This is a genomic window from Pseudoramibacter faecis, from assembly GCF_036289405.1.
Taxonomy (GTDB): Bacteria; Bacillota; Clostridia; order Eubacteriales; family Eubacteriaceae; genus Pseudoramibacter; species Pseudoramibacter faecis.
On record NZ_JAYFFI010000005.1, the window covers coordinates 1 to 113,267 of the forward strand.

At 52.6% G+C, this 113,267-nt stretch carries 127 protein-coding genes, 1 tRNA gene, 2 pseudogenes and 1 riboswitch (1 of these 131 running past the window's edge); of the genes and pseudogenes, 15 read left to right on the top strand and 115 right to left on the bottom strand.

Going from position 1 to position 113,267, the window contains the following annotated elements; genetic code table 11:
- Positions 1–104: 104 nt before the first annotated feature.
- From V3C63_RS05245 to V3C63_RS05355, 23 genes are all read right to left on the bottom strand, one after another.
- A complete protein-coding gene (locus tag V3C63_RS05245; protein WP_329886760.1) occupies positions 105–305 on the bottom strand; it encodes a hypothetical protein in 201 nt (66 codons plus the stop codon).
- Between the two features lie 57 nt (positions 306–362).
- The gene (locus V3C63_RS05250) at positions 363–647 is read right to left on the bottom strand and encodes a 4Fe-4S dicluster domain-containing protein (RefSeq protein ID WP_329886761.1); all 285 of its coding nucleotides are present in this window, start codon (positions 645–647) and stop codon (positions 363–365) included.
- Positions 648–1,943 carry an FAD-dependent oxidoreductase gene (locus V3C63_RS05255; RefSeq protein ID WP_329886762.1) on the bottom strand — a complete coding sequence of 432 codons (1,296 nt, stop codon included), beginning with the start codon at positions 1,941–1,943 and terminating at the stop codon, positions 648–650.
- Positions 1,944–1,986: 43 nt separating this feature from the next.
- A complete protein-coding gene (locus tag V3C63_RS05260; protein ID WP_329886763.1) occupies positions 1,987–2,706 on the bottom strand; it encodes a ubiquinone/menaquinone biosynthesis methyltransferase in 720 nt (239 codons plus the stop codon).
- Complete coding sequence (locus V3C63_RS05265; RefSeq protein ID WP_329886764.1) at positions 2,697–3,632, bottom strand: prenyltransferase; 936 nt, start codon at positions 3,630–3,632, stop codon at positions 2,697–2,699. Before V3C63_RS05265 ends, V3C63_RS05260 begins: the two co-directional genes overlap by 10 nt.
- A gap of 1 nt (position 3,633) precedes the next feature.
- Positions 3,634–4,641: a polyprenyl synthetase family protein gene (locus tag V3C63_RS05270; RefSeq protein WP_329886765.1), complete on the bottom strand. Its 1,008-nt coding sequence runs from the start codon at positions 4,639–4,641 to the stop codon at positions 3,634–3,636.
- A gap of 28 nt (positions 4,642–4,669) precedes the next feature.
- Positions 4,670–6,844, bottom strand: a complete 2,175-nt coding sequence (gene ldhH / locus V3C63_RS05275) for an L-lactate dehydrogenase (quinone) large subunit LdhH (protein WP_329886766.1) — start codon at positions 6,842–6,844, stop codon at positions 4,670–4,672.
- Between the two features lie 29 nt (positions 6,845–6,873).
- Entirely contained in the window at positions 6,874–7,419 is a 546-nt protein-coding gene (locus V3C63_RS05280; protein ID WP_329886767.1) for a LutC/YkgG family protein, read from the bottom strand.
- Positions 7,420–7,521: 102 nt separating this feature from the next.
- Complete coding sequence (locus V3C63_RS05285; RefSeq protein ID WP_329886768.1) at positions 7,522–8,379, bottom strand: DUF445 domain-containing protein; 858 nt, start codon at positions 8,377–8,379, stop codon at positions 7,522–7,524.
- Positions 8,380–8,862: 483 nt separating this feature from the next.
- Entirely contained in the window at positions 8,863–9,600 is a 738-nt protein-coding gene (locus tag V3C63_RS05290; RefSeq protein WP_329886769.1) for an ATP-binding protein, read from the bottom strand.
- A 239-nt stretch (positions 9,601–9,839) separates the two neighbouring features.
- Positions 9,840–10,859 carry a zf-HC2 domain-containing protein gene (locus tag V3C63_RS05295; RefSeq protein ID WP_329886770.1) on the bottom strand — a complete coding sequence of 340 codons (1,020 nt, stop codon included), beginning with the start codon at positions 10,857–10,859 and terminating at the stop codon, positions 9,840–9,842.
- On the bottom strand, positions 10,852–11,298 hold the full coding sequence (locus V3C63_RS05300) for an RNA polymerase sigma factor (RefSeq protein WP_425355354.1): 447 nt from the start codon (positions 11,296–11,298) through the stop codon (positions 10,852–10,854). Before V3C63_RS05300 ends, V3C63_RS05295 begins: the two co-directional genes overlap by 8 nt.
- A gap of 289 nt (positions 11,299–11,587) precedes the next feature.
- Positions 11,588–12,187 carry an L-2-amino-thiazoline-4-carboxylic acid hydrolase gene (locus V3C63_RS05305; RefSeq protein ID WP_329886771.1) on the bottom strand — a complete coding sequence of 200 codons (600 nt, stop codon included), beginning with the start codon at positions 12,185–12,187 and terminating at the stop codon, positions 11,588–11,590.
- A 100-nt stretch (positions 12,188–12,287) separates the two neighbouring features.
- The gene (locus V3C63_RS05310) at positions 12,288–13,148 is read right to left on the bottom strand and encodes an alpha/beta fold hydrolase (protein ID WP_329886772.1); all 861 of its coding nucleotides are present in this window, start codon (positions 13,146–13,148) and stop codon (positions 12,288–12,290) included.
- A gap of 340 nt (positions 13,149–13,488) precedes the next feature.
- Positions 13,489–14,130 carry a hypothetical protein gene (locus V3C63_RS05315; RefSeq protein WP_329886773.1) on the bottom strand — a complete coding sequence of 214 codons (642 nt, stop codon included), beginning with the start codon at positions 14,128–14,130 and terminating at the stop codon, positions 13,489–13,491.
- 23 nt (positions 14,131–14,153) lie between these two features.
- Entirely contained in the window at positions 14,154–15,014 is an 861-nt protein-coding gene (locus V3C63_RS05320) for a GIY-YIG nuclease family protein (RefSeq protein ID WP_329886774.1), read from the bottom strand.
- Positions 15,015–15,041: 27 nt separating this feature from the next.
- A complete protein-coding gene (locus V3C63_RS05325) occupies positions 15,042–17,765 on the bottom strand; it encodes a DEAD/DEAH box helicase (protein WP_329886775.1) in 2,724 nt (907 codons plus the stop codon).
- Positions 17,762–18,691, bottom strand: coding sequence for a HamA C-terminal domain-containing protein (locus V3C63_RS05330; RefSeq protein WP_329886776.1), 930 nt, complete (start codon positions 18,689–18,691; stop codon positions 17,762–17,764). The genes V3C63_RS05325 and V3C63_RS05330 overlap by 4 nt, the downstream gene beginning before the upstream one ends.
- A gap of 22 nt (positions 18,692–18,713) precedes the next feature.
- Complete coding sequence (locus tag V3C63_RS05335; RefSeq protein WP_329886777.1) at positions 18,714–21,806, bottom strand: type I restriction endonuclease subunit R; 3,093 nt, start codon at positions 21,804–21,806, stop codon at positions 18,714–18,716.
- On the bottom strand, positions 21,806–23,194 hold the full coding sequence (locus tag V3C63_RS05340) for a restriction endonuclease subunit S (RefSeq protein ID WP_329886778.1): 1,389 nt from the start codon (positions 23,192–23,194) through the stop codon (positions 21,806–21,808). The genes V3C63_RS05335 and V3C63_RS05340 overlap by 1 nt, the downstream gene beginning before the upstream one ends.
- Complete coding sequence (locus tag V3C63_RS05345; RefSeq protein WP_329886779.1) at positions 23,194–25,230, bottom strand: type I restriction-modification system subunit M; 2,037 nt, start codon at positions 25,228–25,230, stop codon at positions 23,194–23,196. The genes V3C63_RS05340 and V3C63_RS05345 overlap by 1 nt, the downstream gene beginning before the upstream one ends.
- 85 nt (positions 25,231–25,315) lie before the next feature.
- Positions 25,316–25,525 (bottom strand): helix-turn-helix domain-containing protein, encoded by a 210-nt coding sequence (locus V3C63_RS05350; RefSeq protein ID WP_329886780.1) that lies wholly within the window; start codon positions 25,523–25,525, stop codon positions 25,316–25,318.
- Positions 25,518–26,375, bottom strand: coding sequence for an NBR1-Ig-like domain-containing protein (locus tag V3C63_RS05355; protein ID WP_329886781.1), 858 nt, complete (start codon positions 26,373–26,375; stop codon positions 25,518–25,520). The genes V3C63_RS05350 and V3C63_RS05355 overlap by 8 nt, the downstream gene beginning before the upstream one ends.
- A 665-nt stretch (positions 26,376–27,040) precedes the next feature.
- Here V3C63_RS05355 and V3C63_RS05360 point away from each other — a divergent pair.
- On the top strand, positions 27,041–27,559 hold the full coding sequence (locus tag V3C63_RS05360; protein WP_329886782.1) for an RNA polymerase sigma factor: 519 nt from the start codon (positions 27,041–27,043) through the stop codon (positions 27,557–27,559).
- 570 nt (positions 27,560–28,129) lie between these two features.
- Here the strand turns inward: V3C63_RS05360 and V3C63_RS05365 are convergent.
- Positions 28,130–28,993 (bottom strand): patatin-like phospholipase family protein, encoded by an 864-nt coding sequence (locus V3C63_RS05365; RefSeq protein WP_329886783.1) that lies wholly within the window; start codon positions 28,991–28,993, stop codon positions 28,130–28,132.
- A 262-nt stretch (positions 28,994–29,255) separates the two neighbouring features.
- Here V3C63_RS05365 and V3C63_RS05370 point away from each other — a divergent pair, with 262 nt between their 5' ends.
- The 9 genes from V3C63_RS05370 to V3C63_RS05410 are packed head-to-tail and all read left to right on the top strand — an operon-like array spanning position 29,256 to position 35,058.
- Positions 29,256–30,467 carry a GspE/PulE family protein gene (locus tag V3C63_RS05370; RefSeq protein ID WP_329886784.1) on the top strand — a complete coding sequence of 404 codons (1,212 nt, stop codon included), beginning with the start codon at positions 29,256–29,258 and terminating at the stop codon, positions 30,465–30,467.
- Positions 30,439–31,527 (top strand): type II secretion system F family protein, encoded by a 1,089-nt coding sequence (locus V3C63_RS05375; RefSeq protein ID WP_329886785.1) that lies wholly within the window; start codon positions 30,439–30,441, stop codon positions 31,525–31,527. The genes V3C63_RS05370 and V3C63_RS05375 overlap by 29 nt, the downstream gene beginning before the upstream one ends.
- Positions 31,528–31,554: 27 nt before the next feature.
- A complete protein-coding gene (locus tag V3C63_RS05380; RefSeq protein ID WP_329886786.1) occupies positions 31,555–31,950 on the top strand; it encodes a type II secretion system protein in 396 nt (131 codons plus the stop codon).
- Positions 31,947–32,435, top strand: a complete 489-nt coding sequence (locus V3C63_RS05385) for a pilus assembly FimT family protein (RefSeq protein WP_329886787.1) — start codon at positions 31,947–31,949, stop codon at positions 32,433–32,435. Before V3C63_RS05380 ends, V3C63_RS05385 begins: the two co-directional genes overlap by 4 nt.
- Positions 32,432–32,821 carry a prepilin-type N-terminal cleavage/methylation domain-containing protein gene (locus tag V3C63_RS05390; RefSeq protein WP_329886788.1) on the top strand — a complete coding sequence of 130 codons (390 nt, stop codon included), beginning with the start codon at positions 32,432–32,434 and terminating at the stop codon, positions 32,819–32,821. Before V3C63_RS05385 ends, V3C63_RS05390 begins: the two co-directional genes overlap by 4 nt.
- Entirely contained in the window at positions 32,778–33,311 is a 534-nt protein-coding gene (locus V3C63_RS05395; protein ID WP_329886789.1) for a type II secretion system protein, read from the top strand. The genes V3C63_RS05390 and V3C63_RS05395 overlap by 44 nt, the downstream gene beginning before the upstream one ends.
- Before the next feature lie 19 nt (positions 33,312–33,330).
- A complete protein-coding gene (locus V3C63_RS05400; protein ID WP_329886790.1) occupies positions 33,331–33,699 on the top strand; it encodes a hypothetical protein in 369 nt (122 codons plus the stop codon).
- Between the two features lie 24 nt (positions 33,700–33,723).
- Positions 33,724–34,455, top strand: a complete 732-nt coding sequence (aroD, locus tag V3C63_RS05405; protein ID WP_329886791.1) for a type I 3-dehydroquinate dehydratase — start codon at positions 33,724–33,726, stop codon at positions 34,453–34,455.
- A gap of 33 nt (positions 34,456–34,488) precedes the next feature.
- Entirely contained in the window at positions 34,489–35,058 is a 570-nt protein-coding gene (locus V3C63_RS05410) for a shikimate kinase (RefSeq protein WP_329886792.1), read from the top strand.
- 112 nt (positions 35,059–35,170) lie between these two features.
- On the opposite strand, the gene V3C63_RS05415 is transcribed toward V3C63_RS05410, so the two are convergent.
- From V3C63_RS05415 to V3C63_RS05470, 12 genes are all read right to left on the bottom strand, one after another.
- Positions 35,171–35,257, bottom strand: a tRNA-Leu gene (locus V3C63_RS05415).
- A 92-nt stretch (positions 35,258–35,349) separates the two neighbouring features.
- On the bottom strand, positions 35,350–35,841 hold the full coding sequence (locus V3C63_RS05420) for a GNAT family N-acetyltransferase (RefSeq protein WP_329886793.1): 492 nt from the start codon (positions 35,839–35,841) through the stop codon (positions 35,350–35,352).
- 152 nt (positions 35,842–35,993) lie between these two features.
- On the bottom strand, positions 35,994–37,367 hold the full coding sequence (locus V3C63_RS05425; RefSeq protein WP_329886794.1) for a cation:proton antiporter: 1,374 nt from the start codon (positions 37,365–37,367) through the stop codon (positions 35,994–35,996).
- A 94-nt stretch (positions 37,368–37,461) separates the two neighbouring features.
- Positions 37,462–38,313, bottom strand: a complete 852-nt coding sequence (locus tag V3C63_RS05430) for an ADP-ribosylglycohydrolase family protein (protein WP_329886795.1) — start codon at positions 38,311–38,313, stop codon at positions 37,462–37,464.
- A gap of 259 nt (positions 38,314–38,572) precedes the next feature.
- Positions 38,573–40,261 (bottom strand): class I adenylate-forming enzyme family protein, encoded by a 1,689-nt coding sequence (locus V3C63_RS05435; protein ID WP_329886796.1) that lies wholly within the window; start codon positions 40,259–40,261, stop codon positions 38,573–38,575.
- Positions 40,262–40,318: 57 nt separating this feature from the next.
- Positions 40,319–41,617, bottom strand: coding sequence for an acetyl-CoA hydrolase/transferase family protein (locus V3C63_RS05440; RefSeq protein ID WP_329886797.1), 1,299 nt, complete (start codon positions 41,615–41,617; stop codon positions 40,319–40,321).
- Between the two features lie 2 nt (positions 41,618–41,619).
- Positions 41,620–42,087, bottom strand: a complete 468-nt coding sequence (locus V3C63_RS05445; RefSeq protein ID WP_329886798.1) for a MaoC/PaaZ C-terminal domain-containing protein — start codon at positions 42,085–42,087, stop codon at positions 41,620–41,622.
- 17 nt (positions 42,088–42,104) lie between these two features.
- The gene (locus V3C63_RS05450) at positions 42,105–43,268 is read right to left on the bottom strand and encodes an acyl-CoA dehydrogenase family protein (RefSeq protein WP_329886799.1); all 1,164 of its coding nucleotides are present in this window, start codon (positions 43,266–43,268) and stop codon (positions 42,105–42,107) included.
- A gap of 211 nt (positions 43,269–43,479) precedes the next feature.
- A complete protein-coding gene (locus tag V3C63_RS05455; RefSeq protein WP_329886800.1) occupies positions 43,480–44,730 on the bottom strand; it encodes a PucR family transcriptional regulator in 1,251 nt (416 codons plus the stop codon).
- A 134-nt stretch (positions 44,731–44,864) separates the two neighbouring features.
- On the bottom strand, positions 44,865–46,337 hold the full coding sequence (locus V3C63_RS05460; RefSeq protein ID WP_329886801.1) for an aldehyde dehydrogenase family protein: 1,473 nt from the start codon (positions 46,335–46,337) through the stop codon (positions 44,865–44,867).
- A gap of 11 nt (positions 46,338–46,348) precedes the next feature.
- The gene (locus V3C63_RS05465; RefSeq protein WP_329886802.1) at positions 46,349–47,506 is read right to left on the bottom strand and encodes an iron-containing alcohol dehydrogenase; all 1,158 of its coding nucleotides are present in this window, start codon (positions 47,504–47,506) and stop codon (positions 46,349–46,351) included.
- 29 nt (positions 47,507–47,535) lie between these two features.
- Positions 47,536–48,288 (bottom strand): SDR family NAD(P)-dependent oxidoreductase, encoded by a 753-nt coding sequence (locus V3C63_RS05470; RefSeq protein ID WP_329886803.1) that lies wholly within the window; start codon positions 48,286–48,288, stop codon positions 47,536–47,538.
- 332 nt (positions 48,289–48,620) lie between these two features.
- On the opposite strand from V3C63_RS05470, the gene V3C63_RS05475 reads away from it, so the two are divergent.
- Positions 48,621–49,871 (top strand): MFS transporter, encoded by a 1,251-nt coding sequence (locus V3C63_RS05475; protein ID WP_329886804.1) that lies wholly within the window; start codon positions 48,621–48,623, stop codon positions 49,869–49,871.
- Between the two features lie 94 nt (positions 49,872–49,965).
- Here the strand turns inward: V3C63_RS05475 and V3C63_RS05480 are convergent, their stop codons facing one another.
- The 3 genes from V3C63_RS05480 to V3C63_RS05490 all read right to left on the bottom strand — a co-directional run bounded on the left by V3C63_RS05480 (position 49,966) and on the right by V3C63_RS05490 (position 52,881).
- Positions 49,966–51,549: a ClC family H(+)/Cl(-) exchange transporter gene (locus tag V3C63_RS05480; protein ID WP_329886805.1), complete on the bottom strand. Its 1,584-nt coding sequence runs from the start codon at positions 51,547–51,549 to the stop codon at positions 49,966–49,968.
- A gap of 48 nt (positions 51,550–51,597) precedes the next feature.
- A complete protein-coding gene (locus V3C63_RS05485) occupies positions 51,598–52,041 on the bottom strand; it encodes a PaaI family thioesterase (protein ID WP_329886806.1) in 444 nt (147 codons plus the stop codon).
- A 168-nt stretch (positions 52,042–52,209) separates the two neighbouring features.
- Positions 52,210–52,881, bottom strand: coding sequence for a GDSL-type esterase/lipase family protein (locus V3C63_RS05490; protein ID WP_329886807.1), 672 nt, complete (start codon positions 52,879–52,881; stop codon positions 52,210–52,212).
- A 79-nt stretch (positions 52,882–52,960) separates the two neighbouring features.
- Between V3C63_RS05490 and V3C63_RS05495 the strand changes: the two genes are divergently transcribed.
- Positions 52,961–53,482, top strand: a complete 522-nt coding sequence (locus V3C63_RS05495) for a flavodoxin family protein (protein ID WP_329886808.1) — start codon at positions 52,961–52,963, stop codon at positions 53,480–53,482.
- Here V3C63_RS05495 and V3C63_RS05500 read toward each other — a convergent pair.
- The 14 genes and pseudogenes from V3C63_RS05500 to V3C63_RS11785 all read right to left on the bottom strand — a co-directional run.
- Positions 53,479–54,021, bottom strand: coding sequence for an O-acetyl-ADP-ribose deacetylase (locus V3C63_RS05500; RefSeq protein ID WP_329886809.1), 543 nt, complete (start codon positions 54,019–54,021; stop codon positions 53,479–53,481). The genes V3C63_RS05495 and V3C63_RS05500 overlap by 4 nt on opposite strands.
- Positions 54,022–54,653: 632 nt before the next feature.
- Positions 54,654–55,310 carry a 4'-phosphopantetheinyl transferase family protein gene (locus V3C63_RS05505; RefSeq protein WP_329886810.1) on the bottom strand — a complete coding sequence of 219 codons (657 nt, stop codon included), beginning with the start codon at positions 55,308–55,310 and terminating at the stop codon, positions 54,654–54,656.
- Entirely contained in the window at positions 55,307–55,477 is a 171-nt protein-coding gene (locus tag V3C63_RS05510; RefSeq protein ID WP_329886811.1) for a hypothetical protein, read from the bottom strand. The genes V3C63_RS05505 and V3C63_RS05510 overlap by 4 nt, the downstream gene beginning before the upstream one ends.
- Complete coding sequence (locus V3C63_RS05515) at positions 55,477–56,031, bottom strand: thioesterase II family protein (protein WP_425355356.1); 555 nt, start codon at positions 56,029–56,031, stop codon at positions 55,477–55,479. The genes V3C63_RS05510 and V3C63_RS05515 overlap by 1 nt, the downstream gene beginning before the upstream one ends.
- Positions 56,032–56,298: an acyl carrier protein gene (locus V3C63_RS05520; protein ID WP_329886813.1), complete on the bottom strand. Its 267-nt coding sequence runs from the start codon at positions 56,296–56,298 to the stop codon at positions 56,032–56,034.
- 14 nt (positions 56,299–56,312) lie between these two features.
- Positions 56,313–56,519 carry a hypothetical protein gene (locus V3C63_RS05525; protein ID WP_329886814.1) on the bottom strand — a complete coding sequence of 69 codons (207 nt, stop codon included), beginning with the start codon at positions 56,517–56,519 and terminating at the stop codon, positions 56,313–56,315.
- A 24-nt stretch (positions 56,520–56,543) separates the two neighbouring features.
- Positions 56,544–57,164, bottom strand: coding sequence for a condensation domain-containing protein (locus tag V3C63_RS05530; RefSeq protein ID WP_329886878.1), 621 nt, complete (start codon positions 57,162–57,164; stop codon positions 56,544–56,546).
- Positions 57,095–57,454, bottom strand: a complete 360-nt coding sequence (locus V3C63_RS05535) for a hypothetical protein (RefSeq protein WP_329886815.1) — start codon at positions 57,452–57,454, stop codon at positions 57,095–57,097. The genes V3C63_RS05530 and V3C63_RS05535 overlap by 70 nt, the downstream gene beginning before the upstream one ends.
- A 133-nt stretch (positions 57,455–57,587) precedes the next feature.
- Entirely contained in the window at positions 57,588–58,388 is an 801-nt protein-coding gene (locus tag V3C63_RS05540; RefSeq protein ID WP_329886816.1) for a thioesterase II family protein, read from the bottom strand.
- Positions 58,385–58,705 (bottom strand): condensation domain-containing protein, encoded by a 321-nt coding sequence (locus V3C63_RS05545; protein ID WP_329886817.1) that lies wholly within the window; start codon positions 58,703–58,705, stop codon positions 58,385–58,387. The genes V3C63_RS05540 and V3C63_RS05545 overlap by 4 nt, the downstream gene beginning before the upstream one ends.
- A gap of 27 nt (positions 58,706–58,732) precedes the next feature.
- Complete coding sequence (locus tag V3C63_RS05550) at positions 58,733–58,975, bottom strand: hypothetical protein (RefSeq protein WP_329886818.1); 243 nt, start codon at positions 58,973–58,975, stop codon at positions 58,733–58,735.
- Positions 58,976–58,984: 9 nt separating this feature from the next.
- Positions 58,985–59,461, bottom strand: coding sequence for a condensation domain-containing protein (locus V3C63_RS05555; RefSeq protein WP_329886819.1), 477 nt, complete (start codon positions 59,459–59,461; stop codon positions 58,985–58,987).
- 5 nt (positions 59,462–59,466) lie between these two features.
- A complete protein-coding gene (locus V3C63_RS05560; RefSeq protein WP_329886820.1) occupies positions 59,467–59,649 on the bottom strand; it encodes a hypothetical protein in 183 nt (60 codons plus the stop codon).
- Positions 59,650–59,673: 24 nt separating this feature from the next.
- Positions 59,674–59,742: pseudogene (locus V3C63_RS11785) on the bottom strand (TubC N-terminal docking domain-related protein); the annotation flags it as partial.
- A gap of 587 nt (positions 59,743–60,329) precedes the next feature.
- Here V3C63_RS11785 and V3C63_RS05565 point away from each other — a divergent pair.
- On the top strand, positions 60,330–60,686 hold the full coding sequence (locus tag V3C63_RS05565; RefSeq protein ID WP_425355355.1) for an IS110 family transposase: 357 nt from the start codon (positions 60,330–60,332) through the stop codon (positions 60,684–60,686).
- Between the two features lie 821 nt (positions 60,687–61,507).
- Here V3C63_RS05565 and V3C63_RS05570 read toward each other — a convergent pair.
- The 4 genes from V3C63_RS05570 to V3C63_RS05585 form a co-directional block, all read right to left on the bottom strand.
- Positions 61,508–62,068: an ABC transporter ATP-binding protein gene (locus V3C63_RS05570; RefSeq protein WP_329886821.1), complete on the bottom strand. Its 561-nt coding sequence runs from the start codon at positions 62,066–62,068 to the stop codon at positions 61,508–61,510.
- A gap of 331 nt (positions 62,069–62,399) precedes the next feature.
- Positions 62,400–63,713: a phosphomethylpyrimidine synthase ThiC gene (gene thiC / locus V3C63_RS05575; RefSeq protein ID WP_329886822.1), complete on the bottom strand. Its 1,314-nt coding sequence runs from the start codon at positions 63,711–63,713 to the stop codon at positions 62,400–62,402.
- Positions 63,714–63,921: 208 nt separating this feature from the next.
- Positions 63,922–64,024: riboswitch (TPP riboswitch) on the bottom strand.
- A 43-nt stretch (positions 64,025–64,067) separates the two neighbouring features.
- Positions 64,068–66,356 carry an ABC transporter permease gene (locus V3C63_RS05580; protein WP_329886823.1) on the bottom strand — a complete coding sequence of 763 codons (2,289 nt, stop codon included), beginning with the start codon at positions 66,354–66,356 and terminating at the stop codon, positions 64,068–64,070.
- Positions 66,357–66,360: 4 nt separating this feature from the next.
- Complete coding sequence (locus tag V3C63_RS05585) at positions 66,361–67,068, bottom strand: ABC transporter ATP-binding protein (protein WP_329886824.1); 708 nt, start codon at positions 67,066–67,068, stop codon at positions 66,361–66,363.
- Positions 67,069–67,234: 166 nt separating this feature from the next.
- On the opposite strand from V3C63_RS05585, the pseudogene V3C63_RS11790 reads away from it, so the two are divergent.
- Positions 67,235–67,495, top strand: a pseudogene (locus V3C63_RS11790) (hypothetical protein); the annotation flags it as partial.
- A 65-nt stretch (positions 67,496–67,560) separates the two neighbouring features.
- On the opposite strand, the gene V3C63_RS05590 reads toward V3C63_RS11790, so the two are convergent.
- The 5 genes from V3C63_RS05590 to V3C63_RS05610 form a co-directional block, all read right to left on the bottom strand.
- Positions 67,561–68,586 carry an NUDIX domain-containing protein gene (locus tag V3C63_RS05590; RefSeq protein WP_329886825.1) on the bottom strand — a complete coding sequence of 342 codons (1,026 nt, stop codon included), beginning with the start codon at positions 68,584–68,586 and terminating at the stop codon, positions 67,561–67,563.
- A 10-nt stretch (positions 68,587–68,596) separates the two neighbouring features.
- Positions 68,597–69,700, bottom strand: a complete 1,104-nt coding sequence (gene mnmA / locus V3C63_RS05595) for a tRNA 2-thiouridine(34) synthase MnmA (protein ID WP_329886826.1) — start codon at positions 69,698–69,700, stop codon at positions 68,597–68,599.
- Between the two features lie 57 nt (positions 69,701–69,757).
- Entirely contained in the window at positions 69,758–70,360 is a 603-nt protein-coding gene (locus V3C63_RS05600; protein WP_329886827.1) for a DUF308 domain-containing protein, read from the bottom strand.
- Between the two features lie 89 nt (positions 70,361–70,449).
- On the bottom strand, positions 70,450–73,095 hold the full coding sequence (locus V3C63_RS05605) for a YfhO family protein (protein ID WP_329886828.1): 2,646 nt from the start codon (positions 73,093–73,095) through the stop codon (positions 70,450–70,452).
- The gene (locus V3C63_RS05610) at positions 73,085–74,020 is read right to left on the bottom strand and encodes a glycosyltransferase family 2 protein (RefSeq protein WP_329886829.1); all 936 of its coding nucleotides are present in this window, start codon (positions 74,018–74,020) and stop codon (positions 73,085–73,087) included. The genes V3C63_RS05605 and V3C63_RS05610 overlap by 11 nt, the downstream gene beginning before the upstream one ends.
- A 189-nt stretch (positions 74,021–74,209) precedes the next feature.
- Between V3C63_RS05610 and pepD the strand changes: the two genes are divergently transcribed.
- Positions 74,210–75,670 carry a beta-Ala-His dipeptidase gene (gene pepD / locus V3C63_RS05615; protein WP_329886830.1) on the top strand — a complete coding sequence of 487 codons (1,461 nt, stop codon included), beginning with the start codon at positions 74,210–74,212 and terminating at the stop codon, positions 75,668–75,670.
- A 66-nt stretch (positions 75,671–75,736) separates the two neighbouring features.
- Here pepD and V3C63_RS05620 read toward each other — a convergent pair whose 3' ends face one another.
- The 53 genes from V3C63_RS05620 to rplB all read right to left on the bottom strand — a co-directional run.
- Positions 75,737–76,573 (bottom strand): hypothetical protein, encoded by an 837-nt coding sequence (locus tag V3C63_RS05620; protein WP_329886831.1) that lies wholly within the window; start codon positions 76,571–76,573, stop codon positions 75,737–75,739.
- A gap of 71 nt (positions 76,574–76,644) precedes the next feature.
- Entirely contained in the window at positions 76,645–77,412 is a 768-nt protein-coding gene (gene recO, locus V3C63_RS05625; RefSeq protein ID WP_329886832.1) for a DNA repair protein RecO, read from the bottom strand.
- Positions 77,413–78,336: a GTPase Era gene (era, locus tag V3C63_RS05630; protein ID WP_329886833.1), complete on the bottom strand. Its 924-nt coding sequence runs from the start codon at positions 78,334–78,336 to the stop codon at positions 77,413–77,415.
- Between the two features lie 9 nt (positions 78,337–78,345).
- Positions 78,346–78,729 (bottom strand): diacylglycerol kinase family protein, encoded by a 384-nt coding sequence (locus V3C63_RS05635; RefSeq protein ID WP_329886834.1) that lies wholly within the window; start codon positions 78,727–78,729, stop codon positions 78,346–78,348.
- A 10-nt stretch (positions 78,730–78,739) separates the two neighbouring features.
- The gene (gene ybeY / locus V3C63_RS05640; RefSeq protein WP_329886835.1) at positions 78,740–79,210 is read right to left on the bottom strand and encodes an rRNA maturation RNase YbeY; all 471 of its coding nucleotides are present in this window, start codon (positions 79,208–79,210) and stop codon (positions 78,740–78,742) included.
- Positions 79,191–80,213 (bottom strand): PhoH family protein, encoded by a 1,023-nt coding sequence (locus tag V3C63_RS05645; RefSeq protein WP_329886836.1) that lies wholly within the window; start codon positions 80,211–80,213, stop codon positions 79,191–79,193. Before V3C63_RS05645 ends, ybeY begins: the two co-directional genes overlap by 20 nt.
- A gap of 17 nt (positions 80,214–80,230) precedes the next feature.
- Complete coding sequence (locus V3C63_RS05650; RefSeq protein ID WP_329886837.1) at positions 80,231–80,830, bottom strand: histidine phosphatase family protein; 600 nt, start codon at positions 80,828–80,830, stop codon at positions 80,231–80,233.
- 98 nt (positions 80,831–80,928) lie between these two features.
- A complete protein-coding gene (gene typA, locus V3C63_RS05655; RefSeq protein ID WP_329886838.1) occupies positions 80,929–82,755 on the bottom strand; it encodes a translational GTPase TypA in 1,827 nt (608 codons plus the stop codon).
- A 145-nt stretch (positions 82,756–82,900) separates the two neighbouring features.
- A complete protein-coding gene (locus V3C63_RS05660; RefSeq protein WP_329886839.1) occupies positions 82,901–83,986 on the bottom strand; it encodes an ethanolamine utilization protein EutH in 1,086 nt (361 codons plus the stop codon).
- 226 nt (positions 83,987–84,212) lie between these two features.
- On the bottom strand, positions 84,213–85,172 hold the full coding sequence (locus V3C63_RS05665) for an SPFH domain-containing protein (RefSeq protein WP_329886840.1): 960 nt from the start codon (positions 85,170–85,172) through the stop codon (positions 84,213–84,215).
- Positions 85,173–85,323: 151 nt separating this feature from the next.
- On the bottom strand, positions 85,324–86,139 hold the full coding sequence (locus tag V3C63_RS05670; protein WP_329886841.1) for a hypothetical protein: 816 nt from the start codon (positions 86,137–86,139) through the stop codon (positions 85,324–85,326).
- 6 nt (positions 86,140–86,145) lie between these two features.
- Entirely contained in the window at positions 86,146–86,361 is a 216-nt protein-coding gene (locus tag V3C63_RS05675) for a P-loop NTPase family protein (protein ID WP_329886842.1), read from the bottom strand.
- A 72-nt stretch (positions 86,362–86,433) separates the two neighbouring features.
- Entirely contained in the window at positions 86,434–86,883 is a 450-nt protein-coding gene (locus V3C63_RS05680) for a MarR family transcriptional regulator (protein WP_329886843.1), read from the bottom strand.
- A 291-nt stretch (positions 86,884–87,174) separates the two neighbouring features.
- A complete protein-coding gene (gene rpsI / locus V3C63_RS05685) occupies positions 87,175–87,567 on the bottom strand; it encodes a 30S ribosomal protein S9 (protein WP_329886844.1) in 393 nt (130 codons plus the stop codon).
- A 21-nt stretch (positions 87,568–87,588) separates the two neighbouring features.
- Positions 87,589–88,026, bottom strand: coding sequence for a 50S ribosomal protein L13 (gene rplM, locus V3C63_RS05690; protein WP_329886845.1), 438 nt, complete (start codon positions 88,024–88,026; stop codon positions 87,589–87,591).
- A gap of 256 nt (positions 88,027–88,282) precedes the next feature.
- Positions 88,283–88,495 (bottom strand): DUF1667 domain-containing protein, encoded by a 213-nt coding sequence (locus V3C63_RS11795; protein WP_425355358.1) that lies wholly within the window; start codon positions 88,493–88,495, stop codon positions 88,283–88,285.
- 150 nt (positions 88,496–88,645) lie between these two features.
- Entirely contained in the window at positions 88,646–89,908 is a 1,263-nt protein-coding gene (locus tag V3C63_RS05700; protein ID WP_329886847.1) for an NAD(P)/FAD-dependent oxidoreductase, read from the bottom strand.
- A 12-nt stretch (positions 89,909–89,920) separates the two neighbouring features.
- Positions 89,921–91,360 (bottom strand): NAD(P)/FAD-dependent oxidoreductase, encoded by a 1,440-nt coding sequence (locus V3C63_RS05705; RefSeq protein WP_329886848.1) that lies wholly within the window; start codon positions 91,358–91,360, stop codon positions 89,921–89,923.
- An 86-nt stretch (positions 91,361–91,446) separates the two neighbouring features.
- Entirely contained in the window at positions 91,447–92,940 is a 1,494-nt protein-coding gene (locus V3C63_RS05710) for a M81 family metallopeptidase (protein ID WP_329886849.1), read from the bottom strand.
- Between the two features lie 18 nt (positions 92,941–92,958).
- The gene (locus tag V3C63_RS05715; RefSeq protein ID WP_329886850.1) at positions 92,959–94,449 is read right to left on the bottom strand and encodes a xylulokinase; all 1,491 of its coding nucleotides are present in this window, start codon (positions 94,447–94,449) and stop codon (positions 92,959–92,961) included.
- Positions 94,446–95,690 (bottom strand): MFS transporter, encoded by a 1,245-nt coding sequence (locus tag V3C63_RS05720; protein ID WP_329886851.1) that lies wholly within the window; start codon positions 95,688–95,690, stop codon positions 94,446–94,448. The genes V3C63_RS05715 and V3C63_RS05720 overlap by 4 nt, the downstream gene beginning before the upstream one ends.
- A gap of 259 nt (positions 95,691–95,949) precedes the next feature.
- Positions 95,950–96,711 carry a DeoR/GlpR family DNA-binding transcription regulator gene (locus tag V3C63_RS05725; protein ID WP_329886852.1) on the bottom strand — a complete coding sequence of 254 codons (762 nt, stop codon included), beginning with the start codon at positions 96,709–96,711 and terminating at the stop codon, positions 95,950–95,952.
- Between the two features lie 102 nt (positions 96,712–96,813).
- Positions 96,814–97,584 (bottom strand): tRNA pseudouridine(38-40) synthase TruA, encoded by a 771-nt coding sequence (gene truA, locus V3C63_RS05730; RefSeq protein ID WP_329886853.1) that lies wholly within the window; start codon positions 97,582–97,584, stop codon positions 96,814–96,816.
- A 4-nt stretch (positions 97,585–97,588) separates the two neighbouring features.
- On the bottom strand, positions 97,589–98,413 hold the full coding sequence (locus V3C63_RS05735; RefSeq protein WP_329886854.1) for an energy-coupling factor transporter transmembrane component T family protein: 825 nt from the start codon (positions 98,411–98,413) through the stop codon (positions 97,589–97,591).
- Entirely contained in the window at positions 98,406–99,272 is an 867-nt protein-coding gene (locus V3C63_RS05740) for an energy-coupling factor transporter ATPase (RefSeq protein WP_329886855.1), read from the bottom strand. Before V3C63_RS05740 ends, V3C63_RS05735 begins: the two co-directional genes overlap by 8 nt.
- Positions 99,263–100,114: an energy-coupling factor transporter ATPase gene (locus V3C63_RS05745; RefSeq protein WP_329886856.1), complete on the bottom strand. Its 852-nt coding sequence runs from the start codon at positions 100,112–100,114 to the stop codon at positions 99,263–99,265. Before V3C63_RS05745 ends, V3C63_RS05740 begins: the two co-directional genes overlap by 10 nt.
- Before the next feature lie 118 nt (positions 100,115–100,232).
- Positions 100,233–100,574 carry a 50S ribosomal protein L17 gene (gene rplQ, locus V3C63_RS05750; RefSeq protein WP_329886857.1) on the bottom strand — a complete coding sequence of 114 codons (342 nt, stop codon included), beginning with the start codon at positions 100,572–100,574 and terminating at the stop codon, positions 100,233–100,235.
- A gap of 5 nt (positions 100,575–100,579) precedes the next feature.
- Entirely contained in the window at positions 100,580–101,536 is a 957-nt protein-coding gene (locus V3C63_RS05755; RefSeq protein WP_329886858.1) for a DNA-directed RNA polymerase subunit alpha, read from the bottom strand.
- A gap of 73 nt (positions 101,537–101,609) precedes the next feature.
- A complete protein-coding gene (gene rpsD / locus V3C63_RS05760; RefSeq protein ID WP_329886859.1) occupies positions 101,610–102,239 on the bottom strand; it encodes a 30S ribosomal protein S4 in 630 nt (209 codons plus the stop codon).
- 17 nt (positions 102,240–102,256) lie between these two features.
- On the bottom strand, positions 102,257–102,649 hold the full coding sequence (gene rpsK, locus V3C63_RS05765; RefSeq protein ID WP_006598906.1) for a 30S ribosomal protein S11: 393 nt from the start codon (positions 102,647–102,649) through the stop codon (positions 102,257–102,259).
- A 12-nt stretch (positions 102,650–102,661) separates the two neighbouring features.
- Positions 102,662–103,030 (bottom strand): 30S ribosomal protein S13, encoded by a 369-nt coding sequence (rpsM, locus tag V3C63_RS05770; protein WP_006598907.1) that lies wholly within the window; start codon positions 103,028–103,030, stop codon positions 102,662–102,664.
- A gap of 199 nt (positions 103,031–103,229) precedes the next feature.
- Positions 103,230–103,343: a 50S ribosomal protein L36 gene (rpmJ, locus tag V3C63_RS05775; protein WP_006598908.1), complete on the bottom strand. Its 114-nt coding sequence runs from the start codon at positions 103,341–103,343 to the stop codon at positions 103,230–103,232.
- 14 nt (positions 103,344–103,357) lie between these two features.
- Entirely contained in the window at positions 103,358–103,585 is a 228-nt protein-coding gene (infA, locus tag V3C63_RS05780; RefSeq protein ID WP_006598909.1) for a translation initiation factor IF-1, read from the bottom strand.
- 308 nt (positions 103,586–103,893) lie between these two features.
- Positions 103,894–104,646, bottom strand: coding sequence for a type I methionyl aminopeptidase (gene map, locus V3C63_RS05785; protein WP_329886860.1), 753 nt, complete (start codon positions 104,644–104,646; stop codon positions 103,894–103,896).
- A 51-nt stretch (positions 104,647–104,697) separates the two neighbouring features.
- Positions 104,698–105,348, bottom strand: a complete 651-nt coding sequence (locus tag V3C63_RS05790; RefSeq protein WP_329886861.1) for an adenylate kinase — start codon at positions 105,346–105,348, stop codon at positions 104,698–104,700.
- Positions 105,349–105,396: 48 nt separating this feature from the next.
- Complete coding sequence (gene secY / locus V3C63_RS05795; protein ID WP_329886862.1) at positions 105,397–106,656, bottom strand: preprotein translocase subunit SecY; 1,260 nt, start codon at positions 106,654–106,656, stop codon at positions 105,397–105,399.
- The gene (gene rplO / locus V3C63_RS05800; RefSeq protein ID WP_006598914.1) at positions 106,656–107,099 is read right to left on the bottom strand and encodes a 50S ribosomal protein L15; all 444 of its coding nucleotides are present in this window, start codon (positions 107,097–107,099) and stop codon (positions 106,656–106,658) included. The genes secY and rplO overlap by 1 nt, the downstream gene beginning before the upstream one ends.
- A 10-nt stretch (positions 107,100–107,109) precedes the next feature.
- Positions 107,110–107,292 (bottom strand): 50S ribosomal protein L30, encoded by a 183-nt coding sequence (gene rpmD / locus V3C63_RS05805; protein WP_329886863.1) that lies wholly within the window; start codon positions 107,290–107,292, stop codon positions 107,110–107,112.
- Positions 107,293–107,301: 9 nt separating this feature from the next.
- On the bottom strand, positions 107,302–107,808 hold the full coding sequence (gene rpsE / locus V3C63_RS05810) for a 30S ribosomal protein S5 (RefSeq protein WP_329886864.1): 507 nt from the start codon (positions 107,806–107,808) through the stop codon (positions 107,302–107,304).
- Positions 107,809–107,823: 15 nt separating this feature from the next.
- Complete coding sequence (rplR, locus tag V3C63_RS05815) at positions 107,824–108,192, bottom strand: 50S ribosomal protein L18 (RefSeq protein WP_329886865.1); 369 nt, start codon at positions 108,190–108,192, stop codon at positions 107,824–107,826.
- Positions 108,193–108,243: 51 nt separating this feature from the next.
- On the bottom strand, positions 108,244–108,777 hold the full coding sequence (rplF, locus tag V3C63_RS05820; protein ID WP_329886866.1) for a 50S ribosomal protein L6: 534 nt from the start codon (positions 108,775–108,777) through the stop codon (positions 108,244–108,246).
- Between the two features lie 14 nt (positions 108,778–108,791).
- Positions 108,792–109,190 carry a 30S ribosomal protein S8 gene (gene rpsH, locus V3C63_RS05825; protein WP_006598919.1) on the bottom strand — a complete coding sequence of 133 codons (399 nt, stop codon included), beginning with the start codon at positions 109,188–109,190 and terminating at the stop codon, positions 108,792–108,794.
- 34 nt (positions 109,191–109,224) lie between these two features.
- Positions 109,225–109,410, bottom strand: coding sequence for a type Z 30S ribosomal protein S14 (locus V3C63_RS05830; RefSeq protein WP_329886867.1), 186 nt, complete (start codon positions 109,408–109,410; stop codon positions 109,225–109,227).
- 11 nt (positions 109,411–109,421) lie between these two features.
- Entirely contained in the window at positions 109,422–109,961 is a 540-nt protein-coding gene (gene rplE / locus V3C63_RS05835) for a 50S ribosomal protein L5 (RefSeq protein WP_329886868.1), read from the bottom strand.
- 14 nt (positions 109,962–109,975) lie between these two features.
- Positions 109,976–110,299, bottom strand: a complete 324-nt coding sequence (gene rplX / locus V3C63_RS05840) for a 50S ribosomal protein L24 (RefSeq protein ID WP_329886869.1) — start codon at positions 110,297–110,299, stop codon at positions 109,976–109,978.
- Positions 110,300–110,312: 13 nt separating this feature from the next.
- The gene (gene rplN / locus V3C63_RS05845) at positions 110,313–110,681 is read right to left on the bottom strand and encodes a 50S ribosomal protein L14 (RefSeq protein WP_006598923.1); all 369 of its coding nucleotides are present in this window, start codon (positions 110,679–110,681) and stop codon (positions 110,313–110,315) included.
- Between the two features lie 22 nt (positions 110,682–110,703).
- A complete protein-coding gene (rpsQ, locus tag V3C63_RS05850; RefSeq protein ID WP_040639973.1) occupies positions 110,704–110,961 on the bottom strand; it encodes a 30S ribosomal protein S17 in 258 nt (85 codons plus the stop codon).
- Between the two features lie 13 nt (positions 110,962–110,974).
- The gene (rpmC, locus tag V3C63_RS05855) at positions 110,975–111,184 is read right to left on the bottom strand and encodes a 50S ribosomal protein L29 (RefSeq protein ID WP_006598925.1); all 210 of its coding nucleotides are present in this window, start codon (positions 111,182–111,184) and stop codon (positions 110,975–110,977) included.
- Entirely contained in the window at positions 111,181–111,609 is a 429-nt protein-coding gene (rplP, locus tag V3C63_RS05860; protein ID WP_329886870.1) for a 50S ribosomal protein L16, read from the bottom strand. The genes rpmC and rplP overlap by 4 nt, the downstream gene beginning before the upstream one ends.
- A gap of 16 nt (positions 111,610–111,625) precedes the next feature.
- Positions 111,626–112,348 (bottom strand): 30S ribosomal protein S3, encoded by a 723-nt coding sequence (gene rpsC, locus V3C63_RS05865; RefSeq protein WP_329886871.1) that lies wholly within the window; start codon positions 112,346–112,348, stop codon positions 111,626–111,628.
- A 19-nt stretch (positions 112,349–112,367) separates the two neighbouring features.
- The gene (gene rplV, locus V3C63_RS05870; RefSeq protein ID WP_006598928.1) at positions 112,368–112,712 is read right to left on the bottom strand and encodes a 50S ribosomal protein L22; all 345 of its coding nucleotides are present in this window, start codon (positions 112,710–112,712) and stop codon (positions 112,368–112,370) included.
- Between the two features lie 18 nt (positions 112,713–112,730).
- Positions 112,731–113,009: a 30S ribosomal protein S19 gene (gene rpsS / locus V3C63_RS05875; RefSeq protein WP_329886872.1), complete on the bottom strand. Its 279-nt coding sequence runs from the start codon at positions 113,007–113,009 to the stop codon at positions 112,731–112,733.
- Between the two features lie 15 nt (positions 113,010–113,024).
- On the bottom strand, positions 113,025–113,267 hold the 3' portion of the coding sequence (rplB, locus tag V3C63_RS05880) for a 50S ribosomal protein L2 (RefSeq protein WP_329886873.1). It continues 591 nt past the right edge of the window; 243 of the gene's 834 nt are visible here — the last part of the coding sequence; its start codon lies off the right edge, out of view — the gene reads right to left on this strand; its stop codon occupies positions 113,025–113,027.

Genomic DNA, 113,267 nt, shown 5'->3' on the forward strand with positions numbered 1-113,267 from the left:
TGCTTTTCCAGGTTTTATGGTACTATTCTCTTTTCTATGACCTCGCCGCCTGAAGCGACAGCTTCTACATCTTACCAGGACGTAATGATTCTGTCAAGCTTTTTTTAAAGTTTTTTCAGCTCATCGCCCGGCCGCCGCCCGAAGCGGCAACGACAGCTATTATACGCCCCTTCCTTCATCCCTGTCAATCCCTTTCCTTTATCTTTTTCGGTCTTTTTCGCGGCGCAGGGTTTTCCTGCTGTTCGCTCCGGGTGCGTGATGTCTATTATATCACGTTCCGGCGAAACGACCAAACCTTTTTTCATTTTTTAATAGCTTCTTTGCGAAAAAGGGCCGGCCATTGGCCGGCCCTTAAGAGACCGTCAACCTTCGCGATAGCTCACGCCGAAGCTGCCTTCGGGGTAATGCCAGTCTTCTATCAGTTTGCCCATGGAGAGCACCCGACAGGTGCCGCATTCTAAACAGCCCAGGTGACTGAACTGCACTTCGCCGTCGATGTATTTGTAGCAGCCGGCGGGGCAGGCCAGCACAACCTTGCGGATCTCCGCCTCATCCTTGTACGCCTTGTTAATCTGGATATGAGCATTTTCTTCGTCGGTATGGAAGAGATCCAGCGCCAATTTGTCGTCTATCGTCATTTTTTTCATTTAAAACGCCTCCAATACGGTCGATGCAAAATCCGTCAGTTCCGCCACGCTGGTGTGCGATGCCACCGCGTTGATCATGTACATGATCAGGCCCATTTCCTCCTTGCCGTTAACGGTGAAGGCTTTAGTCGCAATGTCGTCCACCATATCGGGCACGTCTTGGAAGATTTCCCGGCGGGAAAGCAGAGTCGGGAAACCCTTGTAAGTCTTCATATCCCGCATGATAAAGCTTTGGTTCACCGCTTCCGGATAACTCGAAAGGACCTCGGCGCTGAAGTCGCTCTGGGCGTGAGCCTTGATCACAGCCTCCGCGGCAAGTCTGCCGGATTCGATGGCAAAGTCCATCCCCCGGACGGTGTAGCCCAGGTTGATGACCATCCCCGCCGCGTCCCCGGTGAGCAGCACACCGTTGCGGACGAGCTCGGGCACCATGGCCAGACCTTCTTCCGGCACGAGATGACCGGAGTATTCCACAGTCTTGCCTCCTTCAATATAGGGCGCAATAGCCGGGTGTGCCTTGAAGCGGTCGAGCATGTCGGGCACAGCCACATCGGAGTGACCGATGTCGCTCAAAGTCGCGACGATCCCAATGGAGACACTGTCCTTATTGGTATAGAGCAGGCCGCCGCCGAAGCCGCCGAGGGTAGGATCGCCCACAGTCAGCCAGGACATGCCCTCCTGCCCGCGCAGGCCGAAGCGCTCGTTGATCACGTCCTCGCCAAGCTTGATGACCTCCTTGGCGCCAACCGCCACCTGATGGGGCTCCAGCTCCTTGGTCATACCCAGGTCTTTGGCCAGCAGGGCATTGACCCCGTCGGCCAGAATGACCACATCGGCTTCCATGATTTCGCCGCCGGCATCGATGCCGATAACCTTGCCGTCTTCCACCACGCATCGATCGACGCAGATGGAAGAGACCACCGCGGCGCCAGCTTCTTCGGCTTTTTCAGACATCCACTGGTCAAATTTAGAGCGCAGCACGGTATAGGACGCGTCCTCCGGTGTAGCGCTGAGCTTTTCCGAGCTAAAACCGATATCCAGGCAGCTCTTTTCGCTCATGATCGAAATTTTTTCGTGATTGACAATTCTTTCAATGGGGGCTTCCTCGGCAAAATTGGGAATGATCTTCTCCAGACTGTGGCCGTAAAGCCGCCCGCCCGTCATGTTCTTATCGCCGCAATGATCGCCGCGCTCGATGAGAAGCACCTCCAGACCTTCCCGCGCCAGCACGATCGCTGCTGAACAACCGGCCATGCCGCCGCCAACGATAATCGCGTCAAATTTATCCTCGCTCATGTTCTCTCCTTCTTTTATTCTGATGATCTCCACGAAGCCGCCGCTACTTGCACCCGCAAAACATCATGCAGGCACCAAACAGAAACGACCGCTCCCCAATGGCCCGCAACCCGATCGTTTGAAACAGGTCGACCATGTCACGCTTTTTTAAAAATTGTTCCGTCGATTCCCACAGCCAGCGATATGCCTGGCGATGACGGCTGCCGCCGCCGAGAATCGGCATGATATGCTTGAAATACAGTCGGTAAAAAGGACGCACCGGCCCCGTCTCCGGCACCAGGGAATCAAGGCAGTAAAGCCGTCCCCCGGGCACGAGCACCCGGCGCATCTCCCCCAGCACCTGAGCGTAATCCTCGGTGTTGCGCAGGCCGAAGGCGATGCACGCCGCCGAGAAGCTCCCGTCCGGAAAGTCGAGATGCATGGCATCCCCTGCCGTCCAATACAGCCTGGCCCGAAGCGCTTCCGGGGTTTTCCGCCGGGCCACCGCAAGCATGTTCTCCGAAAAATCCACCCCGGTGACGGTCAGATCCGGCCGGCGTTCGGCTAGGCCGATGGCGATATCTCCGGTGCCGCAGCACAGATCCAGCACCCCCTGCCGGGGCAGCGTGGTCCTGGCCAGTTCCGCGATGAGAGCGGCTTTCCATCGTCGCTGCAGTCCCAGGCTGATGCGCCGGTTACCGCCGTCATAATGCTCCGAGATGCTCTCGAACACGTCGTGCACCCGCTCCCGCTTGGCGGGCGGCGCGTCCGGTTTTACATCCATCCGGTCACCTCCGCGAGCGAAGCTGCCGCCGCCGCGAAAATGCAGGCGCCCCCCGCCAGCGCGTTGGCCTTGGCAATGCCCTGCATCTGGCGAATCCGCCCCTCAGGCTGAAGCCTGGTGTGAAACAGCTGCCAAAAGGGCCGCCTGGCCAAAACGAACACCCACGCCGGCGCCAAAAGCCCCCAGGGCCCGAAGGCCACCCAGGGCAGCGCCGCCAGGGCGACAATCCACAGGGCCACACCGAAGTGATAGCCCGCCACCGTCCGTCGCCTGCCGAGCAGCGCCGGCAGGGTCCGCCGGCCGGCTGCCCGGTCCTTTTCAATGTCGCAGCCGTTGTTGGTCATCATAATGAGCCCGATGCCGATGACAAAGGGCAAACTGATGAGCAAAATCTCCGGGTGAAGGCGGTTGTCCGCCGCCGCGGTGATGCCCAGAGGGATGAATCCCCCCATCACCCCGCCGGAAACGACCTCCCCGAAGGGCAGCCGAGACACGGGCGCAGGACCGGCAGAATAAAGCACCACCACGGCCCCGCCGACAAGACCCACCGCCAGGGGCGCACCGAGATTCGGCGCAGAACCAATGACGCCAGCTAAGGCACCAGTCGCGAGAAAAGCCGCCCCCAGATACCTGGCGTGAACGGGATTGATGTTTTCATACACCAAGGTCGCGTCGTTTTTCGCCACGTTATCGGTCACCTGATCAGTGCCGCTGATAAAATCAGCGTAATCGTTGAGGGTATTGACCGCTGCCTGCATGAACACGCAGGCCAGCACCAGCAGGACACCCCGCCAAAAAGCCAGAGGCCGGCCCGCCTGGGCACTGGCCACCACTGCGAACACCGCAGGACCGACGGAAGCCACCCAGGTGTGAGGGGCCGCCAACTGCAGTGCCATCCGGGGCGTCAGGCGATTATAAGACTTCATCTCACACCTCCAGTCGGGCCAAAAATCGTTTGATGCGTTTCAAGCTGTGGCTGGATGGAAAGTCGTCGAGAATGGCCGTGGCCTGATCCCGATACGTCCGAATGGCCTGCCGGGTCTGCTCCAGACCGCCGCAACTGTCGATAGCGCCGCGTACAGCCACAATGCCTTCAAAATCCAGCGGCGCTTCCCGGTTGGCGGCAAGCAGAGGCCGCAGAGCCGCCCCGGCCTTGTCGTCCGCCAGCGCGATGAGCAGCGGCAGGGTGTAAATCCCCTCCCGGACGTCCTGGCAGACATCCTTGCCATCCTCCAGAGGCGCCGCGGTGAAATCCAGCAGATCGTCCCGCAGCTGAAACAATATGCCCAGCAGTTCGCCGAATCGGGCCAGCCGCTCGATCGCTTCCGGCGCGCAGCCCCCCGTCATGGCTCCGATGCGACAGGCCGCCGCAAACAGGGCCCCGGTTTTGCCCTTGATGTTCTCAAAATACATCGCCTGGGTGGCGTCCGGCCGGTGGCGCAGGCACGCCTGGCCGATCTCCCCGGCGCACATCTTCTCGATGGCTTCGGCCAAAACGGCCCCGGGCGCGTTGAGCCCATCCTTCAGCTGATAATAATTAACCCGGGCCATGATGAAGTCCCCGGCGTAGACCGCCGCGTCCTTGCCATACCGGCTTTGAATGGCAGGCTTGCCCCGGCGAAAGCGGGCGTCGTCAACAATGTCGTCGTGAATCAGCGACGCCAGGTGAATGAGCTCCACCATAGCGGCCAGCTCCACCGCCTCCCGCCGATGGGCGTGCCAGGCGGGGCCGAGGCTCGCACAGAGCAGCAGCAGCCGGGGCCGCAGCATCTTGCCGAAATCGCTTAGGGTGTCGTCAAGAACGAAGCCCACCGGCGTTCCGGCGAAATCGTGGGCCGTCATCCGGGCAATGGCCGTCTTCACTTCCTTCTGCCAGCGGTCGCCCGTCACATCGAAAACGACGAGTTTGGCCGCGGCGTTTGTCTGTCCTGTCATGGTTGTCTCCCCCGGTGCCCGGCCGGTTTTAGACCAGGCCGCGTTTTTCCGCGATGATTTCGGCCGTGTGCTTCACGTCCACCGGCACGTCGCGGGCGTCAAGGCCGCCTTTGATCTGCATCATGCAGCCGGGGCAGTCCACCGCCACGCAGTCGGCGCCGCTGTCTTTAATATGGCCGACCTTGCGCTCGACCAGCGGCGCGGCCACTTCGGGGAACTGAACGCTGTAGGAGCCGCCGAAGCCGCAGCAATAATCGCATTCTTCCATTTCCTTAAAGTTCACACCCCTGGTATGCTTGAGCAGCTCGCGCTGTTCTTCAAAAACGTGGAGGCTGCGCTTGAGGTGACAGGAGTCGTGATAGGTCACGGTGACGGGTTTGCCGTCGCCTTCGTCTGCCAAGCCGCCGAGCATATAGAAAAGCTTGCTGAAGTCGTAAGACTTGTCGCTGAGTTCCTGGGCTCGTTTTTGCATCTCGGTGCCTTCCTCGAAGAAGGTTTTGTAAAGGCGCAGCTGATGGGTGCAGGATGGGCAGGCGGTGACAATATAATCGTAATCTTCCGCGTGCATAGCCTCGATGTTCATCTCTGCCGTCTTCAGCGCGTTAACCGTATCCCCCATATTGGTGGCCGGGCAGCCGCAGCAGGACTGATCCATGGGCATTTCCACCAGATAGCCCACCTCGTTGAGGTTGGCAATGACAGCCTTGGCCACATCCACATAGACAAAGTCGAGGAGGCAGCCGGCAAAGAGGGCAATTTTCCCCTTGGGCTCAGGCACGTTCTGTTTGATGGTTGGGAAGATATCCCGCAGGGGCATCTTCGCAATTTCCGGAAAGCTTCTGCCCTCCGTCAGGCCCGAAAGGAACATGGGCAGGTGACGGATCATCGGCTGTCCCTTGGTAAAGGGCGCCTGAGCCACCGAAGCAATGCGCAGCATCGAATGGAAGAGCTTGCGGTCGCTGACGGCGTCAAGCGCAAATTTGTGAATCGGATCCTGATGCTTTGCGACGCTCTTTTCCCGCAGCTTCAGGATCATTTCCGCGATGTGCAGGCCGCCGCCGCAGACTTCGTTGCAGCGTTTGCACTGCAGACAGATGTTCTGAATCTGATCAGCCCGATCCTCGGAAACCAGGAAGTGGGTGAGCAGGGTTCCGATGCCGCCGGTGTAGACGTTGGAGCCGTAAACATGGCCGCCAAGCAGGGCGAAGGCCGGACAGACGTCCAGGCAAGCCCCGCAGCGGATGCAGTTGTAAATTTCTCTGAAATCTTTGTCCGCCAGAATTTCCCGGCGTCCCGGATCGTCCAGGATAACGACGTGGAAATCCTTCGGAGCCTTGGTGTCGGCTTCCTTATCGGTGCACACTTCCGTCGCCCCGGTATACATCGAAATGTAGGATGTAATGCGCTGGGCGGTGCCGTTGCGCGGCAGGGCTTTGAAGATATAGCGCGCGTCCGATAGACTCTTAACGAATTTTTCAATCCCGAAAACATAGAGATGGATTTTGGGCAGGGTCCCGACCATGCGGCCGTTGCCTTCGTTGGTCATGGTAAAGACGGTGCCCGTTTCCGCCACGGCCACGTTGGCCCCGGAAACCCCCATATCCGCATGAGTGAATTTATCCCGCATAACCCGGCGGGCGGTTTTCACTTCCTCGGAGATGATGGGTTCATTTTTTTCCTTGGTGTAGTCCGTAAACAGATCTGCCACCTGTTCTTTATTCAAATAGAGCGCGGGCATGACCATGTGGACCGGGGTTTGGCCGTCCAGAGCGATAATGAATTCGCCCAGATCGGTTTCGTCGACGGTGATGCCGTCGTCCCCGAGGACCTGGTTCATGTGAATTTCCTCCGACGCCATGGATTTGGACTTCACAATGGTCTGGACGCCCTTTTCTTTCACGAGGTTGCGCACAAATTCCGTGGCTTCCTCGGTGCTCTTGGCGTGAAAAACGTGGCCGCCCCTGGCGGTGCAGTTCTTGGTGAACTCCTCGATCATTTCGTCCACGTGATCCGCCGCGTAGCTCTTGACTTCTTTAATCTTCTGCTGGGTCTCTTCGAAATCGACACCTTTGTAGGAATTCAGGCGCCTTTCCGGATAAGTCGCACAAAAGTTTCCCAGGGTTCTCCCGAGGGTCTTATTATGTAAAGCTTCTTGGATCTCCTGCTTTAAAGCTTGGTTTTCCTGGGTCGCTTCGTTAGCCATGATTGATTACCTCCTTCTCTGTCCCGACGTCACGCGTCGTCCACGATGACGGCCGTCAGTTTGATGGGTCCGTGCACACCGACCGTCCCGACACATTCGATGTCGGCCGTCCGGCTCGGCCCGGTGATAAAGCCGACATAGGCGGGCAGTTCCGGCATTTCGCTCAAAATATCGAACATATCGTCGTACAAAGGAACGATGGTCGATCCCTTGACCACACCGATATAGTGCTCCGACATAGTGGCGATGATCCGGCCGTCGACATCGTCACTCATCTGCATCATGGAGCCGAGCTCCGCGATGCCGTAGCCGTTTTCGGTCACGCCGCCCTTGTCCGTTTCCGCATTCTTGCGGACATGGTCGGTGTGGACCGTCATCCCCGCCGATTCGAGGGCGGCCTTTACACCGGCCGCTTCAAACAGCGGCGACTGCCCCAAACACAATGACGAAATGCCGTCCTTTTGATAAATATCGGCGATCGTCTTCCCCAACTCATCCCTTGAAGTGCGGACACATTCACCGTTGACCCCTTCAAGGTTTTCTTTAAACCGCTCGTACAATTCCTCCGAAAACATGAGTGCACCCCTTTCTTGATTTGTGCGCGCTGTTAATGATCCGTAAAAATCGATTATCCCGTCGCTTTGAAGCCATCACCTCCCTCAATGTGCTGCTGCGGATTACAAGAAAATATTGACGGTGCCAATAACCGCTCCGAGCAGCGCACCAAACCACACCACCATCCGCAGTTCCCGGGCGACAATATCGAGGACCAGGGATTCCACCTCCCCGGCGCTCATCAGGTTCATCTTCCCGGTGATCTGGGTCACGATGTCGATGCTCTCGACGATAGGCCGGACATTTTTGCGCATGAAGCGCAGATAAACCGCCTTGATTCCGTCGATGAGCACCCGCTCATTTTCAAACAATGCCTCCGTGAGCCGCTCTACCGGCTCTTCCGCCAGGGATGCCCCCTCCTCGGCAAGCATTTCAGCGATGAGGGTTTGTCCCTCCGACGCAAGCTGGGCTTCCAGCTGGTCGGCGATGGGGCCGGCATAGGCCGTCGCCAGATTGCCCATGAGCCGACTGGTTTCGCTTTCGCTCATGGCCTGAGCGCTGCTGATGACCATTTTGCGGGCAGTGCCGGAAGCCACCAGTCGATCCCGAATCCGGGTCGCCAGGGCCGCCCGCATGCGGGCGGCCGCAGCCTCGGGCACGGCCGGTCCCAGTTCCCCCATCGTCCGGGTGCTGTGCAGCTCTGCCGCCACCTGGCGGGCAATCTCCTCGGCAAAGGGCTCCGAAAGAAAGACGATCTCCAAATCGTCCCAATTGAAAAATTTCGCGAAAACCGCTTTGCCCAAGGCATCCGCCAGTTGAGCCTTGCGCCGGGGAATGATGCCCGGCGTGAAAGGCACCCGCCGGCCGAAAATCATCTTGGGCGTGAGCGGGCGAAAAAGCATCTTGATAGCGATATAGTTTGTGATGTAGCCAATAACGGCCCCGATCAAAGGGGGCACAATCCAATGGATAAGCAACATGTGGTTCCTCTTGAAAACAGCTAATAAATGCAAAAATAGTGCTGAAAAAATCGGGGGCCAGTGCCTCAGCCCGCCGCAAAATTCACAGAAGGTGGTCGGAACGGATTGAAAGTAAGGACGGTCAGCCGTCAGTTGTGGTTAATTGGTCCGACCACTTGGTTATCATTATATCCTCTTTTGAAAACATATGCAAGAAAAAATATTATTTGAAAAATCGTATACACATTCCTAATTTTTTTTTAACATTTCTATTCGGACATATTTACCCCGCCAAATTACCTTTGGAAAAACCAGTTTTTTCACAGAATCCGATCCGATCCGTCCGATCTCCTCCAACACATCCCGCAGCATCGGGGCAACTCGGATCCAATGGTTTCAAATCGGCAGTCTTCATCCCAGCTATCCCTTTTCCTGGTCTGAAAAATACCGATTTTTCGCATAAAAAAAGAGCTTGCGCCGAAGCGCGCTGCTCTGAGTAAATGGCTATTGCGGTTGCAGGCTGTTCACCAGGCTGCCGTCCAGCCCCACGACCGACACGCTCCAGAGGATCGGCTTGCCGCTGGCCGCCAGCGCGTTTTTCGTCGCCTGCTCGAGACCGCGGCAGCAGGGCACCTGCATGCGCACGATGCTCACACTTTGAATTCCGCTCTGCCGGAGGATAGCCGTGAGTTTATCGGTGTAGTCTCCGTCGAATTTGGGACAGCCGATAACCACCGTGCGCCCCTTTACAAAATCCCGATGGAAGCTGCCGTAGGCATAGGCGCTGCAGTCCGCCGCAATGAGCAGCTTCGCCCCGTCGAAATAAGGCGCTTCGGGATTTACCAGCTTGATCTGCACCGGCCACTGACGCAGCTCGCTTTCAGCCGGGGCTGCGTCGGCCTGCGGCTTGTGCTCGAACATCTGCGCCGCCGCTCCCGGGCATCCCGACGAATTCGGATGCGCCTGGGCTCTCAGGCTGCCGGCCCTTTGCCTAATGCGGTCCAGCCGCGCGGCGTTGGCCGCCACAGCGGCCTCATCATAGGCCGCGGCCTCCCGGGTTTCAAAGGTAATCGCTCCGGTGGGGCATTCGGGCAGGCAATCACCCATCCCGTCGCAATAATCGTCGCGGATCAGCCGGGCTTTGCCGTCTGCCATCTCGATGGCGTTTTCGTGGCAGGCCTCGGCGCACAGGCCGCAGCCGTTGCATTTGGCTTCGTCGATGTGAATGATTTGTCGCTGCATGATTTCCTCTTCTCTAATAGATTTATTTGTACTGATTTCTGTTGATAAACGGTGTCCCCCAATAAACAGGGAGACGCGGCGCCCCCTGTCGAACTCGGATATGAACCGGGAGGCAAATCGCTGCAAGGCTATCATAACCGCTCCGGCGCCGAGACGCTGTTGGCATGCCAACATTTTTGACGGCGGATCCAAAAATCCCGATGCCTGCCGCGAAAGGCGGCCATGAAAAAAACGGACCGTCAATCGACAGTCCGCTCGTGCGCTCTGCACCGGTCCCTGCGCCGCCCGGCGGCCAACAAGATCCCGCCGACGGCCAGGCCGATCATCAGCACCAATAGCGCCAGGTTAGCGTTAAAGGCCTGGTTTTGTGCCCAGCGGCCGAAATCCACCCGAGTCAGGAAGAAACCCCGCCGCCCTTCAAAGAGCAAACGTCCCAGATCCCCCAGCAGCGCCAGCCAAAGACTGAGGATCCAGGTGATGAGGCCGGCCTTTGTCAGGCGGCCTGCCCGGGGCAGCTTTGCCGCGAAAAGCACCAGCCACACCGGCACCACGAAGAGCGTCGCCGCGAGTGCCCCTTCCCGGCAGCCGGCCGTATCACCGCTCACCAGCGTCACCGCCAGAATTGTCAGATACAGCCAGAGGGTGTCCCAAGCGACGACGATCAGCGCCTTTTGATGCGCTAAAACCGGCGGCAGCGCCGCCCCCCGCACCACAAAGGGAAAAAACACCAACGAGATGCCGAAAATCGTCCCGGTGACCACGTCGATGATCGAGCCGCCGTCAAAAAAGGCAATCACCAGCACTTCGGTGAGCACAATGGCCATCGTTGCCGCGACGATCGCCTTCGCCAGGCGATTCCGCCTCGCCATCATCGGCACCACGGTCAGCGATGCCACCAGGGCCATGGCCGCCGCCAGCACCATCGGCACGCCAGCTTCCGCTCCGCCTGCCAGAGCCACCACCCCCGCGATAATCACCGGGATCATCAGCAGGTCCGCGATGATCGCCCCGGCTCGCCAGGCCGTTCGCTGCTGTGCCTGCCGGTGCCGGGTCAAAACCCCCCTCTTCTCCGCACCGACCGCCGCTTCGATCTCCTCCTTTTTCAAATCCGTCGCCAGCCGGCTGCACGCCGGGCAATCGGCCAAGTGCGCCTCGACCAGCGCGGCACTCGCCTCGCTGCACACCCCGTCGACATAAAGGGGCAGCAGATCCCGCACCACCGCGCAGGTATCCGCCGATTGATCTTGCCGTTCATTCATTTTCTACCATCCTTTCCTGAATCTTCCGCTTCGCCCGGTGATAGGTTACCCGCGCCCAGTTCTCCGACTTGCCGAAGATGCGGCCGATATCCGCGAAGGAGAGTTCCCCGAACACCCGCAGCGAAAAAACTTCTTTATAAGGCTCGTTCAGATGGTGAAGCACCCGGTGGATGCGCAGCGCTGTGTCGTGATCCGCCACCCGGGCCAAATGATCCGCCGTATCCGGCGGCGCTTTCTCCGGAAAGGGCGCCCGCCGCTTTTCCTCTCGAAAGCCATCCATCGCAAAATTTTTGGCGATCGCAAAGAGATAAGTGCGCTCGGAGGCGTCGCCGCGATAGGCGCTCCCCGCCGTCATAGCCTTTACGAAGGTCTGCTGGGCGATCTCTTCCGCCTGAGCCGCGTTTTTGGTGAGGCTCATCGCGTAGGAATATACCTGCATGTAATACGTTTGATAAAGCTTCTCGAAATCCGTGGCACTCCCCTCCTTTCTGATTTCCCGGCGCCGCCGGGCGCGTCTGCATCGGCCTTATAGGCATTAGACGGCGACGGGCGCGTTTCGTTACAAATTTTTTTGTTTTTTTTAGCCACCCACACTCCCAGGCATCAAAAAAGGCCGCCCGGTTTCCGGGCAGTCTTCATGCGGAGCGTTGTCATGCGCCGTCAGCGTGTCAGCCGGACATCGGTGCCGCCGCCCGGACACGACCGCTTATCCATTCGTTAATGCCTGATTATCCCTGCGCTTCTCCAATGAGCGCCTGATACCGCCGCATCAAAGCCGCGACGGTTTTGCTTTCGCTGTACCAATGGTATTTGCGGCCCTCTTTGGCATAAAAGCCATATTCCTTCATCAGCGTACAGATGCCGCAGGCGTAAAATCTATCCTCATAGCCGCTCCCATCCGCATAGGGCAGATAGTCCATATTCCATGAATACGGATTTCGGTCTGCCGCTTTTAAGGTCGCTGTTTCCTTCGTCTCCCGAATATCTTTATCCGTGAACTTCTGCTTTCCCATGATCCGGCAGAACCACCGGGTCGGCGGGTTCATCATGGCGTTCGCATAAAATTCCGTGAGGCTTACAACATCAGGTCTGGTGCTCATGGCCTGCAGAAAAGCTATCAGAAGCGCGCAGTTCACAATATTCACATCAAACTGGTCGGCTTTTTCAAACTCTGGCAGTTTCGCGATAACCTTTTTGTAGTTTGACCTCGCGGCTGCAGTTACTCTTTTTGCTTCGGAGGATGTCAATCCGAGGTCGGAAACCAGATGGTTCCGAAATGATCTGCGATACAACACCCACATTCCCCACGGAAGGCCGTCATACTTCATTTACTTACCCCCAGTCTGAAAGCCGCGAATTCACAACTGAACCCATTAACCAGCCTGTCTATCAGCGGACCTACTGTCGATGGTCAGGCTTGTTTTGCTTTCAAAGTTTCAGTGTTTTTCTGCAGAACTCACGGATCTTCTGTATATATTCATCTGCCTGCAGGATTGTAGCCATATGCCCGCCACTGATATACATGATATCGGGATCATGCATCAGTCCGACAAGATCCTTCTGCATTTCTCCGCCGAAGAAATCTTTGTCGGGGAGGATCAGGAGGATCCTGCCCTTTAGTCGGGCGAAAGTTTCTGGCGTTACGGGCATCTGGTGCATGACATCGGCCAGAAGAGAGGAAATATGCACATCCTTTTCCTGCTTGTAATCACGAAAAATTGTCTCGAACATATCCTGAATATACGCCACATCCTTTGGGTCGCTGCCTTTGGGCATATTGTGCATTCCGGCTCTGATAAGCCTGGGCTTCAGCTTCTCATAGTTACAGCGTTTCATCACCCACAGCATAATCGGAGCGAAAAAGTATTTCCTGCGGAGACTTTTAAGTGTCTGCTCATCCATACCCCCGGTTGAGATCAAGACAAGACCGCCTACGTCCACGGAATATCTCTGTGTGTAGATCTGAGCGATCATACCACCGTCACTGGCGCCGATCAGAACAGGATTTTTAAGTCCGAGATCTTCAAAAAACTTGTGCATTCCCACCACAAGTTCCTGATTGCTCTTGAATTCCATCGGATAGTCAAAAAGCAGTATCCGGTAATCTTCCGAAAGATTCTCTACATACCTCATCCACATCTCGGATACATTCATCCCGCCGTTCAGAAATACAAGCGGTGGCCTCCTCTCACCGCCGACCAGAATATAGCGAAAAGTTCCTCCACCGCTGACGAGGGTCTGGTAAGGATATTTCTTTATAAATATATTCAGTTCTTCCTGATAAGTCACTTAAGCACATCTCCTTCTGCATTTATAAGGTGTCTTTGTAGCCAGACCGACACCCCTGAATCTCAAGCGACACCCCTGCGAGGGCAATCGTTGAATTGTATCAAATTTTGAGTCTTGTTTTCTAACAAGACGTTATCTTGGATACCATGCCCGTATGTGCTTATAACCCGGAAACCGTGCTGTTTTCGGGCTTTTCTGCGTTTCAAAGCAGAGCGCGGGATGGCGTTTCCGGTTCTGAACTGATATGCGGTTGCGGCTGCCATTGCCAAAAGCGACACCCCCATTCTACTATCGTTGAAAAGTATGGGTAACGTTGAAAGGTATAGGAATCGTTAAAAAGTTATTTCTTGTAAGTGAGAAATTTGAAATCGTCCACGCCGCCATAAGCAAATACGGTCCCCAGTGGATATCCCTTTCGAATGTCGAGGTCAAAACTCTTCAAAAGAAAGAGAATATCATGCAGGCCGCCATTATTGTAAATGGTTGATTCATTCAGTATATGGGCATGCTGCGTAATTGCCTGATCCAGCTCTGTAATTTTTTCCCGCAAATCATGATAGAGAGCCCAGTAGAGCATGTCATGGAAGTACAACGGCAGCTCATTTATTACGCTTTCGTGCAGATGAATCATTTCATGAAGCAGAGTTGCATCATCTTCAGCAACCTCCGGAGAGAGGCAGATGATTTGATTCTGGTGGTCGTAATATCCCTCGCGCCCATCGAGCGACTCGATTTTGGTCTTGAAAAATGTATAGCTAAAATATTCTAATGACTCAGGTCTTGGAGCCTCATCATCACGCCATTCATCTGAATCTGCAGATTTACTCTGACACTTTATTAGTTCATAAGATGCTGTTCCCGGCTCAAAAAGCATATCTTCGAACAGGTCGGAAAACTCATCCATTTTGTCAAAAAGTTTTCTTTCAGCTTCAGAAGCCTGCGTATAATACCAGTCCATGAAAAAACTTTCATCCATATTCATTTGTGTCACCTTGGCATAATGCACTATTCATTATTCTTTTTTTCAATTTCCTTAAGAGACCGGCCGTTCTTATCTTTCCACGTCTTCGGCCCGCTTACGCTGTATCCGAGTACAAAGTCAGCAGCAGCGGATGAGCTTGAAAAGAGCAAGTCCTCGGTAGTCGTCAGATCCTTCACCTTTTCTTCTGAGATCCATTTATCGCGCAGTTTAACTATCCTCGCATTTAATGACTTGGCGTTCATCTTTTCGTTAATCATGGCACCCTGTAAAACCACAAAGCCCTCTGTGGTTGTCTTCCCAGTTGCCTTTGCCGCCCCAGTACTGATGTAAAGAAGGTCGTCATCATCTGAGGGATTGGACGGGCTATGCTGCAGTAGCGGTTCAAGAACCTTGTAACCTAAGGCGTTAATAATTACCTTGATGTCGTCAACAAATTCCTCCATAACGGCATGATCGGATTCCTTCATAACAGTGTTCTGATAGGTGTTCTTCGTCAGCACCTTGTACCGCTTACAGGACTTAGCAATTTCAACGAGTCGGTTTTCGAGATATCTTATCAGAGTCTTGTTGAGATCACGCCCTATGAAGATGACAGCTGTTGTCCAGTAGTATTTTTCCTTATCTGCTTGATAATCTCGCAGGTGCTGGATGAGCCGATCCTTGACATTTTCCGATTCTCCGATATACACGGAATCCGTGTCATCGTCTTCTTTGCAGAAGAGGAAATATACCCCTGCCTGCGTGATATCATCACGCGTACAAGACTGCACCTCGATGCGTGGTATCTTGATGGCTTTCCCATTCCAGTTTGAAAGTTCTGCTGTTACCAGACTGTCAGCCGTTCCGTTGACAAGGAACAGTTCTATTGTCTTTCCGTAGGGCATTATTCAATCCTCCTTGCCGTATGTTTTTCAATCATTTTCACTATTGACTTCAAAGATCTCCGGCGAGTTCTGCCGTATATAGATAACCTCGTTACGGACATCCGTGTTGCCGCAATCGGCAAGAGCCGGACTCAGCTTCAATTCTCCTGTGCTCCCATCTTTGATAACGTACTCACGATGGTCTTTTATGTAGCGAGCTGATTCTCTGGAGAACCCGCTCCTCTGTAACAGAACCGTGAGTGGATTTGTTGTCCCATACTCCACGAATTCATACCAGTTGTTTCTGTCCAGTGCCGCATCGCCTTTAATCTTTCGATATTCGTTCGAGAAGCGGAGGAAATAATTTGCAATGCTGTAGAGGATGATATTTTCTATTACTTCAAGTGTGTCTCCAAATACAGCATTATGATCCACATCGGACTTAGGATTGTATGTAGTTGGAGGGCCATACTTGTTAATCCAAAATGGATATGGATTTTGAGCATGATACTCCAGCGCTCTGTTCATAATGAATTTCAGGCCGCCGCCTTCCATCCATTGGCAAAGGATTACAGCATACCAGCGCCTGAGTGAATCCTTGCCAAGGGTGCTGGACTCATACATATCCCATCTGAATACATTAGCAAGTTCATTAAGGAAGCCAAGTACATCTTGATATCTGAACTTTCCATTGACCAGCTCAGGATAGTGAAGGGAATTGACCTTTCTCTTGATAGCAGCAATGAGACGAGACGTCTGATCAACAGATGTGTTGATATCGTCATCAGGCTGCACAACGGCATCCTTGAAAACCTCGCGTATATGCTCTTCATCGGCCGGTGTAAGGAAATCCTTAAATTCTCGTCGAACGAGAGTGTCTCTGTCGTTGACGATATCGCCTTGGAGAATAAGCGCAAACTTGCGCATCATCTGATAAGACTCTTCAGATTGCGTTGTCGAGTCGGTTTCACGTTTCGGAATTTCTGATTTCCCACTTTTTAATATCTCAGCAACGTACTTCTTTTCGATGGGCCTCAGCACCTTCGGATCGGTGGCAATGGACAAAGATTGCGCGGGTATTTCCTGCTCAAGCATGCGGACGTAATCATCAGCTTTTATCTTGCTGTCCTTCTCGGAAACGAAGAACACATTCCCGTAGAGGTTAAAACTGATTCTTCCGACACGGCCAATCAGATTGCGGAAGTCTATGGCGTTCATCTCACTTCGTGCTATCTTGTTCTCCATAATGAACAGGTTGCCCGCTGGAAGGTTAACGCCCTCGAGCAGCGTACTTGTGCAGAACATGACCGTGATATTTCCGGATTGGAAAAGCTCCTCGATTCTCGCTCTTATTGAAGCTGGCAGATAACCGATATGGTAGGCAATGCCATAGCGAACCATGTCGGCGAGATAGTACCATTCATGGACTTCTTCCTTGATATCCTTTGACAGGGATTCCAGGAGCGGATCGTTTCTGGAACCATATCGTTTTATCATCTCATAGAAGGCATGAGCGGCATCAACCGCTTTGTCCCGGCCGTTGTAATAAACGATGCTCTGCTTGCGCATGTTGCTGGGCATTCTGCTGTTTTGCGCTTCAATGGAAAGCAGAAAATCATTCAACCCAATGCCTGCCATACTGACATTAGCTACTTTGATTCTGCTCTGACCATCTATGGCGTGTTCGTTGTACACCTCAATCTTTCCGTTTTGAAGATCTACAAGGAATTTTATCTGTACAACGGGAGAATAGGTGATAGCCAGGGCATTTTCGTCGCCCTCGCCAGCATTCAGCATCAGCCTCAGATAGACGCCGGGATTCGGTATGTTGGGTGATGCGAAAATGAAGTGAGGCTTCTGCTTCCGATGAAGGAGCATGTCGACGACCTTGTAATAGAAAGGTGCACGGCTGTTCTTACCGGATAGTTTATGTGCTTCATCGATAAACAGATAGTCTAAGTCAAAGCCGGGTTTAGCTATCAAAAGATACAGGAGCCTTTCCGGAGTCATGACAAGGATGAAGTTTTTGTTCTCCTCCTCCAAAGCTATATCGCTGGCGGCGGTCACTACGCTGTAGTTGTTTCCCGACAGGTAGTTGACTTTTTCTGTGTTCTTTTCTCCTCCGAGATCATCAATGACTTTCGCGCGCACTTCATTTATCAGAGCCTTTGTCGGGACAATGAGCGCGTAGTTCTTGTGCGCACCATTCATGATCTCGTCCTTGATGAACATGCGCATAATAAACGATTTGCCCATCGAAGTCGGCGCTGAATAGCTGAAGCAGTCGTCTGTCAGGTGGTCATAAGCGATTTTCTGTGCGCCGAAAAAATGCTCGCCCGGTTCAGCCGGGATAGAGAGGTATTCGTCGCGAAACTGGCTGAAGATTTCCTCAAGCGCGCTGGGCTCGGAATAATCCTTGTTCACCAGTTGGATTCCCTTATGGTTCCCAACGCTTGAAAACACATCTCCGGCGTAAAGCTTAACAAGCGAATCGCCCGGATAAAGCTCGTTCATCAATATGACTATTTCCTGCGCCCATATTTTATGCGAGTCTGCTTTCTCAGAATCATTAGACTTGGCGAGGATGTCCGCAAATCTCAGGACATCGGCTTTTTCCTTATCGTTAAACAGTCTGGCATAACGTTCCGGGTCGATGTCAAATACACTCATTCCATATGCTTTAAGAAGCTTGCTATACAATTTCCCGAGATACGCATTGCTGTCAATATTGGAGAAGATGGCAGACCCGAGTGTTCTTTTCTCTTTATTCATAGGTCGACATCTCCCTCCATGACATGCTGCATGATGGCACTCCGCTCTTTTTCAGCCCGATTCAGGGGAAGCGTAAAGAAGTAAAATGAGTGATTCTGTAAATTATTGCTTCTAATCTTCTCAGCGATGTACTCCTCATGGGCACTGATATCGCGGATCATTTTCCGATGCATGCGTTCACGGAACTGCGCGTCACTATAGCCATCCGGATTTAATCCGAGCGAATATCCGAGAAACACACCGAAAGAAATCTCATAATCAGCATTTCGATGTTCTTCTGGAATAATGCAGCTTGTCAGAACCTCGAGGTCATCCTCTTCAAAGAAACGATCCAGAGCAATTTTCTCAACAATGAGCAGTTCATCGTCCTCATGAGAAGCGATATGTTCTATTTTTTGAAATGCTATGTCTATTGCGTCCTTGATGTTGCCTGTAACGCTGGATGCGCCGAAAACCATCTGGTTCGAGAGAATCTTGTCGCCGTCCTTGCACAGAAAATGGATGCCATCCGTTTCGCTGGCATATTGCGCCGCATCCGTACTGAGTTCAATTTTGCTGAGAAGCTTATACGCCTTGAGTTTCTCCTCCAGAAAAGCGTAGACCATGATTTCACCGAGCGTTTCTCCTGCATCGATATTTCTGGCCTTCGCGCTTTTTCTCATTGCTCTCAGTGCCTGTTGTGTTACGACATCGGCGTTTCCTGCTTTCTTATAATTTTCCTGCTTCGCGCGGGAGAATACATACTGCCCGATATTGAGCATGGTGAATTTCTCAAGATCGGATGTCTTGATATTTCCACTCCGCACATTAAGGCAAAAAAAGCGCAAAGAACCTGGGTGGAGCATTCCATTGATGGTTTCGGAATGCTTCACCTCTGTAAAGTAATCGTCAAAAGTCTTGTCCTTTACAGTCTTCGATAACTCCACGCCTTATGCCTCCTGGCTGAAATTACTTATTTGCCGAGCTTCCGTCCTTTTTCCCTCCATAAGGTACTTGATCCTCAGCTACCATTCTGTAAGAAGAAGTCAGATCATCCGTATAGCTGTATCCCTTGGACTTTCCCTTCACGAGTTTCGGCGACTCCTCCGGCATTTCATACGGCTTGCCCTCCTTGTTATAAGTTAGATTGAAAACCATATTCGTCAGCCACTTCTTGAAAGACGGATTGTCCTGGAACTGCTTAAACAGCTCCATGTTGTCCGCCATGATGGAAAAGATGACCTTCTGCAGGGCGCGTTCGCTTTCTGTGCGGGCTTCCTGTTCGTCGGAATTTTTCATGGCGTTCTGATACTTCTCATCGCGGGAAACCATGGCCGGAATCTGAAGGATCTGCCGCTGCACGTTGTCGGCGTCATTCCACTGGATATTGCCGAACATATCATTGAAGTCAGAAATAATCTTTGACAGCGGATCCATTTCCGGTTCTACGATATGGCCGACCTTTCCGGCGGGTACGGGAGCGATTTCTGCGTCCTCGTCCTCAAGCTTGATGGAGATAGCCTCCTGTGCCTCGTTTCTGTAACTGTCCAGGTCAACTGCCTGAAGGATGCCCTCGGATAGATCATCCTCGCGCGGTGACGGCAGCTTCGGTATCAGTAAAGTCAGGAATACAGACAACTTCTCCCAGTCTACATTCCCGTAGGGCAGGATAGAGCCGAGAAAACCATATGTGCGCACGAATGACTTCGCCGCGCTCTTGAACTTAATCTGGTCGTCTGTTTCCAGCTCATTGTAAATAGCAACGCATGGATCAAGCACCGGGTCAAGCCGGTCACGCTCCGCACCGCCGAGGAACAGGTCGACCACGTGCTGCACGTCATTCTCATCGTACACCTGATAGCTTTCCATCAGACTGATGAGGTCATATAGCTTGTTCGGGTCGGTCTCACCGGAAAGAATGGTTGTCCGGTAGAACTTCGAGAAGGCGTCCTCGATGGTTTTCGTCTTGTTGGCAAAGTCAAGGACATACACTTCATCCTTGCCGGGGCACGCCCGGTTCAGGCGGGAAAGCGTCTGTACCGCCGCAATATCATAAAGCGGCTTGTCTACATACATGGTCTGGAGCAGCGGCTCGTCAAATCCCGTCTGGAACATATCCGCGACAATCAGAATCCGGTACGGGTCTTTCTTAAACTCCTTCGGAATCTTCGCATCTGGAAAACCGTTCATAGCAGCGGAAGTCAGTGCCGGTTCATTGCCGTTGTATTTGTGCTCGCCAGAAAAAGCGATAATCGTCTTATACGGACTGTGCCGCTCCGACAGGCATTTGTTGATTGCATAGTAGTACTCGATACATCTTGGAATGCTTGCCGTCACGACCATGGCGCGGGATTTCCCGTTCAGCTTTTTCTTGGCGATGATCTGCTCATGAAAATGCTCCACGATCATGGCAGCCTTTTTCGCGATAACGTCCGAGTTGCCCTCGACAAAGGCACGGAGCTTTTTCTGCGCCCGCTTCTTGTCGAACATCGGATCATCCTCGACTTTTTTGGCGATCTTGTACCAGCTGTCAATGGTTGTGTAATTCTTCAGCACATCCAGAATAAAGCCCTCCTGAATGGCCTGTTTCATTGTATAAACGTGGAACGGGCGGTGTTTTACCACGCCGTCTTCCTCATAAGGCGTGCCGAACACTTCCTCGGTCTTGTTCTTCGGTGTGGCGGTGAAGGCGAAATAACTCGCTGTCTTGACAAGCTTCCTGCCCTCCATGATGGCGTTGATCTTGTCCTCATTGTCCATCTCATTATCGGAAGCCAACCCGGAAAGCGCGAGATTCATATTCGCCGAGTTGCGCCCGCTCTGGCCGGAATGCGCTTCATCAATAATGATGGCGAAATGATTCCCAATATGTTCCTGACCGATTTCCTGCGAAATATACGGGAACTTCTCTACGGTCGTGATGATAATCCGCTTGCCATCCTCGATGGCCTTCTTCAGGTCGCCGGAATGCTGCGCCCACACGACCGTGTTCTTCACCTGCATGAACTGCTTGATCGTGTCACGGATCTGCTTATCCAGAATCCGACGGTCGGTCACGACAATAACGGAGTCAATCATAGGCTTTCCGTCTTTTGTGAGCCCGATCAGCTGATGGGCAAGCCAGGCGATGGAGTTGGACTTGCCGCTGCCCGCGCTGTGCTGAATCAGATATCGCTTGCCGACACCATTCTCTTTTACGTCCGCGAGGAGCTTCTCCACACAGTCCAACTGATGATAACGCGGCCAGATCTGCTTGACGCTCTTCTTATGCGTATCCGGGTCTTCCTCGGTCACGACCTGCGCGTAGTTCTCGATAATGCGGGAGAGCTTCTCCTTTGTCAGGATGTCCTTCCACAGGTAATCCGTCATGATACCGTCCGGGTTCGGCGGATTCCCCGCGCCATCGTTGTATCCTTTATTGAACGGCAGGAACCAGCTGTCCTTTCCGGCAAGCTTCGTGCAGAACTGAATCGTCTGATCATCCACAGCAAAATGCACGGCGCAGCGTTTGAAGGAAAACAGCAGGTCTCGCGGGTCACGGTCTTCCTTATATTGCTCCACGGCGTCAAACGTGTTCTGCCCGGTGAAGTGGTTCTTCAGCTCGATTGTGATGACCGGCAAGCCGTTAATGAAAATGCACAGGTCAAGAGCGAGCTTCGCCGCGTCTGACGAATAGCGCAGCTGCCGCGTCACACTGAAAATATTCTTCTCGAAATCCTTCTTCGACTGCTCGTTGCCCTCGCGCGGCAGGAAGTAGAACATGATAAGATCCGCCGGATAGACCTTGACGCCGTTGCGCAGCACGTCAATGATGCCGCGCCGTGTGATCTCTCCGGACAGGCGGTTCAGGAACTGCCGCCTTTTCTGGTCGCTCTCGTTTACCTTGAGCTTTGCCATCTCGCGAGGCTGAGTGTCATTCAGGAAACGGAAGAGGCGGGTCTCGTCAAGGGCGTATTCCTTGTTGTAGTCGTCATTCGTTCCCTGCTCATAGCCGTTCTGCTCCACGAGCCAGTTCACAATAAGCGTCTCAAAGCCCTTCTCGGTCTTGTCTGTAAACGCCATTACGCATCCTCCTCCCCGTCAAAGTCCTCGGTATCGCTTTCTTCGTCTTCCTCGCAGTCGGCATCGTCCGCTGTTTCGTTCACGTGATCGTATTCGGGAATGGGGATGTTGCGAACATCGACCTTCCCCGTGACGACGTCGGAGATCGTCACAGATTTCAATTCCTTCAATGTTTCAATTTTTTCTTCGCTAAGTTGTATCGCGTTATCAATCCCAGCGCAGAATGAATCAAGATATGCGGCGATTTCCCGTTGTTCAGCCAATGGAGGAAGTGCCACTAAAATATCACCGATTTCTCCCGGCTTAATATGAACGACTTTCAGCTTGAACTTTCCAAAACTTTTTTGATTCTGTGCATAGGTACTATTCAGAGCATAATTCAAGAACTTGGCGTCTTGTGAATGGCTGGCTACTATGATATCTCCTCCTGCCAGACATTTATCCTTGCCAAGATAGACTATGTTCTTGCCGATTTCATCAACAAGCTCTCCCGTACCCGCAAAAAGAATATCACCATATGAGATGAATTTCGGTGACTTCACTCTTTCAAGGTTAGTCCTTGTGGATGTCTCTTCAAAGCCATAGTCATATTTCGAGTATATTTCTCCATACCGGATACACTGTATATTCCCATCTGCTATTACATCATCTTTTGTAATGCCGCTGCCCTTAGAAATTGAATCAGCTATGGTTTTGAATTTCAGCACTTCCCAACTGTTCAGAATTTTGCCTATCCATTTAATACCAGAATCTTTTAGCGTAGTTTCCGAGTGTACGCCCGTAGTCACAGCCCTATTAATTGTACTTTTCTTCAGCTCCTCCAGTTCCCGTATCTCCCTGCGGCGGATTCCGATCAGCTTGTTTATCTCCGACACCTTCCAGTCGAGAAAGCGCACGATCTGATCCTGCTCGGCGCGCGGCGGGACGGGGAGCTGGATCGTTCTCATTTCGCTATAACGAGTAGTCCAAAGATCAGCAACAATTCCTCTGCCGTTCCGATAATATTCTTCAGAAAAGCGGTAGTTTCTCAAAAGGTAATGTATGAATTCAGAGTTCAGTTCACTTCTCGGTGTCAGCACAAGGTTAATCAGAGATACCGAACCATCCAGGCTTGACACACCGCATGAGCCTTTTCTGTCAGAGCGGCTGTTGATAACAAAATCCCCAGCTTTTACGAGCTTGCGATTGTCCCCATCATTTGACTTTGCGGCATGCTCTAATTGCGGAAGGATGCCTTTTTTCGTTACCGAGAGCGGCGCATAGTCCGTATCGGAGACTTTTGTCTTGCGCTCCGTAAAAAGTGCGTCTATTTTTCTTAGTTTCCAATGCTCCGGCAACTTGGGTATCCATGAAACGCCAGTTTCTACCATATCTGTATATCCCGCCATCACTCCAGCCCTCCGACAATTTCATCCATCACGCCGTCAGACTCTTTTTCCAGTTCCCGCAGGGAGGCGAGGATGTCTTTCATGTCCCGCAGCTCGACTGGCTTGCAGAAGTACTTCGTGAAGCTCACCTCATAGCCGGTTTTCGTCTTGCTCTCGTCCACATAAGCGTCCGGCGCGTAGGGCTTGACCTCGGCATCGATAAAAGCGTCGATGCCGCCGTCATAGGAGAACGGGATGTTCTCAGTGTCCCGCAGGTCGGGGTCTGCTTCGTCACAGACTTCATTTGCATCCAGGTCGGTCACGGTGATGTACGGGCGGATTTTCTTCAGCTGGCCTTTTTTCAGTCCGGTCGCGTCCGCAAATTCGTCCCAGTCGTCAAGCGGCGCGGTTTTCGCGGCTTTTGCCACGGCAGCGCGCACTTCGGCAAGCTCGGAATCTTTCTTAAAGAGCTTCTTACCCTTGTCGTCCTTTTCCGGGATTTCGTTATCCGGCAGGACCCTCAGGCGCAGCGGGCGGTCGACCGTCACGTTCCAGTAGCCGAACTCGCTGTTGTCAAAGATCATGGAAACGTCGCTTTCCTCCATATCAAGGAAAATGCGGACAATCTCCTTGCGGATCTCCGGCGTGAACTCGCAGTTCTTGTTGCCCATGTTCTTGCGCAGCGGAGACTTCATGCCGGACGCGTCAATCAGCTGGATTTTGCCCTTGCGGCGTTCTTCTTTCTTGTTGGAAAGCACCCAGATGTATGTGCCGATGCCGGTGTTGTAGAACATATTGTCCGGCAGGGCAATGATTGCCTCCACCATGTCGCCCTCGATCATGTATCGGCGGGCGTTGCTCTCGCCGCTGCCCGCGTCGCCCGTGAACAGGGACGAGCCGTTATGCACCTCGATAATGCGGCTGCCGATCTCGGTGTCGGTCTTCATCTTGCTGACATTGTTGAGCAGGAACAGGAGCTGCCCGTCGCTTGTGCGCGGGATCATCTTCAGCTCCTCGCCATCCTCGGTATAAGTATTGAAGCGAGTGTCGAGAATATCTTTCTTGCCGTCCCCGCTCGACATCTTGTCCGCATCCGTCTTCCAGCTTTTCCCGTAAGGCGGATTGGAAAGCATGAAGTCGAACTGGCGGGTGGGATTACCGTCAAGGGAGAGCGTGGAGCCATAGGTAATGTGCTCGGCCTCCTCACCGTCACCCTTGAGCAGCATATCCGCCTTGCAGATGGCATAGGTCTCCGGGTTGACCTCCTGACCGTACAGATGGAGCGACACATTCTTTCCTCGCCTTTTCGCAAGCGTATCAAGCCGCGCCTGCGCAACCGTAAGCATTCCGCCCGTGCCGCAGGCTCCGTCATAGCAGGAATACGTAGCGTCCTTGATCTTGTCTGCAACTGGGATCATAGCAAGATCTGCCATCAGTTCCACAACGTCGCGCGGTGTCCAGTGTTCGCCGGCTTCTTCGTTGTTCTCTTCATTGAATTTGCGGATAAGCTCTTCAAAGATTGTACCCATGCCATGATTATCAAGGCCTAGTAGTTTCACGATGGTCTTTTCTGCGTCCTTATAAACAGGTTCCGGACTCAGGTTAATGTCTGAAGAGGTGAACTTTTCAATGACTGCACCGAGGATATCCGCATCGACCATTTTCTTGATCTGCGTACTGTTGAATCCGAACTTATCGAGAATTTCCTGCACGTTCGGCGAAAACCCGTCCAGGTAAGCTTCAAAGTCCTTCTGCAAGGTCTGTTTCTTGCCCTTTGCTGTCAAGTCCTTCAGGAGAAAAGGAGAAGCGTTGCAGAATGCTTGTCCCGCCGCATTGCACAGCGCGGGCCACTGGTTGGCAATCTCCGCGGCATCCAGCTGTTTCTTCATCGCAAGCACATCCTGTTTTGTTCCCTCAAGCATGGTGTCAAGCCGCCTGATGACCGTCATAGGGAGAATGATGTCACGGTATTCACCACGCCTGTACACGTCGCGCAGGCAGTCGTCCGCGATCCCCCAGATAAAACTGACTATCGAATTGTATTCCTGATTATCCATCTAAGTGTTCCCTCCGTACCGGCAATCCCTTCTGCCGGTTTTTTTATTTTATCTGATCCGCTGTCCAATAGTCAGGACTGCACGCTTAGTTTTGCTCCTTGTCGGTGCTTTCCTCGGCGGCACCTCCGGAGCGAATCCACTCGTCAACTTCGCTGAGCTTGAACTTCCAGAGCCGACCGACCTTGTAAGCGGGCATGTTGCGTTTGTTAATCCACTGCATAATGCTTTCCCGCCCTACGCCGAGATATTCCTGTACCTCTTTGAGCGTTGACCATTTTTCTATGTTCTTATCCACGTTCGTCTCCTTCTTCTGTGTCCTGGAATGCTACCTGAATCCTAACGTTAAAATCCCATCGCTTGTTCGGAAAGCAGTTATTGCCGTTAGCGTCCTGCATTTCCCACTTGCAGTCATAATTACCTTCAAAGCCGCGGGCATCAATGTCTGTGGCTATTTTTGCAAATCCGCCCGGCGCCGTATCTGGTATGGAGATGACCGTGAGGATGGGTCTTGGATGTATCTCACCCTGATTCATAAGCACAAGTTGCCGATTCTGCCATGCCACTTTTCCGCAGTTCTGCATTTTCCATTCATGATGGATGAGCTCATAGCAGTCTGCGTCATGGGTTCTTCCTTCAAATTCGACAAGAACATCATCACCCTGATATAGCGGCCCTTTAATATCTGATGCTTTAACCTGCTCACCATTGAGCAGGGACTGGTATGTACCCCAGACATCAATGTCTACATCTTCCTGATCTTCAGTAATAAAGCGGCTGAACTGTATTGCCAGGGCTCTGGCGAACTTTTCCCTGTCTGCTATCACACCTATAGGGATACCGAACCTTGCCATGCAAGCTTCGAAGGTATCCATGTTCAGATTCGCTTCTATATATTTCGCCAGCCCTTCAAGGTCTATTGGATTAGGGAACTTCTGCTTTATATCTGGAGTGATCGCCTGATTGAGAGCGTACCGTCGTTCCTTTTCAAGATAACGGTTCGTCTGGTGATGCACATTCTCAGACAGAAAAAAATACCGGTTTCCGGCGGCATTGAACATCTTGACGATATAGACACCTTGATTCTTCTGATTATCCAGAAAGTCATACAGGCCACCCAAAAACTCATAGCTCTTAATGCCAACCACCTCCCGGCGCCTGAAAAATACCTGATCCGCTACCTACGCTACCTGATTTCTATCCTTCTGCCTGTTTTCCACTACCTAACGCCTACCCGACAATAAGGGCAGTTGTTCGAAGGGACCCTGAAGACAACAAAAGACAGACTCTAAAAACAATTATACGAGCTTCTTATGAATAAATCAAGCTGATAAGAGTTACAAGGCTGTTAACAGGAATAAATCGACAAAAACAAGCAAAGACGGAGGTGAAAAAGTGACTCACAAAGATAAGGAAATGTGGCGTATCAACATCGAGAACGACGCTGACATAGTTTGCTCCATGTATGGATGTGAGACAGCTACTTCAGTATTCCACAGATACGACGCTACCTGTTTCGATAATCTCAGCCCTTCCTACTACGAGGAAGTTTTCGGGGATCTCGAACTGATGATCAATGACAATTAAGCATTCTTCGCCCTGAGCAAGGCATAAAACTACTCGCCGCCATAGCGGTTCACCCCGGCATGCAGAGGTGGTCCGAGCTGCTCTGGCGGTCACAAGTGAATATGCAACACTAGCTTACGGACATAGCTGGCCATTCGAAACAGGTTCATTCCCGTTTCGGACAGGTCAGCTATGCCTTTTTGCATTTTTGCCCTTCCGGCTCGGGAACGACCGGAAAGGACAAACAATGCAAAACAAAGACAATCATCTTAATCCCAACCGTATCTACATCAAGTCCGAGCACAGGTGGATTGACGTCAGCGAGGACTACTACCGCGACCACACTCGATTCCGTGACGCGTTCCGCAAACGCCACCAAGAGCATGGGCAGTGCGTCTGCCCGAGAAGAAAATTCTGGCTGTGCGACACGGACTGCGCGAACTGCGAATTCAGGCGCGCCGGAGACATGCTTTCTCTTAATTACGAAGTTGAAAACAGTGACGGTGAAACCTGCACACTCGGTGACATAATCCCAGACAACGCTCCTCTTATCGCGGATGTCCTCGCCGACAAGGACGAACTGGATCAGCTCATCAAGCGTCTGCAGGAACTGATGCCGGAGGCTATAAAGATCGGTAATCTTCGTCTGGAGGGTCTTTCCGATGAGGCCATCGCCGACATCATCGGGATCAAACGGACAACCTTCCGTTCACGCCTGGATAAGGTAAAAGAAACGCTTTCCAAAGAATTCCCCGACTGGTTCTAATCGTCTGCTCCGGCTGCCTGCCCAGGTGGCCGGAGCTTTTTTCAAAATTTCTTCTCTTTCCTTCGTCAAAACGGCCGCCTCGCCTCCAGTGGGAAGTGTAAGGAGCACGAACTCAGGATGCTCCGGATTGGAGGTAGCGATGAACAAGACACGCAACAGAAGCCCGGCAGACATGGAGGTGATCGCAGTTCTATTCGCGATCAGTCACGTGTCAGTCAGGCTGGCAAGGAATCTGACCATCCTTGCCGCAGACAGTCAATCCGAGGAAGGAGGAAAAGAGAATGTCAAAAATGGCCGATCTGGATCAAACCATCAAAGACCTGCGCGATGCCGCCGCTATTATTAATGACGCGGCAGACTAGCTCGCCCGGCAGTTCTCCGGGTTTAATATAGATTTGAACACTACACCAAAAATGAACGAGTCGACGAAAGATCGCGCCTTGCCCTTTGCTTCTATTTCATCTGTTGTTGCCATCCCATTCTCGCTTTCTTAAATGCTCGTTGTTGATTGAATGATCCCATCGCCGCGAAGCAAACCAAAAGAACCATCGGATTCCCCGATGGTTTTAATCATTGCCACTTTTCGATAAAGGCGGGAATCGCCGCCGCATCGCGCAGCCCTTTTTGATACAGCGCTTCGGAGGCTTCCGGCGTTTTGCCGAAGGTCTTCATCCCGGCAATGTCATCCGGTGCCACAATGAGCGCGCGGCCATCCTTCTCCAGCGCCAGGGCACGGCGCAGTTCGCGGTTGTAAGTTGCCGCGCGTCTGGCAAAGGCCCGCGACGCGCTGCGAAACTGCCGGCGCATCAGTCTGGCCTGGCGACGGTCGTGCACATCCGTCCTGAAATAATGCTTCGGCCGGGTCAGAATCACCACCACCGCATCACAGCCATCGGCAAAGGCTCTTGCGATCGGCATCGGATCCGAAATGGCGCCGTCATAATAAAATCGACCGTTCAGCGGGAAAGGCCTGCAAAACACCGGCACCGAACAGCTCGCCATAATAATCCGGTAATCATCCTGAGCCATAGCTTCCTTGCCGAAATAAACCGCCTGCCCCGTTTCGGCGTCCGTCGCCACGATCGTACAAGGTGCGGGGTTAGCCATCAGTCCGGGGAAATCAAGCGGATACTCGCCATCCGAATTGGATAAAGTCCCATAAACATAGCGCAGATCAATCACCGATCCGGTGCGCGCGAACACGCCCAGACTCGAGTATTCCTTTCTCAGGCAATAATTCGTGTAGTATTCGTGGTTGCGGCCGCGCTGACCGGCCAAAAAACTCGTGACGTTGGCACTGCCTGCCGAAATGCCATAGGCCGCATCAAACTGCACGCCCAAATCCAAGCACCGGTCGAGAACGCCGGCGCCGTACACGGCGCGCTGTCCGCCGCCAACGTCGATCACGCCGATTTTTTTTACTCTTGCTTTCAAGATATACTTCTTTCTAGATATCGCTTTGCCCGCACGACAAAGTTTTTAATCCATTGACTTTAACTATATTATTTTATCACGCCCGCTCTTTTATCGATAGCCGAAATTTTTGTCGAATTTATCACTATTTTTTATTCTATTTTTGTATTGATTACATTTTTAAATCTTTCTATAATAAAATCAATAAATCATCATGATTTTCGATTTTTAGCGTTCTCTAATACAGAACCCTTTTGCTTTCTCAGATTCGTCAGGTAGTCCCATGGGTAAATTTTCCGATAGGCTCGGGCTGCGTCCCGTTCCGGCGGCACCGGCCTCCGATCCGCCGCAATCGCCTGAACATATTATTGAGCTCTCTCACACCCTGCTTGAACAGGCGGTCGACGCCCGCGCGTCAGACCTTTATCTCGAAGCTTTTGACAAGAGCAGCTGCCGCATCCGCCTGCGCATCGACGGCGTGCTCCACCTTTGGACCGCCTTGTCCCAGCCGGATTTTAACGGCTTGCTCACCCGTTTCAAGGTGCTGGCTCAGATGGACATCGCCGACAAGCTTCGTCCCCAGGATGGCAGTTTCCGTTACACCCTTGGCGGGGACATCATCAATATCCGCGTGAGCACCCTGCCTTTGCTTGACGGCGAGCATTTGGTGCTGCGCCTTTTCGATACGAGGCGCTATCTGCAAAGTTTTTCGGCGTTGGGGTTTTTCCCGGACGACGCCCGCAAGGTCAGCCATCTGCTCACCTGCCGACATGGCCTCATCGTCGTTGCCGGGGCCACGGGCTCCGGCAAGACGGCCACGGTCTTTTCCATGCTTAATGAACTGAATCAAAGCGCGCGCCACATCCTCACCCTGGAAGATCCGGTGGAAATCCGCCTGCCCGGGCTTTCCCAGATGGCCATCAACCGCAGGCAGGGACTCGACTTCGAAACCGGCCTGCGGGCTATTCTGCGCCAGGACCCGGACGTGATCGTCATCGGCGAAATCCGGGACGAAGCCTCGGCTCTCGCCGCCGTGCGCGCAGCAATGACCGGGCATTTGGTGATCACCACGCTTCACACCCGCAATATCGCCGCGACCCTGGACCGCCTGGTTAATCTCGGCGTACCGCCCTATCTGATTGCCGATACGCTCATTGGCATCATCTCGCAGAAACTGGTGCGCAGGCTCTGTCCTCATTGCAAAACAAAGGTTGCCGACGTCGAGCCCCTGCGCCGCCTTTGGCATCTGCCGCAGACCGCCGATCCCCACCGCGCCGGCCAGTGCGCGCACTGCCGAAAAACCGGACATTGGGAGCGGACGGGCATTTTTGAAGTGATCGATTTATCCCGCGGGCGAAAACTGCTCGATGCGGCTTTGCTGCACGGCGACCGCCGGGCCTGGCGGGGCCATTATCGCCCGTTCGCGGCATCCCTTGCCGCGTGGATCGCAAGGGGGGAGGTGGACGATGAAGAAGCGCGTCAGGTTCTCCTTTAGGTCCGGCCGTTTTCAAACCCTGAGTGCGCAAAAGCTGGCCGTTTTCTGCGGTCAACTGGGCACCATGCTCGGTGCCGGCGTCGGCATTCTGCCCGCCCTGCGCACCATCGCCGAGCGCGAACGGGCCCCGCATCTGCAGGATCAGCTGCATCAGGTGGCTCAGGCCATCGCCCGGGGACACCCTTTAGCCGACGCCCTCGAAGATCCGGCCATCGGCGCTTCGCCTTTTCTCGTCAACATCGTCCGAACCGGCGAAGCCACCGGAGAGCTCGACAGGGTGCTTTTTAATCTTGAAACCTTTTACAGCCGGCAAAGCGACATCCGAAATAACCTCTTTCAAATTTTTATTTACCCGATCTTTGTGCTCTGCCTAACGGTGGCTGTCACCCATTATCTGGTGCGCACGGTGATGCCGGTGCTTCTCGACTCGCTGGCGTCCATGGACCGCAGCGTGCCGCCGGGCAGCCAGCTGCTCATCGCTCTAAGCCGCGGCCTCTCCTGGGGACTGCCCGCGGCGATGCTCCTGCTTCTATTCGGCGTGCTTTTCGCCCGAGCCCTGCCGCAAGGCAACGCCCTTCGGCAAAGGCTCCACCGGCTGGCGCTGCGCCTGCCGCTTATCGGCCGCCTGTTTTACCTGCGCAGCATGGAAATCTTCGCCGATTCCCTGGCCATGATGGTGCGCAGCGGCGTTGCGCTTATTCCGGCTCTTCAGATCGTGTGCCGAAATCTTCAAAATGATTTTCTGCGCACCCGCTTGAGCCGCACGGCCGCCTTGATCGAAAGCGGCATGAGCCTCACCGAGAGTCTTGAGCGCATCGACGTTCTCGATGCTGAATTCTTCCAGCTGATCCAGGTCGGCGAAAGCGCCGGCTCCCTGGCTCAGGTGCTAGCCAAGGCCGCCGCCTATTATCACAAGGCCTATCAAAAGCGGTTTAAACGATTGTCGGCTGTTTTGGAGCCCGCCGTCCTCGTGATCGTCGGTGTGCTCGTCGCCGTCGTCGTCCTGTCTTTTATGTCGATTCTATACGCGATTTACACCGGCTATGCCAGCCTTCTTTAAAATCGCCCATTCCCAAAGGAGACGCCCATGCAATTTTTGATCTCACCATCCAATCACGCCGATGGCGACGAAGGTTTTACCCTTACCGAAATGATTATCGTCCTGGTGATCATCGGACTTTTAGCAGCCGTCGCCGTGCCGATCTTCAGCAATATTCTCGAAGACGCCCGAAAGAAAACCGATGAGGCCAATATGACCGCCATCGAAACTGCGGTGGAAACCTACGAAGCAAAAACCGGTCATCTGCCGGCCGTCTCCGCCGCCTCCGGAACCAACGCGGCCTATGTCAAGCTGATTGCCCTGCTCAAAAAAGAAAACTACATCCGAAGCAAAGCCACACAGGATCTTGCTGCAAAGGAAAAAGGCAAAATCTTTGTTTACAACAGCGCGAGCGGCGAAGTCGCTTTGAACAGGGCCCCATGACACGGCAAACGCATGCCGCCGGCTACACCCTCACCGAGATGATCGTGGTGCTCGTCATTCTGGGACTTGTCACCGGCGGCGTGGCTGTCCTCGGCACCGCGGCATACGGCGCGATGCACAGGACCCGCTTCGAAGCAGAGTGTGCCGAAATCCAGTCGGCCTTTGTCGATCTGCGCAATCAGGCGCTGATGTCCGGCTCGCCCTACGGCGCCTACGCCCAAATTCTCGAAGACAAAATTGTCCTAACCCATTACCGCGGCGACAACGGCACGAAAGTCGCCCGAACTCTGCCGCTCCAATCGATTCGCATCCAAAATCGGCGGCATCGGCCGATCAGCGTCGTCAATCTGTCCTTTACCGCAGCGGGCACCATCAGCCGCGGCACCACCCTCTCCCTGAACGGGCCGGGACGGCTCCAATGCTATCTGATTTTCCAGCCGGTGACCGGCCGTATTTATTTAAGCAATACCCCGCCAAACCCATGAAAACTCAACACCCCAACATTCCTTCGGCCGACGGCTTCACCTTGGTGGAAATGCTCGTCGCGCTGCTCGTTCTCGCCCTGGCCACCGCCGCGCTGCCCTTGCTTTTCGGGGCGGCCTTCGACGCTTTCACCGTCGCCCGGGAGCGGGGTGCCCAGGCCCGGGCACTTTCCGCCATCGTGGTTCAGGTCCAGGCGGCCGCCGAGTCCCAGCCCAAGGCTGATATCGGCGCCACTGCCCGACAAATTGCCGCGCGCCACAAGGGTTTCAGCGCTGCCGTTTCCCCGCTGGAAGATCATCTTTGCGCCCTGACTTTAACCTACCGCGATTCCCGAGGACACACCCATGTCTATCACGCAAAAATTTACACACCGCCGCCCGCGCCATGACGCCGGCTTTACCCTCGTCGAGCTGCTCGTCACGCTGATGATGCTCACAGCGGTCTGCGGCATCTGCGGGCTTGCCCTGTCCGTCTTCGTCAAAAGCCTGCCGGCCGTGAGACCCACGGCTGAAGATCAGGCGTTTCAGTCGATCCATCTGTATCTCAAAAATCAACTCGGCGCCAGCTCCGCCGTCATCATCAAAAACGGCACGGTTTACCTGAAAGATCCCGAAACGCCCGGTTATTATAATTATTACACCCGCAGCGCCGGCGATTTACTGATGCGGCACAAAGTCGATGCCCATCTGCAAGGCATCGGCGGCGGCGAGACCAGCCAGTTCGCCGCCCGCGTCCGCGATTTTGCCCTGACGCCGTCGTTTGCTGGCGGCCGCCCCACCGGCCGTTTTCACCTGCGCGTTCAATTCACCGATCGAAACGAAGCTTATGAAACTGATTTGCACTTCCCGGGGGATCCCGCCCAAATCCAATGCCCATAACGACGGCTATGTGCTCCCGATGGCTTTAATCCTCTTGATTTTTATTCTGGGGATCGGCTCCGTGCTGCTGATGCGTGCGGGCAACGCCGTCCGCCTCAGCCGTCATTATCTGGATCACAGCGATTGCGACACCCTCGTCGAGAGTGCCCGCGCCGAATGTCGAGCCCGCCTTGAGAAAAATCCGAGCTACGCCGGTACGGACGGCTGGGTGGCCCTGCCCGATCACGGGCAGTACCGCATCGCTGTCACGGCGGGAACTTCCGACACCGAACGGCGCCTTGTGATCACCGCGCGCTGCGGCGAGTGCCAGATCAAACAAAAGGGAACGGCCGCCCTCGACCCGCAGACTGGACGTGTGCGTGTATTTTCTCTTGTACTTGCAAAATGATGCCGAATATTGTAAGGTTAGGCCATGAATAAGAAGCCTACCATTCGGGCGCATGCCTTTGCACTTTGCGTGCCCATCGCGCCAACCGATTCCCAATCATTTCGCACCCAGATCGCCCGGGCCCGCAACGCTCACCCCGACTTCATCGAATGGCGGCGGGATGCCTGGCCGGCCATCACCCCGGGCGAACAGGCCGATTGCCTGGCCGCATTCCAAGCGGACGGCCTCATTTTTACCCACCGCGCCGAAGCAGAGGGCGGAGCGCATCCGGCACCCCTCGGCGCCAGATTAAAAGCGATCGACGCCGCCGTTCAAAGCGACGCCTGCGCCTATATCGATCTCGAAGCCGCTACGCCGCCGGACGTTCTGGCTGATGTCCGGACGGCGCTCGGTCACCGCCACACCGGTCTCATTCTCTCCCATCACGATTTTCACGCGACGCCGGATTCGAAATGCCTTCGTCAAAAACTAGCGCAGATGGCCGAACAGGGGCCAGATGTCATCAAAATAGCTGTCACGGCTCGCTCCCCGAAGGATGTGACCCGGGCTGCCGGCATCGTGGCCGCTTTTTCCGAGACAGCGGCCCAGCCTGTGATCTTTGTGATGATGGGCGCCGTCGGCACCATCGTGCGCGTCGCGCCGGAATGCTTCGGCGGGTCCTTGACCTTTGCGGCCTTGAGCACGGCCGAGGCCACCGCGCCGGGCCAGCTGTCCCCCGCCGCTCTCATAGCGCTGCGCCGTCAGCTTCAGCTCTAATTTCATTCTTTATCCGTTTTTTCAGGAGCATTTATGGCACTACCTCACATCATCGCACTCATCGGCTATATGGCCACCGGCAAATCCACCGTCGGGCAGGCCATGGCCAAGGCCTGCGGCTACGATTTTATCGATACGGACGAGGCGATCGTCCAGGCCGCCGGCAAATCCATCCCGGCGATTTTTGAAGAAGACGGCGAAAGGGTTTTCCGCGCCGCCGAAACCGAAACCCTCCGGCAGATTCTCACCGCCCAGCCCCAGAATCAGGGGTTGATTTTGGCCTGCGGCGGCGGCCTGCCGCTGGAGGCGGAAAACCGCGCCCTTTTGGCCGGCCATTGCTTTACCGTTCAGCTCATCGCCGACAGCGAAACCATCGCCCGTCGCGTCGAGGCCCAGGGCAAGCGCCCGCTGCTGGCTGCCGCAAGGGATCACGCCGATCTGGTGGCCCGCATCGACCGGATGAAGGCCCGCCGCAAACGCGATTACGAAGCCGCGACCGATATGAACACCGAAACGGACATTCTCCCGATCGAAGACGTGGTGGATGCCATTCTCTTCTTTGCCGAAATGGCGCAGAACCGCCGGGAACGGCTCGCCAACTGACCGCGCAATAAAAAAGCGAAGCGATTGCTTCGCTTTTTTATTGCGCCGTTTCATTTAGACATTAAAAAATAAATAACAAAAAACCGGACCTGTGTCCGGTTATGTTTGCAAATGGTGCCGAAAGTGGGATTCGAACCCACACGGTATTGCTACCAACGGATTTTGAGTCCGCCAAGTCTGCCAATTCCATCATTTCGGCTTCTAATTACTAATGCATTTTATCAAATTGCCCCGACAATTGCAAGCCATTTTTCGCATCGTCTCCATTTTTCGTTAACAGCTGCATCCCTATTATAATTTACAGACGCATTCCAGCCATTCGCCGCTGCCCAGCGCAGAAGCAGACGGCCCCAGGGATTCAAATCCCATGCCCCGATAAAAGGCGAGCTTCTCCGCATGGCAGGTCAAAAACAGCGCCCGGCGCCCTTCTGCCCGGCGCAGAGCCCGATACGCTGCCATGAGCCGATGCGCCAGCCCGCGGCCGCGATAGGCCGGCAATACCTCAAGCCCCGTCAGCATGATGTTTTGCCCCAGGGGATCGTGCCCTGCGACACCATCGAAAAAAAGATCGTCAAATTGCCCCGCGTCACTGGCAACGCCGTCGAGAAACCCCGCCAGCTGCCCGGTCTCAAGATCCCGAGCCACCAGCCATAAGCCGGCCGCCCGGTTGAGCTTGGGCGCAAGTTGCTCACGCGTCAGCACCTCGCCCGGCGGAAAACAAAGCCGCTCCATTTCACAAAGCGCGTCCAAATCCTTCTGGGTTGGATTCATCAATTCAAACATAAGGCCTCCTGTCCGCCGCAACGCCGTGAAGGCGCCGCCAATTCACGCCGGCAATTATCTTGATTGTATCACGGGGCGGCTCTTTTCTCAAATACGGCAAAACCCATCCGATAAAAAAAGAGCCCTGCCATCGCAAGGCTCTTCTGACAATCTCATGTTGATTTTTTTTTTGAATGCGGCGATCCGTGATGTTCGTCCCTGAACATGCCGTTATCCTCCAGCTCTCCCACTTTTTCGTAGGTTTTCGCAAAGACATTTTCCCTGTCGACCGCGTCGGGATCCATTACGCTGGGATCCACCGTCGCTCCTGCGGCCACTGCTCGGGCGCGCACCATCTGCGGCGTGTATTTCATCGTGCGCATAAATACGGTCTTAAGCATAATCGGTGTCACGATGGTCGTAATGATCACGACGAGCACCACCGGTCCGATAAAATGCGAACTGATGAGCCCGAGCGCTTGGCCCTTGCTGGCCACAATCAGGGCCACCTCGCCGCGGGAAATCATCCCGACGCCGATGCGCAGACTCTGATATTTGCGATAGCCGCAAACCAAAGCGCCCATCCCACAGCCAACAATCTTTGTTACGATGGCGACAAGCACCAATATCACCGAAAACCAGATAATCCGGCTGTCCATCCCGGGAAGCACTACCGAAAGGCCGATGCTGGCAAAGAAAATCGGCGACAAATACAAATTCGACAGGGTATCAAAACGCGACGCAAGGTAGGCCCGTTTTTCGGTCATCGAGAGCACAAGTCCCGCGATAAACGCGCCGGTAATATCCGCCACGCCGAAAAACTGCTCCGCACAAAAAGAGAGCAACAGACAAAAGACGAAAGCGATGATGCTGTATCGGCGCAATCCCTTTTCTGAATGGCCTGTCCACCAGCGATAAAATTTCAGGAACAAAAAACCCACCACGCCGGCAAAGACAAAGAATCCGACAATTTTGAGCATGACGATGCCCAACGAAACCGAGGCATCGGCCATGCTGGTGACAACGGTCAGAGCGATAATCCCCAAAATATCGTCGATGATGGCCGCTCCCAAAATCGCATTGCCCGAATGGGTTTTGAGTTTGCCGATTTCCTTCAGGGTTTCAACGGTGATGCTCACTGAGGTTGCCGTTAAAATCACGCCTATGAAGATATTCTGCAGGAAAAGACTCGTGTGCAGCCCGGATGCCATTCCACGATTGAAATAAGCCGCCACCAGATAACCGCCGATCAAAGGCACGATCACCCCGATTAAAGCGATCACGAACGACGCCTTTCCGCTTTTTTTAAGCTCGCTGACATCCGTCTCCATACCCGCGGTAAACATCAGCACAATCACGCCGATCTCTGCCGAATCCTTGATAAAATTCGTTTGAGAGATCACATTGAGCATTGCCGGCCCCAGAATGAGCCCCGCCAAAAGCGCGCCCACTACCTGTGGCATTTGAATGCGCCGGGTGAGCAATCCCAATAATTTTGTCGATAATAATATCAGTGCTAAATCCAATAGAAATTTATAGCTTTCCATATTAAGCCTTCCTACTTTCTGTCTGTTTCAAACAGTTTCACTATATATCATTATACGACTGCGGTTATTTTTTTCAAGCGCCGTTAAAAATTTATCACATGTTTCCGCCCTTCTGTCCACCAACGGGCAGGTGATCAGCCACGAAAACATCACACGCCCGGAGAATCTCTTTCAGATTGCCGTCCAGTGCGGAGAGCGCCTGCCGCTTAATGGCATCCGGCACCGGGTAATAGGCTTCGGCGATGCTGCCGGCAATGGCCGCCAGTGTATCCGTGTCCCCGCCCAGCGAAACCGCCAGCCGAATGGTCGACTCAAAATCATCCGCCATCAAAAAACAATCGATGGCCTCGGGCACGGTCACCTGACAGGAGACATGCCCGCGATTGCTCTGGCGGATGGTCGCGTCGTTTCTCCCCAGCGCATAACCGTAGTGAGCTTCGATATATTGTCGTATTTTGCCCTTCGTCTCCTGCTGGCGCGCCAGAAAAATCGCTGTCGCCGTGGCCTGTGCTCCTTTGATTCCCTCGGGATGGTCATGACTGACCTTCGCCGAAATGGCCGCGTATTTTTCCACCAGCGCCAACGAATCGTAAAGCCAGGCCGCGCCGGATACCCGCATGGCTGATCCGTTCCCATAACTTCCGTAGGGTTTGGGGTCATCGGCAAAAATCCAGCGGATAAAGCGCCCGCCATAACCCACATTCGAATAACGGCGTCCCAGATGCTGCATCGCCAGAATAATTTCCCGCTCGCTGGCATCCGGATTGCCGTAGCCGCGCATCAACCCCTGAGCCACGGCTAAAGTCATTACCGAATCGTCCGTAAAACGAGATCCCGTTCCAAAGATCGGAAAATCCACAGCGCTGTCGTTTTGCACCTGGCGGATAAAATCGCGATCAAATTCATACACAGAGCCAGCAATATCACCAATAATTGCGCCTAACATTTTTCCCCCTGTTCAGCGTTTTGCTTTTGTTTCGTTTCACACAAACAACCACAAGATCTTGCTTAATGCCCCTTCTCATAATTATTAATATAGCATTTTTTTGTCCTTTTGTTAATCTTTTTTGTCATTTTTTGGTGGCTCTTAATCTAAAATCAAAAAATACTGGAGCCGAAGCCCCAGTAAGTTCATTCTATCTGATGGTCAGAACCAAGGTGTTTGGCACGATCATCCATTGAGATCGTCCTGCAAAAACGAGCGCCTATTTCGTTTGAATCTCACGCGTCTTTTTTTCCTTCATTTTTTCTTCTGCAAGCGCGCGAAGACGCTTTTTCGTGATTTTCCCATTGGGAGTTTTAGGCCACTCATTTCCTTTCATAAAAAAATAGAATTTTGGGAGCTGGTAATCGGCCAGATGTTTCTTGCAATAGGCCATGATCTCGCGCTTGGTTTCCGGAGCTGAATGGAGCGGTTCAATAAAGGCAACGCCAATCCACCCCAGCTTCTCATCCGGCATGCCGAGCGTTTCTGCCCGGACGACCGCTTTGCAATTTAAAATAATCTGATCGACAAAGGCCGGTGACACATTTTCCCCATTTATTTTGTAGCTCTCGTTTAATCGGCCCTCAAAAATCATATAACCATCGGCATCAATCCTTGCCAAATCGCCGGAGCGAAACCATCCGCCTTCTGTAAAGGCGCTTTTCGTAGCCATTTCATCGCCAAAATAACCAGCACTGACTATGGCGCCCTTGCAAATCAGCTCGCCGACTTCCCCCGCGGGCAAATCCGCCAGGACGTCCGGATCCACCACCCGATACTCAATCAGGGGTTCACACGCTTCAAGATGATCTGTCAGGATCTTCCCAACCGAATGGTATAGCTTTGCGGTTGGCGCTTCCGGCGGTGTTTGCACCGAAGCCGCACTCACTTCGCTCATCCCGTAGCCGGTGATCACTTCCGAAACACCCAAATCGTTTTTTATCGCATCCCACACCCATTTTGGACAGACCGAGGCCGAACAATACACCGCATGAAGTGTGCTCAAATTGTAATCGCAAAGCGAAGGCGCCGACAATAGTTTTTGCATAGTCAAAAGCACACAGATCAGATCGTTCACTTTTAAAGTCTGGATCGTCCTCAGCGCTTGATCCGCGTCAAATTTTCCCGGGAGACACACCAGCGTTCCGCCCACAAACAATACCGAAAGCAGTCCTTCGATATAACCGTAAACATGGAAGAGCGGCACGGTAATCATTACCTTCCGCCCATCTTCAAAGCCTCGGTTAAGACAATTGGCATAGGCACTGCGCAGCAGCATGTTGTGGGTCAGCATGGCGCCTTTTGGATCCCCCGTACTGCCCGACGTAAAGATGATATCCGACAAATCCGAAGCTTGGACATCCCTTTGCCTATTGACTTGGAACCCCGCGTTCTTTGGGTTTTTCTCGCTCGTGATCCTCGCCATAAAATTCCGCCAGCTCATCGCGGGCCCCTCGCTTTTAGAAGACGGACTCAGCAAAATGATCTTTTGAAGCGTTTCGCACTGCGCCACACAATCCACATCACCATCTTTGTCCGACACCAAAACGACGGCGCCCGTCTTTTTAAGCATGTAGCATTTCTGATCCGCGGGGATCCTGCGATTGATCGGCACCTTCACCGCGCCGAGTTTTGCAAGCGCAAAGGTCACACAAAGATACTCAAAACAATTGCCAAGGCTAACCGCGACGCGTTCGCCCTTTCTCACCCCAATATGCCCAAACGCCGCCGCTGCCTGATGGACCTGAGCTGTCGTCTGCGCATAGGTTTTTGACACTTGACCGTCCTGAAAAAAAATCCGATCGGAATATCGCGCGGCCGCCTGAGAAAATTTTTGAAAAATCGTCTGTGCTGACCAACGCGGATATCCTGCCCGCAGCGCCCTGCGCCTGTCTTCTAAAGATGCCATGCGATCATCCCTCTTTTAATCTGCTTTAATATTCTGAATATCCGCTGTCGAATCAGGTTACAACACACCGATTTTCTTCCCCTGAAATCTGAGCGAATCCCTGAATTTCGGATGCGCGATGGCAATTAACGCCTCAGCGCGCTGTCGCTCATTTTTGTATTTAAGATCTGCAACGCCGTATTCCGTCACCACGTATTCAATATCGTATCGGGAGACCGTCGTCACGTTCCCCGCTTCAAAAAAGGGAACGATTTTAGAAACCGAATCGTTTTTTGCCGTTGCATTTAGCGTCAAAATCGATTTGCCGCCTTCGGAGAGTCTGGCGCCCCGGACATGATCCAACTGACCACCGATCCCACTGTATTGAATCCCGCCGATCGATTCCGAATTCGCCTGCCCCTTTAAGTCGACTTCGATGCACCCGTTAACGGATGTCTGTTTGTAGTTTTTCCCAATCTCATAAGGATCGTTGACATAATCGACGGGCATCGTCGCAAACATGGGGTGGTGATCGAGGTAGCGATAAAATTTTTCCGAGCCGGCAGCCTGAGCTCCAATGCACACCCCTTTATTGACCGTCTTCAAGCTATTATCGATCACGCCGGCCTCCACCAACTCCATCATAGCCTCCGTCAATGTTTCGGAATGAACGCCCAAGTGGTGCTTGCTCATCAAATTCCGGGCGATCGCGTCCGGCAGTGTTCCGATTCCCAGCTGAATCGTCGCGCCATCTTCAACAAGATCCGCAACATAATCGGCAATAGCCTGCGTTTTCTCGTCGATGTCGAGCCGTCCGATAGCATAAAGCGGCGTCTCGGCCGGCACCAGATAATCCACCGCGTCCAGATGAATCTTTTTCCCGCCCATATAAGGCATGTTGGGATTGATTTGAGCGATCACCTGCGCCGCTGTCCTGGCGGCGGGCTCCGTAAAACAGCAGGAAATGCCAAAGCTGCAATTCCCGGCTTCATCGGGCGGCGACAATTGAATGAAGGCCCAATGGGGATTGATCTCCGGATTTTGAGCAAATATTTTGGGCCATTCGTGAAAATTGCTGCCTCCTAAGAAGGTGACGCGTCCTTCCCGATAAGCCGGCCGGGTCTTCGCCCCGAGAAAAAGCGACGTGTGATGAAAATGCGCCTCGCAGGCCTTGTCGATATAGGCATTCGGGCCCGGGCTCATCCCGTGAATGATTTCCACATTTTCAAGCGTGTCGGCCCTTGCCATTAGCGCCTCCACCAGCGCCGGCGGCTCACCGACCCAATCGCCAAAAATAATTTTATCCCCCAATTGAACATGGGACACGGCCTCCTCGGCGGTATAGATCTTGTCTCGATACTTCTCCTGCCAATCCATAGCTATGCCTCTTCCTCAAGCGCACACCAGTAAAGCATGGTCGCCATGCTGCCGGTCTGGCAGAGTTTATCATCCTGATTGACAATGCGATAGCCGATGTTTAAAATGCCGCGGTCCGGTTTCGATTTGGAGCGTTTAGCCTCCAGCACTTCAATTTCGCAGTGAATGGTGTCGCCGATTTTAATCGCGCCGACGAATTGCCATTCAGTGCTAAGCGCTGCGATGGCCGATCCGTCCACAAGCCCCATTCTCCCCCAAAGTCCGGTGGCAATGCCGGCGCCGAGAAGGCCGTGCGCGATCCGACTTCCAAAAGGAAGGGCCTCGGCATAGGTCCGGTCCGTGTGGATGGGATTGTTGTCCCCGGTGATGCCGGCAAATAAAACCACATCGGTTTCTGTCACCGTCCGCGATAGCGTTGTAAAGCGATCTCCCACCTTAAATTCATTCAGGTAATAAAATGAACGTCTCATCGCATCCTCCCGCAAACTCATTGAATGGCATATTCTTTTAAAAGGTGGCGGCCGACGACCATGCGGCAAATTTCTGAGGTCCCTTCGCCAATGGTCAGCAGTTTGGCGTCCCGATAGAAGCGCTCGACCTGATATTCGTCACACAGGCCATAGCCGCCCATAATCTGAAGCCCCATATCGCAGATGCGCACACACATCTCCGAGGCGAACATCTTCGTCATCGTGGCCTGCTTGGCAAAGGGAAGCCCGGCGTCGCACAGCCGTGCCGTGTTGTACATCAGCGTGCGGGCCGCTTCAATCTCTGTCCCCATCTCGGCCAGCTTGAAGGAAATCGCCTGATTCTTGCAAATCGGTTTGCCAAAAGTCACCCGCTCCTGGGAATATTGAATCGCCCGTTCAAAAACACCCTGGGCCATGCCCACGGCCACTGCGGAAATGGCAATTCTGCCTTCATCCACACAGGTCATAAAAAGCGGAAAGCCGCGGTTCAGTTCGCCCAGAAGATTCTCTTTGGGGACGCGGACGTCGTCGAATGTCAAAGGACAAGAATAAGAGCTGTGATTGCTCATTTTTTCTTCCGGCTTGCCGATGGTTAAACCCGGCGTGTCCCGCTCCACGACGATGATCGAAATGCCCCGGCTGCCCACCGCCTCCGGATCGGTTTTGCACGCCACCAGAAAGGTATCCGCATAGGTGCTGTTGGTGATAAACGCTTTCGAGCCGTTAATCACCCACGTATCGCCATCCAAAACCGCTTTGGTTTTGATCTGCCCCGCATCGGATCCGGATTGCGGTTCCGTCAATGCGAAGGCGTTGAGCTTTTCGCCGGATGCCGCCGGCACCAAATATTTTTGCTTTTGCGCCTCTGTCCCGGCAAGGAGAATCGGCGTGCTGCCAAGCGACGCGTGCGCATCAATGATCGAGGCGAGGGAGGACGAATGCCTGGCCAGCTGCTCCATCACCAACACATCGCAAAGATGATCCAGCCCTGCGCCGCCGTATTCTTCTGGGACGCAAACGCCCAAAAACCCAAGCTCCCCGCACTGCTTCACTTCTTTCATTGGAAATTCATGGGCCAGGTCCAGCTCCGTCACAGTTTCCGCCACGGTTTTATCGGCAAATTCTTTGGCCAACGCCTGAACGTCCAGTTGATCTTCTGTCAAAAAATATTGATTTTCCATCATTGCCTCCATTTTATTTGCTCAATGGTTTTATTTAATATGATTGTAGCAACATCCTGCTTTGCTGTCTTTGTCTACTTCTGTTAATTCCGCTCCCGAATTTTTTCAGGATTTGAGAATGCCGTGAATCCGAGCCGATTTTTCACAAAAAAATAAAAGCCAAAGGCTCAGAATCCATCATGGATTCGTCGCTCAGCTTTCATTTCTCGTCTCATATCTTTTTGTGTGCCTGCTCGAAATCGTAAACGCGCAGTGAATATTGAAGTCGCATCAACAGAGCATCGTTATCTTTGAGTTCTCGTCCGCTGATCTCTTCTATCATCGAAATGCGATATTTGATTGTGTTGTAGTGCACGCCCAGGTCAAGGGCGGTCACTTTCATATTGCAAAAATGGTTGAGATAGCAGCGCAATGTGTCGATATATTTCGTACCAAAGGTCTGATCGTAGCGCATGAGCTTTGTCACCACAGGATGCATATAAAACGAGACCCCGTGAACCCGCAGCGTCGCATTCATTATATCGTCGAGCAGGTAATCCTCATAATAGGCCAAGCGCGGGCGTGTTTCTTCCCGCGACTGGCCATAAAGCGCGGCCTTTAAAGCTTGTTTATAGGCCAACGGCACAAAAGTATCTTCATCGAATTCAAAGCTCAGGCCCGCATTTAAATCATACTTTTCACAGCATTCGTGCAGGGCCTTTAAAATGCTTTTTCTGGTGCCTTCTGTCGCTTTCTCAAGTGAAAACAACAGCAGCAGCCGGTTGTTGTAAACCGCGCTCACATGATAAAAGATCCCGTATCGCAAAAAATCCTTTAACCGGCCGAAGGCGACATTTTCGGCGCTCATCCCATCGATTCTCCGCGCCAGGCACACCAAAATTTTCTGCTCCCCAAAAGACAGGCTGCTGTTGCGCCGCATGATGATCTGAGCCATCTCGGGTGACCCGCTTTTAATCAGTTCCAATAAAAGATCATCTCGGGAATCGTTGAGCCGGCCCAGGACATTGGGATCCGCATTATACAAAACCGTCAACCCCTTCGCGACGACCTCTAACGCTTTAGCGTCTGTGTCGCGAAAGGGCCGGACATAACTATAGACCCCGATAAACCCACAGCATTCATCCCGATAAAAAAGCGGCACCCGAATGCCCCGAAAGCCATCGGGAAGGTCGAGTTCAAAAGCGCCGGCATCCTTTTGAAACCGCGCGAGCACATCCTCTTTTTCCATGACGCTGATGATCTCTTCCGACACATAGTGCTCGGCCATGGTCGTGTCCCACAGCGGGTTGTGCAGCCCGAGTTCCTCCGACGCATAAAGCACGCGAAAACGCGTGTCCACCATCGCGACCGGATTGCCCAAAATCGCCGTGACGCGATCGATAAACGTTTGAATGCTCGGATTTTCGGCCAGCAATTCCAATAATATCTGCGCCAGATCGTCTGCCGATTTTACCTTGCTCATGATTTCCCTCCCAGATACCTTCGCCGCAAAGACATTTCGAAATAGTGGCCCTCTTCCTCAACCCAAAACAGGGAAGAGCATCACTGCCCTTCCCTTTATACCATTTTTAACACGCCGTTGACAATCGGCTATTCTTACCACATGCCCGGTGCGGAGGAATCCATCATCACGTTGATCTGCTTGGTTTCCTGGAATTCATCGAGCCCTTCTTCGCCGAGCTCCCGCCCGGAACCGGACATTTTATAGCCGCCCCAGGGACATTGTGCATACGCCCAGTTGTAATGATTGATCCACAAAATGCCTGCACGGATTTCTTCCGCTGCGCGAATGGCGCGGCTGTAATTTTCTGTGAACACGCCGCCGGCAAGACCATAGCAAGTGTCGTTGGCTTCCTTAAACGCCTCTTCTTCCGTCTTAAACGTTTGAATGGTCACCACCGGCCCGAAGATTTCTTCCTTCACAATCGCCATGTCCGGCGTGCATGCATCAAAAACCGTCGGTCGGACAAAGTTGCCCTTCGCATAAATACCATCGGTCAATGGATAGCCGCCGGCCAGGCATTTCGCGCCTTCCTGCTTACCCAGTTCAATATAGTGCATGATGGTCTGCAGCTGCTCCTTGGAAACAATCGCGCCGATGTTCGGGTTGTCCAAGCCGATGCCCACCGTCACTTTATTCGTTTTTTCGATCAGGATTTTAACAAATTCATCGTGAATTTTTTCGGCGACGAATACGCGGGAGCCGGCGCAGCAATTCGCACCCTGATTCGAGAAATCCGTTTCCATGACCCATTCGACCGCATTTTCAATATTGGCATCGTCATAAACGATGATCGGCGATTTGCCGCCCAACTCCAAGCCGACACGCTTGACATTGCCGGCCGAGGCGCGGATAATGTCCTGCCCCACGGCCGTGGATCCGGTCATCGTCACCATATCCACATCCATATTCGCGGCCAATTCGCCGCCTACACTGCCGCCCGGGCCTGTGATCAAATTCACAACCCCTTTCGGAAACCCGACCTGATCGAGCACCTCAAACACGCGAATAGCCGTGAGCGGTGTCAGCGATGCCGGTTTAAATACAATGCTGTTGCCGGCCGCCAATGCCGGCGCTGCCTTCCAGGAAAACATCAGGCAGGGCACATTCCAAGGCGCAATCATCCCAACCACGCCAATGGGCTCTTTCACCGTCACCGATTGAATGCCAGGATACGCATCCAGCGGATTGATTCGACCCTCGGATTGATTAATCAAACCTGCGTAATAGCGGAAAACGCCGACCACCATGCCAATGTTTCCCACGGCATTGTTGTAGGTCATCCCCGTATTCATGGACTCCAGTTTGCACAGCTCGTCGGAAATTTTTTCGATTTCATCCGCCACCGCCAAAAGTTTCTGACTTCTAAACGATGCCGATGCCCGGCGCCATTCTCCCGGCCCGTAAAACGATTCTTTTGCCGCAGCGATGGCACTTTGCACATCCGCAACATCGCTGTTGGCCACCTCGGCCAGCTTTTCGCTCGTCGCCGGATTGATGATATCCCGGGTCTTTCCGGATTGCGCCGCAACCCATTTCCCGTTAATATAATTCATTTTTGCCGTCATATCACAACCTCCTATTGGTACGCGTCATAAGTATAGGTGATATACGCTTTGATTTGATCCATATTGTGTTCGCCGGGCGCATTGGCAATGGCCGCGTCCTTGGCCATCACATCTGCAATGCTCAAAGCATCTTCGAGGGAATAGCCGCTCGCTTTAAGTGTCGGGATCCCGATCTCTTGCATCAGTGCGATGGCTTTATCGCCCATGCGTTTGGCAAGCGTTTCTGCAGGCGTTTGTGCGTCAAAAGAAACGCCCATGGCCTCAGCCACGACTTCTGCCGATTCGCGATCCCCGTATTGTGCCGCATAAACCATCGATCCCGGGAATCCCCAGGCACAGCCCAATCCGTGCGGCACATGGTACTTCCCGCCGAACGACTGCGAGAACGCGTGCCCCATCTGGCAGCCCGATTCCAAAATCACGAGCCCGCCGAGGTTTGCGGCAAAAGCCATTTTTTCTCGTGCCAGAGCATTGTCCGGTTCCTTAACGGAGATGGGCAGGTATTTCATAGCGATGCGAATGCCTGCAGCGCCAATGGTATACACATAGGGATTCCAATTTTTGGATGTAATGGCTTCGGCGCAATGGGCCAGCGCGTCCATCCCCGTCGATGCCGTTTGGCTTTTAGGGAGGGTGTAGGTCATCACGGGATCCACAATGGCCAAATCCGGCGAATACTCGGGCACCTGCTTAACCCCTGTCTTTGAATCGCCGATAACGGCGTATTGCGAATTTTCAGAGCCTGTCCCCGCCGTGGTTGCAATGCAAATCAGTTTGATTTTGTGATCCTTGCAGGAGGTTTGATAATAATCGCAAATGGTTGTCCCGCCCATGCTCACGACGATCCCAATGGCTTTGGCTGTGTCCAGACTGGAGCCGCCGCCGACCGCCACGATGCCATCCACCGCGTTTTGAACGGCCACTTTTGCCCCTTCATCACAAATATCCGAAGGCGCATCCGCCTTGCAGCAATCAAAAACAACAGGGTCGTAACCGGCCGCTTTCAGGCAATCGATCACCTTCGTCGCGACTTGGAATTTGATCAAATCCGCTTCCGTTACGACCATGATCTTCGACATCCCGAGCTCTTTGGCTTTTTCCCCTGCCAATTCCGCGACGCCTTCACCGAAAAGCGTCGGACAAAATCTGTTCCAATACGACATCTTCATCTGTTCTTTACCTCCATCTCACCTTATTTTTATATCTTGAATGAGGCGTAGCCATCGTCTGCCATAATCGTGGAGCCGTTAACTGCCGACGCTTCATCCTGAGACAACAAATAAACCGTTCCGGCAATCTGTTCGGGGGTTAAAATTCTGTTAGACATGTGAAGGGATTTGCCATGCTTTTCCGCCACGGGATCGGCTTTCATAACGGAAAGGGCCATTTGGGTTGCGACCCACCCCGGCGCCACCGACAAAACCCGGATCCCGTATTGCGCGAGTTCATAGGCTGCGCGCTGGGTCACCATGCGAATGGCGCCCTTGGATGCGTGGTAGGCAATGGATTCCGTATTGACTAAAATGCCACAGATCGAACCGATATTAACAATGACGCCCTTCTTTTGTTCCTTCATGACCGCCGCGCAATGCTTCATCATCTGAATGGTGCCCATCACATTGATATCCATCGTCTTGCGGATATCTTTGACATCGAGTTCAAAAAAATCTTCGCGCTTTCCCACCACGCCGGCATCGTTGACCAGCACGTCAATGCGGCCGTATTTTTTCTTGGCTGCAAGCGCCACCGCTCTGCAGTCTTCATCGGAGGAAACGTCGCATTGCATCCACATGGCATCTGTCCGTTTTTGAAGCTCAGCTTCCGTTTCTCTGCCGACTTTTTCTCTGCGGCTTGCGATCACAACGGCGTAACCCGCCTCGGCAAATCGTTTGGCAATGGCCTGTCCGATTCCTTCGGAACCGCCAGTGACAACTGCTATTTTTTTATCCATTTTTACTTGCTCCTCCTATAAATATAAAAGTGTAGTGGTCTTACACCCAACAGACAGTTGGGCCTTCATTGTGATTTTCAATATGTATCCCTTTTCCGTATTTCATTATATAAGTTACTAATCTATTCGCATATGTCAAAAATAGACAATATCATGATAACGTTTTTTCACTTCAATCAACATTGGACAAAAACGACAAATTGTTGCAATGCCATTTATCCAAACCAAATAAAGACAAGCGGTGATTCCAATGCTATCCTAATGAATATAAAGGGCGGCCAATGTACAAAAACACAAATGCAGCATATTTTAAATGATTGGAGGATAATTCTATGAATGACCAAATGGTTTTAAAAAAGGCCCCTTCATTCCGGTGGGTAATGCTTTTGCTAAACATTCTTGCCTACGGACAGTTCTTTTTGACAGTCCAAATCCCGACTGTCTTCGGCGCTTATATTGCAAAAGACTTTGGTGTTTCTGCAATGCTCATTTCCTTATGCGGAACCATCATCTTGGGCATGTTCGCAATCACGGGAAGTCTCGGAGCTAAAATATCTGGGAAGCTTGGACTAAAGAAGGGCATTTGCTTCGCCATTATTGTAAACATCATCGGTGCTTTACTGATCATTGTGCTCGGCAAATCCTATGTGGGATATGCCGTTTGCTGTGCTATCGAAGGGCTTTCCGGCGGGCTGATCTGTGGTGCCATCACAACCATAAATGTGTATTGGTTCCCTATCCGAGAACGCGGTATCGCCTCGGGAATTCTCCTCGGTATTCTCGGTGTGGCCTTTTCAATTGACACCTTCTTTGCCCCCAAATTAATGGCAACCGGAATCAGTTGGCAGATGGGAGCAAGTCTTCTCGCCGCAATTCCAAGCGCTGTGATCGTCATCCTCTACTTTTTCTTTGCTAAAGAAGTAGAACAAATCTATCCCGGTCATCTCACCATTGCCGAAATGCTGCCAAAGGAAAACGAATCAACACCAAAAGCTGATATTGAGTCTCTTCCTAAAACCATGACGGATCTCAAACATCAACGTTATCTCTGGTGGGCAGTTGTCTGCGGCTTTGTTACAGGGGCCAATGTTTACGGATTCCCAGCATTCGTTAACGGACTGCTCCTTGAAAAAGGCACTGCTGTGGCACTTGCAAATACTGTGACCAGTATTACTTTCTTCACATCCATCCTTGGTTCCCCACTGGGAGGTCTCATCTCTGATAAAATATTCAAAGGCAGCCGCTGGCAAATTGTGTGCATCGGAAATCTTATCATCGTAGCCAGTTTGCTCATTGTTACTTTCTCTGGCGGCACTCTAATGGCTATCGCGATCATCATCGCGTATGCAGCAGTTTCCATGGTCATGGGACCTTTTTGGGCCATCCCTCCTGAACTTGGCCATCCCAGCATTGCAACGGAGGCATCCGGCTTTGTCTTAGTATTTGGCAATCTTGGCGGAACTATTATCGGCTTCATTCTTACAGCACTTGCCACCGCAAGTGGAACCTATTATGTTCCCATGTTCCTGTGCTTAGCGATGGCGCTTCTCAGCGCACTGGGTGTATCCCATATTAAACGCTAAATCCGTTTCCTTTTTCGCGCTTAAAAACGTATAATCAAAAATGGCCTTGGCGGCCGGCTGAAAACCGACTGTCAAGGCCATTGTCTTTTTATTTTCAAATCCCCGCCGGCTCCCCGGCCATCGCTTTGAGCGCTTCTGCCGTCGGGACCCGCTGATCCTGATCGCAGATTAAAACCAGACGATCCCCTGCGACCAGCACGGTATCGCCATTGGGTGTCAGCTCCCGGTTACCCCGCTGAACGCTGACCACAAGACTGCCGGGCGGCCAGGCCACCGAGGCGATGGCCGCCTGGTCGAGCACCGACCCCAAACTGATGCTGGCCATCACCAATACCTTGCTCTGCCCCTCTGATGTGCGGTGCTCGTCTGACCGCGGCTTCGCGATGAGCCGGCCCAGCCCCGCTTCAAACAACGGCTCGGTTTTGATGAGCGCTGCTGTCAGTTCCGAAATGATCACCACTAATCCGATATAAATTAAATGATTGAGGCTGCCCGTCAGCTCGCTGGCCAAAACCACCGCGGTCAAGGGCGTCCGCACAATCGCCGCAAAGTAGCCGGCCATTGCCAGAATCACAAAGTTGTTGATCAGCTGGGGATCCACGCCGAAATGCATAGCCGCCAAATGCCCGTAAATGCCGCCGACAAAGCCGCCGAGCACCATCATCGGCGCCAGGGAACCGCCCGGCGCGCCCGAGGAAAAACAAAGCATGGAAAATAAAAATTTAACGGTAAAGAGCATCACGATCATCCGGAAGCCAAAGGCTCCGGCACCAAGATCTTCGAGCATGACATGACCATCGCCAAGCACTTCGGGCAAAACAAAACCGATCATGCCAGCCAATAAAAATGGGATCACCGGATGATATTCCCGCGGCAGCCGGCGCAGACGACTGTAAAAACGACCGCTCCCCTTTAAACATTGATGGAAAAGCGCCCCCGTCAGCCCGCAAAAAATCCCCAGCAGCAAAACCAGCCACCCTTCAGACAGCCCCAGCATCCCCTGAAGCGGAATGCGAAACACCGGATTCATCCCAAAGAAAACCTTTGAGACAAAGTCGGCGACGACGGCCGACGTCATCACCGAAAACAGCATGTTCAGCGAATAATCTTTATAAAATGTTTCAAGGGCAAACATCACCCCGGACAGCGGGCAGTTAAATGCCGCCGATAGGCCGGCACTCGCACCGCAGGTTACCAGATAACGCTCTTCAAGTTCGTCCCGGCGAAACGTCCGGGAAAATCCCTTGCCCGCCATGGCGCCCAGCTGCACCGACGGTCCTTCGCGCCCCAGGGATAACCCCCCGACGATCCCCAACAGACTACCTGCCAACTTAGCGACGAGCACCCGCCACCAGCACATATCAAAATAGCCCCGCAGTTCGCCGCTGACCTCCGAAATCCCGGAACCGCTGATCCAGGGTTCCCAGCGTATAAGCCTGGCCACCACCATTGCCATCCCTGCGAGCAATAAAAAAAAGACGGACGCTGCCCACCAGCTGTGCATATGGTGCAGCATGGCCATGTGGAAGGCCAGGGACCAATCCATGGCCCGACGGTAGGCCACCGCTACCAGGCCGGCCGCCACGCCCACCAGCGCACCTTCCCCGGCCAGGCGCGCAGAAAAAACGCGGTGATCTTCCACCATATGATGCAGGGTTTTCTGCGATTGTCTCTGCATGATACGCCTCCTTTTGCACAAGCCGCACCCGTTTTCGGGGATGCCGATTCATTTTTTCGCATGCTTTTCGTCGTCGTAGCGCCACTGCATTTTCGAATAATCGAAAACGCCCATTGCGATCAGGCGATCGTGCTCATCGCTGATTCTCACCTCAACCACGACGATTTTCTTCCCGTTCTTGACAATTTCCGCCGTGCCAATCAGTTTCTCGCAGTTCATGGCCGGACGCAGAAAATCCAGGCTTCCCGAAAGGGTCACCACGCGATAACCGTCGGCCGAGGATACCGTTCCGCCGACATTATCGGCCAGGGTATAAATGCATCCGCCGTGCACCGATCCGTTGAGGTTTTTAATTTTATCCGTAATGGCTAATTCTGCCCGCGCCTTGCCCTCGATCAGGGAGACGGTCTTGATGCCCAGTTCATTCGCGAAAGTATTTTCTCTTCCGCGGATCATCAGGATTTTTTCCATTTCTTGTTGATGCCGATCCACTTTTTTTCTCCGACTCTTAATTTTTGTTTTATGTTTTATTATCATACCCCAACGACGTCATCACGGTCAACCGTCGCACCGCAATCAAAAAAATAAAAATCCACCTGAGCCAGACATGCTATAATCATGGCATCAGGTGGTGACTCTGCAGCGCATCACCGCTTCGGTTTATGTATTGAAAATGGCCTCAACCTTTTTCGCCATCGCCTGCCCGAGGCACACGTGACTTTCCGGCGTGAAGTGCACATGATCGACACGGCCGGCGTGTGCATAAAGCCCCGCCTCGATGAACGCCGATCCGTATTTTTTCGCCAGCGCGCGATACATCGGAATTAGCGCCCGGCTCTTGCAATAATAATCGTTAAGGGTGGCTTCAGTCACCGTGTCGGAATAGGCCTGCAAAAAAGGCTCCGCTGGGGCCCGGCCACCGGCCACTTCAATCGGCGCCGCCAGCAAAATCCGCGGCCCCTTCCGCCACCACGGGCCGGCCAGTGCCCTTTGGATCAGCGTCTCCATATGCGCGGCGATTTGTTCCGGACTGTCTGAGCGAATGCAATCGTTGCTGCCCAGCATTAAAATCAGCAGGTCCACCGGCGCGCGGCCTGTCATGCTGGTGGTAAAAAAATCTTTGCCGCTGCCGTAATAATTCGGATAAATCACCGTGGCAATGGTTCGCCCGTTAAAGCCGGCGTTGATCACCTCAAAGCCGTCGCCCAGAAGATCCTGCATCACCTCGGGCCAGCGGTGCCCGCGATCGTAGCGGCCGCCGTCCCGGGGATCGAAACCAAAGGTGTTCGAGTCCCCGTAGCACACAATGCGTTTAATCGTCTTCTCTGTCATTTTCGCTCCTCATGATCGTTTTACTGTTTGATGCCGTCCCACGGAATTGCATTCAGCCATCAACTCGGAAAGGAAATCCATGTCTGTCATCGCGCTTTATATCTCTTCGGTCACCGGCAACACCCGGCAAGTCGCCGATGCCATCCGGGAAGCCTTGTCCCCGGCATACACGGTTATCGTCTGCGACAGCCGCTCGCCGGCCGCTCATCCTGAAGCCGACCTCTGCTTGCTTTGCTTTTGGTGCTGGCACGCCACGCTGGATCCCAACAGCCAAAAGGTCCTGCAATTATATCGCCGCCAGCCGTTTTTGGCCATCGGCACCATGGGTGGTCACCCCGAGGGGTCCCACGGCGAGCGTGTCCGCGAAAACGTGCGGCGAGCCGTCGATGCCGACAACCGGTGTCAGGGCATTTTTTTGTGCCGAGGCAAAATTCCCGAAGCCCGCACCGAATACCGCCGCACCCTGCCGAAGGATCATCGACTTTATCTCGACGACGCCGGCTACGCAAGACAGTTGTCGTCCCGCAATCATCCGGACGCGGCCGATTTGGCCCATGCCGTCGCTTTTGTCCGAAACGCGCTCAGGCGTCTCGGTCTTTAAAAGGGATGCGCGTCAAGATACTCCCGATACGCCTCGTCAATCGCCGCGGTCATCGCAACGAAAAACACCCGCATCGGCACCTCCGGATGTGTCCGAAACCAGGCGCGCACCGTCTCCACGGCAATGGGCACCGCTTTCTCGATCGGATAACCGTAAGCACCGCAGGAAATCGCCGGGAACGCGATTTCCTCGATGCCATTGGCCGCCGCCAAATCGAGGCTGTTCGCATAGCACGCGGCGAGCAGCGGCGCGTCCCGCTCGTCATTGCTGTAAATCGGACCCACGGTGTGAATCACATAGTCCGCATTGAGACGGTATCCCCGGGTGATCACCGCCTGCCCGGTGGCACAACCGCCGATTTTTGCGCAGGCGGCTTTGAGTCGGGGACCGGCCGCCCGATGAATGGCGCCGTCCACGCCACCGCCGCCCAGAAGGGTAGTATTCGCCGCATTGACAATGCAGGAAATCCTCAATGCTGTAATATCTCCCCGCCGGAGCACGGCCCGCCCCCAGGGCTTCCCCTTATCGTGATTGGCCATTCGCTTTTCCTTCTTCCTCAAACTTTCTCAAAAATTCATGCGGCTTTTCTTTAGTATAGCACGAAATCACTGACAGCACCCGTCAATTTTTTGCCATTGTGAGAACGAATTCAAGCATCAAAACCATCCACGCATCAAACGCGTGATTGTATCTGACGGACAAAGTTTCCGCTCTTAACTAACACGTCAAGCGTGTAAACACAATTCGCCCAACGTTTCATCCGGCATCGTGCTGCTTTTCTCTTTCAAATACCCATAAATTTCAACACCCCTCCATTCGCATCGTTTTCTCAGTATCTTGCCAATGACTCGTTTTTCTCCCGGTAAAACATGTGCCTATGTTTGGGGCAATATTTGCACTTCCATAACATTATCCACTGGCAGGGGCAAAAAGCACGGTGTCAGACGAGAAGCATTTATGCAATAAACGAGAAAAACTCTTTGAAGTTAACATAACCATAAAAGGAGCTGATGCAAAGAACCGGCTCCTTTCAAATCCATACGATAAGGCGGAGAATATCTCTTTTTTTCGGTGCTGCTTTTGCTGCGGGCATCCCGAACGATGAATTTCATTTTTATTTTCAGTCCTCTGAGAGCATCCTTTCTGCCCTTTGGCACCTCTTGGTTTTGGATCAGAACGAATTGATAAGTTCTGCAATGCTTATTGCTTTCGTGACAACTTCTTTATATGCACAAGTACTGATGCAGACATTTTTATGCCATTGTGTTGTGACATAAGGCTCAGCGCCTTCAGCATCAAATGCCGTCGTATCTATCAGGAACAGATCGTCTCTGATGCCTGTTCCGAGCATTTTCAGATAGGCTTCTTTTTTTGTCCAGGCCTCGGTGAAAAACGCGCCGGGGCCAGGATGAATGCGGTATAATGCTTGCTCGTTTTTAGATAAGACGTGATCAGCCAGGTCCTCAAAATGCAAGACTTTCATTTCCGCATCCACACCAATACTCCCGAATGTGGTCACGCCGCAACAGACCGCATCATAACAATGCGAGATGCTAAAATCGATTCGGGGATCTTCAAGCATGGGTTTTCCATACTTATTGAAAACCGGGCTCTCGGGAAGCGTTGCCGAAAAATATTTTTTCAGAACATACCCCACCAGGAAATACGCCGTGACGCAGTTTATCCGATCGGCACGCCGACGACACCTTTCTGCTTTTTCTGCGCGGTATTTCGGTATCTTCGAGCCCATGAACGCCAGGTCGTCGTCTGTGATATCCTGTGCGTCAAAAACTGAAAAGAGCATCGCTTTTTCGCCAAATGATGTCATGTGTTCTTTAAGATAAACGCCGAGATCGCGCGGTTGATTTCTTCGATATGATCGTTGATGAAATAATGTTTGCCGCTGAATTCCGCAAATTCGATGCGGCCGCCAATATATTCCCGCCATTTTTTCAAGCATTCTGCGGAGACCATTTTATCTTCCGTTCCGTTCATCACCAGCGCAGGGATCTCCATTTTTTTATTGCCGTCATAAATATAATTCCTGAAGATTTCCAAATCGGCTCTGTATATGGGAAAAAACACTTCTTGAAATCTTCATCCTTTACCAGTTCCGCATCTACAAGATCAAAAAGCAGCAGGCCGTTCAGGATATCCTCATCGGTTATCTGTGAAAAATCAGAGGAGAGCATCCGTCTGCCCAGTGCCGATGCCGGGATTTCACAGCCGCTGACGATAAAAAACGATGCAGGATTCCCGCCGTCTTTCAGTGCGTATGCCGTCTCGAATCCAATGAGCGCGCCCGAACAATGTCCCCATACTCCCCACGGTTTTGCGGAGAGCATCTTCCTGTTTTCGTTTATAAACATACGGACAAACTCGTCAACGGTCTCGGGCATCGGCTCGCCCATTCTCTTTTCGCGGAAAGGATAAATGACAGGCAAAACATTGATCTCGTTGGAAAAAACATTTTTCCATGAGGAAAAAATGTGGGGCTGCCCCCTGCGAAAACAAAGCAGAAAAGATTGCTCTTTGCATTTTCGTTGTATTTATCGTGCGAGAACCACTTGCCCACGCCTCGTTTTATCACCTTGACGCCTCCTGTTTTTTACTGCTGCGGCAACGATATCCGCAAATCTATCGCTGATATAAAAATCAGCGATGCTGATGGTAAAGCCAAGCTCTTCTTCAAGATCTTGACAAATATATTTTGCGGTTATGGAATTTCCGCCGAAGTCAAAAACCGAATCATCCGCTTTCGGCACTAGATCAAGTTCAAGTTCCTCCATCCAGAGCTGTGACATCAGTTCTTCCATTTTCACTTTTCCTTTTATCTTACTTTTTTTGTCAGCTGCCCATAGGTCATATCCTCGCCGAGCAGAACTTCCATCCCAAGTGCAAAATACGCCTTAAATCTGCGGATCATCCGCTCATCGAATACTTCTTCACCATAGCCCACTTTGTAGATGATTTCATCCTTCCCTTCAAAAATCAGCATATTGAAAATATTCCACACTTTGGCTTCAGGGGTGCCCATATAGCTTTCAATGGGGGCTTCGCCCTATTTCATTCCCTCGCTGCCCTTGCCGATAAATTTTCGTAGGAGAAAATGAACGGCGTTTTTTGGGGCAATGACTCTGGAATGATCAAAATTTTCGTTGAGTTTTGAAAAAGAATCCACAAACGCCCGATGAAGCCCGGTATCTTCCGTGAACTTGACGCGGTGAAAAAGGCTTATGGCAAAAGTCCCCACCGTTCGGCGGTATTTTCTCGAACGGTTCTGTTCCGCGACATTGATAGCGATGTCATGATGATTCAGGGCTGCAGAATACGCCAGATGACAAAGGAAAAGGTTAACCGAAGCCGTACTGACGGAAAACTTTGAAGCGATTTCGCGAACAGACGCTGTCTCTATCTTCTGGAGGATCTTTGCGGCGTATTTCTTGCGCTCGCCTGTTGGGAAAACCACCTCGTCTTCATAACCTTCGCATTCCTTTTCCCAGTATCTTCTCTGGGCTTGAAGCGCTCCGCTTTCGGCGAGCGCGAGAGACTCCTCAATATAATCAATATATGTGTGTTTCCCTTTCTTGTTGTCGATACCGTTGTAATTGGCTATGATCTTTTTAACGATGATGCTGTTGGACGTTCCGTCGCTGATGATGTGGTTGAGACGAAAAGGTATTCCTGTACCGCCGTTCGGAACAGGGTAAAATTGAACATAAAGCTGCCGTCAGAATGCGTGCGGTTGTCGATCATAGTGAACATCTGCTTCGCCGGTTCTTTCTGCGGGTCTTCGGCGGATGCTATATCGCGAAGATCAAGGATATAGTTATACCCGCCGCCAAGATGCTGATAAACGTCACCGCTTTCGTCTGTTTCAAAGACCGGGCGAAGGGCAGGATCGTTATCAATGGTCTTTTGAACGGCCGCTTCCAGCCCTGCAGTATCTATCTCTCCATGTATCTTGAACATGGCCAGGCAATTCGCGCAGGAGTCCTTTTCTCATCATACCGCGGAGAAGCTGCTGTTCGGTTATGAGTTTATATCTTTTTGTTTCTGACATTTTAATCTCTTCCTTTATCATATTCTTTATATTGTTCCCGTTTCACATACCATTTCGGCCGGCATGCGGGGGATCGGTTTTTTTTAGATCTTTGCAGCAGCGGAGCATATCCTCCACCACTTGATCGGCTACATTGTTTTTTTGATCAAAAAGATAAAAATGATCACCATCAAACTGTCTTATTCTGAATTTCTTTGAAGTCACCTCCTCCCAACGTTGCATGACCTCAACATCTGCATCCCTGTCCTTACTGCCCGAATACGCATAGATCGGTATATCCAACATCTGATTCTCATACACAAAGCTTTCGCTGAGCGCGTAATCACTGAATATGGTCGGCATGATAAAATCCAGAAATTCCTGATTCTCCAGAAGTTCGGACGGCGTATGGCCAAGCCCCTTTATTTCCTCAATCAGAGGGACTATGCCCATGCTTGTTCTGTACGGCGAAGGGTCTTCGTCCTGGGGTGCGTGTCTGCCCGATATCTGAAGACAGCAGGGATGCAGATTATATTTTTTTCTCAGGATGCAGGCCACACCAAAGGCGACAATTGCCCCGAGACTATGGCCGAAAAGTGAAAACTCCACAAATTTTTCACCTTGTCCGATCTCGTGAGAGATACACGCTGCGGTCTCCCGACAGATCGACTTAATATCGCTTGAAAGTTGTTCTTTCAGTCTGATGCCGCGTCCGGGAAGTTCGACGGGAACGGCATCCACCATTTTGGAATTGATCCAGTGATCAAACATCCTGGCATTTCCACCGGCATGATGGAAGCAAAAAATGACGGGACGGTCGCCCTTTATCCTGTCAAGGAATATCGACTTTTCTCTGCTTATCATAATTTCTCCCAATCGTCCGTCACCGTGAGGGTTCTGACCCGCTCAGTGTAATCACTGGACATCTGCTCCAGCATCTTCTCGTCAAAAGCCTGTTTGACATAATCCATACCGAGAACAAGCTTCCCGCCGCTGTAATAAAGTTGGTGATCAAGAAGCACCTGCGGCGTTCTTGTCTGCGCAAAGATCTCGGTAAATCCTGCCCTTGACAGCATCTCGTGACCCATATCATTATCAATATCGATAAGACTGGTAAAAACATAGGGCACTGCAATCTCATCATCGTATTTCTTGGCAAGTATGCCCAGCATATTGATCACGTTGCAGTTCCGTTATTCAATGGCATTTCACAGCTGACGGCCGATCTTTTTAGCATGGGCCAGAAAAGAGCATTTCTTGTGTTTATAACCGATCAGGGCAATATTTGTGAAATCACTCAGCGCCTGCCGCACATCGGGATGCCCAGGCTGCCGGTTAAACATCGTCAAATCAAGGGTGATATCCTGGTTTTCGCTCCATTGAGAGAGACTGGCTGTGCAAAGCACCGGAGAAGGTGTAAGGTCATACCTTCTGATCTTCTTCCAAAGCATTGCACTAAGTTAATCCTCCAAAGTATCAGTCATTCTGGAAAACTCAGGCTTTCTGATCTGTGTCAGCGGCGTCTTCATTGGCAGATGCGGTGCGGGAGGCAATTTGTTGATCTGCTCCTCCCAGTACTTTCTCGCAAGGCTATAGTACTGCCTTTCTTTCAGCCACTTCTGCTCATCCGCCAAATACTGACGGAAGCTATAATCGGTGGTCAATATCTCTTTGCCCACATAAGCGGAAAACAGCTGCGACAGAAATGACCTGATGCTCCAACCGTCCAGAATCAGACAATCGATATCCATATGAACAATTCCCCTGTCCGCATCAAGCATTTTGACTTTGATATCAAACATCGGCCATTGCCCCAGTTCAAACGTATGGGATACCATTTCTTCTCTGAGGTCCCTGCTGCCGTCATCGGGAACAATCTCTATGTGATATCCCGGATTTTCAGCCAGAGCCTTTGCTGTCCCATTGGCATGGATCACCGTCCTCAGTATTCGTTTTTTCTGATGACTTCATTCAATGCCCTTTCCAAAGCCCTGACATCAAGATTCTCAACCTGATATTCGACATAGTAATTGGCGATTATATCACCAAGGGCGTAACGGTTTTGCCGGCCCACCACATAAGCCGTTTGCAAGGCTGTGAGTTCATTGACCACAATACCATCCATGCTGTCGAGATCCTTTATGAGTTTCTCCCTTGATTCGGACAACCGCTTTTTCAACTCAGGAGTAAGAGCCCCCTTAGGCGCTTTGAATTTGAGTTTGCCGTCTTCCGCCTAGATTGTAATATCCAACGAACGATATTGATTCACAAGTTTCTTCACAGAAGTGATCCCATTGCGGTCTTGAAAGCTTTATATTCTCACGGGAGAATCTGACATTTTCAGTTACAGCGCTTTTGTTTACAGGCAGCTCCGGGGCTTTCGGAAGGGTGTCTATCCGCTCAAGCCAGTATTCTCTGTCACGAAAGAATCCACTCCCACTGCAGAGCTTTTTATATGCGATCAGATAATCCCTGAATGTGATGCCCGGCTGTTTCAACTCCTTCTCAGGATGAAAATGAGTCTGTTCAAATTCATAGAGCAGATTCCAGATACTAGTCCAGCCAGTTGGGATATGATCCTCTCATTGCTAAAGCTGTTAGAATGTAGTGGCATTGGTTCGGACGGATTCCTTCTTGGACTTTACGTCCGTCGGAAAGCCTGTCTACTATCCACTTATTCGCAGCTGTTCGGTTTACGCAGGTTGAACCGCATCCCGTGTGTTCGCTTGATACCCCCCAGGAGATTGAATAAGCGGTGAGGAATGTTTGGCCCACTGCATTATTTATCTTCGGAGGTGTTTTTCTATGTTGAACGCTGTTGGCATTGATGTTTCAAAAGGCAAGAGCACGGTTGCAGTCCTACGACCCGCAGGTGAAATCGTGCATAAGCTTTTTCATGTCCGTCACTCTGTCAGAGAACTTTCTGAACTTGTCTCTTATGTCAGAAGCCTGGATGGTGAAACACGGGTCGTCATGGAGACAACCGGCCATTATAAGGTCAAGTCTGATCCGGCCGATGCCAAGAAAATCGCTCAGTATGCGCTTGGCAAGTGGCCGTTTCCGCGTCAGCATTCAGCGATGGATAATACACGAGCGCAAATGAGCTGTTCAGCAGTCCCATACGCTCTGACGGCTGTGAGAAATGGATCGATTACGTCCTGAAAAAGAAATCCGAAGGGAAGCTCTTATCTGGTTTATATGACAGCCGGAGCCAACAAGTTTCTGCGAATCTATTACGGCAAAGTCAAAGAATGTATCGCTGCTCAAAGCTCTGCTGAATCAATCTCTTTTATAGCCCTCTCTTTTCTTTGACCGGCATTAACATGGTAGTCTTATTTTTATCCCTTCATTTCTGCCTCCTGATTTTTTAAAATAATGCTTGACTTTTTATTAGTAGGCTTTATTTTATAATTTGATAAACCGCCATAAGGACAGAGAGAATTATGATAAGAGCATAATCCCGAACTGTCATTTTGCAGTCTATATTATGAATGTTTTCTGCATTCCGGCGATATTCCCCTTGTTTCCGCGGAAGCCGATAAAAACTCTGCTATTCTGATAACTCTGAACATCATCGGAACCACTAACATCTCCACGTAAGCTGGAATCCTTTTTATGTTGTTTTTTCGCTTCCGTTAGAACCGATCACTCCGGTGACGCTGCCTGTACGCATTTGTATGAGACATCGGATAATATAGTGTTATCGGAATCGCATCCAAAGGACAATCTTCTGATTTCGAAAGCATCTTCGGCCGTATGGTTTTTATTCTGTTGTGATCTTTGGGGAACGATGCCATCGAGGTCCGTGCTTCTCAGTCCAAGTTCGTCAAGTTCTTTTTCTGAGAGTCTGCTGAATTCCGCCGCACTATACTTGCGACGTATTTCTCCGTTTTTCATATACCGGTATTCGTCCGCCAGATCTTTCAGAAAATAGAGTCTGTGCTCACTGATCACAAGGATCTTTCCCGTTCCCTTGATGTCTATCAGCAGTCGGGAAAGCTGCTTAATTGCCCCGTGTCAAGATTCGCCGCCGGTTCGTCAAGCAAAATCGTATCCGTATCCATAACCATCGCCGAGAAGATGGCAATCAGCTGTCTTTCGCCGCTCGAAAGCGTGAAAACAGAACGATCGCGCAGTTTTTGAAGCCCGAATCTTCTGAAAACTTCATCCGTCTTTCGAACAATCTCAGCATGGGACAGACCGGTGTTTTCCAATCCGAAAGCTACCCCCGTTGTGCTGTTCACCGTAAAGAACTGACTTCTTGGATCCTGAAATACCGAAGATACCTTTTTGCTCACCTCACCGATGGAACACGTTGAAATATCTTCCCCGCCAACCCAGACAATGCCTGTAAACTTGCCTTCATAAAATTCCGGAATAAGGTGATTGATGCATCTGAGTAAGGTCGATTTCCTGCAGCCGCTCTCGCCATGGAAGCATATGCATCTGCCTTTTTCTATATTTCCGTCAACGCCGTTCAACGTGTTTTTTTCGTCATCTGAATATTTAAAACCTATGTTGAACTTCACTGAATTTTCATCCATATATCGCCTCTCCTTAAATGTTAGATATATCTAATTTATATTTAAAAAAAGAAGGGCAATTATTTCCCTATATATTTTTTAACATTTGAATCGCAAAATGTCAATGTCAAACACAGACCTGAAATGTCCAAAGACCGTATTTCTCATAGCAATCCTTCTAAAATGACCTTTTGGCAAACAATCATTTCGGAAGATTCCTCCTGCCCACCTATATTTTTCTGCTCCCTATTTTCTTTAAGATCGCTGGAACCACGCATTTAACGCATAGTTTTCTTCATACAAAAAACACCGGCATAAAAAATGTCGGTGTTTTTGCGGATCGGTCACGGCATTACAGAATATCGATGATCTCCCCAGAAAGGGCTTTGTTCATGCTGCGCACAGCGCAAAACTTACCGCACATGCTGCAGGCCTCGCTGTGATCGTCCTCCGGCGCGCGGCTGTCGCGAATAGCCCGAGCCGTTTCGGGATCGATGGCTTCGGCAAACTGCGCCTCCCAATCGAGGGCCCGTCTGGCATCGCCCATGCGATCGTCCTGATCTCTGGCGCCGGGCACGCCCTTGGCAATGTCCGCCGCGTGGGCCGCGATGCGGCTGGCGATAATCCCTTGGCGCACATCCCCGCGGTTGGGCAGCGCCAGATGCTCCGCCGGCGTCACATAGCACAGGAAAGCCGCGCCGTTCATGGCGGCGGCTGCCCCGCCGATGGCCGCCGTGATGTGATCGTATCCCGGGGCGATGTCCGTCACCAGAGGCCCAAGCACATAAAAAGGCGCCCCCTGACAAATCGTCTGCTGAATTTGCATATTGGCCGCCACCTGGTCGAGCGGCACGTGGCCCGGCCCTTCCACCATCACCTGCACATCCTTGGCCCAGGCGCGGCGCGTCAGCTCGCCCAAGCGCACCAGCTCGTCAATCTGGCAGATATCGGAAGCGTCCGCCAGACACCCCGGCCGGCACGCATCCCCGAGACTCACCGTCACATCGTGTTCCCGACAAATATCCAAAATTTCGTCGTAATATTCGTAAAAGGGATTTTCTTCGCCGGTCATGCTCATCCAGGCAAACACCAGGCTGCCGCCCCGGCTGACGATGTTCATCTTGCGGGCATTGCCCTTGATCTGCGCGATGGTATTGCGGGTGATGCCGCAGTGCAGCGTCACAAAATCCACGCCGTCCTCCGCGTGTAGACGCACCACGTCGATAAAATCCCGAGCCGTGAGCGTGCCGAGATCGCGCTGATAATGAATCACCGCGTCATAAACCGGCACGGTGCCGATCATCGCCGGGCATTCCGTGCAGAGCTTGCGTCGGAAGGGCTGGGTATTCCCATGGCTCGACAGATCCATAATGGCGTGGGCCCCGAGATTCACCGCATCCAGCACCTTGTCCATCTCCGCGTCGTAATCCGCCACGTCGCGGCTGACGCCCAGATTCACGTTGATCTTGGTGGTAAGCATGCTGCCGATACCGTTGGGATCAAGACCCCGGTGCCCCGGATTGGCCGGGATCACCACCTTGCCAGTTGCCATCAGCGCCGCGAGTTCCGCCACGGACCGCCCTTCCTTTCGAGCCACCGCCTGCATCTCCGGCGTCGCGATACCGCGGCGCGCCGCTTCCATCTGGGTGTGATAGGTTCTTGTCATCATTGCCTCCTGCTTCTCGTGCTTAACCGTTAACGATTGAAGGCCCCGGAAGCAGCAGCCGGGAGCGATTCCCCCGCGGATTGCGTTTCCGGCGCCTGGCCGGGATCCGGCCTGCCGCGCGCTCTGCGCACGGTTTTCTTCGCGGCCAAAGGTGGTGCCCCCGGTTGACCGCGCACAGCAAAAAGGATACACCTGAACAGGCATATCCTCAAAGTTTCGCGATGGTCCCTCCGTTGGCATTATCCAAATCAGGTGTATGGGTCGAAGCGAATGCTTCCTCTCAGCCGTTGCCAGCTCCCCTTTTTCTGTATTTAACGATTTTATTGTAACCCTTTTAATCCCGAATATCAAGCCTTACTCCATATTTTTAAGCGCTGTATCCATCGGAATTTTGCGGATACGCCTGAAATCGAGCACGGTCACGGCGGCATAGCCCGCAAAAACAGCGATGAACATTTTAATCTGCGCGCTCGGCGGCATATAAAAGCTGAACCAGCCATCCATCGTGTTAATATAGGCCACCCAGATCAGCCGGATCAAAAGGCCGGCAACCAACAGACCGATCAGCTCTGCCAGCACGATGACCCAAGTCGTCGCAATTAGATACAAAGAGGCGATTTCCCGATCCTTATAGCCTAAGATCTTAACCATGGAGATGGCATTGGTGTTGCGCTCAATAATAAGCTTGGTCAGCAGATAAATGAGCAGCGCCGCAGCCACGACGCAGGCGTATTGGAAATAGCGCATATAATTGCCCATGGAGTGATTGAGTTGTCGGCTGATTTTCGTCACATCGCCGCGGTCGATGGTCGTCGCGATGAGGCGGCTGTCGATGTCTTTAACCTTTCGATTGGAAAAGTAGCCGTTAAAATGGTTCGTGTCGTAACCAAAAACGGTGTTAAAGCGCCGGTTCGGCATAAAGACCGCCATGGTGTTCGCACCTTTTGCAAAGCCCGCGACTTCAAAATGGTAGCGCTTGTGCTCATATTTTGCAGAAAGCGTCACGCGATCGCCCTTGCGATAGCCGAACTTTTTCCGGAAACCTTCGGACAGATAGACCTCATGGCTCTTCAGGCGGCCGATCGCAGATACATAATGCGAATGGGAGGCGATGCCGTACACCGTGATCGTTTCCCCCTTGTGCACGCCGGATACCGTCTCCAATTCCGTCATCGAGAAGGGTTCCGCCCCTTTGGTCGCCGTCGGCACCGTTGCTTTTAAAATCGTCTGATAATCGGCGATCATCGTCTCGGTGGCCTCCTGCTGATAATGCCTCAGCGTCGAGGGAAAGCCCGTCGCAAAATACAGGAGCAGCATCACAAAGGTGATACCCAAAACGAGCACCAGATAGCCCGGCAGGTTCTGCAAAATGATGCGCAGCCGAAAGCGGCGGATAAACCGAATGCGCGGCAGCCGTATGGCGCGTTTTTTCTGTTTTCGGGTCAGATCGCCGCGAAGAAAAGCCAGCGGGGAAAAGCTGAGCTTCTGTGCCAGCACCGCCACGTTGATGAGCATCATCAGAATAATGGGCACCACCGTCGTCATCACGAAAGCGTCGCTGCTGATGAGCGGCACGAAGGTCGGCAGGCTGTAGCTGTTGTAATACATGCCCTCAACCACGTTTTTAAATAGCGTATACCCCAGCACATTGCCGACCGCCGCCGCCACCAGAGTGACGATCAACGGCATGGTCAGGTAATGGCGCAATAGCTCTCCTCGGCTATAGCCCGAGGCGCGCAGGGTGCCGATCGTCGCCGATTCCTTGGTTACCGTATTGCTGATGGTCACCGCGAAGATAAACGCCAGCACCACCACCAGAATATCGAGCATGATACCGGCCATCGTTCGGTCGCCGCCCATGTCGTCGATAGTGAAATTGATCGCCTGGTTTAAATACCGGGGCACAAAATCCGTCAGACGGTTCCCCGAAAGCGCTGCCTCCTTGGCGATGGTATTCATCAGTTTGTCGGCGCGCACTTTTTCCTTGTTGTCGTTTTTCGGCGCGCCGCGGTAAATCCAGGCATAATTATAGTGTGTGCTCTGGGGCAGGGCGTCAAAGGTTTCTGCCGTGACCACGGCCACGTCAAAATTGATGGCGTCGAACATCGGGTTCGTGTTGTTTTCAAAGAGCGCAGAATAATCGCTGTGGGCCACAAGACCGGTGACCTTCATCTTTCTGCCGCCGATTCGGATGTGATCCCCCACGGCAATGCCGTTGTTATTCGCGTGCATCCGGTCGATGGCAATTTCGTCGGTTTTTTTAGGCAGACGGCCGGCCATCACATCGGCCTTATTCACCCGATGCCGGACCGCATAAACGCGCACGCGACCCTTGCGGCGTCCATTTTTCTCGCTGAGCATTTTATAAAAATCGGGATAAAGCCTAATCCTCTGGTTGCGCAAGGTTGAAAGCAAACCGTCGTCCGCCGCGTGATCGAGCGCGAAGTGTCCGCTCTCGATGCGATAACGCGAAAAGCTTTCTTTCGATGTCTTGAGCATGCCTCCATTGGCCACATACACCCCCGAGACGAAACCGATGGTGATCACCAGAAAGGCAAAAATCACAAAATATTTGCCAAAATCCGTTTTCAGCTCTCGGAGCAGCCGTTTGCGCAGGGGATCTGAAATGGTGCGTTTTCTCATGGCTCTACCAACTCAGATCGGCAGCGGCCACACGGCTGGCGTTGCGCGTATCTTTTCGAATCCGTCCGTCGAGCAGCGTCACCACGTGATCCGCCATGTGCCGGATGGCTTCGTTGTGGGTCACCATGATGACCGTGCTGCCAAAGCGCTGATTCACGTTCTCAATTAAACCCAAAATTTCCTTGGAGGTTTTATAATCAAGGGCGCCCGTAGGCTCGTCGCAAAGCAAAATATCCGGATTTTTAACCACAGCCCGGCCGATGGCCGTGCGCTGCTGTTGTCCGCCGGAGATCTGGCTCGGTAGCTTATGCCGATGCTCGGTGAGACCGAGGGTCTCAAGCAATGTCTCGAGGGGCAATGGATTATCGGCAAGATAGGCGCCTACCTCAATGTTTTCCTCCACATTTAAATTGGGGATCAAATTGTACATTTGAAACACATAGCCCAGATGCCTGCGCCGATACTGCGTCAACGCCTTTTCGTTCATCGCAGCGGTGCGCTCGCCGTCGATGCCCACAAAACCACTGTCCGCCGTGTCGATGCCGCCGATCACGTTGAGCAGCGTCGATTTTCCGGAACCCGACGGCCCGAGCAGCACGCAAAATTCGCCCCGCGCCACCGAAAAATTTAAATCGTGGAGCACTTCGGCCCGCATATCGCCTTCCCCGAAGCTTTTATTCAAATGCGCGATCTTCAAAAAATCCTTTTCCATTTTCTGCCTCCCATCCTGTTAGCTTTATCTTACTTCATTATACCGCAAAAAAATGATTTCACAAATCAAATTATCGTTCCAAAATAAATGAATAACAGATTACCCTATTCATTTAAGCCCTCCCAATCTGTTCACCAGTGCAGCCTGATGTGAACCCAATGCACAAAATATTTTATTTACCTTATCGCCGGCCCTCATGATCAGCGGAAGCGTGGGCACTCTGCGTTCCCGCATTTCCTGGTGCCCATTACCTGCGGCAGGCATCGTTTTATCGGAGTGCCTGACCGCTTCTTTCGCCGCAACAGACTACGGCGGTTACGGAATTCTTGTTCCCCTTGTCTTTTATCTATTTCACAATCTGTCGCCCAGCCGGCACCCTGACAGGAAGCGCTATTTTCATCCCGTCGTTTATTCAACCGCACATTAAATGATGTAGTGACTTTTATTCGCAAAAAAATAAATCCGATCAACGGATTTACTTTTTTAGCACCACTATTCAAAAGCATCGACACCAAGATAGGCCCGAACCATTTCGAGTTCGTCCTCATGAATGCAGTTAGGAAGACTTCCGTCGCGCATGCCGGCCAGACAGGCGTCCATCCCCATCCAGCGCACCGCGGCGACCTCCTCCGGCTGCAGCATTAAATCATCGACGGTTACCGGGTTGGTGTAGACAAAGACATGGCTGAGCTCGTTATCCCAAAAGGGATGCCCGTGAAAGCGCGACCTAAATCCCCCGCGATGCTGCCCCAAATAGTGCAGATCTTCCGGACCCACGCTCAGGCCCAATTCTTCGCGCATTTCCCGCACGGCCGCATCCATCACCTCACCGCCGGCCGCAATGTGCCCCGCCGACGAAATATCGTAGCAACCGGGATTTGAATCCTTGCTCTGCGCGCGCCTTTGAAGCAGCACCTCCGGCCCGGCAGCCCCCCGGCGGACAATCCACATGTGCACCGTGCCGTGCAGACTGCCGTCCCGATGGGCCACCCCCCGCTCGCGCACCACGCCGGTCTTGCGGCCGTTCTCATCCAGCACGTCAAAAAGTTCCATCGGCTGGCCGTTAAGCGCCGCATAGACCAGCCGGTCATGCCCGTTATACATTAGCTTCAGCGAAAAGAAGCCGGCGGTTTCCATCATCAGGCGAAAAAAGATTCGGTCGCCCTCCCAGAGGTTGAGCCCCCACACGGCATCGCGGTCCACCCAGGCCAGCTCCCCTTCATCACAGGGATGCGGCTCGCCGCTAAAGCCGTCGGCCGTAAATAAATGCATATACTCCGTAACGCCGTCCCCAGAAACAAAGGTCACGATGCCGCGAAACCGCCAGGCCGTCAGCGTGTAGCCGGTTTCCTCCCAAACCTCGCGCAGCAGGCACTCTTCTGGGCTTTCATCCGCCTCAAAATGCCCGCCGACGCCGATCCATTTGCCGTGGTTCACATCGTTTGCCTTCACCGTCCGGTGCAGCATCAGCACCTGATCGCCCTGCAAAAGATAACAGAGCGTGCTCATTCGCATCATGGCCGCCCTCCTATCGCTGCAAACGGCCGTCGACCATGGTCACTTCGTCGATGGTCGCTCCGCCCAGGCAGATCTCGCCGTCGTAAAGCACCACTTCCTGACCCGGCGTCACCGCGCGCTGGGGCTTCTCAAAATCCACAGCGATCGTCGTATCCGATGTCGGTGTGACGCGCACCGCCTGATCCGGCTGGCGGTACCGAAATTTAGCCGCGCTGTCAAAAGGAGCGGCCGGCGCCCGGCCAGCGATCCAATTCATCGCCGAAGCACGCAAGCTGGTGGAATACAACGCCGGATGCTCTGCCCCCTGCACCACATAAAGCACGTTCTCCGAAAGATCCTTGCGTACCACAAACCAGGGCTCGCCGGTCCCCTGCCCGCCGATGCCCAGCCCCCGGCGCTGCCCCAGGGTATAATACATCAAGCCGTTATGTCGTCCCTTCACGCTGCCGGAAAAATCTTTGATCGGGCCAGGCTTGGCCGGCAGATACTGGCTCAAAAACTGCCGGAAATTACGTTCGCCGATAAAGCAGATCCCAGTGGAGTCTTTTTTCCCGGCGGTAACCAAATGATGCACTTGTGCCAGACGGCGCACTTCGCTTTTGGGCAAATCCCCAATGGGAAAAAGCGTCTTTTCGAGCTGCGCCTGCCCCAACTGACAAAGAAAATAGGTTTGATCCTTACCCGTATCCACCCCTTTAAGCATCCGATAGGCCCCGCTCGCCGGATCCCGGTCGATGCGGGCATAGTGCCCGGTCGCCAGTTTGTCAGCCCCGGCGACCTTCATCGCGTAGTCCATGAACGCCTTGAACTTGATCTCCTTGTTGCACAGCACGTCCGGATTGGGAGTGCGCCCCCGTTTATATTCCGCCAGAAAATAGGCAAATACCCGGTCCTGATATTCCTTTTCGAAATTGACTGTGTAATAGGGGATGCCCAGCGCCTCCGACACCCGCTTCACATCTTCATAATCTTCCGTCGCCGTGCACACGCCGTTTTCGTCGGTTTCATCCCAATTTTTCATAAAAATGCCGATCACGTCGTGACCGGCTCGTTTTAACTGCAACGCCGCGACGGAGGAATCCACCCCGCCGGACATGCCCACCACAATGCGCATGGTTTATCCTTTCCGCTCTTCCGCGATTTTTAAATTTTCCAGATTCTTTTGTTGCCGTTATTCGACCGTATAATCCGTATAACCATCCGCGTCTTTTTGCCACGCTTCAATCTCTTTATGCAATCTTTGCGAACGGCCGATCATCCAAATGCCGACGACAATGCAGATGACCGCCAAAATCGTCACAAAAAACTGGATGAATCCCTTCGGATTAAAAATAGCCGCCAAGCCAAATCCGATGAGCACCGCCGCTGTCATCACGCGCAGCGTTCCCCAAAAGGGGCCCAGCACGGCACCGGTGAGCAACATGCCGATGCCCATCGCTATGGTCCAGAATCCGACCAGTGCCAGAAAGAAACCGACGATGAATCCCGGCATCACCGCCAGTATCAAACCGATCACCAAATTAAAAACTCCCCGCCCGGTCGACCATTCTCCGCCCGGTCGTCTGGCGGCAATCAACGCGATCACCCCGACGATCAGCCGCTCGATCCCGATCAGCCGGATCACCACCGACAAAATATGGAAACCCGGCAGCAATAAAATAGCCGCTCCCAGCGCCACCATCATAATGCCCTCGGTTAAAAGGGACTGCCATTGCCCAAACCAATTTTTTATAAAACGCGGCGCACCGCTGCCGGAAGGCCCTTGTCCGTTCATTGTTTTCTCCCTTTGTTTTGATATGTGCCCTCATTATAGAAAAAAGCGGCGACAATGGCAAATTTTTCGCTTTCCTAATTTTTTTGTTTTCAGCCGGCGCTAAACCGGTCTTTCCTTTTTAAGACCTCATGGCACACCAGCGCGCTTAAAGTCAGCAGGCTGATAACTCCGCCGGCCTTAAACATCGGAACGTGGTAGTGCATTTCGATCTTATTTTTCCCAGATTGTAACGGAATTGAAATGAAACAATCGGCAAAAGTATCCGCTGTTATTTTCTTACCGTTTCTTGTGATCCGCCAGCCGGCCTTATCCTCTGGAACGGACAAAAATAACGCTTCGCCTGCTTTGCCGTCTATTTCGCAAAAAATACTCTTGTTTTTCACCTGAATCTTTTGGGCTGCTCGGCGATTGATTGCAGCTGAAGCCTTTCGGAATCGGGATAAATCAAGCACGAAAAGCTGCTCATCTTTAAAAATAAAGTTTCGGGGCATTGTGACTGTGATTTTTGCCGTGGTTTCGCCTGCCTTTGTCGGAACGAAAACCACTGAAGGCGAAAGCCAGCAGGCATAGGCGATCTTTTTGCGGCCGTTTAAATCCATTTTCACCCCGTCATTTTCTTTTTTCCATGGGAAATAAACATAAAGCGAGCCATCTTTAGGAACCTCAATCTGATAAGTCTTTTTAAGGCCTTCTTTAGTCTTTTTAGTCTCTGCATGATAAACCGCCGGCGTATAATATTCAGTTTCGATCCCACTTGCTGAACTGATGATTTTATTTTGATAACTAAAAGGATTCGCAGCGGCCTGCTGCTTTATCCTCTGGACAGGTCGATATGAAAACGCGAAGGGAAAAACATAGGGATTTTGATACACCGCTTTATGATTGTATCTGCCGACACCCTTAACCTGTTTAAATCCTTTAATCGGATAGGACGACAAGAGATATTTGGTTCCTGTCAGCGCATCGATTGGCATGACGGGATCATTCACTGCATTCATCGCCTTTGCCCATTCTTTATATCCGGCCCGATCATAAAAGTCAACGACATTCCCGTCATTGGTTGAAGAATACCCTGCATTCGAGGCATAGGCATTAACGAATGCTTCGTTATAATTGGCTGTCGTTCCGGCTCCACTTCCCCTCATGCGCCGCGTACTCGTTTCGCCGATCCGATAAAACGATCCGTGATCATAAGCTTTGAGCGCCCGAATCTGTCTGCTGCTGGATTGCACATATTGATGATAATTCCTCACCGTATCCACGTGATATGTTTTCATTAAAATCTTGGTGTTGTATGCCAGCTCTCCGCAGGCCAGCACACACAGCAGCACAATCACCACCATTCGCCTTAATCTCTTCCGAGGTTTTTCTTCTAAAATAAATATTTTTGCAATCCCTACAGAAATCATTGCAAAAACAGCACCCGTGTAAATGGTCAGTTTCAGTTCCGCGGTGGGATGAATGTACTGCAAAAAAATTAAAAGCGCGGCAAAAGAAATGCCCGCCTTTAAGATCTTGGTCTCAAAGTGCTCTTCAGTCGGGCTCTGCGTGAAAAAGAGCGCCGCCATAAAAATAATTGAAAAAACGCTCACGTAAAGGTATCGGAACCAATAATTATTGGGATATTTTAACAGCGAAAACACCATAAAAAGCGGGTTCCAATAATAAAACATTAAATTGACGATTAGAAAGCATCCCGCAAAAAATTTTTGTTTTCGATTAAAATATTCGGAGGCGAAAAAAAGCATGCATCCCAGCAGCGCCACACTGCCACAAAAAAGAACGGCATTGTTTGGTGTCCCCAGCGTTCCGTATACAAAGCTCTGGATCGTTGCAAACGGATTGCCGCTGAAAATATTCTTAGTTAACAGCTTCCAATCGAAGGCGCCGCCCTTGCCGTTCCTTAAATTTGCAACCGTCGGCAAAAATAAAACAGCGCTTAGCCCCATACCAAACAGCATCGCAACGCCATAGCTGATAACATCCCGAAGGATGGTTTTAATAGGATGGGCGTCTTCCTCTCCGAAAAAATTAAGTTTTTTAATCCCGATTTCAAAAAACAGCCAAAACACCGAAAACAGACAATTAATGGCGCCGGTGTACCAATTAAAGACAATGGACAGCCCAACCGTCACAGCCAACATCAACCCGTCTTTCCTATTTTGAACCAATTTGTAGACGCCTAACAGCATCAGCGGCAACATATAAACACCATCGAGCCACATGATATTGCTGCCCTGCGCAATATTATAATGCATAAAGGCATATCCCAGGGAAAGCAAAATCACTAAATAACTTTTCAGTCTGTGATAAAACCGCTTTTGAAGATAAAACGCCATGGTCACCCCACAAGCCGCCAGTTTCAGTGCAACCAATACGTCAAAAAAAGTATGAAAAGCTTCTTTTGGGAAAAAAATAATCAACAAATTGAAAGGAGATGCCAAATAATAACTGTAAAGCCCAATGCCTGTGCTGCCCAAGCTTTTGCTGAAAGAGTACGTCAAGCTATTTTGGCCGCTTAGCACATCTTTAAAATATGCAAAAAAATCTAAATATTGAATATCGGCATCACCGCACGCTAAAGAATTGCTGCCAAAGGGCGCATAGCCATATTTAAACAGTAATGCCATCATCATGACCAAGACAATGCCAAAAACGCTCACGCAAATCCAAAAGGTCAGATGCTTGGTCGAAAATGCTTTAACCCCAAACGATATATTTTTTTTATTTTTCATTTTTTTGATCCCCGCAGGTCTTGAAAATAATGTACCGCGGTCTTCCTTGAACTTCTTCATATATTTTTGCCGGGTAATGGCCAATAATGCCAAGACTGATCATGACGACACTTCCCATAAAAAGATTGAGCAAGATAACGGCGGTAAACCCGCCGAGGGTAGTGCCGGCTACCTTTTGATGCAATGCGACAGCACCAAAGACGCATGCGACGGCCAGCATCATCCCTCCTAAAATCGTTACGATTTGCAGGGGTCTTGCCGTGAAGGACGTTATATTTGAAACGGCATAGCGAATGAGCGCTTTCGTCGACCATTTAGACGCGCCACTTTTCCGCTCCTGAACCGCGTATGCCACCGTGGCCGTTTTAAATCCGATCCAGGCGGATAGGGCCCTGAAAAAAGCCTGTTTTTCGCTTATATTAAGCAATGCCCGAATCGCCTGCCGATCTAAAAGCTTATAGTCCGACGCTTTTGCCATATCAATATTTGTCGCCTTGCTCATCATTTTGTAAAATTGACTCACCGCAAATGTATGCACAGCGCTTTCTTCCCCGCGGTCTATCTTGATGCCCTCGACGATTTCATATCCTTGTTCCCACAGTCGGTACATGTCCACCATTTTTTCCGGCGGATGCTGGAGGTCACAATCCAAAACAACGGCACAATCTCCTCGAGCATGCGCCAAACCGGCATTGATCGCAGCTTCCTTTCCAAAATTTCTGGAAAAATGAATCCCGCGAATAAACATCTCTGTTTGAGCCATCTGTTCAATATATTTCCAAGTGTGATCACTGGAGCCATCATCGATAAAAATGATTTCGTGATTTATTTTTGCATTTATTAAAATTTGATGGATGCTTTTTGTTGCTTTCTTGATATTGCCTTCCTCATTGTAGGCCGGTAATACGACAGATAATAATGCCATTGAACCCCCTTTTCTTTTCCCTTATATAAATATTTTAGATAGATCTATCTTATTTTATATAAAGCAGAAAGTCAAATTGCTGCCAATGGATCCCATGGTTCTCCGGCAACGCAACCTGTTAACCAAATCTCAAGCTTTACTGTGCTATAATCACCCATTATCCAATGAAAGCCAAGAGGAGTTCCACTCATGAAAAATATTTTAAAAGATTTCGAACCGAAAAATTTGTTTGATGCCTTTGAACAAATCACCCGCATCCCTCATCCGTCTTACAACACCGCGGCCCTGGCCGATTACATTTTAGATTACGCCGCGGCTCACGGCGTCGACACGCACCAAGACGGCGCGGGCAACGTCATCGCGACACTGCCGGCCAGTGAAGGCCACGAAACTGCGAAGCCCGTAATCCTCCAGGCTCATCTCGATATGGTGGCCGACAAGGTGCCGGATTCGCCTCACGATTTTGCAAAGGACCCGATCCAGCTCGTCGTCAAAGGGGATTATCTCTACGCCGACGGCACGACCCTGGGCGCCGACGACGGCGCCGGCATCGCCATGTGTCTGGCCATCATGGCCGAGCCCGAGCTCGTGCATCCCAAGCTTTACATGATTTTCACCGTCGAGGAGGAAGTCGGCATGGACGGCGCCTATGCCCTGAACATGACGCCCTTTGCCGACGCGGTCAGCATGATCAACCTCGACTCGGAGAATGAAGGCGAAGCCACTGTCGGCTGTGCCGGCGGCGCCAAAATCCAATGCGTGTTTCCCCTGCGCCGCGTGAAAGCCAAGGGGCTCGCCGCCACCATTACCCTTTCCGGCCTTGCCGGCGGCCATTCCGGCGACGCCATCGATCAGTTCGGCCTCAACGCCAACGTCGCCATGGGGCAGATCCTTGCGACCATCGGCAAAACGATCGACTTCAGTATCATCGATTTAAACGGCGGCATCAAGGAGAACGCCATCCCGACCGCCTGCACCGCCAAACTGATGATCGGCCCCTACGAACGCCTCGAACTCGACCAGTATATCAACGCCCTGCAGCAGACCTTCCGGGAAATCGCCGGCGCCCGGGACCGCAATCTGGCTCTGGCCGTCACCTACGGCGAAAACAAACAGCAGGAGGCCGAAGTGCTCGGGCCGGATTCGGAAGCGCTTCTGCTCTACGCGCTGACCACGGCCCCCAACGGCGTTCAAGCCATGGGTCGCGCCGTTCCCGGCGCGGTAGATACCTCCCTCAACCTGGGGATCGCCGCCACAGAGGGCAAACGCTTCACGATGACCTTCAGCGTCCGCTCGGCCCATAATGCGGCCCGGGATCTGCTTTGCGACAAACTCATCAACTTTGCCGATTATCTCGGCGGCCGCTCCACGATGACCGGGCAGTACCCGGCCTGGCCCAGCCGTGCCGATTCCCCCTTATTTGGTACGATGAACGCCATCTGGCAGGCCCGCACCGGCTCCCCCCTCAAACGCGCCACCATCCACGGCGGGCTGGAATGCAGCCTCTTTGCCGATAAGCTGCCGAATCTCGACATCGTTTCCATCGGACCGGACAATATGGATATTCACACGCCGAACGAACACATGTCCATCCCTTCCTTTAAACGCACCTACGCTTTTCTTTGTGAAACCATCAGCGCCCTTGCCTGACTGGCGCCACAAAAAAGCCCCTCGCGGTAGATAACCGCGAAGGGCTTTTTTTAATTAATGACATGCCTAAGACGTCACATTGCTGAACATCTCCGTGATGCTGTGCCACAGGGTATCGATCACCGTTTCATCGTCGTCCGAATCCGTGCTCGACGTCTGCGAAGGCGTTTTCTGCACGACCGTTTCCGTCTGGTGCCGATGCCGCCACCAGGTGCTGATGCTTCTGCGGTTGACGCCAGTATTCACACCCAAAAATCCCAGCCAGATAAATAAGAAATAGGCCGCGAAAAACGCCGTGAGCAAAACGCGCCTGACTTTTTTAAAGTGCGGCACATGCCAGAGCAAATAAATCCCGAACGGCGGCAGCACCACCAGCATCAGCCAGGCGAACCAAGGCCGCGCCTTAAGCCGCTCCCACTTTTCCTGCGGAGTCTGGGGGGGATCCTCATAGGCCGACACCGCCTCTGCGAAATCGTCATCGCCGTATTGCCCTGCATCGGCTGGAGACACCTGCGGATCCGATACCGCATCGTCAAAATCCGCAACCTGATCGGCCTCGGGATCGGTATAGGGAGCAAAGGTGCCGTCCGCCCCGAAGGGGGCCGCCTGCGGCGCCGCATTCAACCCTTCGTCAAAGCCCGCTTGGGGGTGCAGCATCACATCGGTCACACAGGCTTTGAACCATTGCAGCACCTCTCCCGATGTCGACTCAAGCCGCAAAAAAATCCGACCGGTCTTCTTCACCGATAAATCGATACAAATCTCGTCGGCGCCATAATGTGCGGTAATTTGCGAACCGTCGCGATGGACGCGGATTTTCGTAAAATCCCCCTTTTTCAGGGCGTAAATACTCCCGTCAAACCATTGGGTCATCTCGCCGGGAGCCGATAAATGTTCCTTCATTGGTTGACCTTCCCTTCCTGATTCATGAATCGCCTGTTGGCGCGCATTATCGCACGCCCCATTAAAAACCCTCAATGTTTATCCCGCGCCGGATCCATTCCGTCTGCCAATTGTCTGTAAAAATCATAGCTTTTGATGCGTCGCCCCGCCTGTGCCGCGATATAAGCCTGACCGAGCTTAAGCGCCTGCCGAACCGCCGCCGCGTCCCAGTCGCCGTGGCAAATGTCCTTGATGCTTTCACCCATAAGTCGTTCCAGAACCCGATGCAGATCCGCGCTGAGCGCCTGATCGCCGGCGCGGCGATACGCTTCGGTCACCACGCCGCCATCGGCAATCGAAAAGGCCGTTAGCTTTTCCCGCTCCCCGCTGCGCACACAGCGCGTGAGCACCGGGCCCAGGCCCTGCCGCCTTGCCAGCTTGAGCTGAAAGCCCGCTGCCAGCGCCTCGTCGGATGCGGCCATATTTTCTGAAAGATAATACAAAATATGGGTCGCAGCCTTCAGCAGTTCCGGGTCTCCCTGATAAAAGTCGAAGAAAACATCGAGGAGCTCCAGCAGGTAACTGCCCAACGCCATCTTCATCACGTCTCCCCGCAGGGCATAAAAGGCTTCGATCAGCGTGACCTCGTTGATGTTGGCAAAATTTTTTCCCGGATAATACACGAAATCCCCATAAGCAAAGAGCTGAGTCGCCACGCCAAGGCTGCCCTTGCGCCGCCTGGCTCCCTTGGCAATGGCCTTTTGCTTGCCCTCGGTCTCGGTGAACAAGGTCAGAATCTTGTCGTGATCCTGAAAGGGCTGCTCGCGAATCACCAGCGCCTTTGTTCGCACCAGCGCCATTTATTCGCGATACCCCAAATCCTTCAAATCCCGGCTGCTCTCCCGCCAGTCGGGCCGGATTTTGATCCACAGCTGCAGATTCACCGGCTGCCTCAGAAACGCCTCGATATCCCGGCGGGCATCGCTGCCGATGGCCTTAAGCATGGCGCCGCCCCTGCCGATGATGATGCCCTTGTGGCTTTTCTTTTCGCAAAACACCGTGGCCTCGATATCCACGACGGTCTTCTTGTATTTGGCCAGCCGGGGGTGCATCGCCGTCACCTCCACCGCGATGCCATGGGGGATTTCATCCCGCAGGCGGTTGAGCGCCTTCTCGCGGATCATCTCGGCAACGACAAAGCGCTCGCTCTGGTCGATGATCATATCACCCGGGAAATATTGAGGCCCTTCGGGCAGCGCCGCCATCAGCGCCGCCATCACTTCGCCGATGCCTTCGCCGCGCTTCGCCGAAACCGGCACGATGGCCCGCAGCCTGTCTTCGCCGCGGTAGCGCGCCATGATGTCGAGCAATGCCGGTTTGTCCACCGTGTCGATTTTATTGATCACCAGAATCACTGGCGTTCGGGTTTTAGCCAGCAATTTTTGAATATAGGTATCCTCGGGCCGCTCCGTTTTCGTCGGCTCCACCAGATAGAGCACCGCGTCCACATCGGCCAATGTGTCATGGATGGTCTTTTTCATGTATTCGCCCAATTTATTCTTCGGCTTGTGCACGCCGGGCGTGTCTACAAACACCATCTGGCAATCGGCGTCCGTGTGGATACAGCGGATGCTGTTGCGGGTGGTCTGCGGCCGCGCCGAGGTAATCACCATTTTCTCGCCCAAAATCGCGTTGAGCAGTGTCGACTTGCCCACATTGGGCCGGCCAATCAGCGCGACAAAGCCTGATTTAAAAACCGGTTTTGATTGATCTGTTTCTGCCATGACATTCTCCTAAACGATTCCGAACAGCGCCAAAAGCTTGGGCACGAAGATCACACAGCCCACCGCAACGGAGACCAGCGCCATCAAAAGCACCGCCCCGGCAGCCGTGTCCTTGGCATGCTTGGCCAGCGTGAGATACTCCTCGGTATAAAGATCCACCAGGGTTTCCACCGCGGTATTAATGACCTCGAGAATGAGCACAAAGCCGATCACAATGATGAGTGCCAGCCACTCCGCCACAGAAATATGCAGGGCAAACCCCAGAAGGATCGCCAGCGTGCCCATCACCGAGTGAATCTTCATGTTGGGCTGGGTTCGCCAGACATAAAACACCCCTTCAAAGGCATAGCTGAAACTTCTTTTGAGCCGTGTCATCCGTTTTAAAATTTTCATTCTCTTGCCCTTAGTCGTCGCCCATAATTGCCTTTTCCCGGGCGCGCATAGCCTGCTGGTCATCCGGCTTCATGTGATCGTAACCCAACAGATGCAGCACCGAGTGCACCGTCAGGTAGCACATTTCCCGTTCAAAACCGGTGCCGTAGGTCTCTCCCTGCTCGGCCGCACGCCGGGGATTGAGCACGATATCTCCCAGCAGCACCGGCCGATCCGATAGGGTTGTCAGCACCGCCATCCCCTCGGGAAATACCAGCATGGGGAAGGAAAGCACATCCGTTATCCGGTCGATGCCGCGGTAATTGGCGTTGAGCATGCGGATGGTCTCCGAGCTCACCAGGGTCAGCGAAATTTCCAGAGGCAGCTCATCGACGAGCACGTTCTCGCTCGCCAGCGTCTTTCGGATACAGGTCTGCATTTTCGCCCAAAGCGCCTCTGAAAGCACCTCGCCCGTTTGATTTTCAAATTGAATGGTCAACATGTCCGTCCTCTTTTTTCACCTCGCGTTTCGCGCGTCGGCCGGCCCGTTTTTGATCGTATTTTTCATAGGCTTCGATAATGCGCTGCACCAAACGGTGGCGCACCACATCGCTGTAATTAAACTCCACAAAGGCGATGCCCTTGATATTTTTCAGGATGCGCTGAGCCTCTTTAAGCCCCGAACGTTTGCCGGCCGGCAGATCGATTTGGGTGATGTCGCCGGTGATGATCACCTTCGAGCCCGTCCCGAAGCGCGTCAAAAACATCTTCATCTGCTCCGGCGTGGTGTTCTGGGCCTCGTCGAGGATGATATAGGCGTTTTCGAGGGTGCGCCCGCGCATATAGGCCAACGGCGCCACTTCGATCAGTCCCTTTTCCATATTGCGCTCAAAGGCCTCCGGCCCCATAATCTCAAACAGCGCGTCGTAAAGCGGCCGCAGGTAGGGGTCGACCTTATCCTGCAGATCGCCGGGCAAAAATCCGAGTTTTTCGCCAGCTTCCACCGCCGGCCGGGTGAGAATCAGGCGGTCCACCTCGCCGTTTTTAAAGGCAGTGATGGCCATGGCCATGGCGAGATAAGTTTTGCCCGTCCCCGCCGGCCCGATGCCGAAGACCATGTCGTTTTGGCGAATGGCCCCGATGTAGCGGTGCTGCCCCAGGGTTTTGGCCCGGATCGGCTTGCCACGGGTCGTGAAACAAATGATGTCGTCCGACAGGCTGCTGAACTGTTCTTCAAGCCCCTTGCGCTGCAAACCGATGATGTAATGGGTGGTGTCGGCGGAGATATCGTCGTCTTTTTGGATAACCTTTACCATCTCGTCTACCACCCGGGCGGCGGCTGCCACCGGAACAGCTTCCCCTGCCAGGATCACCGCCCCATCCGCCGCGCCCATCCGCACGCCGAAGGCCTCTTCGATCTGTTTGGCGTTGGCATCGTATTTGCCGAAAAGCACCGGCATCACGTCCGCATTATCGATTCGTATTTCTTGCTTGATTTTTTCCAAACCCTTCTCCTCATGAACTACTGATCAATATCGACCCGTCCCAGGCCCTTCAAAATGCCGTAACCGTCCGCACAATCGACAATCGCGAAACCGCCGAGGGGGATCTCAAAATGCCAGCCGGCCTCCGGCGGCAGGGCCAAAAGCGCCGTCAGCAGACTGCGCACTATCCCACCGTGGGTGATGACGGCGATGGATCCATCGCCGCTTGCTTGAACGCGACGGATAAACGCCCGAACCCGGGCCATCACATCATCGGCACTTTCCCCGCCCGGCAGGCGATAATGGGCAAAATCCGCCATCCACGCCGCCCAGATTGCCGGCGCCTTGGCCTCGGCCTCCCCAGCGGTCAACCTCTCAAAAATGCCAAAATCCATTTCCCGCAGTTCTTCGCGAACCGTCATCGGGCAGCTCAGCCGTGCCGACGCCCGATCGGCCACCTGTCGGGTCCGCTGCCGGGGACTGGTGTAGATTCGATCGATTTTGCATTCGGCGTCCATCGCCACAAGCCGCTCCGCCATCGCCGCACTGGTTGCCTCGCCGACAGGCGTCAGCGGGGATTCGCTCTTGCCCAGATAGCGCCGTTGCACATTGCCCACGGTCTCGCCGTGGCGCATCATTATAACTCTCATGATTTTTTATTATAACGCAAGGCCGCCAAAAAACAAAGAGAAACCGATGCCATCGGGCTTCGGTTTCCCTTGATTTGTTACCACGATTAATTTTTGTCCCCACGGCGATTGCGGCGGCGATCCAATTCGGAAAGAATCTTCTTGCGCAGGCGAATGCTGTCCGGGGTGACCTCCACCAACTCGTCGTCTTCGATAAATTCAAGGGCTTCCTCCAGCGAGAAAATCTTCGGATCGATGAGCTTAAGTGCCTCGTCCGAGCCCGACGCCCGGGTATTCGTCAGCTTCTTGTTCTTGATTGGATTGACCACCATGTCGTCGCTGCGGTTGTTGATCCCGATGATCATCCCCTCGTAAACCGACGTGCCCGGCCCCACCATCAGGGTGCCGCGGTCGCTGAGGTTAAACAGCGAATAGGCCATGGTTTCTCCAGCCACACCAGAAATAAGCACGCCGTTCTGGCGTCCCGGAATTTCCCCCATGTAGCGTTCGAAGCTGTCGAAGCGGCGCACCAGCGTCCCTTCGCCGTGGGTATCGTTGATAAATTCGCTCTGGAAGCCGAGAAGGCCGCGGGTCGGCACGTGGAAGGTCATGTCCGTCCAGCCTTCTTCCGAGTTCATGGTCGCCATCAGGCCCTTGCGCTGATTGAGTTTAGCGATGACCGTCCCGGAATACTGATCCGGCACGTTGACCACCACTTCTTCCACCGGCTCCATTTTGTGACCGGATGCATCCGTTTCAAAAATCACCTCCGGCTTGGACACGGCCAGCTCATAGCCCTCTCGGCGCATGTTCTCGATGAGGATAGATAAATGCAGCTCGCCCCGGCCCGAAACCTTAAAGCCTTCCGTGGTATCCGGCAGGGCTTCCACCGTCATCCCGACGTTGACCTCCAGCTCCTTTTCGAGGCGGGCCTTCAGATGGCGCGTCGTCACGAACTTGCCAACTCGGCCGGCAAAGGGCGAGGTGTTCACAAAGAAATTCATCGACAGGGTCGGCTTTTCGATATCGATCATTTCCATGGGCTGCACCTGGTCGATTTCGCCGATGGTCTCCCCGATGGAGATATCCGGAATCCCGGACACCACCGCAATATCGCCGGCAACGGCGCGATCCACCGCCACCCGGGACAGTCCCTTATACACAAAGATCTGATTCACCTTGACCTTCTCGAAGGAGCCGTCGCGCTTGGCCACCTCCAGCGCTTCCCCTTCGTGGATCGTGCCCGTAGAAATGCGGCCAATGCCCAGCCGACCGATATAATCGTCGTAGGCCAGCGTCGACACCTGCATCTGCAGCGGATCGAGGCTCGTGTCCTCCTGAATGCCCACATGTTTGATGATGGTGTCAAACAGCGGCGTCAGATCAGTATTATCGTCGTCTATTTCGTATTTGGCGACGCCTTCCTTGGCGATCCCGTAAAGAATCGGGAAATCCAGCTGTTCGTCGTTCGCGTGCAGTTCCACAAAAAGGTCGAATACTTCGTCCACCACCTCTTCGGCGCGCTGGTCCTTTTTATCGATCTTGTTGATGAACAAAACCGGCCGCAGACCCTGCTCCAAAGATTTGTTGAGCACGAAACGCGTCTGGGGCATCGGGCCTTCGCTGGCGTCCACCAGCAGAATCACCGTGTCCACCGTCTTGAGGATGCGCTCCACCTCGGAGGAAAAATCGGCGTGGCCCGGGGTGTCGACAATATTGATCTTGATGTTGTCGTGCATCACCGAACAGTTTTTGGAATAGATAGTGATCCCGCGTTCCCGCTCGAGGTCGTCCGAGTCCATGATGCAGTCCACCACTTCCTGGTTGTCCCGAAAGACATGGCTCTGATTCAAAAAAGCGTCGACCAGCGTCGATTTGCCGGCATCGACGTGGGCGATCACCGCGATATTCATAATGGGATTTTCTTGTTTCACTTGCTTCTCCTGCCTGTCGGCTTTTGTATTCCTGCCCGCTATCGGACCAATCATCTATAACCCAATTATTTTATAGCAGACTTCATTAATTTACAAGGCTTTTTGCATTATTTTCATTCGGAGCGGCTTTTGCGCTCGTTCAGGCTTATCGATTTCTGCTAAACCGAATCGAGAGCACCGCCAGGGCCGCGGCCAGTGTTCCGGCGATAAGCTTTGCCGCGATCATCGGAATCACATAAGCCGGGGCGTTGGCCGCAGCAAAAGCCATCTGCCCAGCGAGACAATAAGCCCCCGGCGTTAAAAACGCAAGCGCCACCACCTTGCCGCGATCGTCCATGGCGTCCAGCATTTTATAGGCGGGAATGCTGTTGGCCAGTGAGGCCAGCATACCGGCCACCGTCGCCTCGTTCACGCCCATCCATCGGCCGATGTCGCTCAGCTGCTTGGAAAAGATACGCGTCAAAAATCGGATAAAGGGAAAAGCCCCGGCCAATGTGATGGCGATGCGCCCGACAATAATAAATTGCGGCTTGAGGGAATCCATTCCCGGTATGATCGCGATACCGGTGAGCTCGGTAAAAATGGCGCAGGCCAGGGAAATCACCGAAAGGCTCATGATGAGCCGGGAAAAAACCGCAAACCCCTTGAGCAGCACCTCGGGCTTTCGCCATAGGCCCAGGGTGAGCAACAGCGCGAGAAGCGTCGCCGGCGCAATGTTTGTCAAAATTTTAGCCGCCGGGATCCCGCCGATTAAAGCCCCGAAAAAGGTGCCGATGGGCGCGGTGATTACCCCCAGCATCGTGCCCCGGGCCAAAAACCGGTGATGCCGTTTGCGCACCAGCGCCAAGGAGAGCGGAATATTGTAAAGCACCGTCGCGCCGAGCATCGACCCCAGAATGATGCCCGACAGCGCCTGAATCTGCGGATCATTTGTCAACGCCTTGGCCAGGGCGTACCCGCCGATGTCGATAGGCAGCACTGATCCGGCACACATGGCCGGGTCCGCGCCAATCGCCCGGAAGATCGGCGTCATCATTGGTTTTAATCCCCGCCCGATCACCGGCGCAAGACACATGAAGCCGAGCATCGACGCGGCCAGAGTGCCCATCATGTTTAAGCCCTCATCAAAATCCGAGCCGTAGCCGAAGCGATTGTTTAAAAAGACCTTGTCGACGGCACCCCAAAGCATAAAGCACGCCATGACAAAAACGATGATCTGATTTGCGGCCATATCTCCCCCCTCTTAATTGCCACTCTGTATTGCGCGCGGTTCACACCGCATTCACTTTTTGACAACTTTTACAATTTAGCACATTTCCTCGCCACAAACTGTGCCGCTTCTCGGGTTTTTTGATCCCTCCGAATCGGTGAAGGGTTTTTGGCCTTCGCGCAAAAAAATCCCGTTGCCATTAAGACAACGGGATTTTAAATCTGTCGGGCATCGCGCCCACTTTTGCTTATGCCTTCGGCGCTTTGTTCGTTGGCGGCACTTCTTTCGACGCCGGCGCTTGCTGCGGGGTCGCGGGTGCCGGCTTTCCGGCATCGGCCAGGGCTTCCCCGACGGCGCCCAAACCCGAAACAAGGCTCGACAATTCTGCCGGCATATAAATTTTCGTCGCCTGGCCGTCGGCCATGTCCTTCAGGGCCTCGATGCTCTTATATTTTAAGACCGGATCGGTGATTTTGACGTCGCGCAGCATCGCCAAACCGCCAGCTTTGGCCTGGGCCACCAAAAGCAAGGATTTCGCTTCCCCTTCAGCCAAGGCGATGCGGGCATCCTTTTCGGCTTCGGCAGCGAGGATTTTCGCGCGTTTGTCCCCTTCGGCCCGGGAGACCACCGCTTCCTGATGGGCCTGGGCTTCAAGCACGGTCTGGCGGCGCTCCCGTTCGGCGCGCATCTGCTTGGTCATGACTTCTTCGATTTCGTTCGGCGGCTGGATGTTTTTAATTTCAACCCGGGTCACCTTGATTCCCCAGGGATCGGTGGCTTCGTCCAGGATGGCCTGCATCTGCCCGTTGATGGCTTCCCGGCTGGTGAGGGTCTGATCGAGTTCCATATCGCCGATGATGTTGCGCAGGGTGGTCGCCGAAAGATTTTGCAGACCGGCGATGGGATTCTCAATGCCGTAGGTATAAAGCTGGGAGTCGAACACCCGCATGAACACCACCGAGTCGATCTGCATCGTCACGTTGTCCTTGGTGATCACCGGCTGGGGTGGGAAGTCCAACACCTGCTCTTTCAGTGATACCTTTCTGGCAATGCGTTCGATCAGCGGCACCTTGATATGGATACCGGCGGTCCAGGTGCATTTGTACTTGCCCAGCCGCTCGATGACGTAGCTTTCCGCCTGGGGCACAATGCGCACATTGAGCGCCACCAGAACAACGATCAGCGCGATCAAAATCAATAAAAACATAGCTTCTCCTTGTCAATTATATGGAATACAATGCCGACACGCAAAAATGGTGTGTACACATGCATTTATTTTATACAAAGGATCGCCCTTCGGCAAGGATTCTTAAAATTTTTTATCAAAGACGGTCAGGTCATCCCCCTGCCAAACCAAGTTAACTCCGGATTCTCCGCTTTACCCGTCGATCCCTTGCGTTAACAGGAGCGCTTTCGCAGATAGGCCGCCGGAAAGGGTATCGGTTCGTCTTCCCAAAGTGAGGTATCCGATGCCGACATCCGTCATCCGCTTCAGATAGGTCATGATCTGTTTCGCGAGGGAAGCCCCCTTGGATCATCAATCTCTCTGCCAGCGCCGGCCATAATTCGCTGACACTCATGGCCATATAGTCGATGATATTGCGGCCATCGATCCTGGAGGCCAGCGCTTTCGGGTTAAACCCGGTCCCGCCGCAGGTTGGACAGGGCGCCTGATAAACATGGGAAAGAATCTCCCGCTGCAGTCCCTTTTTCAGTTTGGTAATGTCGCGTTTCATATAAAGCCGTTCAAATCTCGGAATCACTCCCTCATAAGCAACGGTATCCACCCGGCCCGTTTCGTTGGAACGGATTTCGATCTTAACGGTCTCGTCGAAACCATCATATAAAAATCGCCATTCTTTTTCTGTAAAATCGCAAAGCTTTTTATCCGGATCCAGCACCAGATTGGTCAGGTACAGATCCGCCTGCCAGCCGGACGCAAATTGGCTGAATAAAGCGGCGCCTTCCCGAAGGGTTTTTCCCCGATCAAACAGGCTGTCTTTCTCCGGCGTGAGCTTCTCGCCGAGCCCGGTGCAATCCGGGCACATGCCCATCGGATGATTAAAGGAATACGCCCTGCCGGCGCTCGGATGGCCGATCCGGGAAAACAAGAGACGCAGAAGCGGCGCCGTGTCAACCGCTGTTCCGACCGTCGAGCGGCTGTTTATACCCATCGGTTTTTAGTCCACCACGATCGCCGGTGTCAGGTTCTCGATCGATGCCACTTTCGGCCGATGATAATGCGGCATCTTATTCCTAAGAAGCAACGGATACGAGGCCTGCCATTCACGGCTGCTCTCCACCGCAATAGTGTCGAAGGCCGGCGAGCTTTTTCCGGAGCCGGACACGCCGACGAATGCCACCAATTGATGTTTCGGGATCGTCAGATCCTTCAAATTATGCTCGTGGCATCCGTGATCCGGATGACATCTTGCAAATCGATCTGTTTCATCATGTCTTCTCCTTTGTCAGCAGCCCTTCGCCTCAAATGATTCCCAAAGGGCTTCAAGATATTCGTTGTGGAGGGACACCCAGGCATCCATCTTTGCAAAAGTCATTTTCCGAATGGTGGCTGATTCCGCCCGAATCAGCCTTGCAATGGTCCGATCGGCAAACTGCCGGCCAGCTTTGGTCAATGTCAGTTGCTTTCGATTTCGGGTGCCGATCATCCTTGTCCGCGCCAAATAACCCTTCTTCGCGAGGCCGGTCACCGCCGAGTTGATCGTCTGCTTGGGAAACATCATCAACCGGATCAGATCCTGCTGTGTCAATGCGTTCTCCTCCACGATAAGGTAATAAATCACCCACATGGCGCATTCCGACAATCCGAAGCAGCTGCTGATGTTTCTATATAACGCATTAAACGCTTTTTCCTGTCCGCTGAGCGCTGCAATGACCGCTTTAATTTTAGCATCCATATTAAAGCCTCCTTTTTTTCTGGGACACAAACAAAAAGAATCCGCATTCAGGCTTTAGGTCCTCGGATTCTTGTCAAGGTTTTTGATGCGCTTATCAGCCGTTTGGATGCTTTAACGCTCTCCCTCTTTGATAACTCTGAAAATTTCGCTGCCATCATCGCGCGCCGTGTTTCAAAACCCCGCGCGCTGCGTGACTGGCCGCGGCTTCTTTTCATGGTTGTTTTCCCCAATACAAAAACCCCGAAACACGTGGCTTCGGGGCTTATGATCCATATGGCGGTTTTGTTCCGTTTAACGTTTCGAGAACTGCGGTGCGCGGCGGGCTTTTTTAAGACCGTATTTCTTGCGTTCAACCATGCGATCGTCACGAGTTAAGAAGCCGGCTCGTTTCAACTCCGGACGCAGGTTGTTGTCCGCTTCGATGAGCGCGCGGGCAATGCCGTGGCGAATGGCGCCGGCCTGACCGTTGAAGCCACCGCCGTAAACGTTAACGATGACGTCAAAACTGTCGAGGGTGTTCGTCAGGTTCAGGGGCTGACGCGCGATCATCTTCAAGGTCTCAAGACCGAAATAATCGTCGATATTGCGGCCGTTGATGATAAATTGACCGTCACCAGGCAGCAAACGCACTCTGGCTACGGACGTCTTTCTTCTACCAGTTCCAAAATATTGTACTTTAGCCATCTGTTAGTGTCCTCCCTGTGATTAAAATGCCAGTGTTTCCGGCTGCTGCGCCGCGTGGGGATGATCCGCCCCGGCGTAAACGCGAAGCTTGGTCATCACCTGAGCGCCCAGCTTGTTGTGAGGGACCATGCCTTTAACCGCTTTATAAACGGCCAGCTCCGGTTTTTCCTGCATAAAGCGCCGATAGACGGTTTCCTTCAGACCACCCGGATGCCCGGAATAGGTTTTGTACAATTTCTGATCCAATTTCTTCCCGGTCAGGCAAACCTTGTCCGCATTGACAATAATAACAAAATCGCCGCAGTCGACATGGGGGGTGAAATACGGTTTATTCTTGCCTCTAAGCACGGTGGCCACTTCCGTCGCCAGACGACCCAGCACCATGTCCGTGGCGTCAACGACGTACCATTTGCGTTCTATTTCCTGAGATTTAGCCATTTCGGTGGCATATGCTTTCATCTCATGTCCTCCTCAAGTTTTTCTCGACTTTCGATCTTCGGTAAAAGTGGGAAAATTATCGAAGCCACACCCTGCACCTGGGGCTAACCGGCACAGTAAAGTCCGTTTAATATTTTAGTATAAAGATACGTGCTTTGCAAATGATTTTTTGGAATTTTCCATCAAAATTCTCGCCGCACAGTCGCTATTTCTTTTAGGCACATCAAAAAGCCCTGCTCGTAACGCAGGGCTTAAGGGGAAACAGTTTTCGAATGGCTCAATGGCGGCTTTGCCCCGTCGCGACGATATCGACCCCCGTGCCGCAGACATCGGGCAGGATCACATCGTAGCGCCGGACGGATTGTAAAAGTCTGACTTCGCGGATAGCTGCCATGATCTCCGTCATCTTTTCCTTGGGCACCGGTTTGCTGGAACGCACCGGCATCAGCGGCGCCGCCGGATCTCCGGTTTTGACCGTCGAGGTCAGAATGCGGACGGGATGGGCAAACTCCGCTTGAGCATAGGTGAAACCACGCTTGCAGCCGTTGCCTTCAACACTGTCGATCCGATCGCCTTCGCCGGTCACCGCCATGCGACAGCCCATCGGACAGACCGTGCAGATAATTTCCTTTTTCATCGCTTATGCCTCCTTCACCACTTCGACCGTCAGCGGGCCGTCGCTCAGGCGCCCGGTGTCGATGGCGATCTTTTCCATTTCTCCGGGATTGACCCGTTTGGCCTTGCGCTTGGCAATCACCGTGTCGCCGCTTTTCGCGCGGATGGTCACATCCAATGCCGGCGCGAGCACCCGGAAGAAGAGCGAAACCCTTTCGCTTTCATCGCCGACCGCCACTCGGTGGGGGCAAAGATAGCGCACGTTGTTGCCCGTGACGGCCGTCATCACCTGCGCCGCCGCCGGAAGCGTCCCCAGCGCAAAGCGGGCAGCCGCCCGCCCGGCCCGGGCGCTTTCGTCCGTGACGTTATCCACCAGATCGTTGACGTGCACCACGTTGCCGCAGGCAAAAACCCGCGCGCAGGAGGTTTGCATGTATTGATTGACCAGCGGCCCGTTCGTCACCGGCGACATGGCGACGGCCGCCTTGCGGGTCAGCTCGTTTTCGGGAATCAGCCCGACGGAAAGCAACAGCGTGTCGCAGGGGATTTCGGTCTCCGTGCCGGGAATGGGTTTTTTATCGGCGCCCACCCCGGCGACGGTCACTCCTTCAATCCGGCGATAGCCCTTGATGTCCGTGACGGTGTGGGAGAGCATCAGCGGAATGCCGAAGTCGTCCAGACATTGCACCTTGTTGCGGGTGAGCCCGGCCAGATAATTCATGATTTCCACCACGGCCAACACCTTCGCCCCTTCGAGGGTCATGCGCCGGGCCATGATCATGCCGATGTCCCCGGAGCCGAGGATGACGACATTGCGCCCGACCATTTCGTTTTCCCGGTTGACCAGGCGCTGTGCCGTCCCCGCGGTATAAATGCCCGAAGGTCTGGTGCCCGGCGTTTGAATAGCGCCCCGAGTTCTTTCCCGGCAGCCCATGGCCAGCACGATGCTGCCGGCGTCGATTCGGGTCATGCCGTTTTCCCGGCTGACGCAAAGGATCTGCCCCGCCTCGGGATCCATCTCCAGCACCATGGTGTTTAACAGCGCCTTAACGCCCAATGCCCGCGCTTCGTCTTCAAAGCGGCCGGCGTATTCCGGGCCGGTCAGCTCTTCCTTGAAATAATTCAGCCCGAACCCCGGATGAATGCATTGCTGAAGGATGCCGCCCAGCGCGTCGTCGCGCTCGACGATGAGCACATCCTGTGCGCCTTCCTTTTTGGCCGCCACCGCCGCCGAAAGGCCGGCCGGCCCGCCGCCGATGATCGCAACATCACATTTGATTTCGTACATGTCTATGCCCCCTTATTTAACGGATCCCGTCACCATATAGGATCCCGCGAGATTCTTGTTGATCGCTTCTTCCGGCACCTGCAGCTCTCTGGCAAGAATCGCCATGACCCGCGGCCCGCAAAAACCGCTTTGGCAGCGCCCCATGCCCGCGCGCACCCGCCGCTTGACGGCGTCCATGGTTCTCGCGCCCAGAGGCCTGTGAATGGCGTTGACAATTTCCCCTTCGGTGACGGTTTCGCAGCGGCAGATGATCTGCTCGTATCGCGGGTCGGCCGCCACCAGGGCTTCTCTTTCCTCGGTGCCCAGCTCGCGGAAGCGCGGAATGCCTTCCCGGGCGCGGATGAAGTTGTCCTTTAAGGTCAGGGGCCTGCCCGTCTGGCGGATGCGTTCCACCACGTATTTGCCCATCGACACCGACAGCGTCAGTCCCGTGGAGCGCACGCCGGAAAGATTGACGTAGCCGTCGAGGTCCTCCCAAGTATCCACATGAAGCCCTTCGGGGTTGCGGTTGGGCCGCAGCCCGCTGTATTCGGTGATCGCATCCCGCAGGTTGACCTTCGGCACCAGCCGCTTGACATCCGCGGCGATGCTGTCGAGGCCTGCGGTGGTGGTGGCCGTGTTTTCCTTGTCGTCGAGATCCTCCGCCGTCGGCCCGACGAGCATATTGCCGTGAATCGTCGGCGTCATCAGCTTGCCCTTGGTGACCTTGGTCGGAATCGGCAGCACGATGTGCTCCACCTGGGTATCGGTGTTTTTGTCCAGGATGAAAAACTGTCCCCGCCGCGGCACGGCTTTGTAGTCCGCCTTGCCGACCATGGCCGCGATGTCGTCGCAGTGCAGCGCCGCCGCGTTGATCACGCAGCCGGCTTCGATGTCGCCGCGGGTGGTGATCACTTTGCGCACTGCGCCGCCGACCACTTCAATATCGGTTACCTCGGTCTCGAGCATGAAGGCCACGCCGTTGGCGCAGGCATTTTCCGCCAGGGCCTGCACCAGAATGAACGGATCGATGATGCTTTCTCTGGGGATGAACAGCCCGCCTTTAACCTCTGGATTCAAGTTGGGCTCCATCTCGCGCAATTCCTGCGCCGAGAGGTATTCCACATCGTAGACGCGGTTGTCGAAGGCCTTTTGCTTGACGGCCGGCAGCTGCTCGAATTGTTCGTCCGTCACCGCCGGCAAAATCGCCCCGATGCGCCTAAAGGGCACGTCCAGATCCTTTGTCAGCTGATCGTACATCGGGTTGGCCGCCACCACCAATTGGGATTCCAGGGTGCCGGGTTTGGCGTCATATCCGGTGTGGATGATGGCGCTGTTGGATTTGGAGGCGTCGCCGCCGACGTCGTCCCGCTTGTCCACCACGATCACGCTGACTTCATATTTCGATAATTCCCGGGCAATCGCGCAGCCGACCGCTCCGGCGCCGATCACGACATAATCTGCTTTCTGCATGTGATACTGCTCCTTAGTCAATATTTCAAACGGATATAAAGGTTTAGATCGCATCTTTTTCGGCGGTTCCAACCCTTTGGCTCATTTTAATTTTCTCGATTGAAGATTGTAATATCTTTTTTCTCTATTTCCGAAAAAGGATAAAACTTCCGGGATAGCTTTTGATAAGGTAATATCGGGAGATTCGCATTGGCCGCCCCCGGTGTTGCCGCATCTATTATTTTCTCCGCAATCGGCTCATAACCGGCTCGAAAAGAAGTACATGCCTTAACAACAACCATTTGATAAAATGTAGGTTCAATTCCAAAATGCCGAAAAACTTGCATATCGCCTGGTCCTAACAGATGACTCGTTACAATTATATCTATATCTCTGACTTTCAGCACTGCCGTTTTCCCACAACGATGGGTCAGGCCTCGTTTTGCAGGTCCTTCTTGAATGTACGTACCATCATGAAGCGACTGAACGTATGCTTCCACTTGAACGGGTTTTGAAAAAACAGTATTTATCGTTCCGCCAATATTGAAATCTGCAGTGTGCCCCACTCCAATTTTAAATGCCTTTTCAGCGGCAGGAGCATCACTTAACGCAATTGCTGCTTTAAGTGGCATATTTCCAGATAAAATTTTTTCCAACACATAGGCACTGTCTCCACTGGCCCCTGCATTCGGCGAATCTGCTGCATCCACAAGAACTACGGGTTTCCCTGAATCATTTTTTGATGAAAGCTCAATTATCTCTTCGGCCGATATCAATTGTGGCTTCATTTCATGTCGAATTGGCACCAATTCTTCGGCTAATTGAATGGCCAAATGATTATCCCCGTTTGGCGTGATCGTTAATATCGATGACCCTTCACTGGGGACATCTAACCACGGCTGCATTAAAAAAACAGAAAAATCACTTAAATCGCCTTTGTCAACCATTTCTCTGCCTTTTCGCATTAACGCAGCAAAAGGACCTGATTGTGTGGTGAAGCCACTGGCAGGAACAATCATTGGGACAGCCACCCGGTTCATCCTTTCTGATTTCGGATCCTTTATCAATCGCAGACAATGCTTGGCTGCTCTTACACCCGTTTGATAAAAATCAACGTGTGGATATGTTAAGTAACCACACAAGCAATCCGATGCCTGCATCATTCTACTGGTGATATTCGCGTGTAAATCCAAAGAGGCGCAGATCACCGTTTTATTCCCAACAAGTTCACGTATTGCTGTAAGTAGATCTCCTGAAACATCATCTGAATCGGTAGATTGTGTTGCGCCGTGAAGGGAGAGGCACACACCATCCAATGGCAATTGCTCCTTTAAAATTGAAATAACTGTTCTTTTAAAATCATCTACAACGCTTCCTTCAACCGGTCCACCGGCAATGGCCCACATTCTTTCTGTCGGAACAATCTTTGCGCCGTCATCCTCTAAAGTATCAATGATCCCTTTTAATGCGCTGTCTTTATCAACACGCGCAATCATTTCCTCTCTCTCATGAATCCCAAATAGTTCAAAATCTGCTAATATACTGTGAACCGGATTAAATGAATTCGTTTCTTGATGAAATTCTGCAATCCCTATTTTCATAATAATTTCTCCAATTAATCAATACTCCCCATTAATCGCAATATAAACATTTTTTAAAGCTGGGTATAGATCGAGATAAATATCATACAGTTTTTTATAAATTTCAGCATTAGCTGAATTGGGAGTAAATTCTTTCTCAATCCTAACAGTGTCATAAATTGCATTGTAATCATCAATCCGCTTAAGCCCAACCATTGCACAATAGTATGCCCCCATTGCGCCTGTATATCTTGGACTTTCAGGAACTTCTACCGAGATCCCAAGAATATCGGCCAACATTTGCATCCATAGATCACTAACGGCACCGCCTCCCACTACACGAATGCTCTTTGGTTTTTTATGATTTGCTTTTTCATAAATATCTAAATATCTGCGATGTGTATAGCACACACTTTCCATCACGGCATGGATAATATGGCGCCTGTCATGAGCCGCTGTCAAATTGAAAAAAACGGCCTTAGCGTTTTTAGCAAGGGGCGGTAACTCTCCATTTAGCCAATGCGTAGCTATTAAATTTCTACTGCCAGCTGGAATTGATTTAATATCTTCGTTGACAAATTCAAAAATCTTCGTTCCCAAAAGCTGTCTTTCTGCATGATAAAACTGTTCTACCGCCCAATCAAAAGCCAAGCATCCCGTTTGAAGACTAAACATTGCCCCTTCCATATTCTCATCAAAAGTAAACCACTGAGGCGAGTAATTTTCATATCGTTTTGTCTTCATTTCAACCAACCATGAAGATGTTCCAAAATAAATGTGCATCATTCCCTTTTGACAGCATCCTGTCCCTACCGTAATGGCAGGCAAATCTCCAAAGCCGCCAAAGACCGGAATGCCAGGAACAAGCCCTAATTCATTTGCCGATTGATAAGTCGTTTCCCCAACTTTTTGGGTGGCAGGAAAACTTTGCGGAAACTTATCTAAATCTTCGTCTAATCCGGCCCCTTCTAGAATGGTCTCATATTTCTTTTGTAATTCAACATTTGAAGAATGAATAAAATCATCTGATGGTTCTGTCACAATTTTCCCTGTTGCGCGCCATTTAAAATATGTATTTAATCCAAATATGTATTTTGATTTTTTCCAAATTTCGGGTTCATTTTCTTTCACCCACATAAGTCTCGGCCAATACTCCTGTCCAGTTCCAACAAAAAACCCCAATTTTTGATTGAGTCGCTCTGCCTGATCGGTTGCCCTTGCATCCATCCAAATAATACTTTCTCGTAAAACATTTCCATCTTTATCAATGGGAATAATATTTTTCCAAGGTGCTGCGAAAACCATGCCAATAACCTGCTCTGCTGAAATATCAGCTTTTAAAAGTGCTTCTTTTGTCGTTCTGCAAATCGCTTGCCAAAGCTCTTCAGGATCTTGTTCAGCCCATCCTGGATGTAATTGTGTCAAAGCATAATCTGCCCGTGCATCACAAATCACTTTGCTTTTATCACTGATGACAACTGTCTTAACGGAAGTTGTCCCACAATCATAAGCTAATACATATTCGTTCATCTTTGCTCCTTCTTTTCGCTTTTTTCATTCTTGAATTTATAATTACCCAAATACATATTAATAAACATTCCTATCAGAGCTGGCAGCGCTGTAATGTACCAACCTATCCTCCATCCAATTTTCCCTGAAATCCAGGGGACTAAAATTGGTGCGATGATCCCTCCAGCTCCTGCAATCAGCAGCACTAATCCTACTCCTGATCCCGAAGCTGCACTCCCAAATAAATCAGCCGGCAATGAGAATCCCGGTCCGTTGGTCGCTGGAATCCCCCATCCTGCAATCAAGGCCGCCAAAATAGCTGTCCCCATACAAAGCGGGGCTAAATGCGGCATTAACACACATCCGATAAACCCTACAAATAATGCGGGCCAGGTATTTGCCCAAGTTCGGGCTTTTAAGGCGCCTTTTTTCTCAACCATTTTATCGGATATCCACCCGACCAGGGGGGTCGATAAAACCGCAATCAAACCATTTATAAAAACAATGGTTCCTACCTGTGCCGCTGTATATTTTAGGGTGTATAAGTATTCTGCTAAATATGCATACATGCCATAACAATTAAAGAAACAACAAAGTGTCGATAATCCCAATAACCATAGTGCTGGCTCTCTGTAAATATTAAGATGATCACTTTTTGTCTCTTGCTGACCAGACACCTCTTCTTCCAGAGGCGGTGCCACACCAACCATTAAATAAAAGACAATTGCGCCAATTAACGCTAAAGCAGAAATAACAATAAATGTCATCTTCCAACCGATCATTGGTGTCAAAATGCCGCTGACATATCCACCAAGAGCCGATCCCAGGCCAATAGCTCCCAATAAAATTCCAATCGCCAACGCTCTTTCTTTTGTCGGGAACCAAGAACTAACGACGGCACAAGTAAGCCCTACCATGCATCCCCATCCTTGTATAAAACGTAAACCCAAAATAATATAGTAATTACCTACAAATGGAATGAGCACAGATGCAACAATAAAAGACCATATTACCATTGAAAAAACTTTCCGCCATCCATATTTTGCAATCCATTTACCTTCAACAAATCCGCCAATAACATATCCGGCAATCAACATCGAAGACCCGGCCTGTATCTGTGATGTCGATAAATTAAAAGTCTTAGCCAACTCATTGACAGCTACTGACCACGATGTCAAAGACATATATACAATTGATAGCATCAAAGTACATCCGATTAATGCGAAATACTTCCCTTTTCGCTGCAAATTTAAACTATCCATTTCGTATCTCCTTATCAATCTTTCCATTATCACCACATCACCACAAAATTTATCGGCATTTACCTTTCTTCTTCTGATTCTCCCTCCCTAATCTTCAATCTTGTTTTTAATTGTTTTCAATTTATCACCGTGGGTTTTGTGTGTCAATTTTGTTTATCACCCCTTATTTCTTGTTTTTTATGTGTTTATTCCATAAATTCCAACTTTAAACCACAAAAAAAGAACCCCTTGATGAACAAGAGATTCGTTTCCCCCAAATTTAATCGGCAACGATCGGGACCACGCCCAGCTGCTTAAGTTTGGCCAGCATCCGAGGCGGCGTGCGGCTGTCAGTCACCAGATAGTCTAGCGCCTTCACCTCGCAGATTCGGTTGAGCGCCGCGACGCCGAACTTGCTGTAATCCGCCAAACCGATCACTTTATCGCCCAACTGAATAAAATGCCGCCGCAAATTAGCCTCGGCCATGTGATAATCGGTGATGCCTTTCGCAAGGTCGATGCCGCCGATCCCCAGAAAAACCTTATCCACGCTGAAGGCGTCCGCCATCTGCTCGGCAAAGGGACCGGCACTCGACAGCTCGCCGCTGCGCACCGTGCCGCCCAGCATCAAGACGCGCGCGGAGGGATTTTCCTCCAGCGCAAGCACCACGGGAATCGCATTGGTGATCACCGTCAGATTGTTTTTGAGGCGCAGCGCTCTGGCCAGCTCCAACGTCGTGGTGCCAACGTCAATCATCAAGGTCTCGCCGTCCGCCACCAATTCGGCCGCCGCCGCTGCAATCCGCTGCTTCTCCCCGAGGTTTTTCACTTCCCGAATGCGATAGTTCGGCTCGATGCCCGTTTGACTTTTCGCCAGCGCACCGCCGTGAACGCGCGTTAGGCGGCCTTCCTTTTCGAGAAACTGCAGATCCCGGCGGATGGTTTCCATCGAAACGCCGAACCGCTCCGCCAGCGCCAGAGAAGAGACCCGGCCGTTCTCCTGAAGCAGCTTCAGAATGATTTCATATCGCTTGTTGCTCATCCTTCGCCTCCGCAAAGCTGTGTGTTTTTCCGGCGAGGCCACAACCGAACACACCATAATTTATCCGTTTTCATGCTTTTTCATCCAAACGCTTATTTCATTTTAATTTTTTATTAAGCTCAAGGCGTCCGCCGCCCGCTCATAGCGCACCGCCTCCAGGGTCAGCCCCCGGGCCGGGGCCGTCGCTCCGGCGATCGTGCGGTCTTTCGCCGCGAGAATGGCCGCCATCGTGTCCGGATCCCGTCGGCCGCTGCCCATCTCGACGAGGGTCCCGGCGATGATGCGCACCATATTGTAGAGAAAGCCGTCCCCGCAAAAGGTGAAAGCAATCATCCGGCCTTTTCGCTCAATCCGGATGGCGTCGATGCGGCGCACGGTGGTTTTGGCCCCGCTGCCCGAGGCCATGAAGGTTTTAAAATCATTGGTGCCGACGAGGGGGTTTGCCCCCCGGCGCATTGCGGCCACATCCAGCGGAAAACGCACGTGCCAGCAAAAATCGTCCGTCAGCGGATCGGCCACCGGCGCGGCCCACACCCGGTAGCAGTAGGTCTTTTCTTTGGCACCGTAGCGGCTGTGAAAAGCCGCCGGCACTTCAAAGCTCTCTTGAATGCGAATGTCTCGGGGCAAATGGGCGTTGAGCGCCGGGGCGAAGCGATCCGCCGGCATCCGCGCACCCGTTTTGAAATTGGCTCGCTGGCCCCGGGCATGCACCCCGGCATCGGTGCGGCCGGCCCCATAGAGCGTCACCCGCTCGCCGGTCACCGCCGCGATGGCGTCTCCGATGGTTTCTTCGATGCTCACGGCGTTTTGCTGGCGCTGCCACCCAGCATAACGCGTGCCCTTGTAGGCGATCACTAAAGCGATGTTGCGCATGGCATCAACTAAAGGGAAAGGGCAGCGGCCAGGTGAGCCACCGGGAGGCGGCGAGCAGCCCGGCCAGCACGGCCAGCATCAGATAGGCCCAAGTGTCGGCGCGGGTATAGGCCAGCTCATACATCCGGGTGCGGCCGCTTCCGCCGCGATAGCAGCGGGCTTCCATGGCCGTGGCCAGCTCGTCGGCCCGGCGAAAGGCCGAGACAAATAACGGCACCAGCACCGGAATCAAGGCCTTGCCCCGGTCGATGAGATTGCCGGTTTCAAAATCGGCGCCCCGGGCCTTCTGGGCTTTCATGATCTTGTCCGTCTCTTCCATCAGCGTCGGGATAAAACGCAGCGCGATAGACATCATCATCGCAAGCTCATGGGCAAAGCGCTTCAAAATTGGCACCCGCTTCATGCAGGCCTCCATGCCGTCGGTCAGATCCATCGGCGCGGTGGCCAGGGTCATCACGCTGGTTCCGGTCACCAAGAGAATCAGCCGGATGGCCATATAAACCGATACACGAATTCCCTCTTGGGTAATGTGCAGCGGCCCCCAGGCCGTCACGGCGCGGCCTGGCGTCATGAACATGTTGAGCACCAGGGTCAGCACGATGATGAAAATCAGCGGACGCAATCCCTTGAGCACATAGCCCATTGGGATTTTGGACAGAACGATGACGGTAACGAGAAACGCCGCCGCCAGCGCGTAGCCGTAGAGGTTGTTCACGACGAAAAGCAGCACGATATAAGCCAGGGTGAAGAGGATTTTCGTCCGCGGATCCAGGCGGTGGATCACCGAATCCGCCGGATAGTACTGGCCGAGGGTGATGTCCTTAAACACGGCGCTCACCTCCCAGCACGCGATTGATTTCCGCCCGGGCGGCATCCACCGTGAAAATATCCTCGTCAATTTCCGGGTATTTTTGTTTGAGGGCGCACATCAGGTATTTCACCTGGGGCACAGCCAGCCCGATGCGCTCCAGTTCCTCGATGTGTTTAAACACCTCGACCGGCGTGTCGTAATAAACCGCTTTGCCCCGGTGCATCACAAGGATCTTGTCCGCGTAGCGCCCGACGTCCTCCATACTGTGGGAGACGAGAATCACCGTGTTGCGGGTCGCATCGTGGAGTCTTGCAATCTGATCGAGGATTTCGTCCCGTCCTCGAGGATCGAGGCCCGCCGTGGGCTCATCCAGGATGAGCACTTCGGGCTGCATGGCCAGCACCCCGGCGATGGCCACCCGGCGCATCTGCCCGCCGGAAAGCTCAAAGGGGGATTTTTCCGCCACAGCGTCGTAGTCCAGTCCCACCATCTCGATGGCCCCGCGCACCCGCCGGGGAATCTCATCCTCGGGAATTTTGAGATTTTTAGGCCCAAAGGCCACATCCTTGGCCACGGTTTCCTCAAAGAGTTGGTGCTCCGGATACTGGAAGACCAGCCCCACCGAATGGCGCAGCGCAATCAGATCCTTTTTGTTCTGGGCAAAGACATCTTTATCGCCGAGATACACCGTGCCGGCTGTGGGCGTGAGCAGCCCGTTGAGGTGCTGAATCAGCGTGGACTTGCCGGAGCCGGTGTGCCCGATAAGGGCGATGAAAGCCCCGCTGTCCAAGGTGACCGTCACATCGTCCAGCGCTTTAAAAGCAAAGGGCGATCCCTGGGCGTAAATATGTTCCAAATGTTCGATTTTTACCGACATAAAGCGTCCACCATTTCGTCAATTTTTAACACATCCGCCGGCACGTCAAAGCCGTCGGCCCGCAGCCCGTGAGCTAACTCGGTCATCGGCGGCACGTCCAGACCGATTTTCTTGAGCCCCTCCACTCGGGCAAACACTTCCCGAGGCGGACCCTCCATGATTTTCTGGCCCTCGTCCATCACGATAATCCGATCCGCATCTACCAGTTCGGCCATGTAATGGGTGATGTGCAGCACCGTCATGCCCTTTTCCCGGTTGAGCCGCTTGATGGTAGCCATCACCTCTTTGCGGCCGTTGGGGTCGAGCATGGCCGTCGGCTCGTCAAAGACGATGCACTCCGGCTCCATGGCAAGGATGCCGGCGATGGCGACGCGCTGCTTCTGCCCGCCGGACAGTTGATGGGGCTTCGCCCGGCGGTGGTCCCGCATGCCGACAATCCCCAGCACCTCGTCCACCTTTTTGCGGATCTGCTCCGAGGGCACGCCGAGATTTTCCATTCCGAAGGCCACATCGGTCTCCACCACAGAGGAAACCAGCTGATTATCCGGATTCTGGAACACCATCCCCGCCGACCGGCGAATGTCCCAGATTTTTTTCTCGTCCCGGGTGCTCATCCCCTTGATGCGCACGTCGCCGGCATCCGGCAGGATAATCGCGTTGAGCAACTTCGACAACGTCGACTTGCCCGAGCCGTTGTGGCCGATGATGCCGACAAACTCTCCGCGCTCGATGGCAAAAGAAACGTCGGTCAGCGCCACATGGGGCGCTTCCCCTTCCTCTGCCGGATAAGCGTAGCTCACGTGCGCCACCTCTATAATATGATCGATTGATTGTTTTTCCATGCTTTGCTCCAAAAGAAATGATTGGCTTCTATTATATCGCATTACGGCCGTTCTGCACGGGATTTTGCAAAAAAAGAAGCCGAACCTTCCGGCTCGGCTCCCCGATTGACTGTTTGGCTTAGACCAATTCGATGATCGCCACCTCCGCGGCGTCCCCGCGGCGGGGCCCCACTTTGTAAATGCGGGTGTATCCGCCCTGGCGTTCTTCGTATTTCGGTGTGATTTCTTCAAACAGATGTGTTACCACATCTTCTTTGGTAATGTATGCCAGCGCTTTTCTTCTGGCGTTCAAATCACCTTTTTTGCCCAAAGTCACCATTCTTTCTGCCATTCTTCTGACTTCCTTCGCACGGGTCAGCGTCGTTTCGATGCGGCCTTTTTCCAGAAGCGACGTGGTCAGATTTCTGAGCATGGCTTTTCTTTGCGCACTGGTGCGTCCTAATTTTCTATAACCAGCCATCTAATCTACTCCTTCGTTTTATCTTCCTGACTCAAAGACAAGCCCATTTCGGCCAGCTTGTGCTTGATTTCGTTCAGCGATTTGCGGCCAAGGTTGCGCACCTTCATCATGTCTTCTTCAGTCTTTTGCGTCAGTTTTTCTACTGTATCAATGTTTGCGCGTCTGAGACAGTTGCTGGAGCGCACGGAAAGTTCCAGCTCTTCGATGGACATTTCACGGATGCGTTCCCGCTCGGTTTCTTCCTTTTCGACGATGGTCTCAACCGCCCCCGCTTCTTCGGTCAGGTCGATGAACAGGCGCAGATGGTCGTTCATCACCTTGGCGGACAGCGACAGCGCTTCTTCCGGCGACGTGGTGCCGTCCGTCCAGATTTCGAGCGTCAATTTGTCAAAATCCGTCACCTGCCCCACGCGGGTATCTTCCACGCGGAAGATCACCTTGCGGATGGGCGAAAAGATGGAATCCATCGGCAAGGTGCCAATGGGCATGCCATCGTGCTTATTTTTTTCGGAAGGTCTGTAGCCTCTGCCGGTTTCAAGCGCCATCTCCATGGTCAGTTCGGCATCGCTTGCCATCGTGCAGATGTGCATGTCCGGATTGAGAATTTCCACCTCCGGACCGACGATGATGTCGCCGGCGGTGACTTCCCCCGCTCCTTTGGCCTCGATCCGCACGGTTTGCAGTTCGTCGGTGTGCATCACGGCACACAAGCCCTTAAGGTTGAGCAGAATCTCGATGACGTCTTCCTTGATGCCGGGAATCGTCGAAAATTCGTGCAGCACTCCGTCGATCTTCACCGTAGTGATCGCCACCCCGGGCAGAGACGACAGCATGATGCGGCGCAAACTATTGCCTAAAGTTGTTCCGTAGCCCCTTTCCAGAGGTTCGACCGTAAATTTTCCGTAGGTATTATCTTCAGATCTATCAACTAACTTAATAAACGGTTTTTCAAATTCGATCATAAAATCGATACCCTCCTAAAATCAATCAATCTTCCACTACGCGAGGGTTGGCCATTCAAACAATACCCCGATCTTACTTCGAGTACAATTCGACGATAAGATGTTCGGCAATTTCAATGTCAATATCTTCACGAGAAGGTTTGCCAATGACTTTGCCACTGAGTTTTTCAAGATCTGCTTCCAGCCACGGAACGATGGCTCGATTTTCGGTCGATTCGACAACTTCTTTGAATTTAGCCGATTTTTTACTCTTGTCTGCAACAGAGATCATATCGCCGGCCTTTAATTGATAAGACGCGACGTTGACCTTCGCCCCATTGACGAGAAAATGGCCATGCAGCACGAGCTGACGTGCTTCTTTGCGGGACTGCCCCATGCCCATGCGGTAAACCACATTGTCCAGACGGGTTTCCAGCAGTGCCAGGAGATTTTCCCCGGTAATGCCCTGCTGTTTTTCAGCCACGTCAAAATAATGTCTGAATTGTTTTTCAAGGACGCCGTAAATACGTTTAACCTTCTGTTTTTCGCGAAGTTGCAGACCGTACTCCGACAGTTTCGCCCGGCGCTTCGGAGCGCCGCCCGGCGGTGTCGGCCGCTTGTCAAAGGCGCATTTGTCTTTGGCGTAGCATCTTTCACCTTTCAGATAAAGTTTCATGCCTTCGCGTCTGCATTGACGGCAGGCTGCTTCTGTGTATCTTGCCATAAATTCAAAACCTCCAATTAGACTCTTCTGCGTTTCGGCGGACGGCAACCGTTGTGCGGAATCGGTGTGACGTCGCGGATGACGGTGATCTCAAGACCTGCAGCCTGCAGCGCGCGGATGGCTGCTTCGCGGCCGGATCCCGGGCCTTTAACGTTGACTTCAACGCTTCTCAGGCCGTGTTCCATCGCGAGCTTGGCCGCCTGCTCACTGGCCATCTGAGCCGCAAACGGCGTGCTCTTCTTGGAGCCTCTGAATCCCATTTCGCCGGCGGATGCCCATGACAGCGCATTGCCGGCCGTATCAGTAATGGTAACAATTGTATTGTTAAAAGAAGACTGAATGTGGACCTGGCCGCGTTCAATATTCTTTTTGATCTTTCTTTTTTTAGATCTGACTGCTTTCTTAGCCAAAGTTCAACCTCCTTATTTCTTGCTGCGACCGACGGTTCTTTTCGGACCCTTGCGGGTTCTGGCGTTGGTTTTCGTCTTTTGACCGCGGACCGGCAGGCCGCGGCGATGACGATAGCCGCGATAGGAGCCGATTTCAATCAGCCGCTTGATGTTGAGGTTGACTTCTCTGCGAAGATCCCCTTCGACGGTGTACTTTTCGTCCAAAATGTTTCGCAGGCTATTAACTTCGTCTTCCGTTAAGTCTTTGCATCTGGTGTTCGGGTCGATTTTCAGTTCTGCTAAAATTTCCTTGGAAGTGCTTCTTCCAATGCCGTAGATATAAGTCAAGCCGACTTCGACGCGCTTGTTGCGCGGCAAGTCAACCCCGGCAATTCTTGCCATAAATTGTACCTCCTAAAATCATGTACATGATGATCTGAGCTGCTGAAGTGACAGTCACAGCCCATGTCCGCCGGACTCCGAAAGATTAATCCGAGTTTCTTCGCATTAATCCGCAATCAGTCCGAACCTCATTTATAATAATCGGTGATTAATTGCCGCGGCCACCGCTTATTAACAAAAATAAATGGACGGCTAAAATTTAGCCTTGCTTTTGTTTGTGCTTCGGATTTTCACAAATCACCATGACTTTGCCATGGCGTTTGATGACTTTACATTTTTCGCAAATGGGTTTCACAGATGCTCTGACTTTCATTTTAAACTCCTTTATTACGATCGGCCTTTGCCGCGCCAGACAATACGCCCCCGGTCGAGATCATAGGGGGAGAGTTCGAGGCTGACTTCATCTCCGGGCAGGATGCGGATGTAATTCATCCGAAGTTTGCCGGAAATATGCGCTGTGACTTGATGTCCGTTTTCTAATTCAACTAAAAAAACCGTGTTCGGCAAAGCCTCGACGACTTTTCCTTTAACCTCAATAACATCTTTTTTCGCCACAGATTAAACCTCCTCTTTCTGATCCTCTGTGCTTTCGCCATTCCAGGGTGATAACCATCTTCGTATTTCGGCGTTTTGAATTTTCTGGCCAGACGTTAATCTAACTTGTATATCATACACGATCGACTGCGTTGGCGCAATATGTTTTATTTTTTTCTTTTTCGGCCGGCTGATTTTCCGCGATGCCCCATCACTTAACAGCACATAATCGTCATCGGGAATTCCGACGACGATCATGAATTGATTTTTATCGCGTCCGGCTTTGGATCTGACAACCTGCCCGATGACACAGCGATTCATGGCTCACCTTAATCGACCAGCGTCAGAATTTCGGGTTCGCCGTCACCGGTAATGGTGATGGTGTTTTCATAATGAGCAGCGAGGGAATGGTCGTCGGTGACGACGGTCCAGTCGTTGTCGAGGGTGTGCACGTCGTAGCCGCCGACGTTCACCATCGGCTCAATGGCCAGGCACATCCCCTTGACGAGCCTTGGCCCGTGCCCCGGTTTGCCGTAGTTCGGGACCGGCGGATCCTCATGCATTTCTCGGCCGATGCCATGACCAACGTAATCGCGAACGACCGAGAAGCCGGCGGCCTCTGCATGCAGCTGCACCGCATGCCCGATATCGGACAGCCGATTGCCGACATGCGCCTGGGCAATGCCTTTAAAGAAAGATTCCCGGGTCACATCGATGAGCTTTTGCGCTTCATCAGAAATCTGACCGACGCCCCAGGTCCGCGCCGCATCGCCGACATAACCGTCGAGGGTCGCGCCGAGATCAATGGCGATGATGTCACCTTCCTTTAGGGCATAATCGCCGGGGAAGCCGTGCACCACTTCGTCGTTAACCGACGCGCAGATAGAATACGGAAACCCGCCGTAGCCCAAAAACGTCGGATACGCGCCGGCATCCCGAAAATATTTCTCGGCCATGTCGTTGAGCTGCATCGTGGTGACGCCCGGTTTGATCCTATCGCGCAGCATGTTGTGGCATTCCCCCACCAGACGCCCGGCAGCTCGCATTTTTTTAATTTCGTTCGCACTTTTAATGCTGATCATGCTTTCACACTTTCTTGGTCTGTCAATTCTCTGATATGAAAAATTGCATCGTTAGGATGCTTGATCAATTTTAAAGAAAATGGCCCGGGTCACGTCGTCCATCGGCTGATCGCCGTCGATGTTCACAAGAATCTGTTTGCACTGATAATAATCGATCAGCGGCGCCGTTTCTAAATGGTAAACCGACAGGCGCGTGCGCACGGTCGCTTCGGAATCGTCCGGCCGCTGCATCAGCGTCTCGCCGTCATTGTCGCAGATATCGTCTGTCTTCGGCGGATTAAAATGAACGTGATAGGAGGCGCCGCACTTCGGGCACACCCGGCGCCCGACCACCCGTTCCACAAGTTTGGATTCGGGCACCTCGATGTTCAGGGCGACGTCGAGCGGCTTGCCGATTTTCTGATTAAACGCGGAGAGCGCAGAGGCCTGGGCGACCGTTCTCGGGAAACCGTCGAGCAGATAGCCGTCGGCACAATCCTCCTTTGTGATGCGGTCTTCAACCAGCGCGATGACGAGCTCGTCCGGCACCAGTTTCCCCGCATCCATATAGGCTTTTGCTTTTTGCCCCAGTTCCGTATTATTTTTAATGTTATCTCTGAACAAATCCCCGGTTGAAATGTGTTCGATGCCGTATTTTGCGGCGATTTTCTTCGCCTGCGTTCCCTTGCCGGCACCTGGAGGGCCCAATAATACGATTCTCATTTTCTTTACGCTCCTATTCTCCATATTTTATTAAATTGTTTTGGTTGTTTATTTCAAAAATCCCTGATAATTGCGCATGGTGAGCTGGGATTCCAGTTGCTTGACGGTTTCGAGGGCAACCCCGACGACGATAAGCAAACTCGTGCCGCCGAATTGCATGTTGACACCGCCCATGAAATTGCCGACAATAATCGGAATGATCGCAATGACCGCCAAAAAAATTCCGCCGAACAGCGTCAGCCGGTTCATGATCCGGGTGAAATAATCCACCGTCGGTTTTCCGGGGCGAATCCCCGGCACATAGCCGCCCTGCTTTTTGATATTGTCTGCAATATCGAAAGGATTAAAGGTTACCGCCGTATAAAAATAGGTGAAGGCCACCGTCAGGATGACATAAATCACCGTCGTGGTCGGCTGGCCCCAGGCAAAATACTTGGAGACCCATTGGCTGAATCCCGAATTCGGGAAGAAGTTAGCCAACGTCGCCGGCAGCAGCGTGAGCGAACTGGCAAAGATAATCGGGATGACCCCGGCCATGTTCACGCGCAGCGGAATATGGGTATTCTGCCCGCCGTACATTTTGCGGCCGACCACGCGCTTAGCGTATTGAATCGGAATTTTGCGCTGCCCCTCCGTCACCGCCACAACAGCAAAGGTCGCTGCGATGATAAAAATGACAAGTAGAATGAGCGAGACCACATTCATGGTGCCATTTTGCACATACTGATAAATGCTGCCGATCGCATCGGGAATCCGAGAGACGATGCTGATAAAGATGATCAGCGAGATCCCGTTGCCAATGCCGATCTCCGTAATCTTTTCGCCGAGATACATCAGAAAAATCGTTCCCGCCGTGACGATGAGGACCACCGCAAAAATAGTGAACGCTGTTTTTTCTGCTAAAAGATTCCGATAGGATAAACTCATCCCGAGCGCCTGGACAATCGCCAGGAGGATTGTCAGATAGCGGGTGTATTGGGCGAGCTTCTTGCGGCCTTCTTCTCCTTCCTTTTGAAGGGCTTCAAGCGCCGGAATGGCAAAGGCCAACAGGTTCATGATGATCGATGCGTTGATGTAGGGGGTGATCCCCATGGCAAAGATCGTGAAGTTTCCAAAGTTCCCGCCGGAAATGATGTTAAAAAGGCCGAAAATGCCGCCATCGTTAATCAAGGATGCCAGCTGCTGAGAATCGATGTAGGGCACGGGAATGAATGATCCGAGCCGATACACCAGAAGAAGGAGCAACGTCATCACAATTTTACGACGCAGCTCCGGGACGCTCCATGCATTCTTCAAAGTAGAAAGCATTAGATCACCTCAACCTTCCCTCCGCAGGCAAGTATTTTTTCTTCAGCAGATTTACTGATTTTATTCGCTTTTACCGTCAGGGCTTTGGTGAGTTCTCCTTCGCCCAAAATCTTGATGCCGGCCAGCTGTTTTCGGACAAAGCCGTATTCGAGCAAAAGCTCCGGCGTGACGACGGTGTTTTCGTCAAAGGCGTTCAGATCGCCGACATTGACAATGGCAAATTCTTTCTTGAAATGATAGTTCGAAAAGCCGCGCTTCGGCAGGCGTCTGGACAGCGGCATCTGGCCGCCTTCAAACCCGAGGCGAACGCCGCCGCCGGAACGGGATTTCTGACCGTCCTGGCCGCGGCCGGCGGTTTTCCCTTGGCCGGTTGCGGTCCCGCGGCCCTTGCGCTTGGTGTTTCTTCTGGAGCCTTCAGCCGGGCTTAATGTATTTAATTTCATGCGAAACCTCCTACGCTTCTTCGACATCGACCATGAAGTCGACCTTGTGAATCATGCCGCGGATCTGCGGTGTGTCATCATGGGTCACGGTATGACCGATCTTGCGCAACCCCAGTGCTTTAACGGTTGCGCGCTGTCTTTGCTTGCGGCCAATCAAGCTCTTTTTCAAAGTAATGTTTAACTTCTTAGCCATGATTCCCTCCTAACCCAGAATTTCTTCCGGTTTCTTGCCGCGTTTTGCCGCCACGGCTTCAACCGTGGTCAAACGGCCAAGACCTTCAACGGCTGCATTCACGACGTTAGTCGGATTATTGGTCCCCAGGCATTTGGTGCGGATATCTTTGATCCCCGCCAATTCGCAGACGGCACGAACCGGACCGCCGGCAATCACACCGGTCCCTTCGCCGGCCGGCTTGAGCAATACGCGGCCAGCGCCTTCGGCACCGACGACCTGGTGCGGAATCGTGGTCCCGCGCAGGGGCACGCGAATCAGATTCTTCTTCGCCGCTTCAATCCCCTTGCGGATCGCGTCGGGAATTTCCACCGCCTTGCCGGAGCCCACGCCGACGAGTCCGTTGCCGTCGCCGACCACCACCAAGCAGCTGAAACGCATATTACGGCCACCTTTAACGGTCTTGCTGACTCGGTTGATTTCTACGACTCTGTCCTGAAGTTCCAGACCAGTCGCGTCAATAAGATTTTTTTTCATTAACAGACCTCTTCCTTAGAATTTCAAGCCAGCTTCGCGAGCAGCTTCGGCCAATTCCTTGACTCTTCCTGTGTAGATATAGCCTCCGCGATCGAAGACAACGTTATTGATACCGGCATCCAGTGCTTTTTTGGCAACGGATGCGCCGACGGCTTTTGCAGCAGCTTTATCGGAGCCGTGGCTGATAGCTTCTTTCACCTCTGCATCCAAAGTGGAGGAGGCGACAAGGGTATTGCCCGCGACGTCGTCGATCACCTGGGCATAGATGTGTTTGTTGCTTCGAAACACACAAAGACGCGGACGTTCCGCAGTTCCGGAGATTTTTCTGCGGACGCGTTTATGTCTGTTCAGACGTAATTTATTTTTATCGATCTTTTTAATCATTGATGATCCTTTCTCTTACCTTTCGGATATGGCCTCAATCAGTCAAGCCGATTAGCCGGTCTTCCCGACTTTACGTCTGATGTGTTCATCAGCGTACTTGATACCATGTCCCTTGTAAGGTTCAGGCGGTCTCTTCGCGCGGATATTGGCCGCATAAGCGCCGACGGCTTCCTTGCTGATCCCTCTGACAATCACTTTGGTCTGGCCGTCCATCGCGGTTTCGATCCCTTCGGGATCTTCCATTTCAACCGGGTGGGAATAACCGAGGTTCATGACGAGCTTATTGCCTTTCTTTTCGGCTCTCCAGCCGACACCGCTGATTTCCAGTACCTTTTCAAATCCCTGGCTGACACCTGTCACCATGTTGGCGATCAAAGCTCTGGTCATGCCGTGAAGCGATTTGTGGAATTTATCTTCCGAAGGCCTTTCGACCTTCAGTTCGCCGTTCTCGATCGACAGCTGCATATCCGGATGCATTTCCCGGGTTAAGGTGCCCTTCGGCCCCTTGACGGCCACAACGTGACCATCGATTTGGATATCGACGCCTTCGGGGATCACAACAGGAGCATTACCAACTCTTGACATCTTGCTTTCCTCCTTTACCAGACGTAGCAGACCACTTCGCCGCCAATGCCGGCTTTTCTTGCTGCTTTATCCGTGATGACGCCCTGAGACGTCGACATCACTGCCACACCCAGACCATTTAAAACCTTCGGCACATCTTCTTTGCCGACATAGATACGCAGGCCCGGCTTGGAAATGCGTTTTAAACCGGCGATGACCTTGCTCTTATCTTCCCCGTATTTCAGGGTGACTTTGATAATGCCCTGGTTGCCGTTGTCAATTTCTTCTGTCTTTTTGATATAGCCTTCATCCAACAGAATTTTCAAGATCGCTCTTTTTTCATTGGATGCTGGAATCTCAACAGTTTTATGACCTGCATTGTTTGCATTCCTGATTCTCGTGAGCATATCTGCAATCGGATCAGTCATTGACATGCTAAGTCCCTCCTTTTATTTGTAATTGCGAATTTTACCAGCTGGCTTTGCGGACACCAGGAATTTCACCCTTATAGGCTAATTCTCGGAAGCAGATTCTGCAAATCCCGTATTTTCTCAGGTATGCATGGGGTCTGCCGCAAATTCTGCAGCGATTATATTCTCTGGTGGAATATTTCTGTTGACGCTGCTGTTTGACCTTCATCGATGTTTTTGCCATGAACGATTCTCCTATCTTTCAAAGGGCAAGCCAAGCTGTGCCAGTAATTCGTGGGCTTCTTCGTCTGTCTTGGCCGTCGTCACAAACATAATGTCCATCCCGCGGATCTGTTCGACCTGATCGTAATCAATTTCCGGGAAGATCAGCTGTTCTTTCACGCCGAAAGCATAGTTGCCGCGGCCGTCGAAGGCGTTATTGGACAAACCGTGGAAGTCGCGAACGCGGGGCAGCGCAATGTTGAAGAGTTTGTCGCAGAATTCATACATTCTGTCGCTGCGCAGGGTGACTTTGGCGCCGACGTTCTGACCTTCACGGACTTTGAAGTTCGCGACGGATTTCTTCGCCTTGAGCACGATCGGCTTCTGGCCGGTGATCGTTGCCAGATCAGCCACGGCCGCATCGAGCAGCTTTGAGTTGTCCTTGCAGTCGCCAAGGCCCATGTTGACAACAACCTTAACGAGCTTCGGGACATCCATGATATTGCTGTACTGAAATTTTTCCTTAAGAGCCGGAACAGTTTCGTTCAAGTATTTATCTTTCATTCTTGTCATGGTCAGTTCCTCTCTTAATCAAGCACCGTGCCGGTCTTCTTGCAGTAGCGGACCTTCTTGCCGTCTTCCGTCATTTTGATCCCGGTGCGAACGCCGCGGCCGAGTTCTTCGGAATAAAGCAAAACGTTAGACGCATCAATAAAGCCTTCCTGCTTCACAATGCCGCCCTGCTGCATGGCCTGCGTCGGTTTTTTATGTTTGGTCTGGATGTTGACCCCTTCCACCTTCACGCGGCGTCTGTCGAGGTCCACAGCCAAAACTTTTCCGGTTTTCCCCAGATCCTTCCCGGAGATCACCTGAACGGTATCGCCTGTTTTGACATGTAATTTTCTTGCCATCTGGAATCCTCCCTTATAACACTTCAGGAGCCAAAGACACGATTCTCATGTACTTTTTGTCTCTTAACTCTCTTGCGACAGGCCCGAAGATGCGGGTGCCCTTCGGGTTCTTGTCATCGTTGATCAAAACGGCGGCGTTCTGGTCGAACTTGATATAGCTGCCGTCGTTTCTGCGGACGCCGCGCACCGTGCGCACGACCACCGCCTTGACAACATCGCCTTTTTTCACATCGCCGCCCGGCGCCGCGCTTTTAACCGAAGCGACGATCACGTCGCCGATATTGGCGTAGCGTCTGCCGGAGCCGCCGAGCACTCGGATACACAAAAGTTCCTTTGCCCCAGTGTTATCAGCGACTTTTAATCTGGTTTCCTGCTGGATCATCTCTGATACCTCCTGTGACAAATTATAATGCCTTTTCGACGATTTCGACGACGCGCCAGTTTTTGTCCTTGGACAGTTTTCTGGTTTCCATGCAGCGAACAGTATCGCCGACATGGCATTCGTTGTTTTCGTCGTGGGCTTTAAATGTGACTGTATCTTTAACGCGTTTTTTGTACAGCGGGTGTTTCTTGAACGTTTCGATGGCGACGACAATCGTCTTGTCCATCTTATCGCTCACCACTTTGCCGACGCGCGTTTTTCTTTCATTACGTTCCATCAGCTATCCTTCCTTCCTATGCCTGTTTTGCAGCCATCTGACGTTCTGTAAGGATGGTCTGAATGCGGGCATACGTTCTCTTGACTTCGCGAATCCGCATCGGATTTTCGAGCTGACCGGTCGCATTCTGGAATCTCAGATTGAAGAGCTCTTCTTTCAGGTCACCCAGCTTTGTCTTCAGTTCAGCGTCATTGAGATTTCTCAATTCGGTTAATTGTTTACTCATGCCTGTTCACCTTCCTGGTCGGCCTTCTTGACAATCTTTGTCTTGATCGGCAGTTTATGCTGAGCCAGACGCAAAGCTTCTCTGGCCATTTCTTCCGAGATGCCGCCGATTTCAAACATGACGCGGCCCGGCTTGACAACGGCCACCCAGTATTCCGGGGAGCCTTTCCCTTTACCCATTCGGGTTTCGGCCGGCTGAGCGGTGACCGGTTTATCCGGGAAGATCTTGATCCAGACCTGACCGCCACGGCGGATATAACGGGTCATGGCGACACGGGCTGCTTCAATCTGGTTGGAGGTGATCCAAGCCGGTTCAAGCGCCTGAATCCCGAATTCACCGTAAGTGACGGTGTTGCCGCGGGTCGCTTTCCCCTTCATGCGGCCTCTATGTTGTTTTCTGCGTTTCACACGCTTTGGCATTAACATAATTTAACATCCTCCTTTACGCTTCGGGCTGGGCGGATTTGCGGCGGCCGCTGCTTTTCTTGCCGCGGCTGCTATCTGCCTTGGCGGCATCCGCCAGCACGTCTTCGCGCCCGGTCAGGATTTCGCCCTTATTCACCCAAACTTTAACGCCCAGCTTGCCGTAGGTGGTGTCCGCTTCGGCAAAACCATAGGAAATATCCGCGCGCAGCGTCTGCATCGGCACGTTCCCCTGTGCGTAGCCTTCTTTACGAGCAATTTCAGCCCCGTTCAAACGGCCGGAGACCAACGTTTTAATCCCCTTGGCGCCTGCGCGCATCGTGCGCTGCATGGCCTGCTTCATGGCGCGGCGGAAAGAAATTCTTCTTTCCAGCTGACCGGCGATGTTTTCCGCGATGAGCTGCGCATCCATATCGATGTTTTTGACTTCGACGATGTTGATGAAAACGGTCTTCTTGATCATCCTTTCGAGTTCCGCTTTGAGGGCGTCGATGCCGGCGCCGCCGCGGCCGATGATCATACCCGGTTTGGCTGTGTAGATGTGAATTCTCACTTTATTGCCGAAACGTTCGATGACAATTTTGGAGATACCGGCCTGAAACTGGCTAGTCTTAATGTACTGACGCAGCTTATTGTCTTCAATCAGATTATCGGCAAAGTTTTTATCATTCGCGTACCATTTCGCATTCCAGTCCTTGATAACCCCAACGCGAAAACCGAACGCATTAACTTTCTGACCCAAATTTATTTACCCCCTATGATTATTCGTTAGCATCGGATTCTTTCAGGACGACGGTAAGAACGGACGTTCTCTTCTTGATCGGAAAAGCGCGGCCCTGGGGACCGGCTTTCCAACGCTTAAGCGTCGGGCCCTGATTGGCTGAAATCTGATGGATATACAGGGTATCTGTATTCATGTTGTGGTTGTTTTCCGCGTTGGCATAGGCAGAGAGAACCACTTTTTCGATCATGCGGGCTGCCTTGTTGGGGGTCAGCTGCAGAACCGATAAAGCTTCTCCGACGCTTTTGCCGCGAATGGCATCGGCGACGAGCTTGGCCTTTCTGGATGAAACGCGGACATATTTCGCTGTTGCTTTAGCTTCCATGTTTTTCCTCCTTCAGGCTTAGAACGCGCCGGTTTTCTTTTCGCCGGCATGCCCTCTGAATGTGCGGGTCGGAGCGAATTCGCCAAGTTTATGGCCTACCATGTCTTCGGTGCAGTAGACCGGCACGTGCTTGCGGCCGTCGTGGACGGCGATGGTGTGCCCGACGAACTGCGGGAAAATGGTGGAAGAACGCGACCAGGTCTTAACGACTTTCTTTTCGCCCTTTTCGTTCATTTCTTCTACTCTTTTAAGCAGTCTTTCTTCGACGAAAGGCCCCTTCTTTAAAGATCGACTCATTGATAAACCTCCTAATTACTTGGCGTTACGACGTCTGACGATGTATTTGTCAGAATCTTTTTTCTTCTTGCGTGTCTTGTAGCCAAGAGCCGGTTTACCCCAGGGGGTAACAGGTCCCGGACGGCCAACCGGCGCACGACCTTCCCCACCGCCGTGCGGGTGGTCGTTCGGGTTCATAACCGAGCCGCGAACCGTCGGGCGGATCCCCATGTGGCGTTTGCGGCCCGCTTTCCCGATGCGGACATTCTGATGATCCAG

Bases quoted from the DNA above. Each gene is read 5' to 3' on its own strand.
- V3C63_RS05665 (WP_329886840.1), bottom strand. From the start codon at position 85,172: ATGTTTTTATTGATTTTGATCGCGCTGATCGTTGTTCTGGTGGCGCTC.
- V3C63_RS05550 (WP_329886818.1), bottom strand. From the start codon at position 58,975: ATGCTTTGGAAGAAGATCAGAAGGTATGACCTTACACCTTCTCCGGTG.
- V3C63_RS05465 (WP_329886802.1), bottom strand. From the start codon at position 47,506: ATGAAGATGTCGTATTGGAACAGATTTTGTCCGACGCTTTTCGGTGAA.
- V3C63_RS05525 (WP_329886814.1), bottom strand. From the start codon at position 56,519: ATGGGCACCCCTGAAGCCAAAGTGTGGAATATTTTCAATATGCTGATT.
- V3C63_RS05705 (WP_329886848.1), bottom strand. From the start codon at position 91,360: ATGCAGAAAGCAGATTATGTCGTGATCGGCGCCGGAGCGGTCGGCTGC.
- V3C63_RS05470 (WP_329886803.1), bottom strand. From the start codon at position 48,288: ATGGATAAAAAAATAGCAGTTGTCACTGGCGGTTCCGAAGGAATCGGA.
- V3C63_RS05360 (WP_329886782.1), top strand. From the start codon at position 27,041: ATGCAAAACAAAGACAATCATCTTAATCCCAACCGTATCTACATCAAG.
- rplN (WP_006598923.1), bottom strand. From the start codon at position 110,681: ATGATCCAGCAGGAAACCAGATTAAAAGTCGCTGATAACACTGGGGCA.
- V3C63_RS05315 (WP_329886773.1), bottom strand. From the start codon at position 14,130: ATGAATATGGATGAAAGTTTTTTCATGGACTGGTATTATACGCAGGCT.
- rplR (WP_329886865.1), bottom strand. From the start codon at position 108,192: ATGATTAAAAAGATCGATAAAAATAAATTACGTCTGAACAGACATAAA.
- V3C63_RS05430 (WP_329886795.1), bottom strand. From the start codon at position 38,313: ATGTTAGGCGCAATTATTGGTGATATTGCTGGCTCTGTGTATGAATTT.
- rpsS (WP_329886872.1), bottom strand. From the start codon at position 113,009: ATGAGTCGATCTTTAAAGAAGGGGCCTTTCGTCGAAGAAAGACTGCTT.
- V3C63_RS05445 (WP_329886798.1), bottom strand. From the start codon at position 42,087: ATGAGACGTTCATTTTATTACCTGAATGAATTTAAGGTGGGAGATCGC.
- V3C63_RS05710 (WP_329886849.1), bottom strand. From the start codon at position 92,940: ATGAAAATAGGGATTGCAGAATTTCATCAAGAAACGAATTCATTTAAT.
- V3C63_RS05305 (WP_329886771.1), bottom strand. From the start codon at position 12,187: ATGAAGTATGACGGCCTTCCGTGGGGAATGTGGGTGTTGTATCGCAGA.
- V3C63_RS05590 (WP_329886825.1), bottom strand. From the start codon at position 68,586: ATGATGCGAATGAGCACGCTCTGTTATCTTTTGCAGGGCGATCAGGTG.
- V3C63_RS05440 (WP_329886797.1), bottom strand. From the start codon at position 41,617: ATGGATTGGCAGGAGAAGTATCGAGACAAGATCTATACCGCCGAGGAG.
- rplE (WP_329886868.1), bottom strand. From the start codon at position 109,961: ATGACAAGAATGAAAGATAAATACTTGAACGAAACTGTTCCGGCTCTT.
- V3C63_RS05520 (WP_329886813.1), bottom strand. From the start codon at position 56,298: ATGGAAGAACTGATGTCACAGCTCTGGATGGAGGAACTTGAACTTGAT.
- V3C63_RS05670 (WP_329886841.1), bottom strand. From the start codon at position 86,139: ATGGGTATAAACAGCCGCTCGACGGTCGGAACAGCGGTTGACACGGCG.
- V3C63_RS05650 (WP_329886837.1), bottom strand. From the start codon at position 80,830: ATGATGCGCCACGGCGAGACCGTGGGCAATGTGCAACGGCGCTATCTG.
- V3C63_RS05570 (WP_329886821.1), bottom strand. From the start codon at position 62,068: ATGGATGAAAATTCAGTGAAGTTCAACATAGGTTTTAAATATTCAGAT.
- V3C63_RS05680 (WP_329886843.1), bottom strand. From the start codon at position 86,883: ATGGATGCTAAAATTAAAGCGGTCATTGCAGCGCTCAGCGGACAGGAA.
- rplF (WP_329886866.1), bottom strand. From the start codon at position 108,777: ATGTCAAGAGTTGGTAATGCTCCTGTTGTGATCCCCGAAGGCGTCGAT.
- V3C63_RS05450 (WP_329886799.1), bottom strand. From the start codon at position 43,268: ATGGAAAATCAATATTTTTTGACAGAAGATCAACTGGACGTTCAGGCG.
- V3C63_RS05740 (WP_329886855.1), bottom strand. From the start codon at position 99,272: ATGTCGGTAAAAATCGAACATTTGGAACATATTTACGCCCAGGGATCG.
- V3C63_RS05250 (WP_329886761.1), bottom strand. From the start codon at position 647: ATGAAAAAAATGACGATAGACGACAAATTGGCGCTGGATCTCTTCCAT.
- V3C63_RS05490 (WP_329886807.1), bottom strand. From the start codon at position 52,881: ATGACAGAGAAGACGATTAAACGCATTGTGTGCTACGGGGACTCGAAC.
- V3C63_RS05660 (WP_329886839.1), bottom strand. From the start codon at position 83,986: ATGGCCGCAAATCAGATCATCGTTTTTGTCATGGCGTGCTTTATGCTT.
- V3C63_RS05345 (WP_329886779.1), bottom strand. From the start codon at position 25,230: ATGGATAATCAGGAATACAATTCGATAGTCAGTTTTATCTGGGGGATC.
- rplQ (WP_329886857.1), bottom strand. From the start codon at position 100,574: ATGGCTGGTTATAGAAAATTAGGACGCACCAGTGCGCAAAGAAAAGCC.
- map (WP_329886860.1), bottom strand. From the start codon at position 104,646: ATGATCAGCATTAAAAGTGCGAACGAAATTAAAAAAATGCGAGCTGCC.
- rpmD (WP_329886863.1), bottom strand. From the start codon at position 107,292: ATGGCTAAGAAGTTAAACATTACTTTGAAAAAGAGCTTGATTGGCCGC.
- V3C63_RS05720 (WP_329886851.1), bottom strand. From the start codon at position 95,690: ATGGATAGTTTAAATTTGCAGCGAAAAGGGAAGTATTTCGCATTAATC.
- V3C63_RS05790 (WP_329886861.1), bottom strand. From the start codon at position 105,348: ATGAGAATCGTATTATTGGGCCCTCCAGGTGCCGGCAAGGGAACGCAG.
- V3C63_RS05410 (WP_329886792.1), top strand. From the start codon at position 34,489: ATGGCACTACCTCACATCATCGCACTCATCGGCTATATGGCCACCGGC.
- era (WP_329886833.1), bottom strand. From the start codon at position 78,336: ATGGCAGAAACAGATCAATCAAAACCGGTTTTTAAATCAGGCTTTGTC.
- mnmA (WP_329886826.1), bottom strand. From the start codon at position 69,700: ATGCGCATTGTGGTGGGCATGTCCGGCGGGGTGGATTCCTCCGTCGCG.
- rpsE (WP_329886864.1), bottom strand. From the start codon at position 107,808: ATGAAAAAAAATCTTATTGACGCGACTGGTCTGGAACTTCAGGACAGA.
- V3C63_RS05370 (WP_329886784.1), top strand. From the start codon at position 29,256: ATGGGTAAATTTTCCGATAGGCTCGGGCTGCGTCCCGTTCCGGCGGCA.
- rplO (WP_006598914.1), bottom strand. From the start codon at position 107,099: ATGAAATTAAATACATTAAGCCCGGCTGAAGGCTCCAGAAGAAACACC.
- V3C63_RS05435 (WP_329886796.1), bottom strand. From the start codon at position 40,261: ATGGCATCTTTAGAAGACAGGCGCAGGGCGCTGCGGGCAGGATATCCG.
- V3C63_RS05535 (WP_329886815.1), bottom strand. From the start codon at position 57,454: ATGTTCAAGATACATGGAGAGATAGATACTGCAGGGCTGGAAGCGGCC.
- rpmC (WP_006598925.1), bottom strand. From the start codon at position 111,184: ATGAGTAAACAATTAACCGAATTGAGAAATCTCAATGACGCTGAACTG.
- V3C63_RS05635 (WP_329886834.1), bottom strand. From the start codon at position 78,729: ATGAAAATTTTAAAACGGATGACACGGCTCAAAAGAAGTTTCAGCTAT.
- V3C63_RS05480 (WP_329886805.1), bottom strand. From the start codon at position 51,549: ATGCAGAGACAATCGCAGAAAACCCTGCATCATATGGTGGAAGATCAC.
- V3C63_RS05255 (WP_329886762.1), bottom strand. From the start codon at position 1,943: ATGAGCGAGGATAAATTTGACGCGATTATCGTTGGCGGCGGCATGGCC.
- V3C63_RS05505 (WP_329886810.1), bottom strand. From the start codon at position 55,310: ATGACATCATTTGGCGAAAAAGCGATGCTCTTTTCAGTTTTTGACGCA.
- aroD (WP_329886791.1), top strand. From the start codon at position 33,724: ATGAATAAGAAGCCTACCATTCGGGCGCATGCCTTTGCACTTTGCGTG.
- V3C63_RS05540 (WP_329886816.1), bottom strand. From the start codon at position 58,388: ATGATAAGCAGAGAAAAGTCGATATTCCTTGACAGGATAAAGGGCGAC.
- V3C63_RS05745 (WP_329886856.1), bottom strand. From the start codon at position 100,114: ATGGAAAAACAATCAATCGATCATATTATAGAGGTGGCGCACGTGAGC.
- V3C63_RS05265 (WP_329886764.1), bottom strand. From the start codon at position 3,632: ATGAAGTCTTATAATCGCCTGACGCCCCGGATGGCACTGCAGTTGGCG.
- V3C63_RS05340 (WP_329886778.1), bottom strand. From the start codon at position 23,194: ATGGCGGGATATACAGATATGGTAGAAACTGGCGTTTCATGGATACCC.
- V3C63_RS05455 (WP_329886800.1), bottom strand. From the start codon at position 44,730: ATGAGCAAGGTAAAATCGGCAGACGATCTGGCGCAGATATTATTGGAA.
- rpsD (WP_329886859.1), bottom strand. From the start codon at position 102,239: ATGGCAAGATACACAGAAGCAGCCTGCCGTCAATGCAGACGCGAAGGC.
- V3C63_RS05580 (WP_329886823.1), bottom strand. From the start codon at position 66,356: ATGAGAAAACGCACCATTTCAGATCCCCTGCGCAAACGGCTGCTCCGA.
- thiC (WP_329886822.1), bottom strand. From the start codon at position 63,713: ATGACAAGAACCTATCACACCCAGATGGAAGCGGCGCGCCGCGGTATC.
- V3C63_RS05755 (WP_329886858.1), bottom strand. From the start codon at position 101,536: ATGATCGAATTTGAAAAACCGTTTATTAAGTTAGTTGATAGATCTGAA.
- V3C63_RS05395 (WP_329886789.1), top strand. From the start codon at position 32,778: ATGTCTATCACGCAAAAATTTACACACCGCCGCCCGCGCCATGACGCC.
- rpsH (WP_006598919.1), bottom strand. From the start codon at position 109,190: ATGTCAATGACTGATCCGATTGCAGATATGCTCACGAGAATCAGGAAT.
- V3C63_RS05420 (WP_329886793.1), bottom strand. From the start codon at position 35,841: ATGTTTGAATTGATGAATCCAACCCAGAAGGATTTGGACGCGCTTTGT.
- V3C63_RS05610 (WP_329886829.1), bottom strand. From the start codon at position 74,020: ATGGCATTATTATCTGTCGTATTACCGGCCTACAATGAGGAAGGCAAT.
- V3C63_RS05280 (WP_329886767.1), bottom strand. From the start codon at position 7,419: ATGTTTTCGGAGGAATTGTACGAGCGGTTTAAAGAAAACCTTGAAGGG.
- rpmJ (WP_006598908.1), bottom strand. From the start codon at position 103,343: ATGAAAGTCAGAGCATCTGTGAAACCCATTTGCGAAAAATGTAAAGTC.
- rplV (WP_006598928.1), bottom strand. From the start codon at position 112,712: ATGGAAGCTAAAGCAACAGCGAAATATGTCCGCGTTTCATCCAGAAAG.
- V3C63_RS05700 (WP_329886847.1), bottom strand. From the start codon at position 89,908: ATGTACGAAATCAAATGTGATGTTGCGATCATCGGCGGCGGGCCGGCC.
- V3C63_RS05585 (WP_329886824.1), bottom strand. From the start codon at position 67,068: ATGGAAAAGGATTTTTTGAAGATCGCGCATTTGAATAAAAGCTTCGGG.
- V3C63_RS05260 (WP_329886763.1), bottom strand. From the start codon at position 2,706: ATGGATGTAAAACCGGACGCGCCGCCCGCCAAGCGGGAGCGGGTGCAC.
- V3C63_RS05335 (WP_329886777.1), bottom strand. From the start codon at position 21,806: ATGGCGTTTACAGACAAGACCGAGAAGGGCTTTGAGACGCTTATTGTG.
- V3C63_RS05715 (WP_329886850.1), bottom strand. From the start codon at position 94,449: ATGAACGAATATGTATTAGCTTATGATTGTGGGACAACTTCCGTTAAG.
- V3C63_RS05375 (WP_329886785.1), top strand. From the start codon at position 30,439: ATGAAGAAGCGCGTCAGGTTCTCCTTTAGGTCCGGCCGTTTTCAAACC.
- V3C63_RS05460 (WP_329886801.1), bottom strand. From the start codon at position 46,337: ATGACGGCAAAAATGAATTATATTAACGGGAAATGGGTTGCGGCGCAA.
- rpsI (WP_329886844.1), bottom strand. From the start codon at position 87,567: ATGGCTAAAGTACAATATTTTGGAACTGGTAGAAGAAAGACGTCCGTA.
- rplX (WP_329886869.1), bottom strand. From the start codon at position 110,299: ATGGCAAGAAAATTACATGTCAAAACAGGCGATACCGTTCAGGTGATC.
- V3C63_RS05300 (WP_425355354.1), bottom strand. From the start codon at position 11,298: ATGCAGGTATATTCCTACGCGATGAGCCTCACCAAAAACGCGGCTCAG.
- V3C63_RS05270 (WP_329886765.1), bottom strand. From the start codon at position 4,641: ATGACAGGACAGACAAACGCCGCGGCCAAACTCGTCGTTTTCGATGTG.
- V3C63_RS05475 (WP_329886804.1), top strand. From the start codon at position 48,621: ATGAATGACCAAATGGTTTTAAAAAAGGCCCCTTCATTCCGGTGGGTA.
- recO (WP_329886832.1), bottom strand. From the start codon at position 77,412: ATGGCGCTGGTGCGAACAAAGGCGCTGGTGATTCGCGAGCAGCCCTTT.
- V3C63_RS05385 (WP_329886787.1), top strand. From the start codon at position 31,947: ATGACACGGCAAACGCATGCCGCCGGCTACACCCTCACCGAGATGATC.
- rplM (WP_329886845.1), bottom strand. From the start codon at position 88,026: ATGAAAGCATATGCCACCGAAATGGCTAAATCTCAGGAAATAGAACGC.
- V3C63_RS05605 (WP_329886828.1), bottom strand. From the start codon at position 73,095: ATGAAAAATAAAAAAAATATATCGTTTGGGGTTAAAGCATTTTCGACC.
- rpsM (WP_006598907.1), bottom strand. From the start codon at position 103,030: ATGGCAAGAATTGCCGGGGTTGACTTGCCGCGCAACAAGCGCGTCGAA.
- V3C63_RS05830 (WP_329886867.1), bottom strand. From the start codon at position 109,410: ATGGCAAAAACATCGATGAAGGTCAAACAGCAGCGTCAACAGAAATAT.
- V3C63_RS05560 (WP_329886820.1), bottom strand. From the start codon at position 59,649: ATGGATGGTATTGTGGTCAATGAACTCACAGCCTTGCAAACGGCTTAT.
- V3C63_RS05400 (WP_329886790.1), top strand. From the start codon at position 33,331: ATGGCTTTAATCCTCTTGATTTTTATTCTGGGGATCGGCTCCGTGCTG.
- truA (WP_329886853.1), bottom strand. From the start codon at position 97,584: ATGCGCAACATCGCTTTAGTGATCGCCTACAAGGGCACGCGTTATGCT.
- V3C63_RS05380 (WP_329886786.1), top strand. From the start codon at position 31,555: ATGCAATTTTTGATCTCACCATCCAATCACGCCGATGGCGACGAAGGT.
- V3C63_RS05325 (WP_329886775.1), bottom strand. From the start codon at position 17,765: ATGAATAAAGAGAAAAGAACACTCGGGTCTGCCATCTTCTCCAATATT.
- ldhH (WP_329886766.1), bottom strand. From the start codon at position 6,844: ATGGCTAACGAAGCGACCCAGGAAAACCAAGCTTTAAAGCAGGAGATC.
- V3C63_RS05565 (WP_425355355.1), top strand. From the start codon at position 60,330: ATGTTGAACGCTGTTGGCATTGATGTTTCAAAAGGCAAGAGCACGGTT.
- V3C63_RS05600 (WP_329886827.1), bottom strand. From the start codon at position 70,360: ATGAACGGACAAGGGCCTTCCGGCAGCGGTGCGCCGCGTTTTATAAAA.
- V3C63_RS05500 (WP_329886809.1), bottom strand. From the start codon at position 54,021: ATGGCCAATCACGATAAGGGGAAGCCCTGGGGGCGGGCCGTGCTCCGG.
- V3C63_RS05425 (WP_329886794.1), bottom strand. From the start codon at position 37,367: ATGGAAAGCTATAAATTTCTATTGGATTTAGCACTGATATTATTATCG.
- V3C63_RS05290 (WP_329886769.1), bottom strand. From the start codon at position 9,600: ATGCAGCGACAAATCATTCACATCGACGAAGCCAAATGCAACGGCTGC.
- V3C63_RS05390 (WP_329886788.1), top strand. From the start codon at position 32,432: ATGAAAACTCAACACCCCAACATTCCTTCGGCCGACGGCTTCACCTTG.
- V3C63_RS05245 (WP_329886760.1), bottom strand. From the start codon at position 305: ATGAAAAAAGGTTTGGTCGTTTCGCCGGAACGTGATATAATAGACATC.
- V3C63_RS05320 (WP_329886774.1), bottom strand. From the start codon at position 15,014: ATGCCCTACGGAAAGACAATAGAACTGTTCCTTGTCAACGGAACGGCT.
- V3C63_RS05725 (WP_329886852.1), bottom strand. From the start codon at position 96,711: ATGAGCAACAAGCGATATGAAATCATTCTGAAGCTGCTTCAGGAGAAC.
- V3C63_RS05620 (WP_329886831.1), bottom strand. From the start codon at position 76,573: ATGAAGGAACATTTATCGGCTCCCGGCGAGATGACCCAATGGTTTGAC.
- V3C63_RS05295 (WP_329886770.1), bottom strand. From the start codon at position 10,859: ATGAATGAACGGCAAGATCAATCGGCGGATACCTGCGCGGTGGTGCGG.
- secY (WP_329886862.1), bottom strand. From the start codon at position 106,656: ATGCTTTCTACTTTGAAGAATGCATGGAGCGTCCCGGAGCTGCGTCGT.
- V3C63_RS05285 (WP_329886768.1), bottom strand. From the start codon at position 8,379: ATGTTGCTTATCCATTGGATTGTGCCCCCTTTGATCGGGGCCGTTATT.
- pepD (WP_329886830.1), top strand. From the start codon at position 74,210: ATGAAAAATATTTTAAAAGATTTCGAACCGAAAAATTTGTTTGATGCC.
- rplP (WP_329886870.1), bottom strand. From the start codon at position 111,609: ATGTTAATGCCAAAGCGTGTGAAACGCAGAAAACAACATAGAGGCCGC.
- ybeY (WP_329886835.1), bottom strand. From the start codon at position 79,210: ATGTTGACCATTCAATTTGAAAATCAAACGGGCGAGGTGCTTTCAGAG.
- V3C63_RS05495 (WP_329886808.1), top strand. From the start codon at position 52,961: ATGTCTGTCATCGCGCTTTATATCTCTTCGGTCACCGGCAACACCCGG.
- V3C63_RS05510 (WP_329886811.1), bottom strand. From the start codon at position 55,477: ATGAACGGAACGGAAGATAAAATGGTCTCCGCAGAATGCTTGAAAAAA.